Below are 88,505 nucleotides of genomic sequence, written 5' to 3' on the forward strand. Positions count from 1 at the left end.
TGCCCACCGGAGACACCACCGGCAGCCCCGAGGAAGCCCTCGACTGCGCCTGCGGCCTCTACCTCAGCGACCCCACCATCTGGCGGCAGCCGCATACACCGCCGAACTAACAGGCAGGACCACTAGCTCTCCAGCGCGGCGTCCAGGGTGATCTCACCGACGCCGGCGAGGGCCTTGCTGACCGGGCAGCCGGCCTTGGCCTTCTGCGCCGCCTCCTCGAACCCGGCGGCGTCCAGACCCTCGACCTCGCCGCGGACGGTGAGGTGGATGGTCGTGATGGTCGGTGCGTCGTCCTTCTGACCCAGCGTCACGTCGGCGCTGATCTCCAGCGACTGCGGCGTCCCGCCGGCCTTGCCGATCTCGCTGGAGAGCGCCATGGCGAAGCACGACGAGTGCGCCGCGGCGATGAGCTCCTCGGGGCTGGTGGTGCCGCCGGCCTCGTCGGCGGTCCGCTTCGGGAAGCTGACGTCGAAGGTGCCGACCTTCGAGCTCGACAGCTCGACCTGACCGGACCCCTCCTGCAGGGTGCCGTTCCAGGCGGTGCGGGCGCTACGAGAGGGCATGGGTCTCCTCCATCGGTCCGGCCGCCCGGGGCTGGACGGCGTTCCCGTCGCCCCTACCCGTCCCGATGGCGCACAACCGGCCGTCAGGAGCCGGTGCGGCCCGCCGTCCCGACCCGCTCGATGAGGGTCTCCAGCTGCGACTTCAGGGCGCCGAAGTCGTCCACGTCGAGCTCGAGCGCGCAGATCATGTCCTCGGAGATCGCGAGGCCGCGCTCGCGCAGGGCCCGCCCCTCCTCGGTGAGCGCGATGGACACCGAGCGCTCGTCCTCCACCCGGCGGTGGCGACTCACCAGCCCGGCCGCGGTCAGCCGCTTGAGCAGCGGCGACAGGGTGCCGCTGTCGAGGTTGAGACGGGCGCCGAGCTGGCCGACCGTCTGGTTGTCCTCTTCCCAGAGCAGCATCATCACGAGGTACTGGGGATAGGTCAGCCCGATCTCGTCGAGCTGCGGCCGATAGCGCGCGGTGAGCGCGCGCGAGGCGGCGTACAGCGCGAAGCACAGCTGGTCCTCCAGGAGGACGCTCGGGGCCGGCAGGCGCGTCATGCCCGCGAGTCTACGGCGGGGGAAGGGCTCTTCGTCCCGGAACCGTGCACCGGATGCACCCTGTGCTGAGGCGTGGCTCACATCCATGGTGGTCTCGGCGGCGTGACGACTCAGGTTGAGTGGAACAGACTCAACCCTGTGTGCGTTGGACCGATCGAGCCGGCCGGACCACCCCGGCCCCGACGTGAGAGGAACCCCCGCCCCCGATGGCGCAGAGCAAGCTCACCACCCGTTCGCAGGAGGCCGTCACGGCCGCGCAGCGGCTGGCCGTCGACCGCGGCCAGGCCGCGCTCGAGCCCCTGCACCTCCTGGTCGCCCTCCTCGAGCAGTCCGACGGCATCGCCGGCCCCCTCCTCCAGGCCACCGGAGCCGACCCCGCCGACGTGCGGGCCAAGGCCGAGGCCGCGGTGCGCCGGCTGCCCAGCGTCAGCGGCGCCACCGTGCCCGCCCCCTCGCCGTCCCGGGAGTTCCTGCGCGTGCTGAACGCCGCCGGGGAGCAGGCGAGCGCGCTGGGCGACGAGTTCATCTCCACCGAGCACCTGCTGGTCGGCCTCGCCGGCTCCGACGGCGAGGCCGCGGCCGTGCTGACCGGCAGCGGCGCCACCCGCGAGGCCCTGCTCGCCGCGTTCCGCACGGTGCGGGGCAACCGCAAGGTCACGACCGCCGACCCGGAGAGCACCTTCCAGGCCCTGGAGAAGTTCGCCGTCGACCTCACCGAGCGGGCGCGTGAGGGGAAGATCGACCCGGTCATCGGCCGGGACACCGAGATCCGCCGCGTCGTCCAGGTGCTCAGCCGCCGGACCAAGAACAACCCGGTCCTCATCGGCGAGCCGGGCGTCGGCAAGACGGCGATCGTCGAGGGCCTGGCACAGCGGATCGTCGCCGGCGACGTGCCCGAGAGCCTCAAGGGCAAGCGGCTCATGGCGCTGGACCTCGGCGCGATGGTCGCCGGGGCCAAGTACCGCGGCGAGTTCGAGGAGCGGCTCAAGGCCGTCCTCCAGGAGATCACCGAGGCCGAGGGCCAGGTCATCACCTTCATCGACGAGCTGCACACCATCGTCGGCGCCGGCGCGACCGGTGAGTCCGCGATGGACGCCGGCAACATGATCAAGCCGATGCTCGCCCGCGGCGAGCTGCGCATGGTCGGTGCCACCACGCTGGACGAGTACCGCGAGCACATCGAGAAGGACCCGGCGCTCGAGCGGCGCTTCCAGCAGGTGCTGGTCGGCGAGCCGTCCGTCGAGGACACCATCGGCATCCTCCGCGGGCTCAAGGAGCGCTACGAGGTGCACCACGGTGTCCGCATCACCGACACCGCGATCGTGGCCGCCGCGACCCTTTCGGACCGGTACGTCACGGCCCGCTTCCTGCCGGACAAGGCGATCGACCTGGTCGACGAGGCCGCGAGCCGGCTGCGGATGGAGATCGACAGCCGCCCGGTCGAGGTCGACGAGGTCGAGCGCGCCGTCCGTCGGCTGGAGATCGAGGAGATGGCCCTGGCCAAGGAGGACGACCCCTCCTCGGTGGCACGCCTCGAGGCGCTGCGCAGCGACCTGGCCGACAAGCGGCAGGAGCTCGACGAGCTGACCGCCCGCTGGCAGCAGGACAAGAGCGCGATCGTCCGCATCCAGCAGATCAAGGAGGAGCTGGAGCGGGTCCGCACCGACGCGGAGCGAGCCGAGCGCGAGGGCGACCTCGCGCACGTCGCGGAGCTCCGGTACGGCCGCATCCCGCAGCTGGAGAAGGCGCTGCGCGAGGCCGAGGCGTCGGTCGAGACGGGCGAGTCGATGCTCAAGGAGGAGGTCGGCCCCGACGACATCGCCGAGGTCGTCCAGGCCTGGACCGGCATCCCCGCCAGCCGGCTGCTCGAGGGCGAGACGCAGAAGCTGCTGCGGATGGAGGACGAGCTGGCCCAGCGGGTCGTCGGCCAGCCGGACGCCGTCCGGGCGGTCTCCGACGCCGTGCGCCGGGCGCGCTCCGGGGTGGCCGACCCCGATCGGCCGACCGGCTCCTTCCTCTTCCTCGGGCCGACCGGCGTCGGCAAGACCGAGTTGGCCAAGGCGCTGGCGGAGTTCCTGTTCGACGACGAGCGGGCGATGGTCCGCGTCGACATGAGCGAGTACTCCGAGAAGCACTCGGTCGCCCGCCTCGTCGGCGCCCCGCCCGGCTACGTCGGCTACGAGGCCGGTGGTCAGCTGACCGAGGCGGTGCGGCGGCGGCCCTACACCGTCGTCCTGCTGGACGAGGTGGAGAAGGCCCACCCGGACGTCTTCGACGTCCTGCTGCAGGTGCTCGACGACGGCCGCCTGACCGACGGCCAGGGCCGCACGGTCGACTTCCGGAACACCATCCTGATCCTGACGTCGAACCTGGGCTCGCAGCTCATCGCCGACCAGTCGGTGCCCGAGGCCGGCCGCCGCGAGGCGGTCATGCAGGTGGTCCGCGGGCACTTCAAGCCGGAGTTCCTCAACCGGCTGGACGACGTGGTGGTCTTCCGGGCGCTGGGCAGCGAGGAGCTGACCGGGATCGTCGACATCCAGGTCGGCGTCCTGGCCCGCCGGCTCGCCGCGCGCCGGCTGACCCTCACGGTCACCGACGCCGCCCGCGAGTGGCTGGCGCTCAACGGGTTCGACCCGGTCTACGGCGCCCGGCCGCTGCGCCGGCTGGTGCAGTCGGCCATCGGCGACCAGCTCGCGCGGGCGCTGCTGGCGGGCGAGATCCGGGACGGCGACCAGGTCGTCGTCGACGCGCCGGCCGACCTCTCCGTCGAGGGCCTGCTGGTCCGCCGAGCCTGAACCCTCCGTTGCCGGCCGGGCGTGGATCTCCTCGTCCCGGCCGGCATCGGCCATGATCAGGGCGGTACACCGGACCGGCACGGGAGTGGACATGACGTCAGGACAGGGCGGGCCCGACCAGCAGGGCTGGCAGCAGCCGCCGCAGGGTCACCCGGGCCAGCAGCCCGCCTACGGCCAGCAGCCCCCGTACGGGCAGCAGCCGTACGGCTACGCGCCCGCGCCCTCGGCCGGCTGGGGCGGCCCGCCGCCGGAGCCGATGGAGCGGCCGCAGACGGTGCGGATCGGGATCGGCGCGTTCGTGGCCACGCTGCTGCTCGGGCTGATCAGCTCGATCGTGCAGCTGTCGGACACCGACGACTTCGTCGAGCAGATCATGGACGCCGACCCGTCGATCACCCGGGACACCGCCGAGGCCGCGCTCACGGTCGGCATCGTGATCGGCCTGCTCGTCGTCGGGCTGCAGGCGCTGTTCATCTGGTTCGCCTGGACCGGCCGCAACTGGGCCCGCATCGTGCTCTTCGTGCTCGGCGGCCTCGGCGTGTTCAGCGGCCTGGTGGGGCTCGCCGGCAGCGGGGCGACGAACGTCTCGGGCTTCCTCACCTCGCTGGGCGTGTTCTCCCTGCTGCTGACGATCGTCGGCATCGTCGCGCTGGCGCTCAAGCCCTCCTCCGAGTGGTACCGGCACGAGGGCTGGCGCCGCTCGGCCATGCGCTGAGGTCACGGCCCGGTCGGCGACGTCCGGGGCCGTTACCCGATCGTGATGAACCGGATCGCCCCCTGGGGGCGAAGACCCGGTGTGACCACCACCGAGCAGGCTCCCGCGCCCGCCGCCGACACCGGCCCCGCCGGTCGCGGCGGCCGCTGGCTGCGCCGCGTGCTCGCCGCCCTCGCCGGGCTGCTGTCCGCTGCGGTCGCGCTGGGCGTCGCGCATCTCGTGGCGGCCGGCACCGGCCCCTCGACGGCTCCGGTCATCGCCGTCGGCGACACGGTCATCACGAAGGTCCCCGAGTCGGTCAAGCAGTTCGCCATCGAGACCTTCGGCGAGAACGACAAGATCGCCCTCGTCGCCGGCACGCTGGTGGTCGTCGCGATCTACGCGATGGTCCTCGGGCTCCTGGCGCTGCGGTGGCGCCCCGTCGGCGTGGTCGGCGTCGCCCTCTTCGGCATCGTCGGCGCGCTGGCCGCGGTCAGCCGCCCGGCGGCCGAGGGGCTGGCCTGGCTGCCGTCCGTGGTCGGCGCGGTGATCGGCATCGTCGCGCTGCTCCTCCTGCTCCGACCGCTCACCGGTGCCCGCACCAGCTATTCGGCCGACGCCGCGGCCGGACGGCACCGGGACGAACCGGCCGGCGAGGGCGTCGTCGACCGCCTGCGGGCCGCCCTCGGCACCTCGGGCGACCGCAAGGGCCTGGACCGGCGCGGCTTCTTCCTCGCCGGCGGGGCGGCGCTCGGCGTCGCCGCGGTGACCGGCGGGGGCGGGTACCTGCTCCAGCGCCGCTTCGACGTCAGCGAGGCCCGTGCCGACCTGACGCTGCCCACGCCGGCGTCCCCCGCGCCCCGGCTGCCGGCCGGCGCCGACCTGGCCGAGACCGTCGACGGCGTGACGCCGCTGATGACCCGCAACGCGGACTTCTACCGGGTGGACACCGCGATCACCGTCCCGCAGATCCGGCCGTCGGAGTACGAGCTGACGCTGACCGGCTCCTTCGATCGCCGCACGACGTTCTCCCTCGAGGACCTCTACGGCCGCGACGACCTCATCGAGCGGGACATCACGCTGACCTGCGTCTCCAACGAGGTCGGCGGCAAGCTCGCCGGGACCGCTCGCTGGATCGGCGTCCCCCTGGGCGCGTTCCTCCGGGAGAACGGCGTCTCCGCCGACTCCGACCAGCTGGTCTGCCGGTCCAGCGACGGCATGACCATCGGCGCCCCGACCCGGTCGGCGCTCGAGGTCGAGGACGCCATGCTCGCCATCGGCATGAACGGCGAGCCGCTGCCGGTCGAGCACGGCTTCCCCGTGCGGATGATCATCCCCGGGCTGTACGGCTACGTCTCGGCGTGCAAGTGGCTGGTCGGCATCGAGGCCACGACCTTCGACGCCTTCGACGCCTACTGGGTCGAGCGGGACTGGGCCGCCGAGGCGCCGATCAAGGTGGCCTCCCGGATCGACACGCCGGCCGCGCTGCGGCGCTTCCCGGCCGGCCGGGTGCCCATCGCCGGTGTCGCCTGGGCGCAGACCCGCGGCATCGGGTCGGTCGAGGTCCGCGTCGACGACGGCGACTGGATGGAGGCCGAGCTCGCCCCCGCGGTCGACGCCGACCTGTGGCGCCAGTGGGTGCTGCCCCACGACTTCGCCCCCGGCAGCTACCAGCTCACCGTCCGGGCCACCTCGGCCGACGGCGAGACGCAGACCGCCGACCGCGCGACCCCGTTCCCGTCCGGTTCCACCGGACTGCACTCGATCCGGGTGACGGCGACCTGACCCGTCGTCCACCCGGGACCCCCCAGACCCGTCCCGGCCACCCGGCCGACGACGTCCGTACCGGCCCGCACGGGCCGGGCGCACCACCTGACCCGCGGCGTCCGTGACCCCGGCGCCGCACCGGAAGAGATGGAGCACCTCGTGAAGAGCACCCTGACCCGTGGCGTGATGCTGGCGGCCGCTTCGGCCCTCACCCTGAGCATGGCCGCCTGCGGCTCCGACGACAGCGGCGACGACACCGCGTCGGACAGCGGCTCGTCGAGCAGCAGCAGCTCGGAGAGCACCAGCAGCGCCCCCGCCGACGAGGCCTCGTCGGAGGAGCCCTTCGGTGCGGGCTGCTCGGCTGTCCCGACCGACGGCGAGGGCAGCTTCACCGGCATGACCGACGACCCGGTCGCGACCGCGGCCAGCAACAACCCGGCCCTGTCGACGCTGGTGCAGGCGGTCACCGCCGCCAACCTGGGTGACACGCTGAACAGCGCCGAGGACATCACCGTCCTCGCCCCGGCCAACCCGGCCTTCGAGGCCATCCCGGCCGACGCGCTCAACGCCGTCCTCGCGGACAACGCCCAGCTGACCGCGATCCTGACCCACCACGTCATCGAGGGCCGGCTGGCCCCCGACGAGCTCGCCGGCACCCACACCACGCTCAACGGCGACCAGGTGACCATCGAGGGTTCCGGCGAGTCGTTCACCGTCGACGGCACCATCACGCAGATGCAGGCCTCGGTGATCTGCGGCAACGTGCAGACGGCCAACGCCACCGTCTACATCATCGACCAGGTCCTGGCGCCCGCCGCCGGCTGATCGACCCACGTGTGACGGCCCGGCTCCCCTCGGGGGGCCGGGCCGTCGTGCTGCGTAGGGTCGGCCTCATGTCGGCCCCCGTCAGCCTCCCCGACCGCGACCGCCTGCTCGAGCTCATCGTCGAGCTCGCCGTCGTGCACGGGAAGGTGACGCTGTCCTCCGGCCGCGAGGCCGACTGGTACATTGACATGCGCCGGCTGACGCTGCACCACGAGGGCGCCCCGCTGGTGGGTCGCGTCATGCGGCAGATCACCGGCAACCTCCGCTACGACGTCGTCGGCGGGCTCACGCTGGGCGCCGACCCGGTGGCGACGGCGATGCTGCACGCCGCCGCGCAGGGGGAGGGGTTCCTCGACGCCTGCGTGGTGCGCAAGGCGGGCAAGGCGCACGGTCTGCAGCGCCGGATCGAGGGTCCGGACGTCGCCGGGCGCTCGGTGCTCGTCGTGGAGGACGTCTCCACCACCGGCGGCAGCCCGCTCACGGCCGTGGAGGCCCTGCGCGAGGCCGGCGCCGAGCCGATCGCCGTCGCCGTGATCGTCGACCGCGGCGGTCGCGCCGCCGTCGAGGAGGCCGGGCTGGAGTACCGCGCCGCCTACACGCTCGCCGACCTCGGCCTGGAGTAGTCGCCCTTACCGTGGTGGTGTGACCGCCCTCACCACCGCCTGGGCCGCCGAGCTCGCCGACGCGCTCGGGCCCGACAGCGTCCTCACCGACCCGGACGTCACCGCCGCCTACTCCCGCGACCAGGCGATGCTCGCCACGGCGGGCACGCCCGCCGCGGTGGTCCTGCCGCGCCGCACGGACGACGTCGTGGAGGTCATGCGAATAGCGCACCGGCACGGCGTCCGGGTCGTCCCACGCGGCGCGGGGTCGGGGCTCGCGGGCGCCAGCAACGCCGTCGACGGCGCGATCACGCTGGTCATGACCCGGATGGACGCCGTGCTCGAGGTGTCCCCGGCCGACCGGCTCGTCGTCGTCCAGCCGGGCGTGGTGAACAAGCAGCTGCGCGATGCCGTCGCCGGGCACGGGCTCTTCTACCCGCCCGACCCGTCCAGCTACGACTGGTGCACGATCGGCGGCAACCTCTCCACGAACTCCGGCGGGCTGTGCTGCGTCAAGTACGGCGTCACCACCGACTACGTGCTGGGCCTGGAGGTGGTGCTGGCCGACGGGCGGGTGCTGCGCACCGGCCGGCGCACGGTCAAGGGCGTGGCCGGCTACGACCTGGCGCGGCTGTTCGTCGGCTCGGAGGGGACCCTCGGCGTCATCACCGAGGCCACCCTGGCCCTGCGCCCGGCCCCGCAGCGGCCGGTCACCCTGGCGGCCACCTTCGCCACCACGGCGCAGACGGGGCAGGTCGTGGAGCGGGTGGTCACCTCCGGCCTGGTGCCCAGCCTGCTCGAGGTCATGGACAACACCTGCATCTGCGCGGTCGACGACCTGCTGCACGCCGACCTCGACCGCGGCGCGCACGCCCTGCTGGTCGCCCAGTCCGACACCGGCGGGGCCGCCGCGCTCGCCGAGATCGAGGCCCTCGCCGAGCTCTGCCGCGAGGCCGGCGCCGACCTCGTGCACACCACCGACGACCCGGCCGAGGGCGACCTCCTGCTGGCCGCCCGGCGGATGGCCCTGCCGGCGCTCGAGCAGCTGGGCAGCACCCTCATCGACGACGTCGCGGTGCCGCGCTCGGCGATCGCCACCTTCCTCGACGGCTGCGACGGCATCGCCACCCGCCGGGAGCTGACCATCGGCGTCGTCGGCCACGCCGGCGACGGCAACATGCACCCGACCATCTGCTTCGACCCGGCCGACCCCGGCCAGCGCGGGCGGGCGTTCGCGGCCTTCGACGACATCCTCGAGCTCGGGCTCTCCCTCGGCGGCACGATCACCGGCGAGCACGGCGTCGGGTCGCTGAAGGTGGACTGGCTGGAGCGCGAGATCGGCCCGGTGTCGCTGGAGGTGCACCGCTCGATCAAGGACGCGCTGGACCCTTCCGGCCTGCTCAACCCCGGCAAGGTGCTGCGTCGCATCCCGGACGGACGCCTGACACGCTGAGCGGCATGAGCCGAGACCGCCTGCTCGTCATCGGGGGTGACGCCGCCGGGATGTCGGCCGCCGCGCAGGCCCGCCGGCTGCGCCCCGACGACCTCGACATCACCGTCCTGGAGCAGGGGCCCGACGTCTCGTACTCCGCCTGCGGGATCCCCTACTGGGTGGGGGACCTGGTCAGCGACCGCGACCGGCTCATCGCCCGGACGCCGCACGAGTTCGCCGCGCAGGACATCGCCGTCCGGACCGGCACCCGCGCCGAGGCCGTCGACCTCGCGGCGGGCACGGTGCGCACGTCGGCCGGCGACGTCCTGGGCTACGACCGGCTGGTGGTCGCCACGGGCGGCCGGCCGACCCGGCCGCCCGTCCCGGGGCTCGACGCCGACGGCGTCCACGGCGTGCACCGGCTGGCCGACGGCGCCGACATCCGCGCCGGCATCGCCGCGGGAGCGGAGCGGGCCGTCGTCCTGGGCGGCGGCTACATCGGCCTGGAGATGGCCGAGGTGCTGCACGCCCGGGGACTGGCCGTGACCGTCGTCCTCGCCGACCCGCTGCCCATGGCCCAGCTGGACGAGGACATGGGGGAGCGGGTGTGCGCGGCCATGGGCGCCATGGGCATCGACGTCCACCCGGGGGAGCCGGTCCGGGAGATCGAGGCCGACGCCGACGGCGTCGTGCGGGCGGTCCGCACCGACGACGGCTGCTACGAGGCCGACCTGGTCGTGCTCGGTCTGGGGATGGGCCCGGAGGTGGGCCTCGCACGGGAGGCGGGGCTGACGCTGGGCCGCACGGGGGCGATCGAGGTCGACCGGTCGCAGCGCTGCACCGGGCACGAGGAGGTGTTCGCCGCCGGCGACTGCTCCCAGACGTACTCGCGGATCACCGGCGAGCCGATGCACATCGCGCTCGGCACCCACGCCAACAAGCAGGGGCGCGTCGCGGGCTCGGTCATCGGCGGGCGGCCGGCCCGCTTCGCCGGCGTCCTCGGCACGGCGGTGACCAAGGTGGGCGACACCGAGATCGGGCTGACCGGGCTGAGTTCCCGGGCGGCCGCGCGGGCCGGCTACGACGCCCGCGCCGAGTTCGTCGAGGGCACCACCCGCGCCGGCTACTACCCCGGCGCGGAGGAGATCACGGTCAAGCTGATCACCGAGCGCGGCTCCGGTGCGCTGCTCGGCGCGCAGATCGTCGGCGGTCCGGGCAGCGCCAAGCGGATCGACGTGTTCGCCACCGCCATCTGGGCGGGGCTCACCGCCGAGGAGCTGGCCGGCTCCGACCTCTCCTACGCCCCGCCGTTCTCGCCGACCTACGACCCGGTGCTCGTGGCGGCCCGGGTGTCCAGCCGGATCGAGCAGGGCTGAGCAGGCCTCAGAGCGGACGGACGGCCCGGACGAGCAGCACCGCGCCGGCCAGCCCGACGAGGACCGCGCCGGCCACGACCCACACGCCGGGGCCGACGTCGGCCGGTGCGACCGCCAGCCGGACCAGCGTGACGAACTGGGCCACGGTGGCGACCACGGCGCACAGCAGCGCGGTCGCCGCGGCGCCCCGGCGGGCACCGCGGGCCAGCAGCAGGAGCAGGACCAGCAGCGGCGGGACGGTGACGACGAGGGCGATCACCAACGTCTCCCCGGAGTCCTCCGACGAGTCCGCCGCCGTCGCGCCGATCAGGAGGGCCGCCAGGGCGGTGAACAGCCCACCGACCGCCCAGCGGGCGCCGGCCGACACCGGCGCGGCGACCAGCCCCAGGGCCGCGGCGAGCAGCAGGCCCAGGTAGGCGGCCACCAGCGTGGTGGCGTAGCCGGCGCCGCCCCGGTTGACCAGGTCACCGGCGTTCAGCTCGAGGGAGCGGTCCCCGCCGAGCTCGCCCGAGGCCCAGGTCATCAGGTTCCCGATGGCCGGCACCGACAGGGCCGACCCGGCGAGCAGGAGCAGCACCGCCGTCCACGCCGCCCAGGGAGCCGGACGCCGCCACGGCTGCTCCGCGGTGGCGGACGCGGGCTCGGCCGGCGGCGGCCAGGGCGTGGTCACCGGGTCAGTCTGCCGGGGGACCGGCGCACTCCGGGCTGTCACCCCCGGCGCGGAGGGCGCGATACTGGCCCGAGCCCGTTCCCGAGTGGAGGAGTCCCCCCGCATGCCCATCGCGACCCCCGAGGTCTACGCCGACATGATCAGCCGGGCCAAGGAGGGCGGCTTCGCCTACCCGGCGATCAACTGCACCTCCTCGGAGACGATCAACGCGGCGCTGCGCGGGTTCGCCGACGCCGGGAGCGACGGGATCATCCAGTTCTCCACCGGCGGCGCCGAGTTCGGCTCGGGCACCAAGGTCAAGGACATGGTCACCGGGGCGGTCGCGCTGGCCGAGTTCGCGCACGTCGTCGCCGAGCGCTACCCGGTGAACGTGGCGCTGCACACCGACCACTGCCCCAAGGACAAGCTGGACTCCTACGTCCGCCCGCTGATCGCGCTGTCGCAGGACCGGGTCGACGCCGGCCAGGCGCCGCTGTTCCAGTCGCACATGTGGGACGGCTCGGCGGTCGACCTCGACGAGAACCTCCAGATCGCCGAGGAGCTCATCGAGAAGTGCGCGTCGGCCAAGATCGTGCTCGAGATCGAGATCGGCGTCGTCGGCGGCGAGGAGGACGGCGTCAGCCACGACATCAACGACAAGCTCTACACCGCCCCCGGTGACTACGTCGCCACCGCCAAGGCCCTCGGCCTCGGCGAGAAGGGCGTCTACCTGCTGGCCGCGACCTTCGGCAACGTGCACGGCGTCTACAAGCCGGGCAACGTCAAGCTGCGGCCCGAGATCCTCAAGCAGGGCCAGGAGGTCGTCACGGCCGAGCTGGGCCTGCCCGAGGGCAGCAAGCCGTTCAACTTCGTCTTCCACGGCGGCTCGGGCTCGCTGCAGTCGGAGATCCGCGAGGCGCTGTCCTACGGCGTCGTGAAGATGAACGTCGACACCGACACCCAGTACGCCTTCACCCGGCCGATCGCCGGGCACATGTTCAGCAACTACGACGGCGTCCTGAAGATCGACGGCGAGGTCGGCAACAAGAAGACCTACGACCCGCGCAGCTACCTCAAGGCCGCCGAGACCAACATGGCCGCCCGCGTCGTGACGGCGTGCGAGGACCTGCTGTCGGCCGGCCAGTCCCAGAGCGCATGACGCACTCGCACGGGAACCTGCTGGGCGAGCCGCCGGCGACGCTGCTGCCCGCCTCCCCCGAGGCGGAGCGGGAGGTCGCCGACGGCGTCCCCGCGGCCGAGGTCGCGGCACACCACCCGACGTACAGCGCGGCCTGGGCGGCGCTGGCCGAGGAGGCCATCGAGGGCGGACGGGTGATCGAGGCCTACGCCTACGCCCGCACCGGCTACCACCGCGGCCTCGACGCGCTGCGCCGCAACGGCTGGAAGGGCTACGGCCCGGTGCCGTGGGCGCACGAGCCGAACCGTGGCTTCCTCCGCTGCGTCACCGTCCTGGCCCGCGCGGCCGAGGCGATCGGCGAGACCGCCGAGCAGGAGCGCTGCACCCAGCTGCTGCGCGACTGCGACCCCACCCTGGCGCCCTAGCCCCCTCGCTCCCCGTCTCGGCGGGACGGGGGCGTCAGCGGTCGGGGTGGGTCTGCCGGACGGTCTCGGTCAGCGCCGACAGCTCGTCGTCCCCGGCCATCAGGCGGGTGAGGCTGTCGGCGTCGACGTCCTCGCGGGTGAGGTCGCCGGCCACCTGGCCGCCGGCCAGCAGCAGGAAGCGGTCGCCGACGAGGTGGGCGTAGCGCGGGTTGGCGGTCACGAGCACGACCGCCAGCCCGCGCGCCCGCGCCGCGAGCAGCGCCTGGCCGGCCTGGGTGGCCCCGGCGACGCTGCGCGGGGCGACGGGCTCGTCGACCACGAGGGCCCGCGAGCCGAAGTGCAGGGCGCGGGCGATGGCCAGGCTCTGCCGCTCGCCGGGGCGCAGGGTGCTCGCCGGCTGGTCGGGGTCGACGCCGCGCAGGCCCACCTTCGCCAGCTCCCGGGCGGTGACGTCGCGAGCGGCGGCGCGGTCGAGACGGCGCAGCGGCCCGATGCCCGCGGTGGGCTCGGCGCCGAGGCAGAAGTTGCGCCAGACCGACAGCAGCGGCGCGACCGAGAGGTCGTTCCAGACGGTGGCCACGCCGGCGCCCCGGGCGTCGCGGGGAGAGCGGAAGCGCGCCGGCCTGCCGTCGAGCAGCAGCTCACCCTCCTCGGGGCGGGTCAGCCCGGACAGCACCGAGACCAGCGTCGACTTGCCGGAGCCGTTCTCGCCGAGGACGCAGCTGATCGTGCCCGGCGCGAACGCCGCGCTCACCCGCGAGAGCGCCGCGACGCTGCCGTGCCGGACGGTCACCCGGCGCAGCTCCAGCACCGCGGGGGCGGGATCGGGCGAGGTCATGACAGCGGCACCGCCCGCAGCCGGGTCCGGACGATGCCGTTGGCCAGGAGTGCGACCAGCAGCAGCACCCCGAGGAAGGCCTGGAACCACAGCGGGTCCCAGCCGGCGAGCGTGACCCCGAAGCGGGCCACCCCGTAGAGCAGCGCCCCCACGGCGGTGCCGACGGCGGAGCCGTAGCCCCCGGTGAGCAGACAGCCGCCGATGACCGCCGCGACGAGGAACTCGATCGCCGGCATGAGCGAGGGGTCGCCGTCGGCGGTGGTGATCCGCACCAGGCCCAGCGTGCCGACCAGCCAGCCGGCCGCGGCGGTGCCGCAGAACAGCGTCAGCGTGGTCCGCTGGACCGGGACGCCCAGCTCGCGTGCGGCCCGCCGGGCGCCGCCGATGGCGAAGACGGCGTTCCCCAGCCGGGTGCGCCACAGCGCCCACCCCGCGCACGCCGTGAGCCCCAGCCACCACACGATCGAGATCCGGAAGGTCCCGTCGCCCCACTGGACGGACGAGTCGAAGGCCGCGCGGGCCGAGGACCACCCCGGCGCGTCCCCCAGGCCCTGCAGGACGGTCCTGCCGGCGATCGCCCGGGTCAGGGCCAGCGCGGTGCCCTGCAGCACCAGGTGGGCGGCGAGGGTCACCAGGAAGCTCGGCAGGCCGGTCCGCACCACCAGCCAGCCGTTCAGCAGGCCGACCAGGAGCGCGCCGGCGAGCGAGGCCGCGAGCGCCGGCCAGATGCCCCAGCCCGCCTCGCCCACCAGCAGCCCGGTGGCCAGCGCGCTGGACACCGCCACCATGCCGATCGAGAGGTCGATGTGGCCGGCGATCAGCAGCAGTCCCACCGCCAGGGCACCGATGCCCAGGAGGGCGGCGGTGTCGAGCACCCCCGCCGCTCCGGCCGCGGTCAGCAGGTCCGGCGCCTGCACCCCGAAGAACACCGTGACCGCGACCAGCCCGATCCAGGCGGCCGTGCTCGGGCGCGCCAGGGTCCGGTCGAGCAGGCGACGGCCGGGACCGCGGGGCGCAGCGGCGGCCCTGGAGCCCGGCAGGCGGCCGGCGGTTCCGGGACCCGGTGGGGGGGACGACGGCAGCGGGGCCTCCTCGGGAACGGGTGCTCCCAGTGTCCACACCACGGCGCGCCCCCGACGGCGCGGGGCCCGGCTCAGGGGGCCAGACGCCAGCGCACCCGGTCGTCGGCGTACCAGGTCCACCGGCTGACCGGCCGCGGGTGGACGACGCCGTCGCGGGTCACCCGGGCCGGGTCGCAGGCGATCTGCAGCGCGCGCCCGCGGGACAGCCGGGGCGGGCGCATGGGCTGGAGGACCACGGTCACGCGCAGCGTGTCGACCGCCCGCCAGTCCGGCCGGGCGCTGATCCGGCTGAGCATCCCGTCGGCGACCTTGGCGTCGTCGTGGTGCGCCTGGGCGCCCAGCCGCCGGGAGAGGAGGCCCCGCCGGTCGTCGTCGGCCGGCTCGACCCGACCGGAGTGCAGCAGCACGCCCCCGTGGTCGTCGCGGAACAGCGTCATCTCCCGTTCGCCGCCGCTGCCGATGCCGAGGTCGCGGGCCAGCCCGCGGGAGAGCTTGTCCTCGGCAGGCTCCCACGAGACGACGACGTCGGCGGTGCGGGAGGCCGCGTTCAGTGCGGCGAGCACGCCCGCCAGCGCCGGCACCGGGCCGCGGACCAGCACCGACGCCGCCTCCACCGCCCCGGCGACCTCGTCCCGGGAGGGCGCCCGGGTCGGCTCCAGGCCGCGCAGGTCCACCTCGTGCTCGGGCATGCGATTACCCTGCCACCTGCTGTGGCGCGACCCGCGCCGGCCGGTTCTCGCCGGTGCCGATGTCCGAGGGGATCTGACGAGCGATGCCGGCTGTCGTGCTGATCGGTGCCCAGTGGGGCGACGAGGGCAAGGGCAAGGCGACCGACCTGCTCGGTGGCCGCGTCCCCTACGTGGTCCGCTACCAGGGCGGCAACAACGCCGGCCACACCGTGATCACCCCCGACGGGGAGCGCTACGCCCTGCACCTGATCCCGTCGGGGATCCTCACGCCGGGCTGCACGCCGGTCATCGGCAACGGCGTGGTGGTGGACCCGGAGGTCCTCATCCGGGAGCTGACCGGGTTGGAGGAGCGCGGGGTCGACACCACGAAGCTGGTGATCTCCGCCGACGCGCACTTGATCATGCCCCACCACCGTGCCCTCGACAAGGTCACCGAGCGCTTCCTGGGCAAGCGCAAGATCGGCACCACCGGCCGCGGGATCGGCCCGGCCTACGGCGACAAGGTGGCCCGCACCGGCATCCGGGTGGCCGACCTGCTCGACCTGTCGATCCTGCGGCAGAAGCTCGAGGGGACCCTCCAGGAGAAGAACCAGGTCCTGGTCAAGGTCTACAACCGCAAGGCGATCGACGTCGACGAGGTCGTCGAGGAGTACGCCGGGTACGCCGAGGTGCTCAAGGCCCGCATCGCCGACACCCGGCTGATGCTCGGCAACGCCCTCGACGCGGGCGAGTGGGTGCTGCTGGAGGGGTCGCAGGGCACGCTGCTCGACGTCGACCACGGCACGTATCCGTTCGTGACGTCGTCCAACCCGACCGCCGGCGGCGCCGCGGTGGGCAGCGGCATCGGCCCGACCCGGATCTCCCGGGTGGTGGGCATCCTCAAGGCCTACACGACCCGCGTCGGCTCGGGCCCGTTCCCGACCGAGCTGTTCGACGCCAACGGCGAGTACCTGCGCAAGCACGGCGGCGAGGTCGGCGTCACCACCGGCCGGGACCGGCGCTGCGGCTGGTTCGACGCCGTGATCGCCCGCTACGCCAGCCGGGTCAACGGCATCACCGACTACTTCCTCACCAAGCTCGACGTCCTCTCCGGACTCGAGACGGTGCCGATCTGCGTGGCGTACGAGATCGACGGCGTCCGGCACGACGAGATGCCGATGACCCAGACCGACTTCCACCACGCCACGCCGGTCTACGAGGAGATGCCGGGCTGGTTCGAGGACATCCGGCACTGCCGGTCCTTCGACGAGCTGCCCCCGAACGCGCAGGCCTACGTGCGGCGGCTGGAGGAGCTCTCCGGTGCGCGGGTCAGCGTGATCGGCGTCGGGCCCGGGCGCGACGAGAACGTCGTCGTCCACGACCTCATCGGCTGAGCCGGAGGAGATCCGTGGGCGACACGCCCACGGATCTCCTCCGCGTCAGACGGCGGTGGGGACGGCGGTCAGCTCGGACCGGACGGCGACGGCGATCTCCGGGAAGTCGGTGATCAGACCGTCGACCCCGAGCCCCAGCAGCAGGCGGGCCTCGCCGGCGGCGTCGCCCACGGCCGACGGGTCGGTGCCGCGCTGGAGGTGCTGCGGCAGGAAGAGGTTCTCCGCCCGCAGCGTCCAGGGGACCACCGCCAGGCCCGCCTGGTGTGCCCGGGCGACCAGGTCGGTGACGCCGGTCAGGTGGCCCTCGGCGTCGCGGGGCAGGATCCGGTGCCGGCTGGGTGCGATGCCCTGCGCGTAGGTGGAGATCCCGCGCAGCCCGGCGTTGGTGAGCAGCTGGTCGTCCTCGGGGGCGTCGTCGACGAGCTGGAACATCGTCGGCCCGTCGTCGCCCAGGCGGGCGCGGAGGTCCCGCAGGCCGGGGGCGTCGAAGGACTGCACGACGACGGTGCCGTCGGGGGAGACCGCGTCCAGGCGGCGCAGCTCGGCGGCGACCAGCTCGGCCATGGGCAGGCCCAGCTGGTCGGCCGTCCAGGTGGGCTTCTTCAGCTCGGCCAGGACCCGGATCGGGCGCAGCGGGGTCGACCGGCGGCGGGCGATCTCGACCACCTCGGCGAGCGTGAGGATGCCGAACTGCCGGTCGTAGGCGGTGTTGAGCGGACGCATGTCCGGCATGCGCTCCATCGCCCGCAGCGTCCGGAGCTCGGCGAGGGTGAGGTCCTCGGCGAACCAGCCGGTGCGCTCCTTGTCGCCCACCATGCGCGTGGTGCGCCGGTCGGCGAACTCGGGACGCACGGAGATGTCCGTCGTCCGCGACAGCTCGTTCTCGTGCCGGACGACGAGGGCGCCGTCGAGGGTGACGACGACGTCGGGCTCGATCATGTCGGCACCGAGGTCGATCGCCAGCTCGTAGCTGGCGGCGGTGTGCTCGGGTCGGTAGGCCGGTGCACCACGGTGACCGACGACCACAGGACGGGGGAAGCGGGTCACAGGACTGATTGCCTGCGACACGGTCGCGTGCATGTCTCCAGCACACCCCACCGAGGTGACGTGGCGGCGAACGCGGCGCGGCGTTTCCCGCACCATTCGGCAGACGCGCAGGTCACCGGCCCACGCGCGGGGCGCGTGTGACAGAAGTCGCGTGTGGACGACCGAGCCATACCCCTGTGTCGGCCCGCAGGCGCCGGAACTTGACCCCTCGAGCACCGAAAACCGGACGACACAGCCGCCCCACCCGCCCCACCATCGCTGCCGTGACCGACCTCGCCCCCCTCGGCTGGGACCCCACCCGGTCCGCCGACGTCCCGCCCGGCAGGGAGCCCGCCCGCGTCGCACGCGTGGACCGCGGACTGCTGACCGTGCTCACCGCCGGCGGCGAGCGCCGGGTCCACCCGTCTTCGGGGCTGCGCGAGGAGGGGCCCGCCGTGGGCGACTGGGTGGCGCTGCGCGGCGATCTCGCGGTCGCCCTGCTCCCGCGGCGGACGGCGTTCGTGCGGACGGCGGCCGGACGCACGTCGGCTCCGCAGGTGGTCGCGGCGAACCTCGACGTGGTGCTGGTGGTCGACGCCCTCGGCGGGCCGGCCCGGCTGCGGCGGATCGAGCGCTACCTCGCGGTGGCGTGGGGCAGCGGGGCCACGCCGGTCGTCGTCCTCACCAAGGCCGACCTGTGCGCCGACGTGCCGGCGGCCGTGGCGGAGGTGACCGACGCCGTCCTCGGCGTCGAGGTGCTCGCGGTCAGCTCGGTGACCGGCGCCGGCATCGCGGCGGTGGAGGCGCTCCTGCCGCCGGGGCGCACCGGAGCGTTGGTCGGCCCCTCCGGCGTCGGCAAGTCGAGCCTGGTCAACGCGCTGCTCGGCGAGGTCGCCGCGGCGACCGGCGAGGTGCGCGAGGCCGACCGCCGGGGCCGGCACACGACGACCGCCCGCGAGCTGCACCGGCTGACCGGCGGCGGGCTGCTGGTCGACACCCCCGGCATGCGCGAGCTCGGCCTGGCCGACGACGAGGGCATCGACACCGCCTACGCCGACGTGGCGGAGCTGGCGGGGGCCTGCCGGTTCCGTGACTGCGCGCACGGCGGCGAACCGGGCTGCGCGGTCACGGCCGCCGTCGACGCCGGCGCCCTGGACGCCGGCCGGCTACGCGGCTGGCGCAAGCTCCAGGCCGAGGCGCACCGCCAGGCGCTGCGCTCCGACGCGCGGGCCCGGGCCGCCGAGCACGCCCGGGTGCGGTCGCTGCACCGGGCGATGCGCGCCCAGCCCAACCGCCCCCGCTGAGTCCCGTCCGGTCACCGTGGCCGGCGGCTCCCCGCCGGCACGAGCAGCGACCAGGCCGCCGGGGCGAGGACGGCGACGGCGATCAGCGCGAGCGCCGGCCAGCGCGGCCCGGTGTCGTCCACCGCGAGCGCGACGTACGCCACCCAGGCCGAGGCCGACACCACGGCCGTCAGGACCGCGTCGAGCCGGCCGGTGCGGACCAGGAGGACGGCGGTGGCGAACGACCCGACCATCACCAGCAGCAGGACCAGGCCGGCGCCGATGTTCGCGCCGGCGTCCTCGGGGGTGGACACGACCATCACCACGGCGATCGCGGCCAGCAGGGCGGTCGTGCCGGCGGCCAACCGCACGGCCCGGTACGTCGACGTCGGCACGCCGGTGATGCTGGCCCCGGACCGGTCCGGTCGGCCAGCGACGTCACCTGATCGATGTCGTCGGTAGGGTCGCCGTCCGTGCGCGTGCTCGTGATCGGCTCCGGTGCCCGGGAGCACGCCCTGTGCGTGGCTCTGCAGTCCGACCCCGCGGTGACCGCCCTGGCCTGCGCGCCGGGCAACGCCGGGACGCGTGCGATCGCCGAGGCGGCGCCGCTCGACGTGGCCGACCCGGTCGCCGTGGCCGCGCTCGCCTCCACGTGGGGCGCCGACCTGGTCGTGATCGGTCCCGAGGTGCCGCTGGTCGCCGGGGCCGCCGACGCCGTCCGCGAGGCCGGCATCGCCTGCTTCGGCCCGTCGGCGCAGGCCGCGCAGATCGAGGGCAGCAAGTCCTTCGCCAAGCACGTGATGACCGCGGCCGGCGTGCCGACCGCCCGCGCCTGGCCCGTCGGCGGCCCGGCGGAGCTGGAGACCGCGCTCGACGAGGCGGCGGCACTCGTCCCCGGCGCCCCCTACGTGGTCAAGGACGACGGCCTGGCCGCGGGCAAGGGCGTCGTCGTCACCACCGACCGCGACGCCGCGCTGGCCCACGGCCGCGCGGTGCTGGACGCCGGTGGCGCGGTGCTGGTCGAGGAGTACCTCGACGGCCCGGAGGTCTCGCTGTTCGCCGTCACCGACGGGACGACGGTGCTGCCGCTGGTGCCCGCGCAGGACCACAAGCGCCGTGACGACGGCGACGGCGGCCCGAACACCGGCGGGATGGGGGCCTACGCGCCGCTGCCGTGGGCGCCGGCCGGCCTGGTCGACGAGGTGCTGGCCACGGTGCTCCAGCCGACCGTCGACGAGATGGCCCGCCGCGGTGAGCCGTTCTCCGGGCTGCTGTACGCCGGGCTCGCGCTGACGTCGCGCGGCGTGCGGGTGGTCGAGTTCAACGCCCGCTTCGGCGACCCCGAGACCCAGGTCGTGCTGCCGCTGCTGGAGACCCCGCTGGGCGGGCTGCTGCACGCCGCGGCCACCGGGACCCTGGCCGACCACCCGCCGCTGCGCTGGCGGGACGGTGCGGCCGTGACCGTCGTCGTCGCCGCGCAGGGCTACCCGGAGCGGCCGCGGACCGGTGACCCGGTCACCGGCGCCGACGGCGCTGGCGTGCTGCACGCCGGCACGGCCGCCGACGCCGACGGGACCGTGCGGTCGGCCGGTGGGCGGGTGCTCTCGGTCATCGGCACCGGCGACGATCTCGCCGCCGCCCGGCAGGCCGCCTACGAGCGGGTGGCCGCCGTGCGGCTGGCCGGCGCGCACTGGCGCACCGACATCGCCCTGGCCGCCGTCGAGGGCCGGATATCGGTCGCTCGCTGAGCGTCTTCACCTGATCCCGACCGCCGGTTCGGCGCGGTCGGGCCGGGGCTCCGGCGGCCGCGGGCCGTCGTGCCGGCGGGCCAGGTAGGTGCCGGCCACGTTGGCGCAGGCCACCACCGGGACCGCGATGAGCGCGCCGAAGATGCCGGAGATCAGCAGACCGGCCGCGATGGCGAGCACGACCGCCAGCGGGTGCACGTGCACCGCCCGGCCCAGCAGCAGGGGCTGCAGGACGTGCCCCTCCAACTGCATCACGAGGACGACGACGGCCAGGGCGATGAGGGCCTTGATCGGCCCCACCGACACCAGGGCGACCAGCACCGCGACCGAGCCGGCCAGGAACGAGCCGATGATCGGGATGAAGGCGCCGAGGAAGACCAGCGCCGAGAGCGGGATGACCAGCGGCACGCCCAGGATCGCCAGGCCGATGCCGATGCCGATGGCGTCGACGAGGGCGACGACGACGGTGGCCCGCACGTAGGAGATCAGGGTGCGCCAGGCGCGGCGGGCGGCCTCGTCGACGAACGCGCGCGCGTCGGCGGGGAAGAGCCCGACCAGCCACAGCCAGATCGAGCGGCCGTCCTTGAGGAAGAAGAAGAGCGTGAACAGCGCCAGGACGATGCCGGTGAACACCTCGCCGACCGTCGCCGCGGTGTCGATGGCGCCGGAGGCGAGCTCGTCGGAGTTCCCGGCGAAGAACCCCTGCGCCTCCTCCACGGCCTCGTCGAGCTGGCGCTCGGTCACCGGGAACGTGTCGACGACGAAGTCGCGCACCTGCTCGAGCCCGGCGCTCACCTGCTCGGAGAGGTCCTCGAAGCCGTCGATGAACCGCTCGACGACCAGCGTGATGATCCCGGCCACGACGCCCAGGCCGACGAGGAGCATCGCGAACGCCGCCAGGGCGCGGGGCCAGCCGTGGCGGACCAGGGCCGCCGCGCCGGGCTGGAGCAGCGCGGAGAGCAGCAGCGCGACGATGACCGGGACGATCACGACCGCGACGGAGGCCGCGGCGTACAGCAGCACGTAGGCGCCGACCAGGACGACGATCAGCCGCCAGGCCCAGGAGGCGGCGGTGCGCAACCCGCTGGGCACGCCCGCGTCCCCCACCGGGCGGCGGGAGCGCCTGGCCCGCGCGGAGCCGGCCGCCGGTGGGCCGCTCACGCCGCCGGGACCGATCACGCCGTCCAGGTCGGGCGCCCCGGGCTCGGGGCTGCCGAGCGGGGGTCGGGAGGCGCCGCCGGTGTCGTCCTCGGCCGGGTCGTCGGCGCGCTCTTCCCGGTGCCGGTCGTCGGGGTGCCGGTGCCAGCCGTGCGGGTCGTGCTCGGCGGCGGTCCGGATCCGTTCGCGGGCGCGTCCGACGAGGTCGCCGGCCCGTCCGGCCAGCGCGCTGGCCCGTCGCAGCATCGCGTTCCTCCGGCCGGCGAGTAGGGGGCGTCGATGATCACGCTAGCGCTGCGGGAGGATGCCCCCGTGGATCCTCGAGCTGACCGGATGCGGCGGGTACCCGCATGATCGACCGCTACACGCTGCCCGAGATGGGCCGGGTCTGGAGCGACGAGCACAAGTACGAGCTCTGGTGCCGCGTGGAGACCCTGGTCCTGGAGGCGCACGCGGCCGCGGGGCGGGTGCCGGCCGACGTCGTCGAGCCGGTGCGCAACGCGCCGCCGCCGAGCGCCGCCCGCGTCGCCGAGATCGAGGAGACGACGCAGCACGACGTCATCGCCTTCCTCTCCGCCTGGGCCGACAACACCGAGCCCCGCTCGGCCGCGGCCTACGTACACCACGGCATGACGTCGTCGGACCTGCTCGACACGGCGCTGGCGGTCCAGCTCACCGAGGCCACCGACCTGCTGCTGGCCCGGATGGACCGCTTCGTCGCCGTCCTCCGCGACCACGCGCTGGCCCACCGGGACACGATCAAGGTCGGCCGCACGCACGGCGTGCACGCCGAGCCGGACGTGTGGGGGCACCGGGTCGCCGACATCGCCTTCGCCGCCGCGCGCTCCCGTGACCGGCTGCGGGCCGCCCGCGAGCGCGTGGGCGTCGTCGCCATCTCCGGCGCGGTGGGCACCTACTCGCTGATCGACCCCAGCGTGGAGACCACGGTCGCCGACGCGCTGGGGCTGAAGGCCGCCGACGCCTCCACCCAGGTGGTCCTGCGCGACTCGATCAGCGAGTGGGTCGCGGCCCTGGCGATCATCGCCACCGTCTGCGAGACCGTCGCCCTCGAGGTCCGGCACGGCCAGCGCACCGAGGTGCGGGAGCTGTCCGAGGCGTTCGGCTCGGGCCAGAAGGGCTCCAGCGCGATGCCGCACAAGAAGAACCCCATCCGGTCCGAGCGCATCGCCGGCCTCGCGCGGGTGGTCCGCGCCGCCGTCGTCCCGGTGATGGAGGGCATCCCGCTGTGGCACGAGCGGGACATCTCGCACTCCTCGACCGAGCGGGTGTTCCTGCCCGACGCGGCGATCACCACCGACTACCTGCTGCACCTGACCACGGGCCTGGTGGAGAACCTCGTCGTCGACGTGCAGCGGATGCGCGACAACCTCGACCTGACCGGCGGGCTGATCTACACGTCGTCGGTGCTGCTCGAGGTCGTGGAGAGCGGGCTCTCCCGCGAGGACGCGTACGCCCTGGTGCAGGGCGCGGCCATGGAGACCTGGAACACCGGGACGCCGTTCCGCGAGACCCTCCGGGCCCGTGCCGCAGCGGACGGCGTGACCCTCGACGAGGCGCGGCTGGACGAGATCTGCCGGCCCGAGCGCTACGTCGAGTCGCTGGGCCCGCTGTTCGACCGCGTGGCAGCCCTCTCGTGATCGACCTCCCGCTCGTCGCCCGGGGCAAGGTGCGCGAGGTCTACGACGCCGGCTCCGACCGCCTGCTGCTCGTGGCGTCGGACCGGATCTCGGCCTACGACCACGTCCTGCCGACGCCCATCCCGGACAAGGGCCGGGTGCTCACGGCGCTGAGCGTGTGGTGGTTCGAGCAGCTGACGCCGGTGCTGGACTCGTTCGGCGCCGCGCACCACCTGCTGTCCGCGGACGACGTCCCGGCGGAGGTGGCCGGCCGGGCGATGCTCGTGCGGCGGCTGACGATGCTGCCGGTCGAGTGCGTGGCCCGCGGCTACCTCTCCGGCTCGGGCACGGTGGAGTACCAGCGGACCGGCGCCATCCGCGACGTCGTCCTGCCGGCCGGGCTGGTCGAGGGTTCGCGGCTGCCGGAGCCGGTGTTCACGCCGTCGACCAAGGCCGAGGTGGGCGAGCACGACGAGGCGATCGACTTCGCCACGGTGGAGTCGCTGGTGGGTCCCTCGCGGGCGGTGGAGCTGCGGGAGCTGACCCTGGCGCTGTACCGCCGCGGTGCGGAGATCGCCGAGGCCGCCGGGATCGTCCTCGCCGACACGAAGTTCGAGTTCGGGCTGTCGGCCGAGGGGCAGCTGACGCTCGGCGACGAGGTGCTGACCCCGGACTCCTCGCGCTTCTGGCCGGCGATCACCTGGTCGCCGGGCGCGGCCCAGCCGTCGTTCGACAAGCAGTACGTGCGGGACTGGCTGACGTCCTCGGGTTGGGACCGGGTCTCGCCGCCGCCGGAGCTCCCGGACGACGTCGTCGCCGCCACCCGCGAGCGCTACGTCACCGCCTACGAGCAGCTCACCGGCCGCGCCTTCGCCTGACGCGGGGCGGGCGCCCCACCCCCGCCCACGCGCCCCCGCGATGGCTGTGGACGGCGCAAGCGGGAGCCGGGGCACCTGCTCCCGCCTCTCCCGGTGCCCACCCCGCCCGTCCCCTCCCGGAGGCTGCCCCTGGCCGACCGGCGGGCCGGCTCGCCCATGGAGTCGGTGCTGCGCTGGCTGCTGCACGAGGCGGGAGTACCCGACCCGGACCTCCAGCACGTGGTGCGAGGGCGTCCGGGGAGTGGCTCGGCGAGGTCGATCTCGCCTGGCCCGATCAGCGGGTGCTGGTGGAGTTCGACGGGGAGGTCCATCGCGACCGGCGGGTCTTCGTGCGCGACCTCCGCAGGCAGAACCGGCTCGTCCTGGCGGGCTGGACGACCCTCCGGTTCAGCTCGGCCGACGTCCTCGGCCGGCCCCGGGAGGTCGTGGCGGCGATCCGCGCGGCGCTCGGGCGGTGAGCCCCCACGACTCCTACGGTCTCGTGGCGATCGACCGCGGATGGCCACGAGTTCGCAGGACTCGCGCGCGCGGCGGTCGGCGCCGGAGACGAGGGTCACCCGGAGGGCGGCGGGGCCCCGGGAGCGGCCCGGTACCCTCGTCGGCGTGTCCCGGGTGGTCGTCGACGTCGTGCTCAAGCCGGAGATCTCCGACCCCCAGGGGCAGGCGGTGCTCGGCGCGCTCGGCCGCCTGGGCCACGGCGGGGTGACCAGCGTCCGCCAGGGCAAGCACTTCGTCCTCGAGGTGGAGGGCACCCCCGACCGGGCGGAGCTCGAGCAGATCGCCCAGACACTGCTCGCCAACCCGGTCATCGAGGACGTCGAGCTGCACCTCCCGACCGACTGAGAGAAGCACAGTGCGCATCGGTGTCATCACCTTCCCGGGCTCCCTGGACGACGTCGACGCCGCTCGCGCGGTGCGCCTGGCCGGCGGGGAGTCCGTCGCGCTGTGGCACGGCGACCACGACCTGAAGGACGTCGACGCCGTCGTCCTCCCCGGCGGGTTCTCCTACGGCGACTACCTCCGCGCCGGCGCCATCGCCGCCCGCTCGCCGCTGATGCAGGACGTCGTCGCGGCCGCGAAGGGCGGTCTGCCGGTGCTCGGCATCTGCAACGGGTTCCAGGTGCTGTGCGAGTCGGGGCTGCTGCCCGGCGCCCTGCACCGCAACGCCCACCTGCACTTCCGCAACCGCGACCAGCAGCTGCGGATCGAGCGTGCCGACACCGCCTGGACCGAGTCCTACGAGCAGGGCCAGACGATCGTCGTCCCGGTCAAGAACGGCGAGGGTCGCTACGTCGCCGCGCCCGCCGACCTCGAGCGGCTGGAGGGCGAGGGCCGGGTCGCCGTCCGCTACGTCGGTCGCAACCCCAACGGCAGCCTCAACGACATCGCCGGGGTGACCAGCGAGAACGGCCGTGTCGTCGGGCTCATGCCGCACCCCGAGCACGCCGTCGAGGACCTCACCGGCCCGAGCACCGACGGCCTCGGCTTCTTCACCAGCGTCCTGAAGGCGGTCGTCGCAGCGTGAGCTCCCTGGACACCGTCGAGCGGGCGACCCAGTCCCCCGACGACGAGCAGCCGTACGCCGAGCTGGGACTCAAGGCCGACGAGTACGCCCGCATCAAGGGCATCCTCGGGCGCCGCCCCACCACCGCCGAGCTGGCCATGTACTCGGTCATGTGGAGCGAGCACTGCTCCTACAAGAGCTCCAAGGTGCACCTGCGCCGCTTCGGCGACCTGCCCCGCAGCGAGGCGCTGCTGGTCGGTATCGGCGAGAACGCCGGCGTGGTCGACGTCGGCGACGGCTACGCGGTGACCTTCAAGGTCGAGTCGCACAACCACCCCAGCTACGTGGAGCCCTACCAGGGCGCGGCCACCGGCGTCGGCGGCATCGTCCGCGACATCCTCACGATGGGCGCCCGCCCGGTCGCCGTCATGGACTCGCTGCGCTTCGGGCGCGCCGACGCCCCCGACACCGCCCGGGTCCTGCCCGGTGTCGTCGCCGGCGTCGGGGGCTACGGCAACTGCCTCGGGCTGCCCAACATCGGCGGCGAGCTGCTGTTCGACGACTGCTACGCGGGCAACCCGCTGGTCAACGCGCTGTGCGTCGGCGTCATGCGGCACGAGGACGTGCACCTGGCCAAGGCCGAGGGCGTCGGCAACAAGGTGATCCTGTTCGGCGCCCGCACCGGCGGCGACGGCATCGGCGGGGTCAGCGTCCTGGCCAGCGAGACCTTCGACGAGACCGGCCCGGCCAAGCGCCCGAGCGTCCAGGTCGGCGACCCCTTCACGGAGAAGCTGCTCATCGAGGCGTGCCTCGAGCTCTTCGCCGCCGACCTCGTCACCGGCATCCAGGACCTCGGCGGCGCCGGCCTCTCCTGCGCGACGAGCGAGCTGGCCAGCGCCGGCACCGGCGGCATGCACGTCGACCTCGAGCGGGTGCCGCTGCGCGACAGCACCCTCACCCCGGCCGAGATCCTGATGAGCGAGTCGCAGGAGCGCATGTGCGCGATCGTCGAGCCGGACAAGGTCGACGCCTTCCTCGCCGTCTGCCGCAAGTGGGACGTGCTGGCCGCCGTCATCGGTGAGGTCACCGACGGCGACCGGCTGACCGTCGACTGGCACGGCGAGCGCATCGTCGACGTCCCGCCGCGCACGGTCGCGCACGAGGGCCCGGTCTACGAGCGGCCGATGGCCCGCCCCGCCGACCTCGACGCGCTGCAGGCCGACGACCCGGCCCGGCTGCCCCGCCCGGCCACGCCGGAGGAGCTCCAGGCCCACTGGCTCGCCGTCGTCGCCAGCCCCGACGGCGCCGACAAGACCTGGGTCACCGAGCAGTACGACCGCTACGTGCGCGGCAACACCGTGCTGGCCCAGCCCGAGGACGCCGGCGTCGTCCGCATCGACGAGGAGAGCTCCCGCGGGATCGCGCTCTCGCTCGACGGCAACGCCCGGTTCGCCCGGCTGGACCCCTACACCGGCGCGCAGCTCAACCTCGCCGAGGCCTACCGCAACGTCGCCGTCTCCGGCGCGACCCCGCTGGCGGTCACGAACTGCCTGAACTTCGGCTCGCCGGAGAACCCCGAGGTCATGTGGCAGTTCGCCGAGGCCGTGCGCGGCCTCGCCGACGGCTGCCGCGAGCTCGGCCTGCCGGTGACCGGTGGCAACGTCAGCCTCTACAACCAGACCGGCGACGTGGCGATCAACCCGACGCCGGTGATCGGCGTGCTGGGCGTGCACCAGGACGTCCGCCGCCGGGTGCCCAGCGGCTGGCGGACCGCGGGGGAGACGGTGCTGCTGCTCGGCACCACCCGCGAGGAACTCGGCGGCTCCGCCTGGGCCAGCGTCGTCCACGGCCACCTCGGCGGCCGCCCGCCGGCGCTGGACCTGGCCGCCGAGAAGGCCCTCGGCGAGCTGCTGGCCGCGCTCGCCCGCGAGGGCCAGGTCACCTCCGCGCACGACCTCGCCGACGGCGGGCTCGCCCAGGCACTCGCCGAGTCGGCGCTGCGCCACGGCCTCGGCGCCCGGCTGACCCTGGACGGCGACCCCTTCGTGGCGCTGTTCAGCGAGTCCGTGGCCCGCGCCGTCGTCACCACCACCGACCCCGAGGCCGTGCGCGCCAGCGCCGAGTGGGCCGGCGTGCAGGTGACCGAGCTCGGCACGACGGGCGGCGACGCGCTCGTCGTCGAGAGCCTGCCCGAGCTGCCGCTCGCCGAGCTCCGCGCCGCCTGGACGGCGACCCTGCCGGCGCTGTTCGGCTCCCCCGAGGCCGCGACCGGGCAGGCCGCCGGCGCCGTTCCCGCGGGGACGGTGCCCACCAGCTGATGGCCGGCACGGCCCCCATCCCCGCCGAGGAGCTGCGCGCCGCCGTCGACGCCGTCCGCCCCTGGCTGGCCGGCGACGCGGAGCAGCCGCCGCGGTCGGTGCTGGGCGCGGCGGTGAAGACCAGCACGCGCTGGCTGGCCCAGCAGGTGCCGGGCCGGTCGGTGGAGCTCCGGGTGCCCCCGCACGTCGCCGTCCAGCTGGTGCCCGGACCGCGGCACACGCGGGGCACCCCGCCCAACGTCGTGGAGACCGACGCGGCCACCTGGCTGCGGCTGGCCACCGGCGCCATGACGTGGGGCGCGGCGCTCGCCGAGGGTCGGGTCAGCGCCAGCGGCAACCGCGCCGACCTGTCCGAGCACCTGCCCCTGCGCCCCCTGCGGCCCTGACGCCCGGGGTGGCCGGCCGTCGTGACCGGCGCCCCCGGGGACAGGTCAGCCGGCGTACGGCGCGGCGACGTCCAGGACCCAGGTCACGCCGAACCGGTCGGTCAGCATGCCCGAGGCCGGGGCCCACTGCGACGGGCCGTAGGTGTCGAGGACGTCGGCGCCGACCACCAGCCGGTCCCACAGCCCGCCGACCTCCTCGACGCTCGTCCCCCGGACGGAGACGAAGAACGGCTGTTCGGTCAGGGTCGTGAACTGCTCCCGACGCGTGGACCCGGCGGCTCCGGCCAGTCCGCCGTCCGTCGTCCCCGGGACGTCGTAGGCCATGACGCTGAACCCCGTTCGGCGCCACGACCTGGCCGAACACCACCTTGCCGGCGTCGGGCAGGTCCGCCGGCATCCCGGCGTCCCCGTACGTGACGACGACGACCTGCCCGCCGAAGACCGAGCCGTAGAACTCGAGCGCCTCGCGGGCCTGCCCGGTGAAGTTCAGGTGGGTGGTGGTCTGGACCGTCATGGCGTGCACTCCTCGTTCGCGCGACCGGAACGTCCCGGCCGTCGAGGAGGAGACTCGCAGCGGTACAGGACAGGGACGGTCCGCTTCTCGCGGCAGACTCAGGGGCGTGCCGACGACCTCAGCGCCGACCACCTCCAGCCGCCTGCTGCGCCTGCTGTCGCTGCTGCAGGCCCGACGCGACTGGCCCGGCTCGCTGCTGGCCGACCGCCTGGAGGTGAGCGACCGCACCGTGCGCCGTGACGTCGACCGGCTCCGCGAGCTCGGCTATCCGATCCGCGCGATCAAGGGACCCGACGGCGGCTACCGCCTCGAGGCCGGCAGCCAACTGCCGCCACTGCTCTTCGACGACGAGCAGGCGGTGGCGATCGCCGTGGCGCTCGCGGCCGTCGCCACGACCGGTGCGGGCGTCGACGAGGCGGCCGACCGGGCCCTCACCACGCTGCGGCAGGTGATGCCCGCGCGGCTGCGGCACCGCGTCGACGGCATCGAGATGACGGCGGTTCCCCGTGATTCCGCCGAGGCGCGGGTGGACCCCACGGTCCTGCTGCACATCGGGTCCGCGGTCCGCGCCCGCGAGGAGCTGCGCTTCGACCATGGGGCGCCCGGGGACGACGCCCGTCCGCCACGGCAGGTGCAGCCGCACCACCTCGTGGCGCGGGGCGGTCGCTGGTACGTGGTGGCGTGGGAGCCCGGTCGGGAGGACTGGCGCGTGTTCCGGGCCGACCGGATGGTGCTGCGCACCCCGAACGGCCCGCGGTTCGCCCCGCGCGAGGTCCCCGGAGGCGACGTCGGTCGCTTCGTGGAAGGCCGGTTCCGCGGAGCCGTGCAGGCGGACCGGTGGCCGTGCGAGGGGGAGGTGGTGCTCTCCAGGCCTGCCGCGGACGTCGTCCCCTTCGCCGGCGACGCCACGGTCGAGCCGCTGGGTCCGGGACGTTGCCGGGTGCGGATGGGCTCGTGGTCCTGGGCCGGACTGGCCGCGGCGCTGGCTCGCTTCGACGCCGACGTGGAGGTGCTCGGGCCCCCCGCGCTCCGGGAGGCGTTCGGGGATCTCGCCGTCCGTGCCGCTCGAGCCGCGGGGACCTCAGGTGGATGACCCCGGCCGAGCGCCCGGTCGCCGCGTGCGAGAGTGCGACATCGCCCGCTGCCCCACGGAGGTGTCATGGAGGCGTCGTTCACGCCGGACGGCGACCGGCTGGTGCCGGCGCCCCCGGCTCGCAGCCCCTGGTCGGACGAGATGGTCAACGGCCACCACGTCGGCGGGCTGGTCGCCTGGGCCGTGCAGCGGGACTCGCCCGACCCCGACCTGCAACTCGCCCGGCTGACGGTCGACATGGTGCGACCGGTGCCGATGCGTCCGCTGCGGGTGCTCACCCGCCGGGTCCGCGACGGCCGGCGGCTGACCGCGTTCGACGTGAGCGTCGTCGACGGCGACGTCGAGGTGGCCCGGGGCTCGGCGCTGCTGCTGCGCCGCTCGGAGCACCCGGGTGGCGAGCCGTGGGCCCCGGAGGCGTGGGACGTCCCGCCGCCCGAGGCGTTCGAGGGAGCCACCGGCGGCGCGATGTCGTTCGAGATCCGGCGGATCGACGACTGGAACGGCCGCCGGGGCCGGGTGTGGCTGCGGGAGCGGACCGAGTTCGTCGCGGGGGAGCCCCTGACGCCGATGCTGCGGGCCGCGCTCATGGCCGACTTCGCCAACCCGCTGGGCAACTCCGGCGGATCGGGCCTGGAGTTCATCAACGCCGACCTGACGCTGTACCTGGCGCGGGACCCGCGCGGCGAGTGGATCGGCATGGAGTCCGCCGGCCACGTGGGCGCCGACGGTATCGGGGCCGGGACGGCGTGGATGTACGACCGCGACGGCCGGATCGGGCACTGCGTCGCCGCCGCGCTGGCCGATCCCCGGATCCTGAGCCGCTACGAGGCGCCCGCGCAGCGCTGAGTCACCCGCCGAAGAGGTCCAGCGCCGTCCTGACCGTCTGGTAGAGCCCGTACGCCAGCGGCACCCCGACCAGCGTCCAGGCGAACGCGATCAGGCCGGTCGGTGTGTGGACGGGCCGCTGGCCGTTCTGGGAGGGAGCCGGGGTGCTCATCGGGCGGCGCTCCGTTCGGGGGTCGGGGCGCCCTCGGCGCCGGGGGCCTTCGGCTCGTGCCACTTCGCGGCGACCGGCTTCACCAGGAGGTTGGCGACGAACCCGACCGCCAGCAGGCCGACCATGATGAACAGCGCCGGCCGGTAGTCGCCGGCCTGCAGGGTGCCGGGCTCGCCCTGGGTGTCCAGGACGCCGTTGACGATGAGCGGTCCGGCGACGCCCGCCGCCGCCCACGCGGTCAGCAGCCGGCCGTGGATGGCGCCCACCTGGTAGGTGCCGAACAGGTCGCGCAGGTACGCCGGGACGGTGGCGAACCCGCCGCCGTAGAACGAGATGATCACCGCGGCCAGGATCACGAACAGCCACGTGGCGCTGCTGCCGACGGTGGCCAGGCCGATGTAGAGGAGCAGCCCCACGCCGAGGTAGATCATGTAGTTGGGCTTGCGGCCGAGGAAGTCCGACGTCGAGGACCAGACGAACCGGCCGGCCATGTTGAACAGCGACAGGACGCCGACGAACCCGGTGGCCGCGGTCAGGGCGACGCTGGAGTCGCCGGCGTCGTCGCGGAAGAAGTCCTGGATCATCGGGCTGGCCTGCTCGAGGATGCCGATCCCGGCCGTGACGTTGCAGAACAGCACGATCCACAGCAGCCAGAACTGCGGGGTCTTGATCGCGTTGGCCGCCGAGACGCTCTCGGTGGTCACGAGCGCCTTCTGCTTCACCGAGGAGGGGTCCCAGCCGTCGGGCTTCCAGCCCTCCGCGGGCACCCGGATGATCGTCGCCCCGAAGAGCATGAAGAACAGGTAGACGACGCCGAGGGTGAGGAAGAGCAGCGCCACGGCGTTGCCGCCGGGGACCGTGCCCGCCGTCCCGTCGTAGTCGGGGTCGTAGAGGTCCATCAGCTGCCGTGACAGCGGCGAGGCGATGAGGGCGCCGCCCCCGAAGCCCATGATCGCCATGCCGGTGGCCAGGCCCGGCCGGTCCGGGAACCACTTGATCAGCGTCGACACCGGCGAGATGTAGCCGATGCCCAGACCGATGCCGCCGATGACGCCGTAGCCCAGATACAGCAGCCACAGCTGGTCGGTGGCGATGCCCAGCGCTCCGACGAGGAACCCGGTGGACCAGCAGATCGCCGAGACGAACATCGCCGCGCGGGGGCCGTTGCGGTCGACCCAGGTGCCGAACACCGCGGCGGACAGCCCGAGCATGACGATCGCGATGGAGAAGACGATGCCGATCGCCGTCTGGCTGACCTGGAAGTCCTCGACCAGCGCGGTCTTGTAGACGCTCGTGGCGTACGCCTGGCCGATGCACAGGTGGACGGCCAGCGCGGCCGGCGGGATGAGCCAGCGGTTGAACCCCGGGGCGGGCGACGATGCGCTCGCGCGCCAGGAAGCTCGGCACTGCCACGGGCTGACCTCCGCCGGTCGGACTCCCGGGAGCCCCGGGCGGCGGCCCGTGACGCCGGTCACGGACCGCCAGGGACGCTACGGCCGCTTCCGTTCCGCCGCCTGTCGAAGGCGGTGCACCACCCGGTCGTGGGCCAGCGTCCGTCCGCCGCCCGCGAGGGGTGGCCGGAGCCGGGTGCTCCTAGGCTCGGGGGCATGGCCTACGAGGTGAAGGGCGTCGTCGCCCGTGGCAAGGGTGCCCCCGTCAGCATCGAGACGATCGTCGTGCCGGACCCCGGGCCGGGGGAGGCCGTCGTCGACGTCCAGGCCTGCGGGGTGTGCCACACCGACCTGCACTACCGCGACGGCGGCATCAACGACGACTTCCCGTTCCTGCTGGGCCACGAGGCCGCCGGCACGGTCGCGGCGGTGGGGGAGGGCGTCACCAACGTCGCGGTCGGCGACTTCGTCGTCCTGAACTGGCGGGCGGTCTGCGGTCAGTGCCGGGCCTGTCTCAAGGGCGAGCCGCAGTACTGCTTCGACACCCACAACGCCGCGCAGAAGATGACGCTGACCGACGGCACCGAGCTGTCGCCGGCGCTGGGCATCGGCGCCTTCGTCGAGAAGACGCTGGTCCACTCCGGCCAGTGCACCAAGGTGGACCCGCAGGCCCCGGCCACGGCGGCCGGCCTGCTCGGCTGCGGCGTCATGGCCGGCGTCGGCGCGGCGATCAACACCGGCGGGGTCCGCCGCGGTGAGTCGGTCGCGGTCTTCGGCTGCGGTGGCGTCGGTGACGCGGCGATCGCCGGCGCGAAGCTGGCCGGGGCGACGACGATCGTGGCCGTCGACATCGACGACCGGAAACTGGAGTGGGCGCGGCAGTTCGGCGCCACCCACACCGTCAACTCCCGGGAGACCGACGCCGTCGAGGCGATCAAGGCCGCCACCGGCGGCTTCGGGGTCGACGTCGCCATCGACGCCGTCGGCCACCCGGCGGTGTTCGAGCAGGCCTTCTACGCCCGCGACCTCGCCGGCCGGGTCGTGCTGGTCGGCGTCCCCACGCCCGACATGAAGATCGGACTCCCGCTCATCGAGGTGTTCGGCCGCGGTGGGGCGCTGAAGTCCTCCTGGTACGGCGACTGCCTGCCGTCGCGCGACTTCCCGATGCTGGTCGACCTCTACCTGCAGGGCCGGTTCCCGCTCGACGACTTCGTCAGCGAGACGATCGGGCTGGACTCCGTGGAGTCGGCGTTCGAGAAGATGCACAAGGGCGAGGTCCTGCGCTCGGTCGTGGTGTTCTGACCATGGGCGCACGCATCGACAAGACCGTGATCAGCGGCGTCTTCAGCCTCGACGGGCAGGACTTCGACGTCGACAACAACGTCTGGCTGGTGGGCGACGACACCCACGTGCTCGTCATCGACGCCCCGCACCGGCCGGAGCCGATCATCGAGGCGGTCGGCGGCCGGACGGTGGCCGGCATCGTGCTCACCCACGGGCACAACGACCACATCACCGCCGCCGTGGCCCTGCGCGAGGCCGTCGACGCCCCGATCTGGTTCCCCGCCGCCGACCGGATGCTGTGGGACATGGTCTACGGCCAGAGCCAGCCGGCCGCCGACCCCGACCGCGACCTCCCCGAGGGGACGACGTTCCGGATCGCCGGCTCGACGCTGGTCGCGCTGCACACCCCCGGCCACTCACCGGGCAGCACCTGCCTGCACTCCGCCGACCTGAACACCGTCTTCACCGGCGACACGCTGTTCTGCGGCGGGCCCGGGGCCACCGGCCGGTCGTTCAGCGACCACCCGACGATCGTCGCCTCGATCCGGTCGAAGCTGCTCACGCTGCACGGCGACACCGTCGTCCGGACCGGGCACGGGGACGACACGACCATCGCTGCGGAGCTGCGCACGGTCCACTGAGCGGTCGAGCAGGGCGGGCAGCCGGTACGGGGGACGAGTGGAGCGACGGTGGACGGCGGGACCGGAGTAGGAACCGGGATGGGTGACGGCGGCGACCGGCCGGCCGGTGGGCGGCACCGGGCACCGGAGCCGATGCAGTCCGCGCCTCCGGTGCCGCCGCCCGCACCGGTGCCGGCCCCGGCGCCGGTGGAGTCGCCCGCCCCCGTCCCGCCAGCGGCTCCGGCTCCCCGGCGGGAGTCCCGGGAGCACTCCGGGTCGTTCCCGGGGCGCTGGCTGGCCTGGATGCTGGCCGGCTTCCTCGTCGTCGGCGGTGGGCTGGTCGCCGGTTACGCCGCGATCGGCGATCCCGGGGCGCCCGCCGCGGACACCGGCTCGGCCGGCCCGTCGCCGTCGTCGTCCTCCCGGACCACGGGCAGCGGCGAGGCAGGCACGACGGCCGCGTCGGAGCTGCCGGCGCCCGTCGTCCCGCCGTGCGACGGCTCCTACGTGCTCATCGTGGGCAGCGTGACCACGCCGATCGGCTACCAGGACGCCGTGGTGCGGCTGCTCGACGCCACCCCCGGCGCGCAGTGGTTCACCACGGAGGGCACCTGCGGTTCGCTGCGGGACCGGTCGGACGGCGGCACGTTGATCCACACCGTCTACCTCGGGCCGTTCCCGACCGCGGAGGCCGCGCTGGCCTCCTGCGCGGCGGGCCCGGCCGACGCGTACGCCAAACGCCTCGACGACGGCACCGGAGGAGCGGACGACGGCGTGGTGACCTGCGGCTGAACCGGTCGCGCGGCGGGTCCGACGCGCCGCGGGTGTGGCGTGGATCCCTCGGTCGGGCACCCGTACCGGACGGCGCACCGGTACTCTCGCACGAGTGCCTCGCGGAGACGGACGGCTGACGCACGACCTCGACCCCCACTCACCCGGACCCCAGGACGCCTGTGGCGTCTTCGGCGTCTGGGCGCCGGGGGAGGAGGTCGCCAAGCTCACCTACTTCGGCCTGTACGCCCTCCAGCACCGCGGTCAGGAGGCGGCGGGGATCGCGGTCTCCGACGGCGCCTCGGTCGTGGTCTACAAGGACCTGGGCCTGGTCAGCCAGGTGTTCGACGAGGCGACCCTCGGCAGCCTGCGCGGCCACATCGCCGTCGGCCACACCCGGTACTCGACCACCGGCTCCTCCACCTGGGAGAACGCGCAGCCGACCTTCCGCACCACCGACGCGGGCACCGGCCTGGCGCTCTGCCACAACGGCAACCTCGTGAACACCGCGGAGCTGGCCAGCAAGGCCGCCGACGCCGGGGTCCGGGGCGCGTTCACCGCCAGCACCGACTCCGACCTGGTCACCTCGCTGATCGCCGCGCGGCCGGATCTGTCGGTGGAGGCGGCCGCGATGGAGGTCCTCCCGCAGCTGCGCGGCGCCTTCAGCCTGACGTTCATGGACGAGGACACCCTCTACGCCGCCCGTGACCCGCAGGGTGTGCGGCCGCTGGTCCTCGGCCGGCTGGAGCGCGGCTGGGTCGTGGCCAGCGAGACGGCCGCGCTCGACATCGTCGGCGCATCCGTGGTGCGCGAGGTCGAGCCCGGCGAGCTCATCGCCATCGACGCCGACGGCCTGCGCAGCCAGCACTTCGCCGCGGCCGAGCCCAAGGGCTGCGTCTTCGAGTACGTCTACCTGGCCCGCCCCGACACGACGATCTCCGGTCGCGGCGTGCACGCCGCCCGCGTCGAGATCGGGCGCCGGCTGGCCAAGGAGCACCCGGTCGAGGCCGACCTCGTCATCCCGGTGCCGGAGTCCGGCACGCCGGCCGCGGTCGGGTACGCCGAGGCCAGCGGCATCCCCTACGGGCTGGGCCTGGTCAAGAACTCCTACGTGGGCCGGACCTTCATCCAGCCCAGCCAGACGATCCGCCAGCTGGGCATCCGGCTGAAGCTCAACCCGCTGCGCGACGTCATCCGCGGCAAGCGACTGGTCGTCGTCGACGACTCGATCGTCCGCGGCAACACCCAGCGCGCCCTCATCCGCATGCTCCGCGAGGCCGGCGCGGTCGAGGTGCACGTGCGGATCGCGTCCCCGCCGGTGAAGTGGCCGTGCTTCTACGGCATCGACTTCGCCAGCCGCGCCGAGCTGATCGCCAACGGGCTGGAGCTGGACGGCGTGCGGGCGTCGATCAACGCCGACTCCCTGGGCTACGTCTCCGAGCAGGGGCTGATCGCGGCCACCGAGCAGCCGGCCAACCGGCTGTGCACCGCCTGCTTCACCGGTGAGTACCCGATCGACCTCGGCGAGACCGACGTGCTGGGCAAGCACGTGCTCGAGTCTCTCCCGGCCCACCCCGGCCGCACGCCGATGCCGCGGCCCGACGCCTCGCGCGCCGTGACCGGCTGGACCGGTCAGCAGGCCGGCAGCGCCACCGTGCCCGGCGGTGCGGACGACGCCCTCAGCCGCCCGTGAGCGACCCGCAGTTCACCTACGCCGCCAGCGGCGTCGACATCGACGCCGGTGAGCGCGCCGTCACGCTGATGCGCAGCGCCGTCGAGCGCACCAACCGGCCCGAGGTCGTCGGCGGGCTCGGGGGCTTCGCCGGGCTCTTCGCACTCGACGTGGCGAAGTACCGGCGGCCGCTGCTCGCGTCGTCGACCGATGGCGTCGGCACGAAGATCGCGCTGGCCCGCCAGCTGGACCGGCACGACACCGTCGGCATCGACCTGGTCGCCATGGTCGTCGACGACCTGGTCGCCTGCGGCGCCGAGCCGCTGTTCCTGCAGGACTACGTCGCCTGCGGGCGCGTGGTGCCCGAGCGGATCGCCGCGATCGTCACCGGCATCGCCGAGGGCTGCACCCGGTCCGGCGCGGCGCTGGTCGGCGGGGAGACCGCCGAGCACGGCGACCTCATGGCGCCCGACGACTACGACCTCGCGGCCACCGCGGTCGGGGTCGTGGAGGCCGACGCGGTGCTGGGCCCGGAGCGGGTGCGCGCCGGTGACGTCGTCGTGGCGATGGGGTCGTCGGGCTTCCACTCCAACGGCTACTCGCTGGTGCGGAAGGTCGTCGCGAGCGCCGGCCTGGACCTCACCGGCACCCCGGCCGGGCTCGACCGCCCGCTGGGCGACGTGCTGCTGGAGCCGACGCGCATCTACGCCCTGGACTGCCTCGCGCTGGTCGAGGAGCTCGGTGTCGACGGCGTGCACGCGTTCGCCCACATCACCGGCGGCGGGCTGGCCGGCAACACCGTCCGGGTCGTGCCCGACGGCGCCGAGGCCGTGCTCGACCGCGCCACCTGGGAGCTGCCTGCGGTGGTGCACCTGCTCGAGGAGCACGGCGTGCCGCGCGCGGAGTCCGAGCGGGCGTTCAACTGCGGCGTCGGCATGGTCGCCGTCGTCGCCGCCGAGGCCGCCGACCGGGTCGTCGCCCAGCTCACCGGGCGCGGGGTGCCCGCCTGGGTCGCCGGCACCGTGCAGGACGCCGCGGGAGCGCCCGCGAGCGCCCGCCTGGTGGGCGGCTACCGCTAGCGGGTCGCCGGCCCCCGCCCGGGGCCGGTCTCGCGGACAGGACGACGCCACCGCCGTCCCCGGTCGGGGACAGCGGTGGCAGTCAGGCTCGGCCGCTGGTCAGCGGCTGGTGGCCCAGTCGTCGTCCGAGTCGTCGTCCGCCCAGCGGTCGGCGTACTCGTCGTCGTCCTCGTCGTCGTCGTCCTTCGCCGCGTGCGACGGCGTGTAGGTCGACGGAGATCCGGCCAGTTCGCGCTGGAGCGCGGAGAGGTCGGTGTTGGGTGAGCTGTACTTGAGCTCACGGGCCACGCGTGTCTGCTTGGCCTTCGCTCGGCCGCGCCCCATCGGCTCGACCCCCTCGTTACGGAGTACGGGAGCCCAGCTCCGGGCTGAGCGGCCCGCCTGGCGACCCCGACTGAGTGACTGTGTCTCGATCGAGCTTACGACACGCGTCGGCGGCGGGCACACGTCCTCCCCCCGGGGTCGCCCGTCCGGGCGCAGGAGGCGGGCCGTTCCGCGGTGGAGCCGGCTCCGGGTGTGACCAGCGCCTCAGCGCGGCAGCCGGATGGTGGCCAGCCGGCCGACCGAGCGGATGCGCTCCTCGGCCAGCCGGTCGGCGGCCACGGCGGGGGAGACGCCGGCGTCCTCGGCCGCCCGCAGGACCCGCAGCGTGACGTCGAAGATGCCCGCCGCCCGCGCCTCGGCCCGCGCGAAGGAGAAGCCGTGCCGCTCGTCCTCGACCTGGATGACGCCGCCGGCGTTCACCAGGTAGTCCGGGGCGTAGAGGACGCCGCGCTCCTGCAGCGCCGCGGCGGTCCCCGGACCGGCCAGCTGGTTGTTCGCACCGCCGCAGACGATCTCGGCCTGCAGGGCGGCGACCGTGTCGTCGTCGAGCGCCCCGCCGAGGGCGCACGGCGCGTAGACGTCGGCGGGGGTGCGCACCAGGGTCCGCGTGTCGGCCACGGCCTCGACCTGCGGGTGCCGGGCGCGGACCCGCTCCACGGCGTCGGTGTCGACGTCGGTGACGACGACGGAGGCGCCGTCCTCGACGAGCCGGTCGACCAGCCAGCTGCCGACCTTGCCGACGCCGGCGACCGCGACCCGGCGGCCGGACAGGGTCGGTGCACCCCAGCGGTGCTCGGCGGCGGCGCGCATCCCCTGGAAGACGCCGTAGGCGGTGAGCACGGAGGAGTCCCCGCACCCGCCCATGGCCAGCGACCGCCCGTGGGCGAACCGGGTCTCCCGGGCGACGACGTCGAGGTCGGCGTTGTTCGTCCCCACGTCGCAGGCGGTGAGGTACCGGCCGCCCAGTGCCTCGACGAAGCGGCCGTAGGCGCGCAGCAGGGCCTCGGTCTTGTGGGTGCGCGGATCGCCGATGATCACGCCCTTGCCGCCCCCGAGGTCGAGGCCGGCCAGGCTGTTCTTGTAGGCCATCGCCGTCGACAGGGCCAGGGCGTCGGCGACCGCCTCGGCCTCGCTCGCGTAGGGGTGGAAGCGGGTGCCGCCGAGGGCCGGCCCCAGTGCCGTCGAGTAGACGGCGATCACCGCCCGCAGCCCCGACTCCGGATCGGAGCAGAAGACGACCTGTTCGTGACCGGAGCCGAAGACGTCCACGGCCCGAGCCTATTTCGGCGCGGTGTACCGCGGATCACCCGGGAGAAATCTGCGGCACGGGCTCAAGGTCACCCGGATTGGTGACGACAACGAGTGGGACAGAAGTGAACCGGGTGCTCGATGAGCACGGTGTGGTCACGGTGCCGCGTGTTGCGCCGGTGACGGACAGTCACGGCGCCACGCTGCTCCGGCTCACCCCCCTCTTCCCCAGGGAGCGAACGCATGTCGCAGGCCACCGCCTCCGGGCGCGAGACGACCGAGGTCCGGGCCCGTTCCGGGCTCCGCCGTCGCCGCGGCCTGCGCATGGCCGTGGCCGGGGTGCTCGCCGGGGCGGTGCTCCTCGGCTCCGCGGCCCCCGCGCTGGCGGTCCCGGCCCCGCCGTCGAACCCCACCGACGACCAGATCGCCAGCGCCCGCGCCCAGCAGGACGCCGCCGCTGCCGAGGTCGGCCGGATCGCCGCCCTCGTGGCCGGTGCGGAGGCCGAGCTCGAGCGGCTCAACGTGCTCGCCGAGGCCGCCGGCACGGCCTTCCTCGCCGCCGAGGAGGCACGCGTGGTCGCCCAGGCCGCCGCCGACGAGGCCGCCGCCCAGCTGCAGGCCGCGGCCGACGCCGTCGCCGCCGCGCAGAGCCGGATCGGCGAGTTCGCCCGCACCAGCTACATGAACGGCAGCCGGCTCACCACCACGCAGGCGCTCCTCGACGCCGAGGGCCCGGCCGAGCTGATCCAGCGCGCGGCGCTGCTGGAGTACGTGGGCGACACCCAGGTCGACGTCCTCGACTCCCTGGAGCTGGCCCGCGTGCAGCAGGCCAACGCCGAGTCCCAGGCCCGTGCCACCCGTGACGCCGCGGCCGCCGCTGAGGCGCAGGCCGCGGAGGCCAAGCAGGCCGCCGACGACCAGGCGGCCACCCAGGCGGCCGCCTACAGCGAGGTCGCCGCCCAGAAGGCCCAGTACGACCAGCAGCTCGAGGCCGCGAACATCCTGCTGCTCCAGCTGCAGGGGGCGCGTGACGCCTACCAGCAGTGGCAGCAGCAGAAGGCCGCGGAAGAGGCCGCGGCCCGTGCCGCGGCCGAGCAGGCGGCGCGCGAGGCGGCTGCTGCCGCTGCCGCTGCCCGGGCGCAGGCCCAGAGCGGCGGGAGCGGGAGCGGCGGGGGCGGGGGCGGCAGCGCCGCGTCCGGCGGCAGCGGTCCCTACGTCAAGCCGACCTCCGGCCGGACCTCCAGCTGCTTCGGCTCGCGCTGGGGCTCGCTGCACGGCGGCGTCGACATCGCCGCGCCGATCGGTACGCCGATCTACGCCGCGCACAGCGGCGTGGTGGTGCGGGCCGGCGCGGCCACCGGGTTCGGCCTCGCGGTCTACATCAAGGGCGACGACGGCGCGGTCACCGTCTACGGCCACGTCAACGACTACTTCGTCCGCGCCGGCGAGCGGGTGTCGGCCGGCGAGCAGATCGCCGAGGTCGGCAACCGCGGTCAGTCGACCGGCCCGCACCTGCACTTCGAGGTGCACCCCGGCGGCGCCACCCACGGCGGCCAGGTCGACCCCGTCCCGTGGCTGCGCGCCCGCGGGGTCAGCATCAGCGGCTGCTGACCACCCCCCTCCCGACACGAGAGCGGCCCGCCACCCCGACGGGGTGGCGGGCCGCTCCGCTCAGTGAGGGCGGTCGATCAGGAGCAGTTGGCGCTGCCGAACTCGTCGACGGCCTGCCCGGACGGACCGGTGAAGGCGGCCTGGAACTCCTCGTTGGCCGCCTGGAACTGCTGCAGGCCCTCCGGCGTGGCCAGGTCCACGGAGCTGCCGACCTCGACCCAGTTGCGGAGCGCGTCGCCCAGCAGGGCCCAGTCGTCGGCGATCTCCGCCGGGGGCTCGGCGGCGTCGAAGGTCTGCGACGCCACGCCCAGCTGCTGGATGATCTGCGCCGGGTCGCTGGCCGACTGCACCGCCGTCAGGTCGCTGACGAACGCCTCGGCGTCGGCGCAGAACGCCGCCAGCTCCTCGTCGCCGCCGGAGCTCTCGCTCGTCTCGGACGAGGAGGAGCTGCTGGAGCTGGAGCTCGAGGAGGAGGACGAGGACGAGCTGTCGTTGTCGTCGTCACCACCGCAGCCGGCCAGGAAGAGGACGGCGGCGGCCGTGGCGACCATGGGAGGGGCCAGGCGTCGGAGAGCGCGCATGGGTCAGGACCGTAGTGGTCCGGCGCGCTGCCTGCTGTCACCCGCTAGCGTGCGGCGCGTGGACGCACCTCTGGACCCACGGCTCACCTGGGCCCTGCCCGACCCGGGTTCCATGGCGCGCACGGCTGAGCTGGAGCCGCTGGTCACCCGCGTGCTGGCACCCAACCCGTCGGGCATGACCCTCGACGGCACCAACACCTACGTGGTCGGCGCGCCGGGCAGCGGGCAGGCGGTCCTGGTCGACCCCGGCCCCGACGACGCGGCCCACCTGGCCGCCGTCGAGGAGGCGCTGGCCGCGCGGGACGCCCGCTGCGTCGCCGTCCTGGTGACCCACCACCACGGGGACCACGCCGAGGCGGCTCTGCCGTGGGGCGAGCGGTTCGGCGCGCAGGTGGCCGCCGCCGACCCCGCCGTGGCCGGCCCGGGTGGGCGGGTCCTGGGGCAGGGCGAGCGGCTGCGGCTGGCCGGGACGGCGCTGGACGTCGTCGCCACCCCCGGCCACTGCGCCGACCACCTCGCCTTCCGCGTCGAGTCCGGCGCGGTGCTGGTCGGCGACCACGTGCTAGGCCGTGGCACCTCGGTGATCTCCCACCCCGAGGGCGACGTCATCGCGTACCTGGAGTCGCTGCGGCGGGTGTACGACCTCGGGCCGAGCGCCCTGTACTGCGGGCACGGGCCGGAGCTGACCGAGGACCCGCTCGCCGTCCTCGACTACTACCTGGCCCACCGCGGCTTCCGGGAGCAGCAGGTGCTGGCGGCGGTCGCCGACGGAGCCCGCAGCGTCGACGACCTGGTGGCCACCATCTACGCCGCCGTGCCGCGGGAGGTGTGGCCCGCCGCGGCCGCCTCGACCCGCTCCATGCTCGACAAGCTGGCGCTCGAGGGCAGGCTGACCGTGTCCGGGGACGAGGTCCGCCCCGCATGACGGCGGTGCCGGTCGTCCGCGCCGCCGACAGCGAGCGGGACCAGCGGCGGGCCGCGGCCGCGCTGCACGCGGCGGGCGTGCGCCCCGGCGACCGGTTGCTGGTCTCCGCCGGCGCGTCCCCGGCGCTGCTGGCCGTCGTCCTCGGCGCGCTGCGCACCGGCATCGTCCCGGTGGTCCTGGACCCGGCACTGCCGGCAGCCGAACGGGCGGAGCTCGCCGCCGACGCCGACCCGGCGCTCGACGTCGGCGACGACCCGGCGCGGCTGCTGACCGGCACGGGGGAGGCGGACCTGGTCGACGTGCCGCTGGCCCGGCCGATGCACTACACGTCCGGTACCACGGGCCGCCGGAAGGGCGTCTGGTCCGGGGTGCTCGACGAGGACGACGCCCGCGCGCTCGCCGCCGAGGAGATCGACCTGTGGGGGTTCGTCCCCGGCGACCGCCACCTCGTGCTCTCCCCGCTGCACCACTCCGCGCCGCTGCGCTTCTCCATCCACACGCTGCTGGCCGGGGGCGAGGTGCTGCTGCCCGGGCCGTTCGACGTGATCCGGGCGGCCGAGGCGATCTCCACGCTGCGGCCGACCACCGCGTTCTGCGTGCCCACCCACCTCCAGCGGCTGATCGCGCACGGACGGGTCGACTGGTCCTCCTTCCGCCGGCTGGTGCATGCCGGCGCGCCGTGTCCGGAGCCGCTGAAGCGGGCCGTGCTCGACGCGGCGCCCGAGGGCAGCGTCTGGGAGTTCTACGGCTCGACCGAGGCGCAGTTCACCGTGTGCTCGCCGGAGGACTGGCTGGCGCATCCGGGCAGCGTGGGCCGGGCCCGTCCCGGCCGGGCGCTGGAGACCGACGAGCGCGGTCAGCTGTGGTGCACCGTGCCGCGCTGGGCCCGCTTCGAGTACTGGCGCGCGCCGGAGAAGACCGCGGCGGCCTGGCGCGGGGACCGGGTCACCGTCGGTGACCTCGGCCGCGTCGACGACGACGGCCGCGGTGGTCGCATCGTGTGGCTCGACGGTCGCCGCGAGGACCTGGTCATCTCCGGCGGGGTGAACGTCTACCCCGCCGAGGTCGAGGCGGTCCTCGACACCCACCCGGGGGTCGTGGAGAGCGCCGTCGTGGGCGTTCCCGACGCGGACTGGGGGCAGCGCGTGGTCGCCGCCTACGTGGGCGACGCCGATCCGGGGGCGCTCGCGGCCTGGGCGCGGGAACGGCTGGCGCCGGCAAAGCGGCCCAAGAGTCTGCACCCGGTCGGCGAGCTGCCACGGACCTCGACCGGCAAGGTGCGCCGGCTGGACCTGCCCGGCCTGCTCGGACTGGGGACGTGAGCCTCCCTCGCGAGACCGACGTCGTGGTGGTCGGGGCGGGCACCTCGGGCTGCGCGCTGGCGGCCCGGCTGGCCGAGGCCGGGCGCACGGTGCTGCTCCTGGAGGCCGGCCCCGGCGAGCTCCTGCCCGAGTCCGCCGACGCCACGACCATGCGAGCCGCCGTCCCGGGCTCGCCGGCCGCCGTGGAGGTGCCCGTCGAGCTCGCGGCCGGGGTGGGCCGGTCGGTGGTGCGCGGCCGCGGCGTGGGCGGCTCCAGCGCGGTCAACGGCTGCTACTTCATCCGCGCCACGCCGGCCGACTGCGACGGCTGGGCGATGCCCGAGTGGTCGTGGGAGGCGGTGCTGCCGTCCTTCCGCCGGCTGGAGTCCGACCGCGACCTGGGCGACTCACCGCTGCACGGCGGCGACGGTCCGGTCCCGGTCGTCCGCCCCCGGCTCGGCTACGAACCGGCGGAGGCGTTCGCCGCCGCCGCGGCGGCCCTGGGCGTGCCCGCCGAGCCGGACAAGAACGGCGGCGGGCCGGCCGGCTGCGGTCCGATGCCGGCGAACGCGGTGGACGGCCGACGGATCAGCGCGGCGACGGCGTACCTGCGCGGTCAGCCGCGGCTGACCGTGCGCGGAGGCGTCGTGGTCCGGCAGGTGCTCGTCGAGAAGGGCCGGGCGGTCGGCGTCCGCACCGACGACGGGGACGTGCGCGCCGCCGAGGTGGTCCTCTCGGCCGGGGCGGTCGGGTCGCCGGAGTTGCTGCTGCGGTCGGGCATCGGCCCCGCGGACGCGCTGCGGGCCCTCGGTCTCGCCGTCGTGGCCGACGTCCCCGGGGTGGGCGAGGGGCTGAGCGACCACCCGATGGTGACCGTGCCGTGGCGTCCGCTCCCGGGCTTCCCGGCCCCGCCGGGGCCGGCGCTGGAGCAGGTCCTGCACGCGGCTCCGGACGGCGCGCCGGGCGGCGTCGAGGTGCTGCCGTGGTTCCGGTCCTTCGGCGTCCTGCTCCCGCCGTGGGGCGCCGCCCCGGTGGACGACGGGGTGCTCGACCTCGGGGTCTCGCTCCTGCGGCCCGACAGCCGGGGGCGGCTGTGGCTGCGGTCGGCCGATCCGGCGGATGCCCCGCGGATCGCCTACGGCTACCTCGGGTCGGCGGCGGACCGTGCGGGGATGCGGGCGGGCGTCCGGCTGGCCACGGAGCTGCTCCGCACCGCACCGCTGGCCGGGCTGGGCGGTCCGGCGGCCGACCTGCCCGCCGGGGACGGACTGTCGTCCGCGGTCCTCGCCGACGACGCCGCGCTGGACGCCTGGATCGGCCGGCACCTCGGCACGGCGGTGCACCTGTCCGGTAGCGCGCGGATGGGGCCCGACACGGATCCCGGCGCGGTGGTCGACGGGCGGCTGCGGGTGCGCGGCGTGGACGGCCTGCGCGTGGCCGACACCTCGGTGCTGCCGCGGGTTCCGTCGAGGGGTACCGCGGCGACCGCGGTCATGGTCGGCGAGCGGGCTGCCGAGCTGTGCGGAGGAGGCGGCTGAGCCGCCTTCCGGAGCGTCCCGGCGGCGCGTCGTCGCAGCCGCCGGGACGCCGGGTCTGGGGACGCGTCAGCGGACGGCGGTGATCTCGTTGGTGCTGGTCTCGGTGAGCGGGGACCAGGCGTCGGGATGGCGGCGCCCGGTCTGGGCCACCCACTGCGGCGCGGGCGAGGCGCCGGTGCGGGTCGCCGGACGGGCGCTCAGGGCGACGATCAGCGTGAGGAGCACGAACAGCCCCACCAGGACCCCGCCGATGACCAAGAGCGTCGTGAACATGTACTGAACGTAAGCGCCGGACCGGTTCGTGTCACCGGATCACCGGTGGCAGATCCGTACGGACCTCCCCCGTGGATTGTGCAGGTCCTGCCAGTCCGTCCGGCGCCGACGGCAGGGGGCCCTGGCGAACGTGCCAGCGAGGCTGTCCGGCCGCCGGACGGGGTAGGAGCACGGTCCCGACGACAGGAGACCTCCGTGACCTCCGTGCCCCGACTGGCCGGCCAGGCCGTCGCCGTGCCGCTGGGCGCGCTCGCGCGGTGGCGCCGTGGCAAGCCGATGCACCCCCGTGGTGTCGTCGCGCGGGGCGTGCTCGAGCGCACCGGCGGAGCCGGCACCGGGGTGCCCTGGCTCGACCGGCCGGCCCGGGACGACGTGGCGGTGCGGCTCAGCCGCGGCGCGGGGCTCCCCGCCCCGTGGCCGGACCTCCTCGGGTTCGCCGTCCGCGTGCCCGAGGACGGCCGGCCGGTGGACCTGCTGCTGTCGAGCACCGGCCGCGGCGCGCTGACCCGTCAGGTCCCGGTCCTGCGGCGGGATGCCGCCGGCCCCTACTCCTCGATCATGGGGTACCGCTCGCCGGCCGGGACGCTGCGGCTGGCGGCCTGGGCGGACCGTCCGGTCCCGTCGGACCCCGAGCCGCTCGTCGCGCACCTGGGGGAGGCCCGGACGGCGTACACCCTCGCGGTCGCAACGGGTGCCGGCCCGTGGCGGCCGTTCGCCGTCCTCACGCTCGGCGAGCCGGAGGCCGGCCCGGATCCGGACGTCCGCTTCGACGCCGTCCGGTACCCGCCGCCGGGCCTGGTGGCCGACGGGCCGATGGCCCGGTTCCGCGCGCCGGCCTACGCGCGGGCGCAGCGGGAGCGCGTCCTCGCGCGGACCGGGGATACGGACCGGGGCGACTCGGAAGAGTGACGCCGGCGGCCCCGGGTGACCACACGGGGTTGCCACGGGGGATGCTGGGTAGCCGGAGAACGACCGGAATCCCTTCGAGAGCACCGCCCTGCCGTCGCGTGCTCGGCGTCAGGAGCGTGCCGTCCGCGTGGACCCCGTAGACGACCCGCGGGCAGCCGACACCGTCGGGCTGCCCGCGATCCGGGTGGCCTCCATCCCGCACCGCGACCCCTACGTGGACGCCGTCCTGCCCGCCGGTGTGGTGCGGGTCGGCCGCGAGCAGGGGCCGAGCCCGTGGCTGGACCCGGCGTACCTCACCGCGCACGCCGACGAGGTGGACGTCGTCCACGTGCACTCCGGCTACGGGCACCTGCCCGAGGACGAGATCGTCTGCTTCACCGAGGCGATCCGCCGCACCGGCGTCCCGCTGGTGACCACCGTCCACCAGCTCCGCGACCCCGCGCAGGCCCTGCCCACCCGGCACGACGCGCACCTGCGGGCACTGCTGGCGACCGCCGAGGTCGTCTTCACGCTGACGCCCGGCGCCGCCGACGAGATCGCCGACCGGTACGGGCGGACGCCGATCGTCGTCGCGCACCCGTCGGTCGCGGTCCCCGACCCGGAGGGTGGCGGCGAGCGGGGCGTGGTCGGGCTGCCGCTGCGCTCGGGCACCTGCATGCCCGAGCCGGCCGCCCTCGTCCGGGCGGCGCTCAACGGAGCGGTCAACGGCGGTGGGCGGCTGCGGCTGTTCGTGGAGCCCGGCTTCGTGCTGCCGCCGCTCGGCGAGATGGCGGAGAGTGCGTCGCTCGAGCTCGAGCCGCTGGACGAGGAGCGGTGGGCCGCCCAGCTGCAGGAGCTGCACGTGGCGGTGCTGCCGCAGTCCCGCGGCACGCACTCGACCGAGCTGGAAGTGTGCCGCGACGTCGGCACCCGTGTCGTGGCGCCCAGCTGCGGCTGGTTCGCCGACCAGTGGTCGGACGTGGTGACGTACGGCAACGACGAGGAGCACGGGTTCGACCCGGTGTCGCTCAACGGCGCCGTCGCGGCCGCGCTGACCCGTCCGGCCCCGCGCCCGGCCGACCGCACGTGGCGGGAGCAGCAGCGGGCGGCGGTGCAGGACGTGCACGCACAGGTGTACGCGCAGGTCGTGGGGGATCGCGTCGCGTCCTGACGCCGGGATCGCCGCGCCGGGTACCGGCGCCGTTCGCGGGTGGGCCGCTCGGGCCGGCCGCGCGGAAGAGGTGTGGGCAGGGGCGGGGTCGAACCGCCGACCTCTCGCTTTTCAGGCGAGCGCTCGTACCGACTGAGCTACCTGCCCCAGTCCGGTGCTTCCACCGGAGAGCGACCCTGACGGGACTCGAACCCGCGACCTCCGCCGTGACAGGGCGGCGCGCTAACCAACTGCGCTACAGGGCCTTGCTGTGTCCTTCTGGTGCTGCGTGCCCCCAACGGGGTTCGAACCCGTGCTACCGCCTTGAAAGGGCGGCGTCCTGGACCACTAGACGATGAGGGCTCGGTGTTCGCCGGGGGCGCTGAGAACTGTACATGGCCCTCCGACGCGCTCCGACAGGGGGCGTCCCGGGGGCGTCCGGCCGGCGACACGGCTGCCGCGGTGCCCTCCGTCGGCGGCGGTTGCTGGGAGGCTCGCGCGGTGAGTACCCGCCGCCGTGCCACCCCCGTCCCGGTCCTCGTGGCCGCCGCACTGCTGCTGGTGGGGTGCGCGACCGAGGAGGACCCCGAGCCGACGGGGGCGACGGGGTCGGCCGGCAGCGGGACGTCGTCGTCCGCCGCCTCGAGCACGACCCCCGGGTCCGAGGCGTCCGGGAGCGACGCGGGGGAGGACCCGAACGTGCCGACGTTCCCGTCCGGCGTCGGCAGCGCCGAGCAGGCGGCGTCGGCCGACGCCCTGGTGACGGTCACCGACGTCCGGACCGGGGAGCACGACGGGTTCGACCGCGTCGTCTTCGAGGTCGACGGCGAAGGGGTCCCGGGCTGGGACGTCCGCTACGTCGACGACCCGACCCAGGAGGGCAGCGGCGACCCGGTGGACGTGGCCGGGGCCGCCGTCCTGCAGGTGCTCGTGAGCGGTGTGGGGTATCCGTTCGACACCGGCGTCGACCCCTTCGTCCCGGACGGACCGGTCCCCGGACCGGGGGCGGCGGTCACCGAGGTGGTCGTGGGGCCGACGTTCGAGGGCGTCACGCAGGCCTTCGTCGGGACGGCGGGGGAGTCGCCGTTCCGTGTGTACCTGCTCGAGGGGCCGACGAGGATCGTGGTCGAGGTCGCGCACCCGGGCTGAGACGGCTCAGTTGAGGCTGGCGCTCAGCTTCACCTCGTCGTCGGACACGGAGGTGCACTCCAGCGCCAGGCCACCGACCGAGAGGCTCTCGCCCTCGGCGCAGGAGGCGCTGGCGCCGCCGACGCTGATCGAGGCGCGGCCGTTCTCCACGTTGCCGAGGCTGATCGTCGGCCCGATCGGCAGGTCGACCTCGGCGCCGTCCCCGCTGAGGGTCACCGTGCAGGAGTTGCTGTCGCAGGAGAAGTTCTCGCTGGTGAACGAGCAGCCGGCCAGGGACAGCAGGCCGAGGCCGCCGGCGAGCACGGTGCCGGCGAGGGCGTTCCGGGACGTCGTCATGTCCCGAGCGTAGGGCGGCCGGGTCACCCGCCCGGGGACGTCGGCGCGGTCGAGGTGCCCCCGTCGGTGCCCCCGTCGACGTCGTCCCCGTCGCCGCCCTCGCCGGTCTCCTCCGCGCCGACCAGGGTGCGCACGATGGTCACCTCGGTCTCGCCCAGCCCGCCGAGGGTGATGTCGTCGTAGCCGGTCAGCCGGCCGGTGGCGCGGTCGAAGTAGAGGACCGTGCAGGTCAGCGGCTCGGGGTACTCGCCCTGCAGGCCGCGCAGGCCCGCGCCGCCGGTCGAGCCCTGCACCATGAGCAGGGTGCCCTCGTCGAGGGTGGAGACGTCGCGGTCGTGGGTGTGCCCGGCGAGGACCAGCGGGACGACCCCGTCGAGCGGCGGCGCCTGCTTCGGGTCGTGCACCATCGCGATGGCCGGGGGCTCCGGCTGCTGCTCGGCCACCTCGGCGAGCTCCTCCCCGGTCTCCTCCAGCGACTGCGTGTCGCCGGTGGCGTCCTGGTCGGGGGTGAACCGGGGGTCGGGGGCGCCGACCACGGTGATGCCGGCGACGGTGACCGCGGTGTCGTCGAGCACGGTCGCGTTCGGCTGCGAGGCCACCAGCCCGGCCGTGGTGGCCGAGTCGTGGTTGCCGCGGATGTACACGTAGGGGACGCCCAGCCCGCCGATCGAGGAGATCGCCTGGTTCTCCGGCTGGCTGCCCCAGTCGGTGATGTCCCCGGTGTCCAGGACGCCGTCCACCCCGAACTGGTCGACGACCTGGCCCATCAGGTCGAAGCCGGCCGGGTTGAGGTGGATGTCGGACACGTGCAGCAGCGCGACGGTGTCGCCGTCCCCGCCCGGCGCGGGCAGCGCGGACAGTGCGCCGTAGAGGGTGCTCACGTTGCCGACCAGGTCCTCCAGCGAGGCCCGGTAGGCGTCGAAGCGGGCGACGATGTCCTGCGCGTCGCCGATCAGGCTGGGCGCGTTCACCAGCAGTCCGGTGTAGGTCGGCTGCGCCAGCGCCTCGGGCCGCCAGGTGGCGGCGCCCAGCCCGGCCGCGCCGCCCAGGACGGCGACGACGGTCCCGGCCGCGACGAGGGGCTCGCGCCACCGCAGCCGGTAGACCGCCAGCGTGAGGAGGACGGCGCCGCCGACCGCGCCGAGCGAGGAGCGCACGGCCAGTTCGGTGACGGCGTCCCCGATGTCGTCGGTGATCCGGTCGACCAGGCTGTCGAACCGGCGCGGGTCGTCCACGAGCGCCTGGATCCGGCGCTCGTCGGCCCGCTGCAGTTGCACCTGGAGTCCGAGCGGCCCGTCGTAGGCGTCGACGTCGAGCGCACCCAGCGGCGGGATGTCCAGTGCGACCCCGCCCCCGGTGGTGCCCACCGTGAAGCGCGCGTCGAAGGGTCCCAGCGGGGCGTCCAGCCGGCCGAACAGGAGGACGCCGACGATGGCGCCGGTGAGCGCCACCAGGACGCACACGCCCCAGCGCCCGGCCCGCCGTGCCGCGCGGCGCAGGCGGGCCCGCCGGTCGGGGGTCCCCCCGGGGATCTCTGCCGGATCGTCGGCGTCCGGAGGGCCGGCCGGGCCGGCCGGGTCGGGCCGGTCGGCCGGAGTGCTCATGTCTCCAGGCTAGGGAGCCCGGACCGCTTCCGCGTCCGCCGACGTGGAGCGCGGCTCAGCTGACCTGGTCGGCGGGGCGGCCGCGGAAGAGCCAGCGCAGGGCGATGAAGCGCAGGGTGCCGATCGTGGCGGTGACGAGCGCGACCAGACCGAACTGCACGTAGGGGTCGTCGGTGTCGCTGACCGCGGTGAGCCAGGCCAGGGCGACGCTGGTCGAGACCAGGCCGGCGATCGACAGGGCTCCGCCCTCGACCTGGGCGGTCAGGAAGCTGACCCGCTGGCCGGCCCGGAAGGTGAGCCGCCGGTGCATCTCGTTGGCCATGACCGAGGTGATGACCGAGCCGATCCAGTTCGCCGGCTGCTCGCCGACGTCGTGCAACAGCACGAAGATGAGCGCGTAGAGGGCGCTCGTCGAGCCGCCGACCAGCACGAACCGGCTGAACTGCCCGAGCGTGTCGTCGCCCCTGACCCGGGTGAGGGCGGCCTCGACCCACTCGCCCCGCGGGCGGCAGAGGGTCGGGTGGCTCACGGTCAGCTCCTGGGTGTGCACACGGACAGTTGTCCAGCTTCCTCCTGGGAGCTCCCTGGACGCCAGCGGTATTCCGGCTGCGAACAGCGCCGTCACCCGGACGGGGCCCGGGCCGCTGCTCGCTCGTCCTGCATGACACCACGGGGCACTGACGGGAAGCGGTCCCGCCGGCCTGCCGGGCGCGGCGGGACGGGCGGCTTGCCCCGCGGCCGACGGGGGTAGGGGGCGGCCATGGGTCTGATGGGTTTCCTCGATCGCTGGGCCGACGTCGACACCTTCGACGGGGCGATGGAACCGGCGCGCAAGGCCGTCCAGTCGGTGCCGAGTGCGGTCAAGGACGTCCTGCACGGCACGTGGCTGGGCCACTCCCTGCACCCGGTCCTGGTGCAGGTGCCCGTGGGCAGCTGGGTGTCGGCCGGCATCCTCGACGCCATCCCGGCGATGCGGCCGGCGGCGACGCTGCTCATCGGCACGGGGGTGGCGGCCGCGCTGCCGGCCGCGGCGACCGGGGCGGCGGACTGGTCGGAACAGGGCACGGGCGTCCGGCGGCTCGGTGCCGTGCACGCCGTGCTGAACACCGCCGCGCTGGGGCTGTACGTCGGCTCGCTCGCCGCGCGCGCGAAGGGCCGCGGCACGCTCGGCCGGGTGCTGTCCTACGCCGGGCTGGGCCTCGCGGGCGGATCGGCGGCCATCGGTGGCCACATGTCCTACGCCCAGTCGTCGGGACCGTCGCACGCGGCGACCGCGGCGCGCGCGCTCACCACGGACTGGATCGACCTCGGCCCCCTGGACGACTTCCCGGAGGGCCGGCCGGCGCTGCGCACCGGGAAGGGCCACGGCGCGGACGTGCCGCTGGCCGCCGTCCGCCGGGGAGCGCGGGTCGACGTCTTCATCGGCGCGTGCTCGCACCTCTCCGGGCCGCTGCACGAGGGCACCGTGGAGGAGGTCCGTGGGCACGCCTGCCTGGTCTGCCCCTGGCACGACTCGGCGTTCGACCTGGAGAACGGCCAGCCCCGGCGGGGCCCGGCGGCCAACCCGCAGGAGAAGCTCGAGGTGCGGATGGAGGCCGGCCGGGTCATGGCCCGGCTGCCCAGCCACCAGCGCTGAGGCCGCTGGGGCTCCTAGGCTGCCGCGGTGTGAGGCGGACGGCGGCGGCCCTGGCGGTCCTGCTCGCCTGCGCCGGGTGCGGGAGCGACGCCTCGCCGTCGTCGTCGGGGACGTCGTCCTCGCCGGGTCCGTCGTCGGCGGCGCTGCGGACCGGAGCGCCGGTGCCGCCGGTCGAGGGGATCGCCGCGGAGGCGGTGGAGAACCGGACCGACCGAGCCGCCGGCGGACAGGTGCAGGTCAAGGTCAGCGACACCGGCGCGGAGCCGTTCTCGGTCACCTCGGTGGCGATCGACTCGCCGGGGTTCGAGCCGCTGCCCGCCGTCCCGGTGACCGCGTCGTTCGTGCCGGGCCGGCGGATCGACCTCCCCACGCCCTACGGCGCACCGGTGTGCGACACCGCGGCCGAACCGGCCGCGGCCCGGCTGACCGTCGTCCGCCCGTCGGGCGCGGTGGAGGAGCTCCGGGTGCCGATGGCGGCCGAGGTGCTGACCGTCGTCCACGGCCGGCTGTGCGCCTCGCTCGCGGTCGGCGATCTCGTCACGGTCGAGGTGGTCGACCTCGTCGAGCGGCCGGAGTCCCTCGTCGGCCGCCTCGTGCTGACCCGCGCCGGGGACGACGAGCGTCCGGTTGTCGCGACCCGGGTGGAGGGGAACGTCCTCTACTCCGCCGACGCGCCGCTGCCGCTCGAGCTGACCGCTGGGCAGCGCGAGGCCTCGGTGGAGCTCACCCTCACGACCGCCCGGTGCGATCCGCACGCGCTGGCCGACGTCAAGCAGCCCTACCTGATGCCGCTGTCGGTCTCGGTGGACGGCGGCGAGGAGATCCCGGTCGACCTGCCGCTGGACGAGTCGCAGCGGGAACTGCTCCGTCTGCTGACCGTGCGCGTCTGCACGCCGTCCTGAGTCGTGGCGGCCGCGCCCCGAATGGAGACCGGCCCGGCCGCCCCGGGGGGAACGGGGCGGCCGGGCCGGGGCTCGGTGTCCTGCCGGGCCGGCGCATGCGCGGCTTCTCGGCGGAACGGACATGACGCTATGTAACGGCCGCGGGAACAGCGATCCCCTGACCGGGTGACGGAATCCGTTCGGGTGCGCTCTGCGTCACCCTCGGTTCGGCTCTCCGGCTCGTGGGCACCGCCGTGGGGTGTTCTTCCTCTTCTCGTCCCGACTGGGCTGCCTGGGCTCGCTGCTCGTCTCCGCGCTGATCACGCTTGTCCTGCTGGTCGCGTTCGACGTCCTCTGACGGTCTCGGCAGGGGCCACCTCCCCGGCGTCCTCCGGACGTTGCCGGCGCGATCCGACCGGCAACGTCGTGGATCCGCCCGCAGAGTGGAGCGGCGGTAGCCTCGGCGCGGGCCGCGTCCACCGCACCCACCGGGCCTCTAGCTCAACTGGCAGAGCAGCGGACTTTTAATCCGCGGGTTGTCGGTTCAAATCCGACGGGGCCCACCCAGCGTCACCATCCGGCTCGGGCACCACCCATTCGGTGGGCAGGAGCTCGGCCGGCGCGATCCCGAGCGCGCGGGCGATCAGCTCCAGGTCGTCGAGGTCGATCGGCACCTGGCCGTTGAGGCGCTTGCCGACCCAGAAGTCGTTGCGACCGACAGCACGACCGAGCTCGCGGTTCGTGATGCCGTGCCGGCGAAGCAGGACCCGCAGGTCCTCAGCCACCTGTCCGGCGTAGGTCCGAGTCGGTCGGCCCGGCACTTCCCGAAGTCGATCACCTTGCAGCAGTCCCATGGGTGCAAGTTAGCCCATAGAGCGCGGGCGCGCCTACCTCCTTGGCTACGCAGACACGCCGAAGCGGCCACTTTCGGTGGACGCCCGTCAGCCGATAGAGCTAACTTGAGCGGCGTGATGAGCAGGTCCACAGACCCGGTCGAGCGAGTCGCGGCCAACGTGCGAGCCGAGCTGGGGCGACAGCGGCGCACTCGCCGGCAGCTCGCAGCGGCGATGAAGTCCGACGAGCACCGCGTCAGCAAGCGGGTCCGCGGGCTGGTGCCGTTCTCCGCGGACGAGATCGTGCAGGTCGCCCGTTTCCTCGACGTCACCGTCGAGGAGCTCGTCGACCTGCCGCGGACGCCGGTCGGCAGCACGGCCGGTGCGGCGTGAACTCCTCAGCCCTGCCGTCGCGGTTCTGGGCGAAGGTCGACCGGTCGGGCGAATGCTGGCTCTGGACGGGAGCGGTCACGTCGGCCGGCTACGGGTCCTGGTCCAGCGACGGTCACCGCCTCAGCCCGCACCGGGTGACCTACGAGGCCGTCCACGGTCCGATCCCGGACGGCCTGCAGATCGACCACCTGTGCCGCGTCCGTCTCTGCGTGAACCCCCAGCACCTCGAGGCGGTGACCCCGCAGGTCAACGTGCTCCGCAGCGAGGCCCCGACCGCCTACCTGGCCCGGCAGACGCACTGCCTCCGCGACCACGAGCTCGCCGGGGACAACCTGCTGATCCAGACCCGGCACGGTCGCCCGGTCGGCCGGGAGTGCCGGAGGTGCCGGGACGACGCCCGAGCTCGGCGGCGGACCGGTCGCCCGGTCGGCCGGCCGTCCCGCCTCCCCACGGTCGGTGTCGCGTGACCGCGGACGCGACCTTCGGTGACGGGGACTATTTGTCCGAGGCAGGTAGGCGCGAGGTCCTCCGGGCCTCGAGCGCGGCTCGCAGTGAGGTGATCGCGCGACTCAACCGGGTCGCCTCCGTCTCCGAGACGGTCAGGGACGTAGTCGAGTACTGCCGCCTCGCCGCGCGCGGCCGACCGGAGGTCCGCCTTCTTGAGCGGGCCGCGCTGGCCGCAGCCGCTCACGAGATCGAGCAGCTGGACCAGGCGGTCGCTCAGTACGAGCGGCTGGACCCGTCCAGCGGCTCGCCGAGCCCAGTCGCCGCCTCTGAGTTCTGGGCGTGGCTCGACGAGCCGTGGACGCCCGGGTCAGGTCCCCGACGAGAAGTCGGGGATGTGGATGTCCGGCTCGTCGTTGGTGATCGCGACGGGGATGCCGCCGCCCATCAGGAAGGCGCTCTCGATGCCGTCGGCGAGTCGGATGTTCCGCCACGCCTGGGTCGCGCTGCCGGCGGCGTTGGTCAGCGCCACGAGGTCGGTGTGGTTGTGCAGCCGGAAGGAGTCCCCGGCGTAGTGCAACAGGAGCGGCATGAGTCGTCCTCTTCGGTCGAGAGCCCCGGCGCTGGCACGCCGGATCGCTCGCGGTCGACCGTAGGGGCGCCCACCGACAGGGCCGGGGTCCCTCTTCGGGCCGGTTCCTCGGTGGGTCGGCGGTCCCGGAGGTTGCTTGCGCGCCTCCGGGGCCGCTCCACCCGGGCGCGCTGACGCCGGCGCCTTGAAGACCAGCGCCGCCCGTTCCCCGGGATCCGACTCCTGGGCGTGCTGAGCGGGCGGCGCCGACCCCCACCAGGAAGGTTCCCATGTCACACCCGCCCAGCCAGCCCGCGACGCAGGGCCGACACCGTCCCCGCCCCGACGGCCTGTCCCCCGAGGCGCTGGTCGCCGAGATCGCCCGTCGCGACGCCGCGGCCCGCGCGACCCGGATCGCAGCCCGATGACCGCCACCGCCACGGTGCGCGGCCGTCCCCCGATCCCGGCGACCGGCGCGGGGGGACTCGACGACGCGCCGGTCGCCGGCACCACCCCGCCGGCCGCGCGGCACGCCGCTGGGTCGACGTCCCGCGCGTCGTCCTGGCCGCGCCGGGCGACGTGTGGGCAGGGGATCTCGACCACCGGCCCTGGGCTCGCGTTCTCGACGTGCGTCCTGTCCCCCGGCCACCTCGGCACCTGCCTGCCGGCGCCGGGGGTGCCGGCATGACCGCGACCATCGGCGCCGACGGTCGCCCGGCTGCAGCGCCCGACCCGAAGCTGACGCCGGCCCGCCTGGCCCGGGCCAGCGAGCAGTTCGCCTCCGACGTCGCCTACGCCACGAAGGCGGAGGAGCACGTCTGGGTCGTCGCCGTCACCCACACCATCACCGTCGACGACGCCCGCTCCTGGACCGAAGGCGGCCAGGTCGTCCTCGGACCGGACTCGATCGTGCTCACGCACGTCCGGTGCTTCCGGTGCTTCACGTCGTTCGAGCCGCGGCTGGTGGGCAAGCGGTGCCGGGGGGCCCGGCAGTGACCGCCGTCCCCGCGATCGGTCAGGACGTCGTCGACGTCGACGTCGAGCTGCTCGACCCCTGGGAGCTGACCGCGCACCCGCGCAACGTCCGCGTCGACCTGGGCGACCTCACCGGCCTCACCGCCTCGATCGCCGCGCAGGGAGTACTCGAGCCGCTCATCGTCGTGCCGCTGCCCGACGGCGGGCACCTGCTCATCGCCGGCCACCGCCGTGCCGCGGCTGCCCTCGCCGCCGAGCTCAAGCGGGTGCCGTGCATCGTCCGCCGCGACCTGGCCGCCGACGTCGACGACGACCGGGTCCAAGCCGAGCACGTCGGCGCGATGCTCGCCGAGAACCTGCACCGCCAGAACCTCACCGCGGTGGAGGAGGCCCGCGGCGTCCAGACGATGCTCGACCTCGGCTTCGACGTCGCCGACGTCACCGCCCGCACCGGCCTCGACCGGTCCCGGGTCCTCAAGGCCTCCGGCGTCGCCCGCCTCGCCCCGGCCGCGGCCGCCGCAGTGGCCGACGCTGGACTGACCCTGGACCAGGCCGCCGTCGTCGTCCGCTACGAGGACAGCCCGGACGTGGTCGACCAGCTCGTCACCGCGGCGGGGGAGGGACCCGGCCGCTTCGCGCACGCCGTCACCCGCGCCGAGCAGGACCGCCAGCTCGCCGAGGCCGTCGCGACCAAGCGCGCCGAGCTCGAGGCAGCCGGCCGACGAGTCCTCCAGGAGGAAGGCCCGGGCCAGCAGCAGGCTGAGCGCCTCTTCAACCTGCTGCAGGACGGCAACACCGTCGACGCCGAGCAGCACGCCAGCTGTCCCGGGTCGGCCGTCGCGATCAGCGGCCGGCACTGGGGCGGCGAGATCGAGATCCGCGAGGACGAGGTCTGCACCGACCCGGCCGGCAACGGGCACAGCCAGCGGTGGGGGAGAGACCCGCGCGGCACTCCGGGGTCGTCGATGTCGGACGAGGAGCTCGAGCGGCAGCGCGCCGAGCGACGCGAGGTCATCGCGAACAACAAGGCGATGGCCGCGGCGAACACCACCCGGCGGGCGTGGCTCCGGGAGTACTTCTGCCGGACCAAGGCGCCCAAGGAGGTCCTGCGCTTCGCCGTCGAGGCGATCGCCGCGCACCCCGACGCCCTCTACGAGTGGACGTCCGGGATGGCCTCGCAGGAGGCCGAGCACGCCTGGACCGAGCTGGGCCTGGAGAAGCCACGCCGCTACGGGCCGGCGTCGACCAGCCCCTCGCTGACCAACGGCGAGCACGTCACCGACGCCCGGCTGCCGCTGCAGCTGTTCGCCCACGTCGCCGCCGGCATCGAAGGCGGGATGACGAAGGAGGCGTGGCGCAAGGGCGACCACCGCCGCGACCGCTTCGTCAGCTGGCTGAGCTTCCTGGTCGACCAGGGCTACGAGCTTTCCGACATCGAGCAGCAGATCGTCGGTCGACCGAAGCGGAAGGCGCGATGACCGCGCCGCAGTACCTCGACGTCCCGCGGTTCAGCGCGCCGGCACTGTGCGCCGAGACCGATCCCGACCAGTTCATCCCCGAGAAGGGCGGCTCCGTCCGGGACGCGAAGCGGCTGTGTGGGGGCTGCGAGGCTCGCGACGAGTGCCTGGACTACGCGCTCGATCACCGCCTCGTGCAGACCTGGGACGGCGTCTGGGGCGGCACCACCCCGCGACAGCGGAAGCAGCTGCTCCGCGAGCGGCCGGCCCTGCAGCCGGCAACGTCGGCTCCCCAGCCCGTCGAGCGCGTCGTCGCGCCACCGGCGGCCGCGCCCGCGCTGCCCGTGCCAGCTCCGGTCGACCCGGCACCTGTCGCCCTGCCGACCCGCATCGCGCCGGCCGCGCACGCCGCGACGACGTCTGGGCGGAGGCGCTGGACCGACGAGGAGCTCGCCGCCGCCGTCGACGCCTGCAGCCGGGCAGGCCTGACTCGTCGGGTCGAGATCGCGGCCGCGCTCGGCGTCAGCGTCACCGCGGTGCGCAGGGTCGCCGCCCACGTCCCGGACGTGGCCGCGTGAGCGTGCCCGCGGCCGAGCTCGAGCCGGTCGACCACGTCGAGGGGCAGCTGCAGCTGCCCCTGCGAGCCGACGTCGTCCCGGACGCCGAGCTCCGGGACGGCGACCAGGACGACGCGAGGTGGTCGTGATGTGGACACCGCCGAACGAGTGCCCCCGCTGCGGTGGGGAGGTGCTCTGGGGCTACACCGAGAACGGGAAGCGCATGGCGATCGACCCGGCCCGCTACCCCGACGACGACACCCAGGCGAACCAGGCTGTCTACGTCGACCACCTGCGCCGGCTCCGGATCCGGCAGCTGTCCAAGGCGCGGCCGCTGGCGTCGTTCGAGCACCGCGCCATGCCGCACGTCGCGACCTGTCCGGCCGAGATCCGCGACCGGCAGGCCCGCGCCGCGGCGGCGTCCCGGCCGGCCCGACGCGGGACCCGCGGTCGAGGTCGCGGTGGCGGCCACCAAACGCGCGGGGCGGCGTCGCTCGTCATCGACCTGAGCAGCCGGCGGATCCTGCGGTGAACTTCGAGCTGATCTTCGGCCTGGGAGCGCCTCTCGCCACCGTGCTGCTGATCGCCAGGTGGCTGATCAACCACACAGGGCCTGTCCGACCGAAAGCGGCCAGTGCCTGCGGATGTGGACACGACTTCGCCTTCCACGACCTGGCCAACGGCACCTGCGGCGGTCTCGACGTACGGACCCGGCCCGGGTACTACTCCCTCACAGAGTCCGTCGGATGCGGCTGCAAGCAGTTCACCGGGACCGTCCGATGAGCGCAGCCACCGGCGACGCCCGGAACGACACGGTCGCCGAGGTGCGCGCCGTCGTCGACGAGATGCGGGCCGAGATGGCGGACTGGGACCCGGCGAACCCGCAGACCCGCGTGCTGGCCGGCTTCATCCGGCTGCTCGAGCTGGCCGTCCACGATGCCGCCGGTGTCGAGGCGCAGAACGAGCGCACCCGTCGGCGAGCGGAGGTGGTCGGCGGCGATGGCCACACCTGGGTGATGCACCACCAGGAGTGGTCGGTGGCGATCGGCATCGCCGATGCCTGGCGGGACGGGCACCAGTGACGTCACCGTCGCCGTCGGCGCCCGAGCCGTCCGAAGCCGACTGGGAGACCGCCCAGGCGGTCGCCGGCGGGTGGTTCTACGGCCCCGACGGTCAGACGCTCAGCGTCAACGAACTGATCAAGGCGATCGCCCTGGTCGTCGCCGCGGCGCGCACCGCGGGCCTGCACGACGGCCGCCTGCAGCAGCTCACCGCCGACGACCGCCGGAACCTCGCCGCGGTCTACGGCTACGAGGCCGGCCTCGCCGACGGCCCTGGCCAACCGGGGCCGGCCGTGACCTGACACGGACCCGCCCCGATCCCCCTGATCCGACCTGGGCGGGCCCGCCTGACCACGTGCCCGCCGCTCTTCCCGCCTCCGCGCAGCGAAGGAGTCCCCCGCCATGCCCACCCCTGAACGGGCCGAGTTCGAACGGCTGGTCCGCGCTGGCGTCACCCCTCGGGTGGCCGCCACCATCGCGCTCGAGCAACGTGACCGCCGCCGGGGCCCCGGCCGTCCCGCCCTCGCGCGAGAGCACGGCACCAACCGGGGCTACCACCAGCACAGGAGCCGCGGCGAGGACGCCTGTGCGCCGTGCTTGGACGCCCACGCCGCCTGCTTCAACCTCAGCGACCGCCGCCTCCGGCAGGTCCACGCGACACGGGTCGCAGCATGACCGCCGCGAAGCGCCTGAAGTGGGTCGCGTTCCCCCTGAACATCAGCGACGACCCGCGGATGCTCGCCGCCGGCGAACCCGCGGAGGTCCTCTGGACCCGGGCCTGGACCTGGTGCGGCAAGTACGCCCTCGACGGCCGCATCCCGAAGGGCATCGTCGCCCGGCTGGCCCCCGACGACACGGCTGCCCGCGTCGAGGCGCTCCTGGAGGAGGAGCTCTGGGTCGACGAGGGCGACTGCTACCTGGTGGCCGACTGGGAGGAGGTCATCGGCTCGGTCAAGGGGCTCAACGCCCAGCAGAAGGCCGCCGCGGACCGCTCCAAGAAGTACCGCCAGAACGTGAAGGCCAAGGCCGAACGCCTCGCGGTCGAGGCCGGCCAGACCTCCCTGCTGGTCCCCGCGTCACGTGACGCGTCACGTGACGCCGCCGCGACGGCAGCGCCCTCCCTCACCGTCGTGCCCGATCCCGCCGACACGAACGACGGCGACGCCGAACCGGGCGAGGCACTGACCTGCACGGACCCCGCGTCACGTGACGCGTCACGTCACGCGTCACGTGACGCGTCACGCCCCGAATCACGCCCTAGAAGGAGAAGAAGAACTACTACCCCCCTACCCCCCCTCGCGAGCGAGGGGGGAACCGATCCCGCTCCCTCGTCGACCAGCCCGCCGGCCGCTGCGCGACCGAGCGCCGGCTGCGACCCCGTCGCGCAGCCGCACGCCGGCTGCCGCGGCTGCGGCACTAACACCCGGGCCGGCCGACGAGCCGCCGCCGCGGCGGCCGCGGTGACCGCTGAGCAGGAGCGGATCCGCGCCGAGCGCGAGCGGGCCGCCGCCGCCCAGGCCGAGCGTCAGCGCGCCGTCGACGCCTGCGAGGCCTGCGACACCGCCGGCTACCTGTCGACCGGCCAGCCCTGCGACCACGTGCGCACCCCAGGCGCAGCCGAGCGAGGCGCCCGCGGCGTCGCAAAGTGCCGAGCCGAGCTCGCCGCACGGACCCGACCGCCGGCGGTGAGCGCGTGATCCTGTCCCGCCGCGACGGCCAGACCCCGCCGCCCGACCCGGACCCGTGGCTCACCGCCGGCGAGGTCGCCGAACTGCTCCGGGTCTCGCCCGCGACCGTCTACCGCCTCGTCGACGCCCGCGAGCTGCAGTCGAAGCGGATCCGCCGGTCCGTCCGGATCCGCCGGTCCTGGGTCACCGCGTACCTGCGCGCCAACCAGGTGACCGAGCTGCCCGTCACGCCACCGGACGGGCAGCCGCGGCCGCCGCCCGGCGCGCGCGACCACCGACATGTAGGGCAAGGCCCTGGCCTTGCGTAACGATCTGGTCACCCCCACCCGAGAGGACCTTCCCCAGCCATGACTCCCGACCAGTACCGCGAGCGCATCCGCGAGGCCCTCGCGCAGCGGACCATCCACGAGAACACCGTCAGCACCGTCCGGGCCGCCATCGGCACCGGCGAGCCCACCGAGGCCCAGGCCACCCAGCTGCGGGAGGCCCGCGCCGCCGTCGCCGCCGTCGACGCCCAGATCGACCAGCTGTCGGCCGGCCTGAACGACGCCCTGGAGGAGGAGCGCCGCGAGGCCCGCGCCGCCGAGCTGCGCCGCGAGCTCGTCCCCGCCGGCGAGACCCGCACCGAGCGCCCCGCCGGCGGCGCCCGCGTCACCAGCGAGGAGCGCACCTACACCGCGCACAAGTCCTCCCGCGGCGAGGTGAGCTTCTTCGTCGACCTCTACCGCATGAGCCACAACGGCGACCTGTCCGCCCGCGCCCGCCTCGAGCGGCACGGGCAGGAGGTCGTCGTCGAGGGGGAGGGGATGAGCGAGCGCGCCGCGTCGACCGGCTCGTTCGCCGGCCTCGTCGCCCCGCAGTACCTGGTCGACCTCGCCGCCCCGGTCCTGCGCAGCGGCCGGCCCGTCGCCAACGCCGTCCAGGGCCTGCCGCTGCCCGAGCAGGGCATGGTCCTGACCATCCCCCGCGGCACCACCGGCGCCAGCGCGGCGTCACAGACGGCGGAGAACGCCGCGGTGTCCAACACCGACCAGGTCTACACCGACCTGCAGGTGCCGGTGCGGACCATCGCCGGCCAGCAGGACATCTCCCGCCAGTCCCTCGAGCGCGGCTCCCCCGGCCTCGACGAGCTCACCTACCTCGACCTGGCGGCGGCCTACCACGCCGAGCTCGACCGGCAGGTCGTCAACGGGTCGGGCACGGGCAACCAGATGCTGGGGATGCTGCAGACCACCGGCCGGCTCATCGCGGCGGCCTACGGCGCCGCCATCACGCCGGGCCTGTTCAACCTCAAGGTCGCCGGGGCGATCGCCAACATGGCCGGCGCCGGCACCCGCATCAACCCGAACCTGATCATCGCCGCCGCCCGGCGCTGGGGCTGGCTCACCGGGCAGATGGACTCCGCCGGCCGGCCCCTGGTCGTCCCCGGCGTCGGCGGCCCGATGAACGTGCTCGCGCTCAACACCAACCCCGGCGCCTACGGCGGGGGGAGCGGCGACGGCACGGACACCGAGAGCTTCGTGACGCCCGGCTCCCTCCAGGGCCTGCCCCTGGTCACCGACGGGAACGTCCCGACCAACATCGGGACCAACGTCGAGGACGTCGCGTTCGTCGTCGACCGCAGCCAGTGCCTGCTGTGGGAGGAGGGAGACCGCCAGCCCAGGCAGCTGCGGTTCGACCAGACCGGCGGCGGCTCGCTCACGGTGAAGCTCGTCGTCTACGGCTACGCGGCCTTCACCTCCGGCCGCTACCCCGGCGCCGTCGCGCAGATCGGCGGCGTCGACGCCACCGCCGGCCAGGGCCAGGTCGCCCCGACCTTCTGACCCGACCAGCCCCGGCGGGCCGCGGCGCTTCCCCGGCCGCGGCCCGCCGGGCCCCACCCCCGACCGTTCAGGACTGAACGGTCGACCCCGACCAGGAGACGAGGTCCCCGTGACCAGCTTCGAGATGACCATCCCGGACCACGTCCGGGAGAACTACACCGACGCACGCATCGCCCAGGGCCTCACCTGGGAGCAGATGGCCGAGCAGTTCGACCGCGACGCCGAGCCGCTCCCGGCCGAGCACGCCGCCCCCTACCTCGAGCTCGCCGCCTGGGCCCGAGCCCAGGGCATCGCCGAGGCCACGGAGGACCTCGACGACGACCCGGACGACCACGACCCGGACGACGGCGACCCGGACGACGAGCCCGCCGACGTCGACGCCGCGGCCGCGGACGGCGACGGCGCGGACGTCGCCGCGGCCGCCGAAGCTGCCGAGGCCGAGCGGGGCGGGGAGACGCCGGCGCCCGAGGAGCCGGCCGCGCCGACCAAGCCGCGGAAGCGCGCCGCCACCCCGACCACCCCGACCCGCTCCGCCTGAGCCGGCCCGACCTAGGAGGAGGAGCGCGGCGGTGGCCCTGACGCTCGACAACCTCGCCACGTTCCTCAACCTGCCGGGGAACGTCGCCCCGACCGACCCGGCCGAGCGCGCCGAGCTGCAGCGGCACTTCGACGCGGCGCTCAAGCACGTCCGCTCGCGGTGCGGCCAGGCGATCGAGGGGACCAGCACGCTGCGGGTCACCTCGGCGTCCGGCAGCACCGCGCTGCTCCTGCCGGCCATCAACTTCGACAGCGTCACCGCCGTCGTCGCACCAGACGGCGTCACCGTCACGCCCACCGAGGTCGACGAGCTCGCCGGCATCGTCCGCGTCCCCGTCGGCCAGCGCGGCACCTGGCGGGTCACCATCACCTCGACGCAGGCGCAGGTCGACCTCGAGGAAGCGACGCTCATCATCGCCGGGCACCTGAACGAGACCCAGCGCCGCAGCCGCCCCCAAGGTGGACGACCCGGCGCCCCGGCGCAGCCGGCCGGCGGCAGCGGCTTCGCCATCCCGCACCGCGCCGCCGACCTGATGGCTCCCTACGCACTGGCGGCGCTGGCGTGATCACCGACGGCCAGGCCGTCGACGTCGTCGCCGACCTGCTCAACACCGTGGCCGCCACCGCGCAGATCATCGACCCCGACGGCCAGGCCCTCGACGTCGTCGTCTTCGACGGCCCCGACGGCCGGGCCGAGTACGCGCCCATCTGGCTCGCCGTCGGCACCCCCTGGCAGGACGACCAGCAGGCCGTCACCACCGTCGAGGAGACCCTCGGCGCCGGCCGGCGCGCACGCGTCACCCACTCGGTCGCCTGCACCGGCTACGTCGCCTCCGGCGCCCTCGACTTCACCGAGTGGCGCCGCCAGGCCGGCCAGCTCCTCGCCGCCGTCCGCGCCCACCTCGACGGCGACCCGACGCTCAGCGACCAGGTCGCCCGGGCCCGGCTCGGTGCCGACCGCCAGCTCGCCGAGGTCGCCGACCAGCAGGGCGCCGCGGTGATGATCGGCTTCACCGTCGAGCTGGTCCTGCTGTGATCCAGGTCGACGTGCGCGGCTCGCGCTTCACGGCGGACTGGCGCTCACTCGGACGGGCGCAGCCGCTGGCCATCGGGCTCTGGATCGACCGTCGCGGCACGGTGCAGCTGACCCTCGGCCGACTGTACCTCGGCCACTACCGGCGGCCCTGGTGACCTGCTCGGCCGCGGAGAGCAGGGGCGCCGGGGACGCCTGCAGCGGCGGGGGCAGCGCGCTGTAGGGACCTGCCAGGCGGCGGGGGAGACGTAGGGACGCCTGGTCCTGGCGTGACCACCCGCAGCGCGGGGAACCTCACTAACTGTGACCACGTCGAAGAGCTCGCCTGCACCGGCCGCGACCGTCCCGGTGGCGGTCGAGCTGCCGCGGGCCGACGTCGGCCCGCTGGTGCGGGCCTACAAGCGCGCGGAGAAGCGCGTCGCCGCGGCGAAGGAGGCCCAGGAGGCCGCCAAGGCCGCGCTGCTCGACGTGATGGGCGGCGCCGAGGTCCTCGCGATCGCCGAGACGCACCAGGCCGTCGCCGAGCACCGCGAGGTGCGGTCCATGGTCCTGGACCCGACCCGGCTCAAGGCCGAGCGGCCTCGCATCGCCGCCGCCTACCAGAAGCTGCGGATCCAGCGCCCCTTCAAGGTCCTGGTGTGAGCGACCAGCCGGTCGACACCGGCGACACCTGGCGCTGGGTCGACCGGCTCACCGAGTCCCGCCGGCGTCGTCTCGTCCGCCGTCCCGACGGCGGCCAGTCCACCGTCGAGCACGTCGACCTGCCCTCGCTGCTCGAGCAGCTCGCCGAGGCGCAGGCCTCAACCAACAGCGGCGGCGGCCGCGGCAAGTCCTCCGGCGGCTCCCGAGCCCCGCTCGACCTGACCATCACCTCGCTGCTGGCCGAGATCGAGACGCTGACCGTCGAGGCGCTCATCGCCTACGGCGACCGGCCCCGCTACCGCGAGCGCGCCCGCTACCGGCAGGGCCGCGCCCGCGTCCTCGGCGTCCGCCAGCTCGACCTCGCGGCCAGCGTCCGCGCGCTGGCCGTCACCGTGGTGGACACCGAGGACGCCGACCTCATCGACTGGTGGGCCAGCCGCTTCTGCGCCTGGGTCCTGCGAGCTGAGGAGGCGCTCGACCTCGACGAGGACGGCAGCGTCGACGTCGTGCCCGTCCGCGGCGTCCCCTGCCCCGAGCCCGAGTGCGGCCGCGAGCACGTCCTCGAGGACCGCGACGGCGAGACCGTCCGCACCCCCGCCCTGGCCATCAGCTTCCGCGACGGCCAGGTCCTCCACGTCACCTGCAGGCACTGCGGCACCGGCTGGTGGCGAGGCGAGGGCCTCAACGCGCTCGCCGACGCGATGGCCGCCACCGCCGCGCTCCCCTCCCCCGCAGTCGCCGACGAGGTCCCGTCCCCGTGACGCCTGCGGTCGCCATGCTGCTCGTCGTGCTGCTCGTCCTGGCCCTGCTGGACGACCACCGACCGGCTTGACGTCGCGACACGTCGTAGATCGGCGGGCCCTGCTCAGCTGGCGATGGCGGATCCGTCGTGTTCGACCGCGGTGGCAGGCGACGCGTCGTGCGCGGCCGCGCGGTACAGCTCCCAGGTCTTCCCGACGATGCCGGAGCCGGGGAACAGGTCGTCGAAGCTGTCCTCAGCCGTCGCGCCCACCAGGTCGAGCATCCAACGACAGAACGCCGGCGGCTTGGCTCCGATCACCCGAGACGGCAGCGTCGTCAGCGGGGTGACCCCGTGCGCGAGGACATCGACCCGTCGCTCTCCTTGAGCGCGCGACGGGACGGGCACGTAGACGACGGGCTCCCATCCGTTCACCGGGTAGCGAGCCGTCGCGTTCGGCCGAGCGCCACGCATCCAGGCCGCGACGCGTACCGGGAGGTCCTGCGCGACGGCTAGCGCGAGGACCTGAGGCAGCGCGGCGGCCGACGTAGACAGTGCCCAACCGTCGTATCTGGACAGGAGCGAGAGCAGCTGGGCGTGGTCGACCTCGCCGGCGTAGTCCGGGTGGCCGACGTACAGCCCGGCGTTCCCGGGGTAGGGCGGGTCCGCGTAGGCGAGCCGTCGCGGGAGGCCCTGCACGACGGATCCCGAGCTGCCCGACGCGGCAGATCCGTCGCGGGTGGCCACGGGCGACGCGTAGCGAGCCACTCGGTGTCGGGCCTGGCGGCACCGCTGGGAGCAGGTCACCGCGTCACGGCGTACGCCGGTCGGGATCTCACCGTCGCACCAGGCGCACGCTCGCACCCGTCGCACGCTACCGGCGGCGGGCGACGGATCGCGGCGGCGTGTCCCGACACACCGACACGGCCGCTCGTCCCCCACCTTCCGGCCGTCAGCTCGTACCTTCCTCCCGCGGCGGTGAGCCATGCCCGGAGGCAGGTGAGCTCCCGTTGCCTGCACCTCCCCGATCCCCTGGCCGGTCCGGCCACGCCTGGCGCCAGCTCGTCGCCCACGTCCGCCGGCTGGTCGCCCGCGGCGCCGGGTGCGCCTGGTGCTTCGAGCCCATCGACCTGGACCTCGCCTGGCCGGATCCGCGCAGCTTCAGCGTCGACCACGTCGTCGCGCTCGACGAGGGCGGTGCCCCGCTCGACCCGGCCAACGCGGTGCCGATGCACCTGGGCTGCAACAGCTCGAAGGGCACGCGGCCGCTGGCCGACCGTCCCGTCCCCCTGAACACCGACCGCGCCTGGTGACCTGACCCGGGCGCGGCCGGCCTCGACCCGTGCCACCCAGCCCGCCCCAGGCGGACGCCGGCCCACCCGAGACACCGCGAACCGAAGCTCGGTGGATGGGTCCCGCGCCCGGAAGGCGCGCGGGCTGGGTGGCACGACCCTCTGACCTCGGCGGGAGGACCTCGCCGCCGGACCGGCGCGAACATGCAGGTCAGCGGCCCGCCGGTTCTTAGAGCCCCGTGCGGGCGGTGACCCGTCCGCGTCGCCATTTCTCCCCCCGGCCCGCACGAGCTGTACGGCGGTACGGCGGCCTGCCGCCGGACGCCCCGCCGGGAGGTGTCCAGCCGATGGCGCGAGCCTGTGACCAGCCCCGATGCCCCGCCCGGGCCGACGTCGACGACTGGACGACGACCGAGTACCGCAAGGGCTGCCGGCTCACCGCCTGTACGGCGGCCAACCGGCTGGCCACCCAGCGTCGGCGCGACAAGAAGCGCAACGAGGGCGTCGACCCGGAGGCCACCGCAGTGGTGCGCGACGTCGACGAGCCGGCCGCCAGCAGTGGGGGAGAGGCCTGGGCCTTCGACGTCGTCGGCGCCGTCCGGGCCGAGCTCGCCGAGGCCGACCTGACCCACCCGTTCCGGCGGTCGCTGACCTCGATCGCGCTGGCGCTGGCCAACCAGCTGCAGCTCTCGCTCGGTCAGGTCACCCCGTCAGCCACCGGCGCCGCCCGGCAGCTCGCCGTGACGCTGCAGCAGCTGCTCCCGCAGAAGGCCGACAAGAGCGAGCTCGACGAGCTGCTCGCCGACCTGGCGTCCGACGACGATGACGACGACGGCGCCGCGTAGCTGCGCGCCGCGGTTCGGCACCCCCCGCGACCCATCGCGGAAGACGATCGGCGGCCGCCAGGCCAAGGTCGCCCGGGCGCTGGGCATGCCGATGATGCCGTGGCAGCGGCACGTGGCCGACGTCGCCGGCGAGATCGACCCGGCCACCGGCGACCTCTACTACCGCGAGGTCGTCGTCACCGTCCCCCGCCAGTCGGGGAAGACGACCGAGATCCTGTCCGTCGCGGTCGACCGCGGCGTCGTCCCCTGGCCGAAGGGCCGGCAGACGATCGTCTACGCCGCCCAGACCCGCAACGACTCGCGGCAGAAGCTCGTCGACGAGCAGTACGAGATCCTCAAGGCGTCCCCGTTCGCCGGCCTCTTCCGCGGCGAGCCGCGCACCGCGGCCGGGTCGGAGGGGATCACCTGGCGCAACGGCTCTCGGCACAAGCTGATGGCCACCAAGAAGACGTCGGGCCACGGCCGCACCATCGACCTGGCGATCCTCGACGAGTTCTTCGCCCAGGTCGACGACCGCCTCGAGGGCGCCGTCCGCCCGGCCATGATCACCCGCGACGGCGCGCAGCTGTGGGTCATCTCCACCGCCGGCGACGCGGGCAGCATCCCGTTCCGGAAGAAGATCGACGCCGGCCGCGAGCGGTCCCTCGAGGGCCAGCACGGCCGGGTCGCCTACTTCGAGTACTCCGCGCCCGACGATGCGGATCCGGCCGACCCGGCGACCTGGTGGTCGTGCATGCCGGCGCTAGGCCACACCGTCACCGAGGCCGCGATCGAGACCGAGTACGCCACGTTCGCGCGCGAGGGGAAGCTCGACGAGTTCTGCCGCGCCTACCTCAACCAGTGGCGCGACGGACAGGTCGGCGTGCAGGCCATCCCCGCCGAGGACTGGAAGGCGTGCGCGCCCGAGGACGAGGAGGCGCCCGCGCCGGCCGGCCGGGTCGCCTTCGCCGTCGACGTCGCCCCGGACAGCTCGTGGGCCGCGGTCGCCGTCGCCGGGCGCACCGCCGGCGGCAATCCGACCGGCCAGGTCATCGACCACCGGCCCGGCACCAGCTGGGTCGTGCCGCGACTGGTCGAGCTGCAGGAGCGCTGGGATCCGCTGGCCTTCGCCCTGGACCCCGCCAGTCAGGCCGCGGCCCTGCTCAACGAGGCCATCGCGGCCGAGCTGAAGCCGCTGCTGGCCGTCACGACCCGGGAGTACGCCGCCGCCTGCGGCGCCCTCTACAACGCCGCCACGTCCCAGCCCACCGACGGCGGCCTGCTGCTGCCCCCGGTGTTCCGGCACCGCAACCAGGCGCAGCTCAACGCCGCGCTGGCCGGCGCCGCCAAGCGCCGCCTGCAGAGCGGCGACGGCTGGACCTGGGACCGGCGCGCATCCACGACCGACATCAGCCCCCTGGTCGCGGTGACGCTGGCCAGCTGGGCCTACGAGCGCATGGCCGTCAACGACGTCGACGTGCTGCAGACCATCTGGTGAGGAGACCCCCCGCATGACCCGAGCTCGAGCAGGCCTGCGCGCCGCGGCGATCGCCGCCGCCGGCACCGCGGCCGCGCTGGCCGGCCGCCTCGTCCGGCGCTGGCCCGGCCTGGCCGCGCTGGTGTGTGCCGTCGCCGGGGTCTGGACCCTGGCCGGCTACAGCTGGGCCCTGGTGACCGCCAGCGCGTTCGCGCTGCTCGCCGACTACCGGGCGGCCTGACCATGGGCCTGTTCTCCGGCGCCCGCGCGCAGCAGCGGTCGGCTGACGTCCCCGCGTCCATGCTCGAGGCGCTCGCAGCCGGCCGCGGCCGCGGCGCCGGCGGCTCCCCCGTCCCGGTCGGCTGGTCCGGCTCGCAGGCCATCCCGGCCGCCCTCGACGCCGTCCGGCTGCGCCACGACCTGCTGGCCACCCTGCCGGTCCAGGTCTTCCGCCGGGGCAAGAACGGCCACCCCGAGCAGATCGAGCCGCCCGCGGTGCTGCAGAAGCCGGCCGCACGCTGGGAGCTGATCCCGTGGCTGGCGGCCACCCAGAAGAGCCTGGACCTGCGGGGCAACGGCTACGGGATCGTGGTCGACCGGGACGCCCGCGGCCGCGCGACGCAGATCGAGCTGCAGCACCCCGACACCGTCCGCCCGGTCATCACCAAGGCCGGCGAGCTGATGTACCGGGTGGCCGGCCACGGCAAGCTCTTCGAGCCGCGCGAGATCTGGCACGAGACCTGCAACGAGGAGCCCGGCGAGGTCCCGATCGGCCTGTCGCCGATCGCCGCGTGCGCCCGGTCGCTGGGCATCAACATCGCTGCTGAGCAGTTCGGCGCCGACTTCTTCCGCGACGGCGCCCACCCCACCGCGCTGATCAGCAACACCAAGGCTTCGACGATCGACCAGACCACCGCGGCGGTCGTGAAGGCGCGGTTCATGGCCGCGGTCAACGGCAGCCGCGAGCCCGTCGTCCTCGGCGGCGACTGGAAGTTCGACCAGTTGTCCGTCGCGCCCAACGAGTCCCAGTTCCTCGAGACGATGCGATTCGGGGTCAACCAGACCGCCCGCATCTTCAACGTCCCCGCGGAGCTGATCGGGGGCGGTGCCGACGGGTCCTCGCTGACCTACGCCAACCGCGTCGACCGCGCCCTGGACTTCCTGACGTACCGCTTCGGCCCGACCATCGTGCGCCGCGAGAACGCCCTCAACCGCCTGGTCGGCCCGGGGGAGTGGGTCAAGTTCAACCGCGGCGCCCTGCTGGCCACCGACATGCTCACCCGCCTCAAGGCCTACGAGATCGGGCTCCGCAACGGCGTCTACGCCTTCGACGAGCCGCGCGAGCTCGAGGAGAAGCCGCCGCTCACGCCGGCCGAGATCACCGCGCTCAAGGACGCCGGCCTGCTCGGCAAGTCCTCCCCCGCCCCGACCCCCTCGACGGAGAACTGATGTCCACCGCCACCCTGCCCAGCGCCGCCAAGGCCGCCGAGCTCCGCGCCGCCGGCGCGGCCGCCCTCGCCGACAGCCCCTCCGCCCGCCGCGGCGCCCCCGCCGCCGACGCGCCCGCCGTCGTCCGCATGCCGATCAGCTCCGTCCAGTTCCGCGCCTCCGGCGACGGCGACGGCGAGATCGTCTTCGACGGCATCGCCTCGACCTACGAGCGCGGCTACGAGATGTGGGACTGGTACGGCCCCTACACCGAGGTCGTCTCCGCCGGCGCCGGCGCGCTCAGCCTGTCCCGCAACCCCGACGTCGCCTTCCTGCTCAACCACCGCGGCATGACCCTGGCCCGCACGAAGAGCGGGACGCTCGAGCTGTCCGAGGTCGACGAGGGCCTGCGCGCCGTCGCCCGCCTCGACACCCGCGTCACCGCCGTCCGCGACATCCAGGTCGCCGTCGAGCGCGGCGACCTCGACGAGATGTCCTTCGCCTTCCGCATCACCAAGGGCAAGTGGTCCCCGAACTACGACGAGTACCGGATCGAGGAGTACGACATCGACCGCGGCGACGTGTCGATCGTCAACTTCGGCGCCAACCCGCACACCGCGGACGGCTTCACCGGCTTCCGCTCGGCCGAGATCCTCGCCGGCCTCGCCCACCTCGACGGCGCCGAGCTCGAGCGGGCCGCCGCGGCGATCGAGGCCCGCCGCGGCCAGCTGCTCGCCGCCGGCCCGGTCGGCACGATGGGCGCGGCCGAGCTCGACGCCATCGTCCGCGAGCTCGCCCCGCACCCGCTCGCCGCCCGCTACGCCACCGCCTGACGTCGTGGCCACCGACCGCCTCGGATCGGTCACGGTTGACCAGCTGGCCAAGGACCTGTTGCGGATGAGCGCGGCCACCCGCGGCGCGCTGCGCAGGCGCATCGAGGCGCTGGGCCAGCCGCTGCTGGCCGACGCCAAGAGCAGGGCCAGCTGGTCGACCCGCATCCCGGCCGCGATGTCCGTGCGGCCGATCGCCAGCGTGGCAGCCGGCCGGGTCGGGCTGCAGCTGCGCGTCAGTTCCGCGGACGCACCGCACGCCCGCGCCTACGAGGGCATCTCCGACGCGGGCAGCCGCGGCGGCTCCTTCCGGCACCCCGTCTACGGCAACCGCGACGTCTGGGTGTCTCAGGCCGAGCGGCCCTACGCCTGGCCGGCCGTCGTCGCGATGGGTGACAAGGCCCGTCAGCAGATCGCGGAGGCCGCCGAGGACGCCGCCCGCGAGGCCGGCTTCCGCTGATCCCCTCGACCGTTCAGAACTGAACGGTCGGCCCCTCGCCCCAGCCCCCGGACGCCGCCGGCGCCCGGGTCTTCCCCATGCCCGAGAGGACCGCACCCATGCCCGAGATCGCCAACGCCCAGGCCTTCTACCAGCCCGGCGTCGCCGAGATCGTCCGGATCAACACGATCACCGACAGCACCGGCCTGCAGCCGACCGCGGCCGAGATCAACGGCGGCCTGAAGCTGCTGAACGAGGTCTTCGACCTCGCCGGCTGGTCGTCGAACACCAACTTCATCGAGCGCCGGCGCGCGAAGTCCCGCACCCGCACCCAGGTCGCCGGCGCGATCACGCTCGAGGGCTCCTCGATCACCTTCACGGCGGACAAGCTCGGCAACGACGCCGCCGCGGAGTTCGCCGTCGGCCAGACCTTCTACCTGGCCTTCGCCGACCGCGGGCTCGTCTCCGGCCGCCCGGGCGAGGTCTTCCAGGTCGAGGTCGGCGCCGTGGTGAACCTGCGCAACTTCGACAACGACTACTTCAAGATCCGCGTCGACTTCGGCATCCAGCGCGTCGAGAAGATCACGCTCCCCGCCGGCCTCTGAGCCTCGCCCCCCACCCGCTGAGCGAGCTCCAGGAGGACCTCGTGGACGACACCACCCCCACCACCGCTCCCCGGACGAGCACCGCCCGGGCCGACAAGTCCGAGCTGGTCGACCAGGCAATGAGCCTGGGCGTCCCCTCGTACGAGGCCTGGGCCATGACCGTCCCCGCGCTGACCAAGATGCTGGAGGCCTGACCGATGGCGCGCACCGCGATCACCCCGCAGGTGGCCACCCCGGCCGGCCTGACGCCGGCCTTCGAGCCGGCCAACGTCGACGGCAACTCGTTCGTGCTCCGCCAGGCGCGCGCCCTGCGGATCAAGAACGGGTCCGGCGTCTCGATCAACGTCACCCTGCCCACCCCGGGCACGGTCGACGGGCTCGCGATCGCCGACAGGGTCGTCGCCGTCCCGGCCGGCGCCGACATGCTCATCGGCCTGAGCCGCGGCGACGCCTACCGGCAGACCGACGGCTCGGTGTACGTCGACTACTCCGCGGTCGCCTCGGTGACCGTCGCGGTCCTCGACATCCCGTGAGCCTCCGCGCCCGCATCGAGGGCAAGGCCCGGCGGACGGCGACGTTCCCCCTGCAGGTCGGGAACGTCGCCGCCGCCGCGGCCGCCGTCGCCGTCTGCCAGGCCGCCCTCGACCGGCACCTGAACACGGCGACCGACCCGGCCGAGAGCACCGAGGAGACGCTGCGCTTCGAGGAGCGCAGCGCGGAGCTCCGCCGCGAGCTCGCCCAGGCGCAGCAGGCCGAGGCCGACACCGTCGTGCTCATCGAGCTGCAGTCCCTCGATGACGACGTCTTCGACGCCGTCCTGGGCGACGCCCCCCGGGACGACGACGGCGACGTCGACCTCACCGGCGTCCGCGCAGCGCTGCTCGCCGCGTCCTGCATCGACGAGGAGCTGCAGGCCGAGTCCTGGTGGGCCGAGCAGCTCGCCCGCCCGGAGTACTCCAAGGGCGACCTGCTCGCGCTGAACAACGCGCTGCTGGCGCTCAACCTGAACACCCCGGACGGGCGCCAGGGAAAAGGCTGAGGCGCGACCGCCTGCACGCTGCCCGGATGGCCTACTGCGGGCCCCGCGGCATCGAGCTCGACGCCTTCTTGCGCTGGTCGCGCCGCTCCCAGAACGCTGCCCTCGAGTGGGCCGCTCACGAGGCTCTCCGCTGCCGCGGCTGCGGCACCCACCCCGAGGACTGGGCCGAGAACCCGCACGCCCACCACGCGCACCTGTCCGACGAGTGCCCCGGCTGCGTGAAGACCCACAGCGCGCAGCAGCACTTCAAGGAGCTCCCGCCGGGCCAGCACGTCGTGCTGGCGCCCATGCCGGCCAGGGACTGCCCGTCCTGCGGGCCCTCCCGCCCGACCGTCCAGAACTGAACAGACGCCCGGTCCGGCCCGGGGGAGGGGAGGGCCGACACGTGAACGGTCTGACCAAGGACGTCGTGATCAAGCTGCTCGGCGACTCGTCCGACGCGCAGCGCGCCATCCGCGCCGCGGCCGCGGAGGCCGAGGTGTCGGTGTCGGCCTACAAGAAGGCGCAGCGGGAGTACGACAAGCAGCAGAAGGCGATGGCCGACGCCGCCGCCAAGCACCGCCTGGCGGTCGAGGTCGCCGCCGCCAAGAGCCGCGACGAGGTCGCCTCGATCGCCCGCGGCCTGGCGCTCGTGGTGGGGGCGGCCACCGCGGCCGGCGTGGCGCTGCCGGTCGCGCTGGCCGGCGTGGCCATGGGCTTCGGGGTCATCGGCATCGCCGCCGCCTCCCAGAACGACGAGGTCAAGGCCGCGTTCGCCGGGCTGGTCGACACCGTCAAGGACGGCGTCGACGAGATCGGGCAGCCGATGGCCGACGTCCTGCCCGGGATCGCCGACCGCATGGGCGCGAGCTTCCAGCGGATGAAGCCGCAGATCATCGACGCGGTCGAGGCCGCGGCTCCGCAGATGGAGCGGCTGACCGACTCCACCCTCGACATGGCCGAGAACGCCCTCCCCGGCCTGGTCGCGGCGGTGGAGAACGCCGGCCCCGCCGTCGACGGGCTGGGGTCGTTCATGGAGCGCACCGGCACCGCCGTCGGCGACTTCTTCGCCGACCTCTCCGAGAAGTCCCCCGCCGCGCAGCAGGCCTTCGACGGGCTCGGCGACGTCGTCGTCGAGCTGCTGCCGGTCCTGGCCACGCTGATCGGCGAGGGCGCCGAGCTCGCCGGCGACGTCCTCCCGGCCGTCGCGGCCACGCTGCCCGCGGTCAACTCCGGGCTCAGCCTGGTGCTCAACACCGCCCAGGCGCTCGGCCCCGCGTTGCCCGCGATCATCGCCGGGTTCGTGGGCATGAAGGCCGCCGGCTTCGCGGGGTCGCTGATCGGTGGCCTCGGCAACAACATGCAGGCCCTCGAGGGACGCCTCGGGACGTCCAACACCGCGCTCGGCCGGACAGGCGGTGCGCTCACCAACGTCGGCAAGGCGCTCCCGATCATCGGCATCGGCGTCGCGGCGGTGAGCGCCGGGATGGCGTCTGCTGAGCAGAACGTGCGCGAGTTCGGCGAGTCGGCCGCCCTGCTGTTCGCGAAGGTGCGGGCCGGCGGTCCCGACGCCGAGGCCGCGCAGCAGTCCCTCGAGCGGCTGCGCCAGGCCGCCGCGGACATCGGTGGCGACTTCCAGAAGGCCTACGAGGAGGCCAAGGAGTTCAACGACTCCCTGACCCCGCTGCAGGTCGCCCAGCAGAACGTGACCGTCGCCGAGACCGAGCTCGCGAACGCCATCCGCGACCACGGCCGGGAAAGCGCCGAGGCAACCGGCGCTCAGGAGCGGTACGAGCAGGCGCAGCGCGACGTCGCTGACGCCGCCGGCGAGACCGAGCTCGCGCTCTACGGCGTGACGCAGGCGATGATCGACCAGGCCAACCAGGCGCTGGCCGCGATCGACTCGCAGTTCGGCTACCAGAACAGCCTGAACCAGCTCGAGGACGCCCAGGCCGCCGTCGCCGAGGCGCAGGCGCACCTCAACGACGCCAACGAGGACATCCGCACCAGCACCGAGGACGTCGAGCGCGCCCAGCTGGCGGCCGCCGAGGCGGCGAAGAACACCGCTGTCGCGTTCGGTCAGCAGCAGGCCGACATGTCCGGTGCCGCCCAGGGCTCGGAGGAGTACGCGCGGATCCTGCAGACGAGCGCGCTGCAGGAGCTGTACCGGCTCCGCGACGCGGCGGGCCCGGAGCTCGCCGGCGCGATCGACCAGCAGATCGCGATGCTCGAGGCCTCCGGCGTCTCGTTGCAGGAGACCGGGGTGCACGCGGCCGCGGCGAAGGACCGCATGGAGGAGCTCGGCGCCAAGGTCACCGAGATCCCCGGCTACAAGGGCGTCGTCATCGACGCGCCGACCGACCAGCAGCGGCAGCAGATCGAAGCTCTCGGCTACAAGATCGTCACCCTGCCGAACGGGCAGGTCTACGTCACCGCCGACACCCGCGACGCCGAGACCGCGCTCGCCAACCTCTCCCGGATCCGCTACGCGACGATCGTCGCCACCACGGCCGGCGGCAGCTCGACTCGAGGCGCCGACGTCAACGCGCTCCGGCAGAACGCCGAGCGCGCCGTCGGCGGGCCCGTGTGGCCCAACCAGACCTTCCTCGTGGGGGAGAAGGGTCCCGAGCTCGTCCGCTTCGGCGCGCAGGGCTACGTCACCCCCGCCGACCTGACCGCGCAGGCCCTCCGTCAGCCGGCCGCCGCCGCGGCGGCGGCCGCGGCACCTGTGCTCACCCCTGCGCCCGCCGCGGCGCCCGCCGCCATGGGAGGGGTGGTCCGCCTGGACATCGACTACAACCGGCTCGGCGCCGTCGTCGCCGCGATCGCCGACCGCCGGCCGACCGTCGGGCAGGTCGTCACCCAGCGGGACGAGACCGGCTTCGAGATGGCCGACAAGCTGACCTGGACCGCGGCCACCAGGGGTCTCGATGGCTGACACCGAGATCCTCTGGCGCGGGCTGACCATCGGCGGGGACACCGACATCGACGTCCACGAGATCTCCGGCTGGGACGACCTCGACGACCTCGACACCTCGCTGGATCAGCCCCGGGTCCGGGCGCACGGCGACCACCCCGGCCCGATCTACTCCCGCGCGCGGACCGTCACGGTGCGCGGGGCGATCGCCAACCGCCAGGCGCGCGACCAGCTGGTGCAGGCCGTCCTCGGAGCGACCCCGGTGTCCTCCGAGGAGGAGCCGCTGACGATCGAGACGTTCGGCCGCCGGCTCACCGCCGGCGCGCGCCTGGTCCGGCGCTCGCTGCCGGTGGGGGAGGACTACGCCTCCGGACACGTCCCGTTCGCGCTCGCCTGGCGCTGCACGGACCCGCTCCGCTACGGGCCCGAGAAGAGCCTTTCCACCGCGCTCCCCGCCTCCGGCGGCGGCCTGGCCTGGCCGCTGTTCGCCAACGGGGTCCTGGACTGGGGCACGGCGGGGACCAGCGGCCAGCTGGTGCTGGTCAACGAGGGGACGGCCGACGCCGGCATCGTCCTGGAGGTCGCCGCCGGGACGACTCACGGGCTGCCGTCCGGCTTCGAGATCTCCGCCGCTGGCCGGCGCATCACCTACGGCACCGCCGTGCCGCCCGGCCAGCACATCGAGATCGACACCGAGACCGGCGCCGTGCTCGCCGAGGGCACCGCGGACCGCCGCCTCGAGCTGCTCAACAGCGACTGGCTGCTCGTGCCCGGCCGCGACCAGCAGACCGGAGCGCCGGGCTCGCTGACCGTCCAGTTCACCTCCCTCGGCGGTACCCGCGACCCCGCGGCCCTGCTGACCGCCCGATGGGAGGACACGTACTGGTGACCACGCGAGTCCTCTACGGCCACCTGCGCACCGGCCGGATCCTCGGCGAGCTCTCCCCAACCGGCTGCTCCTGGGCGCAGACGCTCAACGGCGCCGGCTCGATCGACCAGGTGACGGTCCCCAACGACGTCATCGAGCGGCTGCAGCTGCGCCAGACCGTCATGGGCCCGCGGGCGTTCCTCGCCGTCGAGCAGGACGACCGCATCCAGGAGGCCGGGCCCATCTGGACGTTCCCCTACGACTGGGTGCGCGGTCAGCTCACCCTCGGCGCCGCAGGCCTGTGGTCCCTGTTCGACTACCGCAAGGTGATCCCCGTGCTGGCCGCCGGCCAGCGCGTACAGGACCCGTCCGCGGACACCACCATCGCCGGCACCGACCTCGGCGGCATCGCCCGCGCGCTGGTCGCCCAGGCGATGACCCACGTCGGCGGCGACCTGCCCCTGGTCCTACCGGAGGCCGCGGCGGGGACGCGGACAGAGACGTTCCCGGGCTACAAGCTGCTCAACGTCGGGCAGCAGCTGCGCGAGCTCACCCAGCGCGAGACGGCGGCCCCGGACATCCGCTTCCCCGCCCGACGCAACCCCGACGACCGCCGCTTCCTGCAGTGGCTCATGGAGACCGGCACCGAGCAGACCCCGCAGCTGGCCCAGATCGGCCGCGACTGGGTCTTCGACACCACCACCCGGCGCTCCCCCGTGCTCGGCATCGGCACCGAGGGGGACGCCACGGTCATGGGCTCCCGTGCCTGGGTGACCGGCAACGGCAGCGAGCGGGACATGCTCATCGCGACCGCCTCCAACACCACGCTGCTCGACGCCGGCTACCCGCCGCTCGAGCAGGAGGAGAGCCGGTCCAGCGTCGAGCAGCAGGACACCCTCGACGGCCACGCCGCCAACCTCCGCGACCGCTCAGCCCGCCCGGTCGAGGTCTGGAAGGTCACCGTCCACGCCTCGGCCGCCACCGAGGTCCGCGCCGGCGACTACGCCCGCGTGAAGACCGCCGGCCACCCCTGGCTGGGCACCGGCGAGCACCGCCTCCGCATCCGGAAGAAGACCGGCAACCTCACCGACAGGGTGGTCCTCGACATGTACCCGCTGCAGGCGGCCCTCGGATGACCCAGGAAGCCGCCGTCCCCCCGGGCTTCTGGGGCCGAGTCCAGAAGATGATCGACGACGCCATCGCCGGGTTCGCCCGCTCCGGGTTCCTCCGCAACGCCTCGATCACCGGCGGCGCCGGCCTGACCATCAAGGACGGCGGCCGCCTGGCGCTGGAGACCGCGTCGGGCGTCGTCCTCTTCGAGATCGGACCGGTCGGCCCCGCCATGCCCGACGGCACCATCCAGCAGGGCCTGGTCATCCGGCGCGCGGACGGCACCCCCGCGCTGGCGATGTTCGACGCCAACACCAGCGACGGCGTCCTCCGACAGGCGGCCAACTGGTACGACCGCGGCGGCAACGTCGTCCTGGCCGACGACACCGACTCAGGCCAGGGCATCGCCCGGCCGTGGCTGTCCGGCGCCTTCTCCCGTACCCGGTTCGCCGACATGTCCGTGACCACGACGTCGTCGACCTTCGAGACCCTCTGGGACACCACCATCACCAAGCAGCAGCCGCGGCTGCAGGTGGGCTACCGGGCGACGATGGACACGTCCGGGACGACCGGTGAAACCCGGGTCCTCGTCAACGACGTGCAAATCGGACCCGTGGCCACGGAGGGCTTCGTCGTGGCCAGTAGGTACGTCGGTCCGGCGGCCGTCGCCGGCGCGCACATGAGCGACCTGACGATCAAGATCCAGGGCCGGCGGACCAGCGGCTCGGGAGCCCTGCGCGTCGAGCCCCTCGGCTGGCGGACGCAGCAGGCCTAGCCAGCCGGCGGCACGTATCCCGGCTCGCCAGGAAGCGGCTCGGCCGGAGTCCAACCCGGGTCGGGCGCGACCGGCGGCTCGCCAGGGTTCTGCGGCGGGGTCCAGCCCTCCGGCAGCGAGCCGTCGGGGTTCACCTGCGGGGCCGGGATTGTCTCCGGCGCGGGCGCGGGCGCGGGCACCGGAGCGGGGGCCTGGGGCTCGGTCACGTCCTCGACCGTAGCGACCGGCTGCTCCGCGAAGGGCGGCGCGACCGGAGCCGGCTCGGCCGACGGAGCCGCCGGCGTCGACGACGTCGTCACCGCACCGGTATCGGCCACCTCGCGGGTGCCCGTCTCGTCGTCGCCGGCCGCCGCGGCCGCACCGACGCCGACACCTGCGGCGACCAGCGCCGCGCCCACGACAGCCAGCCCGGCCTTCGTCCGTACCGCGGACAGCACCTCACCCATGCGCATGCCTCAGGTATCGGCCCTCGCCGGTCCCGACTCAAGCCGACCCGCCCCGGGTCACCCGATTGTGAAGGAGTCCCATGCCCGGCCTCGATGCCCTCACCGCCGGCGCCGGTCAGACCGACCAGCGCGACGCCCGGCACGCCGTGGGCGGCCTGCTCGCCGTCCAGGGCCCCACCGCGCTCGACGTACGCACCGGCGTCCTGCACGGCCCCGGCTCGACCGCCCTCATCACGGGCACGGCGAAGACCGGCCCCAAGATGAGCGTGCTGATCGGCGTGCACCACTCCGTCGGCTCCCGCGGAGTGGCCAACGGCCCCTACCTCGGGCCGACGCTGGACGCCGCGCTCGAGGTCGACGTCGACCTGGCGCCGGCCACCGGCTCGCGCATCGACGTCGTCTACGAGCGCCAGCGCGACACCACCTCCGGCGTACCGACCCCGGACGCCGCCACCGGCCCCGAGTACGGCGTCCTCAAGGGCTCCTCGAGCACCGGCACGCCGACCAAGCCGGACCTGTCGACGATCGTCGGCGCCACCGAGCTCGGCACCGTCACCGTCGCTGCCGGCGCGACGTCGACCAACGGCTCCAACGTCACCATCGCCAACACCGCCCGGCAGACCGTCGCTCGCGGTGCGCGCGTGCCCGTGCGCAACCAGGCGGAGCGGGACGCCCTGACCGCCTTCCCCGGGCTCGAGGTGTACCGGCTCGACAACGGCCAGGTGCAGCTGTGCACCGCGGCCGGCCCGCCGGCGGTCTGGAAGACCACCTACGACCCCGCCGCGCCCTTCGGGCAGCTGCCCTCGATCCGCGTCTTCCGAGCCAACTCGGCCGGCTACAACTCCCCCTCGATCTGGTACCCGGTGCCGTGGGACGGCTACGACACCTTCACGTCCTACGACCCCGGCTACGCGGGCACCCCGCAGATCGGCGGCGGCGAGTACTTCGGCCACGACTTCAGCGCCACCGACGACCGCCGGATCCTGATCAAGAAGTCCGGCCTCTACTTCGTAGAGCACGAGTCCGCCGGCAACACGGCGCCCGCGGGCGTGCGCGTCAACTACATGACCGACGTCCGCACGATCGGCACGACGATCACCGGTTCGAGCACCCAGACCTCCACGGTCGCCCGGATCTCGGCCGGCAGCTACATCGGCGGCAGCATCGTCCAGCCCAGCTCTGACGTGGCCGACGGCACCAACGGCTTCCGCAACCACCTCGTCATCACCCGCCTGGGCGACTGACCCTCCCGCGCTGCCGCGTTCCTGCACGTTCCCCGCCGGACCTCCCGAGGTCGGGCCCTTCGCCATGCCCTCAGGAGGCCTGATGTCCACCGCCGTCGCTGTCCTCGACGTCGCCCGCGCCGAGCTCGGCACCGCCGAGTCCCCGATCGGCTCCAACCGCGTGAAGTACAACGCCTGGTTCTACGGCCGCGAGGTGTCGGGCGACGCCTACCCGTGGTGCGCCGTCTTCGTCTCCTGGGTGGCTATCACGGCCGGCGCCAGCGCGCTGATCCCCCGCCACGCGTACACCCCGGCCGGCGCCGACTGGTTCCGCCAGCGCGGCGCCTGGGGGAGCACGCCGCGGGTCGGCGCGATCGTCTTCTACGAGTGGCCCGGCATGGGCCGGATCAGCCACGTCGGGATCGTCGAGACCGTCCACCCCGACGGGTCCTGGACGGCCATCGAGGGCAACACCGACGCGGCCGGGTCCCGCACCGGCGGCCAGGTGATGCGGCAGCGCCGGCGCTCGGTCGGCGCTCGCGGCGGCTTCGGCTACCCCGCCTACGCCGCGGCCGCCGCGGCCACCCCCGTCCCCGCGCCGGCGGCGGGCCGGCCGACGCTGCGCCGCGGCGACACCGGCGGCCACGTGCAGGCCCTGCAGCAGCGGCTGCGCACCGCCTACCCCGCCTACGCCGGCCACCTGGTCGTCGACGGCGACTTCGGTCCGGCCACCGAGGCGGCCGTCCGGGAGTTCCAGCGTCGCAGCCGGCTCGACGTCGACGGCGTCGTCGGCCGCAACACCTGGCGCGCCCTGGGGCTGGCGACGTGACCGCCCGGCCCGACGGCGCGCAGGACACCTACGCCGGCGTCGACGGCGCTCGCATGGGCTGCGTCGACGACCTGCAGCAGCCGTTCCAGACGCCGCGCTGGTTCGTCATCACCATCGCCGCGGCGACCGTCCTGAGCTTCGTCCTGGCGGGGGTGGTGCTGCGGTGACCATCCCCGTGCAGCGCGGCCCGGAGTCCGACGGCACCGGACGGGTCCTCAGCCTGGTCGTCGAGAGCCTGCGCCGCGTCGAGGACTCGGTCGGCCGCCTGTCGGCCGACATGCGCGTCGAGCTCGCCAAGCTCCCCGAGCAGTACATCCACCGCCGCGAGGCCGACCGGCGCTTCGACGAGCTGAGCCTGGCCGTCCGCGAAGAGGAAGCCGAGCGGCAGCGCGACGTCGCCTCCGCCCGCGAACAGGTCACCGGCCTCGAGCGGCGCCTGGTCGAGGGGCGGCGCTGGGTCGTCGGACTCGCCTGCGGCAGCGGCCTGGCCGGCATCGGGCTGATCGTGAACATCATGGACAAGTTCCAGTGACGGAGGTCCTGCCCGTGACCCGCCCCTCTCCCGGCCGCCCGCAGCCGGTCCTCAGCGCCGCCCAAACCGCGGCGATCGCCACCTGGGCTACCGCCCTGCTCGTCGGCTGGCTCGCCCGCCGCGGCGTGTTGCTGCCCGCCGAGATCAGCGAGCTCGCCGCGCACCTGATCGGGCTCGGCATCGTCGCCGTCGTCGGCGCCGGCTCCAGCCTGCTCGGCGCCCTGCGGGCCCGGCGGCACGTCACGCCGCTCGCCGACCCCCGCGACGACGACGGCGTCCGCCTGGTCCCCGCCCGGCAGCTGCCGCCGGTGCCCCCGGCGCGCTGGTTCAGCCGGCCGGAGCCGCCGTCGGCGCCGGACACCGCGCTGATCGAGCGCACCCAGGTCGCCGGCCCGTTCGTCGACGTCAGGAAGCTGCGCGCCGAGTACGGCCTGGACTGACCGACTTCTGTCACACCCCCATGAGAGGCTGATCTCCTACCGCGCCGGCGCGCTGGGAGATCGGCGCCCAGCACCGAGGCCCCTCCCGCCACCCGGCGGGAGGGGCCTCGTCGTCGTTGCTGGGGGAGGGGAGCGGTTCGGCTCCAGGATCAGTCCCCAGACGCCGAACTAGGGTGCGTGGTCATGTCCGAGCAGCTGTCCCGCGCGATCGCGATGCAGGTGCGGCGGCTCATGGACGAGCGTCAGGTAAGCGCCTATGCGCTGTCGAAGCAGACTGGGATCCCGCAGTCGAGCCTGAGCCGCAAGCTCAACGGGCCCGCCGCGTTCGACTTCGACGACGTCCAGGTCATCGCGGCCGCGCTCGGCATGGACGTCACCAGCCTGGTCGCGGCCGCCGAGCACGGAACCCCTCCCCCGACCGGGTGACACTACTTCCATTTTCGGGTACAGCTCCCAGGGGGTAGTGCCGAAAATGGAAGCATGACCGCTCCGCGCATCACCGCCGCGATGGTCTCGACCGTCGCCGAGGCCCGCTCCGCCGTCGTCGTCCTCGACGAGACCGCCGGCGCCCTCCGCCTCCAGCCCTCGCTCACCCCGCAGCAGGCCGACGACCCCGCCGTCGTCGTGCTGCTCGACCACTTCGGTGCCCGCTACTGGCTCCGCGCCCGCGGCACCGCCGGCGCCGCGGCCGCGGCCGCCACCGCTGAGGCCCGTCTGGCGGTCGCAGCGTGACCGCCGCCCTGCAGGCGCCGGCTGCCCCGATGCTCGACGAGCTTGCCGCCCGCCGGATCACCAACCGGATCCGCGAGACGCTGCAGGTCGCCGTCGACCTGCTCATCGAGGCGTGGTCCGGCCGGGTCTGGGAGCCCCTGGGGCACGGCAGCTGGGAGGACTACCTGGCCGCCGAGTTCGGCGACCTGAACTTCCGGCTGCCCGCCGAGCCGCGGCAGGAGCGGCTGCTCACCATGCGCCAGGCCGGGATGAGCGTCCGCGCGATCAAGGCGACCCCGGGCGCCGGCTCCGCGGGCACCGTTGCCGGCGACCTCAAGGTCCTGCGCGCGGCCGGCCGGCTCGACGACTCCGGCGGCGTCACGTCCCTCGACGGCCGCCGCCGTCCCGGCCGCGCCACCAGCCGGCCGACGAGCGCGCCGGAGATCTCCCCGGCCGACACGGTCGCCGACCAGGCGGTCGCCTGGGTGGCCGCCGCCGGCGCCCGCGGCCTGACCGTGCACGAGCTCTGCGACCGCGCCGGCTGGCGCCAGGGCAAGGCCTCGGCCGCGCTGTCCCGGGTCCACCGCCAGCGCCGGGTCGGCGTCGAGGGTCGCTTCCGCGGCGGCTGCACCGTGTACGTACAGCGGTGAGCCCCGGAACTGTCACCGGTCGCCCCTACCGTTGACGACGCCGCCTGGAGGCGTCACGTGGAGAGCAACACCCGGGCCTGGTCAGCCCACCCCCGAGCGCCCCTCCCACCGCCAGCCCGTGGCGGGGGAGGGGCGCTTGTCGTCTGCCGGGGACACGACGCGCAGCCGCCGGCCGGCCACCGCGGCGGCCCCGACCACGGGCAGACCGAGCACCGCGGCCCGGCACTCGTCGTCGTCGACGAAGGTGTAGATCTGCGTGCTGGTCAGCGACTCGTGCCGCAGCAGCTCCTGCGCGATCCGGGTGTTCCCGCCCGACGCCCGCAGCACCTCGGTGCCATACCAGTGGCGCAGCTGGTGGGCGGTCGCGTTCACCTCCGCCCGCCGCATCAGCTTGCTGATCGTGTTCGAGACCGAGTTGCCGCTGACCGGGCCCGGCCCGCGGTGCGCGGGGAACCACCAGCCGTAGCGGGGGAAGTCGTGCGCGATCGCCGCGACCGCCGGATGCAGAGGCAGCCTCGCCGGCTTCGAGCCCTTCCCCACCACGGACAACCACGGGCCGTCGATGTCCTCGCCCCGGAACTTCGCGATCTCGTGCGCGCGCAGCCCTTGATAGGCGCCCAGCAGCACCATCGCCCGGGTCCGCCGACGGTTCACCGTCGCGAGTACTCGCTCGAGCTGGGCGGTGGTGATCGGCCTGGCGGTGCGCTTCACGCCGCGCGGCTTGTGCAGCCGGTCGACCGGGTTGTCGCTGCGGTAGCCCATGGCCACCAGCCAGGAGAACCAGGAGTGCAGGTCGGCGTAGTTCACCGCCCGGGTGCCCGGCGAGATCCGCCCCCGCGACGCCGGCGACGTCGTCCCGCCGGCGGCCCTGGTCGACGGCGAGATCAGCGGGGTCGCGTCCCGGCCCAGGAACTCCGCGAGGTGCTGCCACTCGGCCAGCGCCGCCTCGACGCCGGCATACCGGCCGAGGTGGTCGACCAGGCCCAGCCGGTTACTGACCGTGCGCTCGCTCATGCCGGCGCCGCGCATCCACACGGCCCACTGTTCGAGCAGCTCAGCGGTCAGGTCCCCCGAGTCGTTCATGCGGCAGGCGTACGGGACTGGCTGGTCCGCAGCATCCGGGACGCCTCGGTCGGGTGGTGCGCTCACCTTCGGACGGGTGACGCCGCGCCGGCCCGGTCACAGGCGGTCACGCGGTCGCCCGGTACTCGTCGAGCAGCCGGCGAGCGTCCTGCAGCCGCTGAAACGCGACGACGTCGCCGCCGTTGTCCGGGTGCAGCCGACGGGCGGCGACTCGGTAGGCGCTGCTCCGCCCGGTCAGCCACTCGCCGAGGACGTCGTCCGCGGTGACACCGTCGGCGTGCTCGGCGACGAAGCGGGCGGCCGCGTCGACCGTCATCGCGGCGGCCGGCATCGGGATCGCGTCCCCGCCGCCGGAGGGGAGCGCCTTCCACCCGGCGTACTGCTCGCCGCGGCGGGTGATGCCGTAGCGGTCGACCTTGCGCAGCGCCTCGAGGCCGAGCGCGATCGCGCGCAGGTTGTGTTGCCAGTCCGACTGCATGCCGTCGCGGCGCCAGGACGGGCGGACGAAGCGGTCGGTCGCGTACTGCAGCGGCCCGTGCACCGAGTCGAAGGCCAGGCGGACCGCCGGCGACGCCGCCCGGGCGTCGGCCCGGAGCATGCCGTCCGCGCGGATCCCCCGCTCAGCGACGTCGACCTCGATGACGATGTGCTCCGCGTCCAGGGCGTAGAGCTCGCGGTCGAGGACATCGAGCGTGTCCGACCAGGTCGCGGTGAACTGGCTGTTCTCGTGCGCGCCGGCGAACGGTGTCCGGTCGCTGATCGGCCGCACGGTGTACGTGAAGGTCATTGGGCACCGCTCTTCTCGGCGGCCAGCTTGGCGATCGCCGCGGCGTAGTTGGGCGGGGGCGCAGGCGCCCACCATGGGCAGGAGCCGCACCAGCAGACCGCCGGTGGGCAGTACCGGCCGGAGCCCGCCGGGTCGCACGCGCTGGGCTGGCCGGGCCGGCCACCGTCGGTGCACGCGCACGTCGACGGCCGCGGCGCCGTCCGCTCGGCGGCCTGGCGGCGCTCGTCCGCCGTCCGGATCAGATCGGGGAGGACGCCGTCCTCCCCGCGGTGGCGCCGCAGGTAGCGGCGGAGCTCCCGGGCCTCATCCGGGGCGAGCTCGCTCGTCGACGCGAGCGGGCGGCCGACGTACAGGGCGGCGTAGGCAAGGCGGCTCGGTCGGTCCCGGACGCCGACCTCGTCGAAGGCGATCGCCAGCGCGGCGAGTAGTCCCCGGTCGGCGCGCTCGAGCACGGCGCCGGTCATGCCGGCGTCTCCGCGGCGACCAGTACTGGCAGGTCCGGCAGTCCGAGGCGGATGGCGGCGACCACCCGATGATGACCGTCCCAGACACGCCCGTCGGGCCCGAGCAGCACGGGCTCGCGGACGCCCTGCGCGAGCAGCTCGGCTTCGAGCTCCCGCTGGTAGCTCGGGTCCTGGTCGACCAGGTCGCGCACCTCGTCGTCCCAGGACCACGGCGGGCCGTAGCTGCCGGGGCCGTACTGGGCCAGCAGCTGAGCCAGCGGCATCCGCTCAGCCACCCGCCGTCACCGCCTCGGCCGGCCACGGGTACAGCGGGGGCAGCGGCTCATCGGCGGCGGGGTCCCACGCGAGGGTGGTAGCTCCGTCCCGCTGCGCCTCGGCCAGCGCCTGGTGCAGGGCGGTCATGTCGCGGTGCTCGTGCGCGCCGTTCGCGTGGCTGAGCGCCGCGAGCACCAGCGCCATGTTGTCGCGGTCGAGGCCGGCGACGGCGTCGGAGAGGTCGACGGCGTAGCCCTCGACGCCGAGCAGGCTGCCGATGATGGCCACGATGCGCCGCTGCGACCCGGACAGCCCGGGGCCGGAGTCGACGAAGCCGGCGACGTCGGGCCAGACCAGGCCCCGGGGTACCTCGGGGTCCTCGGCGTTGCTCAGCAGGAAGCCCCCGGCGGCCATCCGGTCAGCCAGGCTGCGGTGGCGTATGAGTAGCTCGACGCCGGCCTCGTACGGGTAGAGGCCGCGGGCCCAGAGGCGCAGTCCGGCCTGCTGCTCGGCCGTCGCGGTCACGACGTCGCCCCGCACTGGCTGCAGAGCTCACCGAGCTGCTCGGGGTCGGGGACCCACCAGCAGCCGCCCGGGCATGCGGCGTCCTCGGTGCAGCCGCAGACCCGGCAGGCCGCGACGTCGACGTCGAGCTCGGCGGGCCGCAGCCGCTCGAGCTTCGGCTGACCGCCCGCGAGGACGTCCTCGAGTCGACCGAAGGCGCTGCCGCGCAGCCGGTCGACCACGCCTTGGCCGACGTCGCTCAGGGCCGTCACCGCGACCCCATCCACGACGACCGTCGAGTCGGGCCGCTGACCGACCAGCGCCTGGACGACGACGTCGTGGCTGTCGAGCTCGCTCACGACGCGGCCGCCATCCGGGACGGCTCGAGCAGCTGCGGGTCGATGCTGCGCGGCGGGAAGGCGATGATGAGGGCGTCGTCACGTCGGGTGACATCCCGGGCGGAACGCACAACCTTGTAATCCGCGGGTTGTGGGTTCGATCCCCACGGGGCCCACTCGCGATGATGTGTTGTCTCGCCTGATGCTTGACCACGGGGCTTCGGGTGAGGCGCGACAGTGTTGCGGTTGATGGTTGACAGCTGTTTCGGCTGATCCTTGACGCTCCCTCGATGAGGGAGTTGAGCGTGGCGGA

110 protein-coding genes and 4 tRNA genes are annotated in these 88,505 nt (G+C 74.5%); 81 read left to right on the plus strand and 33 right to left on the minus strand.

The genetic code is table 11. The features are described 5' to 3' along the window. Positions 1-122: 122 nt before the first annotated feature. Together DQ240_RS18035 and DQ240_RS18040 are read right to left on the minus strand one after the other, a co-directional pair. Entirely contained in the window at positions 123-563 is a 441-nt protein-coding gene (locus DQ240_RS18035; RefSeq protein ID WP_113841014.1) for an OsmC family protein, read from the minus strand. 83 nt (positions 564-646) lie between these two features. Next, the gene (locus tag DQ240_RS18040) at positions 647-1,105 is read right to left on the minus strand and encodes a MarR family winged helix-turn-helix transcriptional regulator (RefSeq protein WP_113841015.1); all 459 of its coding nucleotides are present in this window, start codon (positions 1,103-1,105) and stop codon (positions 647-649) included. Positions 1,106-1,311: 206 nt separating this feature from the next. On the opposite strand from DQ240_RS18040, the gene clpB reads away from it, so the two are divergent. The 7 genes from clpB (at position 1,312) to DQ240_RS18075 (ending at position 10,596) form a co-directional block, all read left to right on the plus strand. Next, the gene (gene clpB / locus DQ240_RS18045; protein WP_113841016.1) at positions 1,312-3,900 is read left to right on the plus strand and encodes an ATP-dependent chaperone ClpB; all 2,589 of its coding nucleotides are present in this window, start codon (positions 1,312-1,314) and stop codon (positions 3,898-3,900) included. Between the two features lie 91 nt (positions 3,901-3,991). Then, the gene (locus DQ240_RS18050; RefSeq protein ID WP_147262025.1) at positions 3,992-4,615 is read left to right on the plus strand and encodes a hypothetical protein; all 624 of its coding nucleotides are present in this window, start codon (positions 3,992-3,994) and stop codon (positions 4,613-4,615) included. A gap of 81 nt (positions 4,616-4,696) precedes the next feature. Beyond that, the gene (locus DQ240_RS18055) at positions 4,697-6,379 is read left to right on the plus strand and encodes a molybdopterin-dependent oxidoreductase (RefSeq protein ID WP_199589389.1); all 1,683 of its coding nucleotides are present in this window, start codon (positions 4,697-4,699) and stop codon (positions 6,377-6,379) included. 141 nt (positions 6,380-6,520) lie between these two features. After that, a complete protein-coding gene (locus DQ240_RS18060; protein ID WP_233498810.1) occupies positions 6,521-7,186 on the plus strand; it encodes a fasciclin domain-containing protein in 666 nt (221 codons plus the stop codon). 68 nt (positions 7,187-7,254) lie between these two features. Then, complete coding sequence (pyrE, locus tag DQ240_RS18065; protein WP_113841155.1) at positions 7,255-7,809, plus strand: orotate phosphoribosyltransferase; 555 nt, start codon at positions 7,255-7,257, stop codon at positions 7,807-7,809. 19 nt (positions 7,810-7,828) lie between these two features. After that, positions 7,829-9,241: an FAD-binding oxidoreductase gene (locus DQ240_RS18070; RefSeq protein WP_113841020.1), complete on the plus strand. Its 1,413-nt coding sequence runs from the start codon at positions 7,829-7,831 to the stop codon at positions 9,239-9,241. A gap of 5 nt (positions 9,242-9,246) precedes the next feature. Beyond that, complete coding sequence (locus tag DQ240_RS18075; RefSeq protein ID WP_113841021.1) at positions 9,247-10,596, plus strand: FAD-dependent oxidoreductase; 1,350 nt, start codon at positions 9,247-9,249, stop codon at positions 10,594-10,596. Positions 10,597-10,603: 7 nt separating this feature from the next. On the opposite strand, the gene DQ240_RS18080 is transcribed toward DQ240_RS18075, so the two are convergent. Further along, entirely contained in the window at positions 10,604-11,266 is a 663-nt protein-coding gene (locus tag DQ240_RS18080; protein WP_113841022.1) for a hypothetical protein, read from the minus strand. A 103-nt stretch (positions 11,267-11,369) separates the two neighbouring features. Between DQ240_RS18080 and fbaA the strand changes: the two genes are divergently transcribed. Together fbaA and DQ240_RS18090 are read left to right on the plus strand one after the other, a co-directional pair. Beyond that, positions 11,370-12,404 carry a class II fructose-bisphosphate aldolase gene (gene fbaA / locus DQ240_RS18085; protein ID WP_113841023.1) on the plus strand — a complete coding sequence of 345 codons (1,035 nt, stop codon included), beginning with the start codon at positions 11,370-11,372 and terminating at the stop codon, positions 12,402-12,404. Then, positions 12,401-12,808 (plus strand): DUF3151 domain-containing protein, encoded by a 408-nt coding sequence (locus DQ240_RS18090; RefSeq protein WP_113841024.1) that lies wholly within the window; start codon positions 12,401-12,403, stop codon positions 12,806-12,808. The genes fbaA and DQ240_RS18090 overlap by 4 nt, the downstream gene beginning before the upstream one ends. 34 nt (positions 12,809-12,842) lie before the next feature. On the opposite strand, the gene DQ240_RS18095 is transcribed toward DQ240_RS18090, so the two are convergent. The 3 genes from DQ240_RS18095 to DQ240_RS18105 form a co-directional block, all read right to left on the minus strand. After that, entirely contained in the window at positions 12,843-13,646 is an 804-nt protein-coding gene (locus tag DQ240_RS18095; protein ID WP_113841025.1) for an ATP-binding cassette domain-containing protein, read from the minus strand. After that, positions 13,643-14,563 carry an ABC transporter permease gene (locus DQ240_RS18100; protein ID WP_233498811.1) on the minus strand — a complete coding sequence of 307 codons (921 nt, stop codon included), beginning with the start codon at positions 14,561-14,563 and terminating at the stop codon, positions 13,643-13,645. Before DQ240_RS18100 ends, DQ240_RS18095 begins: the two co-directional genes overlap by 4 nt. 236 nt (positions 14,564-14,799) lie before the next feature. Further along, positions 14,800-15,417: a hypothetical protein gene (locus tag DQ240_RS18105; RefSeq protein ID WP_113841026.1), complete on the minus strand. Its 618-nt coding sequence runs from the start codon at positions 15,415-15,417 to the stop codon at positions 14,800-14,802. 83 nt (positions 15,418-15,500) lie between these two features. Between DQ240_RS18105 and DQ240_RS18110 the strand changes: the two genes are divergently transcribed. Further along, on the plus strand, positions 15,501-16,790 hold the full coding sequence (locus tag DQ240_RS18110) for an adenylosuccinate synthase (RefSeq protein ID WP_113841027.1): 1,290 nt from the start codon (positions 15,501-15,503) through the stop codon (positions 16,788-16,790). A 45-nt stretch (positions 16,791-16,835) separates the two neighbouring features. On the opposite strand, the gene DQ240_RS18115 is transcribed toward DQ240_RS18110, so the two are convergent. Further along, positions 16,836-17,870, minus strand: coding sequence for a glycerophosphodiester phosphodiesterase family protein (locus DQ240_RS18115; RefSeq protein ID WP_113841028.1), 1,035 nt, complete (start codon positions 17,868-17,870; stop codon positions 16,836-16,838). Positions 17,871-18,100: 230 nt separating this feature from the next. Here DQ240_RS18115 and rsgA point away from each other — a divergent pair, with 230 nt between their 5' ends. Further along, positions 18,101-19,120, plus strand: a complete 1,020-nt coding sequence (gene rsgA / locus DQ240_RS18120; protein ID WP_113841029.1) for a ribosome small subunit-dependent GTPase A — start codon at positions 18,101-18,103, stop codon at positions 19,118-19,120. An 11-nt stretch (positions 19,121-19,131) separates the two neighbouring features. Here the strand turns inward: rsgA and DQ240_RS18125 are convergent, their stop codons facing one another. After that, positions 19,132-19,494, minus strand: a complete 363-nt coding sequence (locus DQ240_RS18125; protein ID WP_113841030.1) for a hypothetical protein — start codon at positions 19,492-19,494, stop codon at positions 19,132-19,134. Between the two features lie 78 nt (positions 19,495-19,572). On the opposite strand from DQ240_RS18125, the gene purD reads away from it, so the two are divergent. After that, the gene (gene purD / locus DQ240_RS18130; protein ID WP_113841031.1) at positions 19,573-20,847 is read left to right on the plus strand and encodes a phosphoribosylamine--glycine ligase; all 1,275 of its coding nucleotides are present in this window, start codon (positions 19,573-19,575) and stop codon (positions 20,845-20,847) included. Between the two features lie 6 nt (positions 20,848-20,853). Here the strand turns inward: purD and DQ240_RS18135 are convergent, their stop codons facing one another. After that, complete coding sequence (locus tag DQ240_RS18135; RefSeq protein ID WP_113841032.1) at positions 20,854-22,251, minus strand: AI-2E family transporter; 1,398 nt, start codon at positions 22,249-22,251, stop codon at positions 20,854-20,856. 104 nt (positions 22,252-22,355) lie between these two features. Here DQ240_RS18135 and purB point away from each other — a divergent pair, with 104 nt between their 5' ends. The 7 genes from purB (at position 22,356) to DQ240_RS18170 (ending at position 28,728) form a co-directional block, all read left to right on the plus strand. After that, positions 22,356-23,663, plus strand: a complete 1,308-nt coding sequence (gene purB / locus DQ240_RS18140) for an adenylosuccinate lyase (RefSeq protein ID WP_113841033.1) — start codon at positions 22,356-22,358, stop codon at positions 23,661-23,663. Next, positions 23,660-24,520: a phosphoribosylaminoimidazolesuccinocarboxamide synthase gene (locus DQ240_RS18145; RefSeq protein WP_113841034.1), complete on the plus strand. Its 861-nt coding sequence runs from the start codon at positions 23,660-23,662 to the stop codon at positions 24,518-24,520. The genes purB and DQ240_RS18145 overlap by 4 nt, the downstream gene beginning before the upstream one ends. Continuing rightward, positions 24,412-24,978: an endonuclease domain-containing protein gene (locus DQ240_RS24300; protein WP_113841035.1), complete on the plus strand. Its 567-nt coding sequence runs from the start codon at positions 24,412-24,414 to the stop codon at positions 24,976-24,978. Before DQ240_RS18145 ends, DQ240_RS24300 begins: the two co-directional genes overlap by 109 nt. 145 nt (positions 24,979-25,123) lie before the next feature. Continuing rightward, the gene (gene purS, locus DQ240_RS18155; protein WP_113841036.1) at positions 25,124-25,363 is read left to right on the plus strand and encodes a phosphoribosylformylglycinamidine synthase subunit PurS; all 240 of its coding nucleotides are present in this window, start codon (positions 25,124-25,126) and stop codon (positions 25,361-25,363) included. A gap of 10 nt (positions 25,364-25,373) precedes the next feature. Continuing rightward, entirely contained in the window at positions 25,374-26,045 is a 672-nt protein-coding gene (gene purQ / locus DQ240_RS18160) for a phosphoribosylformylglycinamidine synthase subunit PurQ (protein ID WP_113841037.1), read from the plus strand. Beyond that, a complete protein-coding gene (purL, locus tag DQ240_RS18165) occupies positions 26,042-28,342 on the plus strand; it encodes a phosphoribosylformylglycinamidine synthase subunit PurL (protein WP_113841038.1) in 2,301 nt (766 codons plus the stop codon). Before purQ ends, purL begins: the two co-directional genes overlap by 4 nt. Then, positions 28,342-28,728: a sterol carrier family protein gene (locus DQ240_RS18170; RefSeq protein WP_113841039.1), complete on the plus strand. Its 387-nt coding sequence runs from the start codon at positions 28,342-28,344 to the stop codon at positions 28,726-28,728. Before purL ends, DQ240_RS18170 begins: the two co-directional genes overlap by 1 nt. Positions 28,729-28,773: 45 nt before the next feature. Here DQ240_RS18170 and DQ240_RS23715 read toward each other — a convergent pair whose 3' ends face one another. Next, on the minus strand, positions 28,774-29,052 hold the full coding sequence (locus DQ240_RS23715; RefSeq protein ID WP_199589390.1) for a hypothetical protein: 279 nt from the start codon (positions 29,050-29,052) through the stop codon (positions 28,774-28,776). 296 nt (positions 29,053-29,348) lie between these two features. Here DQ240_RS23715 and DQ240_RS18180 point away from each other — a divergent pair, with 296 nt between their 5' ends. Together DQ240_RS18180 and DQ240_RS18185 are read left to right on the plus strand one after the other, a co-directional pair. Continuing rightward, positions 29,349-30,335 carry a YafY family protein gene (locus DQ240_RS18180; RefSeq protein WP_199589391.1) on the plus strand — a complete coding sequence of 329 codons (987 nt, stop codon included), beginning with the start codon at positions 29,349-29,351 and terminating at the stop codon, positions 30,333-30,335. Positions 30,336-30,401: 66 nt separating this feature from the next. After that, a complete protein-coding gene (locus DQ240_RS18185; protein ID WP_113841040.1) occupies positions 30,402-31,181 on the plus strand; it encodes a thioesterase family protein in 780 nt (259 codons plus the stop codon). 1 nt (position 31,182) lies between these two features. Here the strand turns inward: DQ240_RS18185 and DQ240_RS23720 are convergent, their stop codons facing one another. After that, entirely contained in the window at positions 31,183-31,332 is a 150-nt protein-coding gene (locus DQ240_RS23720) for a hypothetical protein (RefSeq protein ID WP_199589392.1), read from the minus strand. Continuing rightward, a complete protein-coding gene (locus tag DQ240_RS18190; protein WP_233498812.1) occupies positions 31,329-32,807 on the minus strand; it encodes an OFA family MFS transporter in 1,479 nt (492 codons plus the stop codon). Before DQ240_RS18190 ends, DQ240_RS23720 begins: the two co-directional genes overlap by 4 nt. Before the next feature lie 132 nt (positions 32,808-32,939). Here DQ240_RS18190 and DQ240_RS18195 point away from each other — a divergent pair, with 132 nt between their 5' ends. The 5 genes from DQ240_RS18195 (at position 32,940) to purM (ending at position 38,149) form a co-directional block, all read left to right on the plus strand. Further along, complete coding sequence (locus tag DQ240_RS18195; protein ID WP_113841041.1) at positions 32,940-34,025, plus strand: S-(hydroxymethyl)mycothiol dehydrogenase; 1,086 nt, start codon at positions 32,940-32,942, stop codon at positions 34,023-34,025. Positions 34,026-34,027: 2 nt separating this feature from the next. Then, positions 34,028-34,648 (plus strand): MBL fold metallo-hydrolase, encoded by a 621-nt coding sequence (locus DQ240_RS18200; protein ID WP_113841042.1) that lies wholly within the window; start codon positions 34,028-34,030, stop codon positions 34,646-34,648. A gap of 78 nt (positions 34,649-34,726) precedes the next feature. Beyond that, the gene (locus DQ240_RS18205; RefSeq protein WP_113841043.1) at positions 34,727-35,419 is read left to right on the plus strand and encodes a hypothetical protein; all 693 of its coding nucleotides are present in this window, start codon (positions 34,727-34,729) and stop codon (positions 35,417-35,419) included. Between the two features lie 94 nt (positions 35,420-35,513). Next, positions 35,514-37,091, plus strand: coding sequence for an amidophosphoribosyltransferase (gene purF / locus DQ240_RS18210; RefSeq protein WP_113841044.1), 1,578 nt, complete (start codon positions 35,514-35,516; stop codon positions 37,089-37,091). Then, positions 37,088-38,149 carry a phosphoribosylformylglycinamidine cyclo-ligase gene (gene purM / locus DQ240_RS18215; protein WP_113841045.1) on the plus strand — a complete coding sequence of 354 codons (1,062 nt, stop codon included), beginning with the start codon at positions 37,088-37,090 and terminating at the stop codon, positions 38,147-38,149. Before purF ends, purM begins: the two co-directional genes overlap by 4 nt. Positions 38,150-38,248: 99 nt before the next feature. Here purM and DQ240_RS18220 read toward each other — a convergent pair whose 3' ends face one another. Together DQ240_RS18220 and DQ240_RS18225 are read right to left on the minus strand one after the other, a co-directional pair. After that, positions 38,249-38,473 carry a DUF3073 domain-containing protein gene (locus DQ240_RS18220; RefSeq protein WP_113841046.1) on the minus strand — a complete coding sequence of 75 codons (225 nt, stop codon included), beginning with the start codon at positions 38,471-38,473 and terminating at the stop codon, positions 38,249-38,251. Between the two features lie 204 nt (positions 38,474-38,677). Beyond that, entirely contained in the window at positions 38,678-39,742 is a 1,065-nt protein-coding gene (locus DQ240_RS18225) for a Glu/Leu/Phe/Val dehydrogenase (RefSeq protein WP_113841047.1), read from the minus strand. A gap of 222 nt (positions 39,743-39,964) precedes the next feature. On the opposite strand from DQ240_RS18225, the gene DQ240_RS18230 reads away from it, so the two are divergent. Continuing rightward, on the plus strand, positions 39,965-41,332 hold the full coding sequence (locus DQ240_RS18230; RefSeq protein ID WP_113841048.1) for a M23 family metallopeptidase: 1,368 nt from the start codon (positions 39,965-39,967) through the stop codon (positions 41,330-41,332). 77 nt (positions 41,333-41,409) lie between these two features. Here the strand turns inward: DQ240_RS18230 and DQ240_RS18235 are convergent, their stop codons facing one another. Further along, complete coding sequence (locus tag DQ240_RS18235; protein WP_147262026.1) at positions 41,410-41,913, minus strand: hypothetical protein; 504 nt, start codon at positions 41,911-41,913, stop codon at positions 41,410-41,412. 58 nt (positions 41,914-41,971) lie between these two features. Between DQ240_RS18235 and DQ240_RS18240 the strand changes: the two genes are divergently transcribed. From DQ240_RS18240 to mftG, 3 genes are read left to right on the plus strand one after another with little or no spacing between them, the layout of a single operon-like run. Beyond that, a complete protein-coding gene (locus tag DQ240_RS18240) occupies positions 41,972-42,838 on the plus strand; it encodes an MBL fold metallo-hydrolase (protein ID WP_113841160.1) in 867 nt (288 codons plus the stop codon). Then, positions 42,835-44,160 carry a class I adenylate-forming enzyme family protein gene (locus DQ240_RS18245; RefSeq protein WP_113841052.1) on the plus strand — a complete coding sequence of 442 codons (1,326 nt, stop codon included), beginning with the start codon at positions 42,835-42,837 and terminating at the stop codon, positions 44,158-44,160. Before DQ240_RS18240 ends, DQ240_RS18245 begins: the two co-directional genes overlap by 4 nt. Then, the gene (mftG, locus tag DQ240_RS18250) at positions 44,157-45,677 is read left to right on the plus strand and encodes a mycofactocin system GMC family oxidoreductase MftG (protein WP_113841054.1); all 1,521 of its coding nucleotides are present in this window, start codon (positions 44,157-44,159) and stop codon (positions 45,675-45,677) included. Before DQ240_RS18245 ends, mftG begins: the two co-directional genes overlap by 4 nt. A gap of 66 nt (positions 45,678-45,743) precedes the next feature. Here the strand turns inward: mftG and DQ240_RS18255 are convergent, their stop codons facing one another. Further along, positions 45,744-45,950 (minus strand): hypothetical protein, encoded by a 207-nt coding sequence (locus DQ240_RS18255; protein ID WP_113841056.1) that lies wholly within the window; start codon positions 45,948-45,950, stop codon positions 45,744-45,746. 195 nt (positions 45,951-46,145) lie between these two features. Between DQ240_RS18255 and DQ240_RS18260 the strand changes: the two genes are divergently transcribed. Beyond that, complete coding sequence (locus DQ240_RS18260) at positions 46,146-46,859, plus strand: phosphodiesterase (protein ID WP_113841058.1); 714 nt, start codon at positions 46,146-46,148, stop codon at positions 46,857-46,859. Positions 46,860-46,986: 127 nt separating this feature from the next. Further along, positions 46,987-48,009 carry a glycosyltransferase family 4 protein gene (locus tag DQ240_RS18265; RefSeq protein ID WP_233498813.1) on the plus strand — a complete coding sequence of 341 codons (1,023 nt, stop codon included), beginning with the start codon at positions 46,987-46,989 and terminating at the stop codon, positions 48,007-48,009. Positions 48,010-48,082: 73 nt separating this feature from the next. Here the strand turns inward: DQ240_RS18265 and DQ240_RS18270 are convergent. From DQ240_RS18270 to DQ240_RS18280, 3 genes are all read right to left on the minus strand, one after another. Next, positions 48,083-48,156: transfer RNA gene (locus tag DQ240_RS18270), tRNA-Phe, on the minus strand. Positions 48,157-48,180: 24 nt separating this feature from the next. Further along, a tRNA-Asp gene (locus tag DQ240_RS18275) sits at positions 48,181-48,254 on the minus strand. Positions 48,255-48,278: 24 nt separating this feature from the next. Further along, positions 48,279-48,351, minus strand: a tRNA-Glu gene (locus tag DQ240_RS18280). Between the two features lie 138 nt (positions 48,352-48,489). Here DQ240_RS18280 and DQ240_RS18285 point away from each other — a divergent pair. Further along, entirely contained in the window at positions 48,490-49,137 is a 648-nt protein-coding gene (locus DQ240_RS18285; protein WP_113841060.1) for a hypothetical protein, read from the plus strand. 6 nt (positions 49,138-49,143) lie between these two features. Here DQ240_RS18285 and DQ240_RS18290 read toward each other — a convergent pair whose 3' ends face one another. The 3 genes from DQ240_RS18290 to DQ240_RS18300 are packed head-to-tail and all read right to left on the minus strand — an operon-like array spanning position 49,144 to position 51,606. Continuing rightward, positions 49,144-49,473: a hypothetical protein gene (locus DQ240_RS18290; RefSeq protein WP_113841164.1), complete on the minus strand. Its 330-nt coding sequence runs from the start codon at positions 49,471-49,473 to the stop codon at positions 49,144-49,146. A gap of 23 nt (positions 49,474-49,496) precedes the next feature. Next, positions 49,497-51,077 (minus strand): metallophosphoesterase, encoded by a 1,581-nt coding sequence (locus tag DQ240_RS18295; protein WP_113841062.1) that lies wholly within the window; start codon positions 51,075-51,077, stop codon positions 49,497-49,499. Positions 51,078-51,132: 55 nt separating this feature from the next. Continuing rightward, positions 51,133-51,606: a GtrA family protein gene (locus DQ240_RS18300; protein WP_113841166.1), complete on the minus strand. Its 474-nt coding sequence runs from the start codon at positions 51,604-51,606 to the stop codon at positions 51,133-51,135. A gap of 231 nt (positions 51,607-51,837) precedes the next feature. On the opposite strand from DQ240_RS18300, the gene DQ240_RS18305 reads away from it, so the two are divergent. From DQ240_RS18305 to DQ240_RS18315, 3 genes are all read left to right on the plus strand, one after another. Then, positions 51,838-52,713: a Rieske 2Fe-2S domain-containing protein gene (locus DQ240_RS18305; protein ID WP_113841064.1), complete on the plus strand. Its 876-nt coding sequence runs from the start codon at positions 51,838-51,840 to the stop codon at positions 52,711-52,713. A 29-nt stretch (positions 52,714-52,742) separates the two neighbouring features. After that, positions 52,743-53,615 carry a hypothetical protein gene (locus DQ240_RS18310; RefSeq protein ID WP_113841066.1) on the plus strand — a complete coding sequence of 291 codons (873 nt, stop codon included), beginning with the start codon at positions 52,743-52,745 and terminating at the stop codon, positions 53,613-53,615. 469 nt (positions 53,616-54,084) lie between these two features. Further along, a tRNA-Lys gene (locus DQ240_RS18315) sits at positions 54,085-54,157 on the plus strand. On the opposite strand, the gene DQ240_RS24540 is transcribed toward DQ240_RS18315, so the two are convergent. After that, positions 54,119-54,448 (minus strand): helix-turn-helix transcriptional regulator, encoded by a 330-nt coding sequence (locus DQ240_RS24540; protein WP_113841168.1) that lies wholly within the window; start codon positions 54,446-54,448, stop codon positions 54,119-54,121. The two genes, DQ240_RS18315 and DQ240_RS24540, sit on opposite strands and share 39 nt — an antisense overlap. A 117-nt stretch (positions 54,449-54,565) precedes the next feature. On the opposite strand from DQ240_RS24540, the gene DQ240_RS23150 reads away from it, so the two are divergent. Then, positions 54,566-54,820, plus strand: a complete 255-nt coding sequence (locus DQ240_RS23150; protein ID WP_147262027.1) for a helix-turn-helix transcriptional regulator — start codon at positions 54,566-54,568, stop codon at positions 54,818-54,820. Beyond that, positions 54,817-55,287, plus strand: a complete 471-nt coding sequence (locus DQ240_RS18325; RefSeq protein ID WP_113841068.1) for an HNH endonuclease signature motif containing protein — start codon at positions 54,817-54,819, stop codon at positions 55,285-55,287. Before DQ240_RS23150 ends, DQ240_RS18325 begins: the two co-directional genes overlap by 4 nt. Positions 55,288-55,634: 347 nt before the next feature. On the opposite strand, the gene DQ240_RS18330 is transcribed toward DQ240_RS18325, so the two are convergent. After that, positions 55,635-55,856: a hypothetical protein gene (locus tag DQ240_RS18330; protein WP_113841070.1), complete on the minus strand. Its 222-nt coding sequence runs from the start codon at positions 55,854-55,856 to the stop codon at positions 55,635-55,637. Positions 55,857-56,125: 269 nt separating this feature from the next. On the opposite strand from DQ240_RS18330, the gene DQ240_RS23390 reads away from it, so the two are divergent. The 19 genes from DQ240_RS23390 (at position 56,126) to DQ240_RS23415 (ending at position 66,369) form a co-directional block, all read left to right on the plus strand. Continuing rightward, positions 56,126-56,263: a hypothetical protein gene (locus DQ240_RS23390; protein WP_158548785.1), complete on the plus strand. Its 138-nt coding sequence runs from the start codon at positions 56,126-56,128 to the stop codon at positions 56,261-56,263. Then, positions 56,260-56,523: a hypothetical protein gene (locus DQ240_RS23395; protein ID WP_158548787.1), complete on the plus strand. Its 264-nt coding sequence runs from the start codon at positions 56,260-56,262 to the stop codon at positions 56,521-56,523. The genes DQ240_RS23390 and DQ240_RS23395 overlap by 4 nt, the downstream gene beginning before the upstream one ends. Continuing rightward, positions 56,520-56,831 carry a hypothetical protein gene (locus DQ240_RS23400; protein ID WP_158548789.1) on the plus strand — a complete coding sequence of 104 codons (312 nt, stop codon included), beginning with the start codon at positions 56,520-56,522 and terminating at the stop codon, positions 56,829-56,831. The genes DQ240_RS23395 and DQ240_RS23400 overlap by 4 nt, the downstream gene beginning before the upstream one ends. Beyond that, positions 56,828-58,288 carry a ParB/RepB/Spo0J family partition protein gene (locus DQ240_RS18335; protein ID WP_158548791.1) on the plus strand — a complete coding sequence of 487 codons (1,461 nt, stop codon included), beginning with the start codon at positions 56,828-56,830 and terminating at the stop codon, positions 58,286-58,288. Before DQ240_RS23400 ends, DQ240_RS18335 begins: the two co-directional genes overlap by 4 nt. Continuing rightward, positions 58,285-58,845, plus strand: a complete 561-nt coding sequence (locus DQ240_RS24545) for a WhiB family transcriptional regulator (RefSeq protein WP_113841074.1) — start codon at positions 58,285-58,287, stop codon at positions 58,843-58,845. Before DQ240_RS18335 ends, DQ240_RS24545 begins: the two co-directional genes overlap by 4 nt. Then, positions 58,842-58,973 carry a hypothetical protein gene (locus tag DQ240_RS24305; protein WP_255410915.1) on the plus strand — a complete coding sequence of 44 codons (132 nt, stop codon included), beginning with the start codon at positions 58,842-58,844 and terminating at the stop codon, positions 58,971-58,973. Before DQ240_RS24545 ends, DQ240_RS24305 begins: the two co-directional genes overlap by 4 nt. Beyond that, positions 58,973-59,356, plus strand: a complete 384-nt coding sequence (locus DQ240_RS18345; protein WP_147262028.1) for a hypothetical protein — start codon at positions 58,973-58,975, stop codon at positions 59,354-59,356. The genes DQ240_RS24305 and DQ240_RS18345 overlap by 1 nt, the downstream gene beginning before the upstream one ends. Beyond that, positions 59,353-59,607 (plus strand): hypothetical protein, encoded by a 255-nt coding sequence (locus DQ240_RS18350; RefSeq protein WP_113841078.1) that lies wholly within the window; start codon positions 59,353-59,355, stop codon positions 59,605-59,607. Before DQ240_RS18345 ends, DQ240_RS18350 begins: the two co-directional genes overlap by 4 nt. Further along, the gene (locus DQ240_RS18355; RefSeq protein WP_113841080.1) at positions 59,604-59,906 is read left to right on the plus strand and encodes a hypothetical protein; all 303 of its coding nucleotides are present in this window, start codon (positions 59,604-59,606) and stop codon (positions 59,904-59,906) included. The genes DQ240_RS18350 and DQ240_RS18355 overlap by 4 nt, the downstream gene beginning before the upstream one ends. Then, on the plus strand, positions 59,903-60,187 hold the full coding sequence (locus tag DQ240_RS18360; RefSeq protein WP_113841082.1) for a hypothetical protein: 285 nt from the start codon (positions 59,903-59,905) through the stop codon (positions 60,185-60,187). The genes DQ240_RS18355 and DQ240_RS18360 overlap by 4 nt, the downstream gene beginning before the upstream one ends. Before the next feature lie 369 nt (positions 60,188-60,556). Next, positions 60,557-61,582 carry a hypothetical protein gene (locus DQ240_RS18370; RefSeq protein WP_113841086.1) on the plus strand — a complete coding sequence of 342 codons (1,026 nt, stop codon included), beginning with the start codon at positions 60,557-60,559 and terminating at the stop codon, positions 61,580-61,582. Then, complete coding sequence (locus tag DQ240_RS18375; protein ID WP_199589393.1) at positions 61,579-61,881, plus strand: helix-turn-helix domain-containing protein; 303 nt, start codon at positions 61,579-61,581, stop codon at positions 61,879-61,881. The genes DQ240_RS18370 and DQ240_RS18375 overlap by 4 nt, the downstream gene beginning before the upstream one ends. Before the next feature lie 39 nt (positions 61,882-61,920). Beyond that, on the plus strand, positions 61,921-63,396 hold the full coding sequence (locus tag DQ240_RS18380) for a phage major capsid protein (protein ID WP_113841088.1): 1,476 nt from the start codon (positions 61,921-61,923) through the stop codon (positions 63,394-63,396). Positions 63,397-63,505: 109 nt separating this feature from the next. After that, the gene (locus tag DQ240_RS18385; RefSeq protein WP_113841090.1) at positions 63,506-63,934 is read left to right on the plus strand and encodes a hypothetical protein; all 429 of its coding nucleotides are present in this window, start codon (positions 63,506-63,508) and stop codon (positions 63,932-63,934) included. A 31-nt stretch (positions 63,935-63,965) separates the two neighbouring features. Next, positions 63,966-64,499: a hypothetical protein gene (locus DQ240_RS18390; protein ID WP_113841092.1), complete on the plus strand. Its 534-nt coding sequence runs from the start codon at positions 63,966-63,968 to the stop codon at positions 64,497-64,499. Further along, positions 64,496-64,969, plus strand: coding sequence for a hypothetical protein (locus tag DQ240_RS18395; RefSeq protein ID WP_113841094.1), 474 nt, complete (start codon positions 64,496-64,498; stop codon positions 64,967-64,969). Before DQ240_RS18390 ends, DQ240_RS18395 begins: the two co-directional genes overlap by 4 nt. Beyond that, the gene (locus tag DQ240_RS23405; protein ID WP_158548793.1) at positions 64,966-65,124 is read left to right on the plus strand and encodes a hypothetical protein; all 159 of its coding nucleotides are present in this window, start codon (positions 64,966-64,968) and stop codon (positions 65,122-65,124) included. Before DQ240_RS18395 ends, DQ240_RS23405 begins: the two co-directional genes overlap by 4 nt. 145 nt (positions 65,125-65,269) lie before the next feature. After that, a complete protein-coding gene (locus DQ240_RS23410; RefSeq protein WP_158548795.1) occupies positions 65,270-65,608 on the plus strand; it encodes a hypothetical protein in 339 nt (112 codons plus the stop codon). Then, on the plus strand, positions 65,605-66,369 hold the full coding sequence (locus DQ240_RS23415) for a hypothetical protein (RefSeq protein ID WP_158548797.1): 765 nt from the start codon (positions 65,605-65,607) through the stop codon (positions 66,367-66,369). Before DQ240_RS23410 ends, DQ240_RS23415 begins: the two co-directional genes overlap by 4 nt. 104 nt (positions 66,370-66,473) lie before the next feature. Here DQ240_RS23415 and DQ240_RS18410 read toward each other — a convergent pair whose 3' ends face one another. After that, on the minus strand, positions 66,474-67,046 hold the full coding sequence (locus DQ240_RS18410; protein ID WP_113841096.1) for a hypothetical protein: 573 nt from the start codon (positions 67,044-67,046) through the stop codon (positions 66,474-66,476). Between the two features lie 311 nt (positions 67,047-67,357). On the opposite strand from DQ240_RS18410, the gene DQ240_RS18415 reads away from it, so the two are divergent. The 16 genes from DQ240_RS18415 (at position 67,358) to DQ240_RS18485 (ending at position 79,930) form a co-directional block, all read left to right on the plus strand. After that, positions 67,358-67,660 (plus strand): HNH endonuclease, encoded by a 303-nt coding sequence (locus tag DQ240_RS18415; protein ID WP_113841098.1) that lies wholly within the window; start codon positions 67,358-67,360, stop codon positions 67,658-67,660. A gap of 326 nt (positions 67,661-67,986) precedes the next feature. Further along, positions 67,987-68,484 (plus strand): hypothetical protein, encoded by a 498-nt coding sequence (locus tag DQ240_RS18420; RefSeq protein WP_113841100.1) that lies wholly within the window; start codon positions 67,987-67,989, stop codon positions 68,482-68,484. Next, positions 68,462-69,961: a terminase large subunit domain-containing protein gene (locus DQ240_RS18425; RefSeq protein ID WP_113841102.1), complete on the plus strand. Its 1,500-nt coding sequence runs from the start codon at positions 68,462-68,464 to the stop codon at positions 69,959-69,961. Before DQ240_RS18420 ends, DQ240_RS18425 begins: the two co-directional genes overlap by 23 nt. A 13-nt stretch (positions 69,962-69,974) precedes the next feature. Then, complete coding sequence (locus DQ240_RS18430) at positions 69,975-70,181, plus strand: hypothetical protein (RefSeq protein WP_113841104.1); 207 nt, start codon at positions 69,975-69,977, stop codon at positions 70,179-70,181. A gap of 2 nt (positions 70,182-70,183) precedes the next feature. Then, a complete protein-coding gene (locus tag DQ240_RS18435; protein WP_113841106.1) occupies positions 70,184-71,389 on the plus strand; it encodes a phage portal protein in 1,206 nt (401 codons plus the stop codon). Then, positions 71,389-72,201: an HK97 family phage prohead protease gene (locus tag DQ240_RS18440; RefSeq protein ID WP_113841108.1), complete on the plus strand. Its 813-nt coding sequence runs from the start codon at positions 71,389-71,391 to the stop codon at positions 72,199-72,201. Before DQ240_RS18435 ends, DQ240_RS18440 begins: the two co-directional genes overlap by 1 nt. A 4-nt stretch (positions 72,202-72,205) precedes the next feature. Then, entirely contained in the window at positions 72,206-72,658 is a 453-nt protein-coding gene (locus DQ240_RS18445) for an HK97 gp10 family phage protein (protein WP_113841110.1), read from the plus strand. Positions 72,659-72,756: 98 nt separating this feature from the next. Continuing rightward, positions 72,757-73,242 carry a hypothetical protein gene (locus DQ240_RS18450; protein ID WP_113841112.1) on the plus strand — a complete coding sequence of 162 codons (486 nt, stop codon included), beginning with the start codon at positions 72,757-72,759 and terminating at the stop codon, positions 73,240-73,242. 41 nt (positions 73,243-73,283) lie between these two features. Then, positions 73,284-73,436, plus strand: coding sequence for a hypothetical protein (locus tag DQ240_RS23420; RefSeq protein WP_158548799.1), 153 nt, complete (start codon positions 73,284-73,286; stop codon positions 73,434-73,436). A gap of 3 nt (positions 73,437-73,439) precedes the next feature. Beyond that, entirely contained in the window at positions 73,440-73,775 is a 336-nt protein-coding gene (locus DQ240_RS18455; RefSeq protein ID WP_113841115.1) for a hypothetical protein, read from the plus strand. Then, complete coding sequence (locus DQ240_RS18460) at positions 73,772-74,281, plus strand: hypothetical protein (protein WP_113841118.1); 510 nt, start codon at positions 73,772-73,774, stop codon at positions 74,279-74,281. Before DQ240_RS18455 ends, DQ240_RS18460 begins: the two co-directional genes overlap by 4 nt. Positions 74,282-74,307: 26 nt before the next feature. Beyond that, entirely contained in the window at positions 74,308-74,625 is a 318-nt protein-coding gene (locus tag DQ240_RS18465) for a hypothetical protein (RefSeq protein ID WP_113841120.1), read from the plus strand. Between the two features lie 41 nt (positions 74,626-74,666). Then, positions 74,667-77,198, plus strand: a complete 2,532-nt coding sequence (locus DQ240_RS18470; RefSeq protein WP_113841122.1) for a hypothetical protein — start codon at positions 74,667-74,669, stop codon at positions 77,196-77,198. After that, on the plus strand, positions 77,191-78,066 hold the full coding sequence (locus DQ240_RS18475) for a phage tail domain-containing protein (protein WP_113841124.1): 876 nt from the start codon (positions 77,191-77,193) through the stop codon (positions 78,064-78,066). The genes DQ240_RS18470 and DQ240_RS18475 overlap by 8 nt, the downstream gene beginning before the upstream one ends. Beyond that, a complete protein-coding gene (locus DQ240_RS18480; RefSeq protein ID WP_113841126.1) occupies positions 78,063-79,181 on the plus strand; it encodes a hypothetical protein in 1,119 nt (372 codons plus the stop codon). The genes DQ240_RS18475 and DQ240_RS18480 overlap by 4 nt, the downstream gene beginning before the upstream one ends. After that, positions 79,178-79,930: a hypothetical protein gene (locus tag DQ240_RS18485; protein ID WP_147262030.1), complete on the plus strand. Its 753-nt coding sequence runs from the start codon at positions 79,178-79,180 to the stop codon at positions 79,928-79,930. The genes DQ240_RS18480 and DQ240_RS18485 overlap by 4 nt, the downstream gene beginning before the upstream one ends. On the opposite strand, the gene DQ240_RS18490 is transcribed toward DQ240_RS18485, so the two are convergent. Further along, the gene (locus tag DQ240_RS18490; protein ID WP_147262031.1) at positions 79,927-80,376 is read right to left on the minus strand and encodes a hypothetical protein; all 450 of its coding nucleotides are present in this window, start codon (positions 80,374-80,376) and stop codon (positions 79,927-79,929) included. The two genes, DQ240_RS18485 and DQ240_RS18490, sit on opposite strands and share 4 nt — an antisense overlap. Positions 80,377-80,456: 80 nt before the next feature. Between DQ240_RS18490 and DQ240_RS18495 the strand changes: the two genes are divergently transcribed. The 8 genes from DQ240_RS18495 to DQ240_RS18525 all read left to right on the plus strand — a co-directional run bounded on the left by DQ240_RS18495 (position 80,457) and on the right by DQ240_RS18525 (position 84,761). Beyond that, a complete protein-coding gene (locus tag DQ240_RS18495; RefSeq protein ID WP_113841132.1) occupies positions 80,457-81,620 on the plus strand; it encodes a hypothetical protein in 1,164 nt (387 codons plus the stop codon). An 82-nt stretch (positions 81,621-81,702) separates the two neighbouring features. Beyond that, positions 81,703-82,428, plus strand: a complete 726-nt coding sequence (locus tag DQ240_RS24110) for a peptidoglycan-binding protein (protein WP_158548801.1) — start codon at positions 81,703-81,705, stop codon at positions 82,426-82,428. After that, positions 82,425-82,595, plus strand: a complete 171-nt coding sequence (locus DQ240_RS23425; RefSeq protein WP_158548803.1) for a hypothetical protein — start codon at positions 82,425-82,427, stop codon at positions 82,593-82,595. Before DQ240_RS24110 ends, DQ240_RS23425 begins: the two co-directional genes overlap by 4 nt. Then, positions 82,592-82,960: a hypothetical protein gene (locus tag DQ240_RS18505; protein WP_113841135.1), complete on the plus strand. Its 369-nt coding sequence runs from the start codon at positions 82,592-82,594 to the stop codon at positions 82,958-82,960. Before DQ240_RS23425 ends, DQ240_RS18505 begins: the two co-directional genes overlap by 4 nt. Positions 82,961-82,974: 14 nt before the next feature. Beyond that, complete coding sequence (locus DQ240_RS18510) at positions 82,975-83,400, plus strand: hypothetical protein (protein ID WP_147262032.1); 426 nt, start codon at positions 82,975-82,977, stop codon at positions 83,398-83,400. Between the two features lie 183 nt (positions 83,401-83,583). Then, positions 83,584-83,826 carry a helix-turn-helix transcriptional regulator gene (locus DQ240_RS18515; RefSeq protein WP_147262033.1) on the plus strand — a complete coding sequence of 81 codons (243 nt, stop codon included), beginning with the start codon at positions 83,584-83,586 and terminating at the stop codon, positions 83,824-83,826. A 54-nt stretch (positions 83,827-83,880) separates the two neighbouring features. Next, positions 83,881-84,132, plus strand: a complete 252-nt coding sequence (locus DQ240_RS18520) for a hypothetical protein (protein ID WP_113841141.1) — start codon at positions 83,881-83,883, stop codon at positions 84,130-84,132. Next, complete coding sequence (locus DQ240_RS18525; protein WP_113841143.1) at positions 84,129-84,761, plus strand: hypothetical protein; 633 nt, start codon at positions 84,129-84,131, stop codon at positions 84,759-84,761. Before DQ240_RS18520 ends, DQ240_RS18525 begins: the two co-directional genes overlap by 4 nt. A gap of 81 nt (positions 84,762-84,842) precedes the next feature. Here DQ240_RS18525 and DQ240_RS18530 read toward each other — a convergent pair whose 3' ends face one another. The 7 genes from DQ240_RS18530 to DQ240_RS24115 all read right to left on the minus strand — a co-directional run. After that, positions 84,843-85,844, minus strand: a complete 1,002-nt coding sequence (locus tag DQ240_RS18530) for a tyrosine-type recombinase/integrase (protein ID WP_199589394.1) — start codon at positions 85,842-85,844, stop codon at positions 84,843-84,845. 106 nt (positions 85,845-85,950) lie between these two features. Continuing rightward, positions 85,951-86,631, minus strand: a complete 681-nt coding sequence (locus DQ240_RS18535; RefSeq protein ID WP_113841145.1) for a molecular chaperone DnaJ — start codon at positions 86,629-86,631, stop codon at positions 85,951-85,953. After that, on the minus strand, positions 86,628-87,095 hold the full coding sequence (locus DQ240_RS18540) for a hypothetical protein (protein ID WP_113841147.1): 468 nt from the start codon (positions 87,093-87,095) through the stop codon (positions 86,628-86,630). Before DQ240_RS18540 ends, DQ240_RS18535 begins: the two co-directional genes overlap by 4 nt. Further along, on the minus strand, positions 87,092-87,370 hold the full coding sequence (locus DQ240_RS18545; protein ID WP_113841149.1) for a ParB N-terminal domain-containing protein: 279 nt from the start codon (positions 87,368-87,370) through the stop codon (positions 87,092-87,094). Before DQ240_RS18545 ends, DQ240_RS18540 begins: the two co-directional genes overlap by 4 nt. Continuing rightward, positions 87,363-87,875 carry a hypothetical protein gene (locus DQ240_RS18550; protein ID WP_147262034.1) on the minus strand — a complete coding sequence of 171 codons (513 nt, stop codon included), beginning with the start codon at positions 87,873-87,875 and terminating at the stop codon, positions 87,363-87,365. Before DQ240_RS18550 ends, DQ240_RS18545 begins: the two co-directional genes overlap by 8 nt. Further along, positions 87,872-88,213 (minus strand): hypothetical protein, encoded by a 342-nt coding sequence (locus tag DQ240_RS18555; RefSeq protein WP_113841153.1) that lies wholly within the window; start codon positions 88,211-88,213, stop codon positions 87,872-87,874. The genes DQ240_RS18550 and DQ240_RS18555 overlap by 4 nt, the downstream gene beginning before the upstream one ends. Then, positions 88,210-88,505 (minus strand): hypothetical protein (locus DQ240_RS24115; RefSeq protein WP_233498814.1); only part of this gene is annotated, 296 nt, incomplete at its 5' end. The genes DQ240_RS18555 and DQ240_RS24115, both read right to left, overlap by 4 nt.

Source organism: Blastococcus sp. TF02A-26 (genome assembly GCF_003319125.1).
Taxonomy (GTDB): domain Bacteria; phylum Actinomycetota; class Actinomycetes; order Mycobacteriales; family Geodermatophilaceae; genus Trujillonella.

Excerpts from the sequence above, each read along its gene's own strand:
- DQ240_RS18205 (WP_113841043.1), top strand. The coding sequence starts at position 34,727 with ATGGGTGACGGCGGCGACCGGCCGGCCGGTGGGCGGCACCGGGCACCG.
- DQ240_RS23720 (WP_199589392.1), bottom strand. The coding sequence starts at position 31,332 with ATGAGCACCCCGGCTCCCTCCCAGAACGGCCAGCGGCCCGTCCACACA.
- DQ240_RS18540 (WP_113841147.1), bottom strand. The coding sequence starts at position 87,095 with ATGACCGGCGCCGTGCTCGAGCGCGCCGACCGGGGACTACTCGCCGCG.
- DQ240_RS18040 (WP_113841015.1), bottom strand. The coding sequence starts at position 1,105 with ATGACGCGCCTGCCGGCCCCGAGCGTCCTCCTGGAGGACCAGCTGTGC.
- DQ240_RS18520 (WP_113841141.1), top strand. The coding sequence starts at position 83,881 with ATGACCGCTCCGCGCATCACCGCCGCGATGGTCTCGACCGTCGCCGAG.
- DQ240_RS18330 (WP_113841070.1), bottom strand. The coding sequence starts at position 55,856 with ATGCCGCTCCTGTTGCACTACGCCGGGGACTCCTTCCGGCTGCACAAC.
- DQ240_RS18185 (WP_113841040.1), top strand. The coding sequence starts at position 30,402 with ATGGAGGCGTCGTTCACGCCGGACGGCGACCGGCTGGTGCCGGCGCCC.
- DQ240_RS18110 (WP_113841027.1), top strand. The coding sequence starts at position 15,501 with ATGCCGGCTGTCGTGCTGATCGGTGCCCAGTGGGGCGACGAGGGCAAG.
- DQ240_RS18530 (WP_199589394.1), bottom strand. The coding sequence starts at position 85,844 with ATGAACGACTCGGGGGACCTGACCGCTGAGCTGCTCGAACAGTGGGCC.
- DQ240_RS18355 (WP_113841080.1), top strand. The coding sequence starts at position 59,604 with ATGAGCGCAGCCACCGGCGACGCCCGGAACGACACGGTCGCCGAGGTG.
- DQ240_RS18255 (WP_113841056.1), bottom strand. The coding sequence starts at position 45,950 with ATGTTCACGACGCTCTTGGTCATCGGCGGGGTCCTGGTGGGGCTGTTC.
- DQ240_RS18075 (WP_113841021.1), top strand. The coding sequence starts at position 9,247 with ATGAGCCGAGACCGCCTGCTCGTCATCGGGGGTGACGCCGCCGGGATG.
- DQ240_RS18290 (WP_113841164.1), bottom strand. The coding sequence starts at position 49,473 with ATGACGACGTCCCGGAACGCCCTCGCCGGCACCGTGCTCGCCGGCGGC.
- DQ240_RS18195 (WP_113841041.1), top strand. The coding sequence starts at position 32,940 with ATGGCCTACGAGGTGAAGGGCGTCGTCGCCCGTGGCAAGGGTGCCCCC.
- DQ240_RS18455 (WP_113841115.1), top strand. The coding sequence starts at position 73,440 with ATGGCGCGCACCGCGATCACCCCGCAGGTGGCCACCCCGGCCGGCCTG.
- purB (WP_113841033.1), top strand. The coding sequence starts at position 22,356 with ATGATCGACCGCTACACGCTGCCCGAGATGGGCCGGGTCTGGAGCGAC.
- DQ240_RS18440 (WP_113841108.1), top strand. The coding sequence starts at position 71,389 with ATGTCCACCGCCACCCTGCCCAGCGCCGCCAAGGCCGCCGAGCTCCGC.
- DQ240_RS18425 (WP_113841102.1), top strand. The coding sequence starts at position 68,462 with ATGACGACGACGGCGCCGCGTAGCTGCGCGCCGCGGTTCGGCACCCCC.
- DQ240_RS18495 (WP_113841132.1), top strand. The coding sequence starts at position 80,457 with ATGCCCGGCCTCGATGCCCTCACCGCCGGCGCCGGTCAGACCGACCAG.
- DQ240_RS18050 (WP_147262025.1), top strand. The coding sequence starts at position 3,992 with ATGACGTCAGGACAGGGCGGGCCCGACCAGCAGGGCTGGCAGCAGCCG.
- DQ240_RS18035 (WP_113841014.1), bottom strand. The coding sequence starts at position 563 with ATGCCCTCTCGTAGCGCCCGCACCGCCTGGAACGGCACCCTGCAGGAG.
- DQ240_RS18345 (WP_147262028.1), top strand. The coding sequence starts at position 58,973 with ATGTGGACACCGCCGAACGAGTGCCCCCGCTGCGGTGGGGAGGTGCTC.
- DQ240_RS18235 (WP_147262026.1), bottom strand. The coding sequence starts at position 41,913 with ATGCGCGCTCTCCGACGCCTGGCCCCTCCCATGGTCGCCACGGCCGCC.
- DQ240_RS24110 (WP_158548801.1), top strand. The coding sequence starts at position 81,703 with ATGTCCACCGCCGTCGCTGTCCTCGACGTCGCCCGCGCCGAGCTCGGC.
- DQ240_RS23395 (WP_158548787.1), top strand. The coding sequence starts at position 56,260 with ATGACCGCCACCGCCACGGTGCGCGGCCGTCCCCCGATCCCGGCGACC.
- fbaA (WP_113841023.1), top strand. The coding sequence starts at position 11,370 with ATGCCCATCGCGACCCCCGAGGTCTACGCCGACATGATCAGCCGGGCC.
- DQ240_RS18370 (WP_113841086.1), top strand. The coding sequence starts at position 60,557 with ATGACCGCCGCGAAGCGCCTGAAGTGGGTCGCGTTCCCCCTGAACATC.
- DQ240_RS24545 (WP_113841074.1), top strand. The coding sequence starts at position 58,285 with ATGACCGCGCCGCAGTACCTCGACGTCCCGCGGTTCAGCGCGCCGGCA.
- DQ240_RS18420 (WP_113841100.1), top strand. The coding sequence starts at position 67,987 with ATGGCGCGAGCCTGTGACCAGCCCCGATGCCCCGCCCGGGCCGACGTC.
- DQ240_RS18535 (WP_113841145.1), bottom strand. The coding sequence starts at position 86,631 with ATGACCTTCACGTACACCGTGCGGCCGATCAGCGACCGGACACCGTTC.
- DQ240_RS18450 (WP_113841112.1), top strand. The coding sequence starts at position 72,757 with ATGCCCGAGATCGCCAACGCCCAGGCCTTCTACCAGCCCGGCGTCGCC.
- DQ240_RS18490 (WP_147262031.1), bottom strand. The coding sequence starts at position 80,376 with ATGGGTGAGGTGCTGTCCGCGGTACGGACGAAGGCCGGGCTGGCTGTC.
- DQ240_RS18380 (WP_113841088.1), top strand. The coding sequence starts at position 61,921 with ATGACTCCCGACCAGTACCGCGAGCGCATCCGCGAGGCCCTCGCGCAG.
- DQ240_RS18485 (WP_147262030.1), top strand. The coding sequence starts at position 79,178 with ATGACCCAGGAAGCCGCCGTCCCCCCGGGCTTCTGGGGCCGAGTCCAG.
- DQ240_RS18115 (WP_113841028.1), bottom strand. The coding sequence starts at position 17,870 with ATGCACGCGACCGTGTCGCAGGCAATCAGTCCTGTGACCCGCTTCCCC.
- DQ240_RS23400 (WP_158548789.1), top strand. The coding sequence starts at position 56,520 with ATGACCGCGACCATCGGCGCCGACGGTCGCCCGGCTGCAGCGCCCGAC.
- DQ240_RS18095 (WP_113841025.1), bottom strand. The coding sequence starts at position 13,646 with ATGACCTCGCCCGATCCCGCCCCCGCGGTGCTGGAGCTGCGCCGGGTG.
- DQ240_RS18295 (WP_113841062.1), bottom strand. The coding sequence starts at position 51,077 with ATGAGCACTCCGGCCGACCGGCCCGACCCGGCCGGCCCGGCCGGCCCT.
- DQ240_RS18245 (WP_113841052.1), top strand. The coding sequence starts at position 42,835 with ATGACGGCGGTGCCGGTCGTCCGCGCCGCCGACAGCGAGCGGGACCAG.
- DQ240_RS18465 (WP_113841120.1), top strand. The coding sequence starts at position 74,308 with ATGGCCTACTGCGGGCCCCGCGGCATCGAGCTCGACGCCTTCTTGCGC.
- DQ240_RS18200 (WP_113841042.1), top strand. The coding sequence starts at position 34,028 with ATGGGCGCACGCATCGACAAGACCGTGATCAGCGGCGTCTTCAGCCTC.
- DQ240_RS18170 (WP_113841039.1), top strand. The coding sequence starts at position 28,342 with ATGGCCGGCACGGCCCCCATCCCCGCCGAGGAGCTGCGCGCCGCCGTC.
- clpB (WP_113841016.1), top strand. The coding sequence starts at position 1,312 with ATGGCGCAGAGCAAGCTCACCACCCGTTCGCAGGAGGCCGTCACGGCC.
- DQ240_RS18220 (WP_113841046.1), bottom strand. The coding sequence starts at position 38,473 with ATGGGGCGCGGCCGAGCGAAGGCCAAGCAGACACGCGTGGCCCGTGAG.
- DQ240_RS18515 (WP_147262033.1), top strand. The coding sequence starts at position 83,584 with ATGTCCGAGCAGCTGTCCCGCGCGATCGCGATGCAGGTGCGGCGGCTC.
- DQ240_RS18305 (WP_113841064.1), top strand. The coding sequence starts at position 51,838 with ATGGGTCTGATGGGTTTCCTCGATCGCTGGGCCGACGTCGACACCTTC.
- DQ240_RS23715 (WP_199589390.1), bottom strand. The coding sequence starts at position 29,052 with ATGGCCTACGACGTCCCGGGGACGACGGACGGCGGACTGGCCGGAGCC.
- pyrE (WP_113841155.1), top strand. The coding sequence starts at position 7,255 with ATGTCGGCCCCCGTCAGCCTCCCCGACCGCGACCGCCTGCTCGAGCTC.
- DQ240_RS18430 (WP_113841104.1), top strand. The coding sequence starts at position 69,975 with ATGACCCGAGCTCGAGCAGGCCTGCGCGCCGCGGCGATCGCCGCCGCC.
- DQ240_RS18435 (WP_113841106.1), top strand. The coding sequence starts at position 70,184 with ATGGGCCTGTTCTCCGGCGCCCGCGCGCAGCAGCGGTCGGCTGACGTC.
- DQ240_RS18135 (WP_113841032.1), bottom strand. The coding sequence starts at position 22,251 with ATGCTGCGACGGGCCAGCGCGCTGGCCGGACGGGCCGGCGACCTCGTC.
- DQ240_RS18475 (WP_113841124.1), top strand. The coding sequence starts at position 77,191 with ATGGCTGACACCGAGATCCTCTGGCGCGGGCTGACCATCGGCGGGGAC.
- DQ240_RS24540 (WP_113841168.1), bottom strand. The coding sequence starts at position 54,448 with ATGGGACTGCTGCAAGGTGATCGACTTCGGGAAGTGCCGGGCCGACCG.
- DQ240_RS18230 (WP_113841048.1), top strand. The coding sequence starts at position 39,965 with ATGTCGCAGGCCACCGCCTCCGGGCGCGAGACGACCGAGGTCCGGGCC.
- DQ240_RS18090 (WP_113841024.1), top strand. The coding sequence starts at position 12,401 with ATGACGCACTCGCACGGGAACCTGCTGGGCGAGCCGCCGGCGACGCTG.
- DQ240_RS23150 (WP_147262027.1), top strand. The coding sequence starts at position 54,566 with ATGAGCAGGTCCACAGACCCGGTCGAGCGAGTCGCGGCCAACGTGCGA.
- DQ240_RS18105 (WP_113841026.1), bottom strand. The coding sequence starts at position 15,417 with ATGCCCGAGCACGAGGTGGACCTGCGCGGCCTGGAGCCGACCCGGGCG.
- DQ240_RS23390 (WP_158548785.1), top strand. The coding sequence starts at position 56,126 with ATGTCACACCCGCCCAGCCAGCCCGCGACGCAGGGCCGACACCGTCCC.